Origin of the sequence: Chitinophaga sp. 180180018-3 (genome assembly GCF_037893185.1) — a bacterium.
In the GTDB taxonomy this organism is placed as follows: Bacteria; Bacteroidota; Bacteroidia; order Chitinophagales; family Chitinophagaceae; genus Chitinophaga.
Map to the genome: position 1 here is coordinate 7,557,401 of NZ_CP140772.1, position 115,343 is coordinate 7,672,743.

The window sequence follows — 115,343 nt, forward strand, 5'->3', positions numbered from 1 at the left end:
CGACAACAATTAGTAACTTTAAATACATTAGCAGAAATAGAGGACGTATTAGATGCGGTAGTACTGCAATACAAGGATCATATTTTCGAAAGAGCTGCTCCCCAGTTAGCCGCACAGGATTTTCTGCCGGCAGATAATGAAATGGCCGGCTGTAACGTTTACGGATAAACGGATACACCCCAGGACGTAAAAAAAACAAAAATTACTTTCACATGACCACATTTAAAAATCTGAAAAATGAAGTCTGGAAAGACTTACAGATTAAAAACAAATCTGCCCTGCGTAAAAAATACGCTGTTTCTAACATGGGGAGAGTGATCAGTTATCATGAAAGTACAGAAGACGGCAAGTTACTCACGGGTTCTACCGTAGAAGGGTATACGGTATTGAACGTAAAACCGGCAGATACTTACCAATCACTCTACCTGCACAGGGAAGTGGCTAAACTCTTTAGTAAAAGGTCAGGGCGGTCGCATAAATATGTGATCCACCTCGACTACGATAAAAAGAACAATAAAGCATCCAACCTTCAATGGGCAACGAAGGAGGAAATGGAAGAGCACCAGCAGAAAAGCCCGGCCAAGCTGGCCTATAAAGAAAAGCAGCGCAATCGTTTGAAAGGATTGAAGCTGAACATTACCAAAGTGAAGAGTATCAAACGCCTGTTGAATAAACCAGGCAAGAAAACAATGAAACAAATTGCCGAACAGTTCGATATCAGCGAAATGCAGCTTTACCGCATCAAGAGCGGAGAGAACTGGGGGCATGTAACAGTGGATTAACGCCTGGTTTGCCAGGACTGATCATAAATGATGTTGTCTGAACTATGGCCATGCTATATGTATGGCCATAGTTATTTGTAGCAGTCCTTACAAATCTGCCCTCATCATTTCGCCCAGCATCTTCCGGTAGTGGGCACTGTGCTGTAAAACCGGCTCATGGCCCAGCACGATTACCTGTTTTCGTGCACGCGACAACGTTACCAGCAGCTTTCTGTCGACCTCAATGTTCTTCTCCTCCCAGCTGAACTGCCCCAGGCATTGCAGGGTATTCACCTGTGCAGCATGATAAACCGCCAGTGAAACGATGATAATGTCGTTTTCCGCTCCCTGGAAGCGTTCCACGGTATCAATATTAATGCTGGCAAGGTCGTCGTCTTCCCCGATCAATGTGCGGATCAGGCTGATCTGCGTTCTCCATGGCGTCACCACTCCTACTGTATCTTTCGAAAAACCGGACCCATGGCGGCGTTTGAGGTATTGCAGCAAAGAAGCCACCCATTGGGCCTCCGTTTTGTTCATCTTGGAAGTAGCTTCGTACGGGCTGGGAATAAACACTTTCCTCCCCAGAGAAAGGATACGTTCCCAACCCTGCGTGGTTGGATGGGCTGGCATTTCGAATGCCGCCTGTTGCTCCGGCCTGCCCGAAGAAAGTTGTCCGGCGTAGTAATGATTTACCAGTGCTGCTATATTATCGTGCATCCGGAAATGAGTGTTCAGCATTCCCCAGGCATGGTGCCAGTGATGGTTTTTACAGCAATGCATCAACCGCTCAAAGAGCGCTGTACGCAGGTCGGTGATGCCCAACGATTGAAGGGATGCTGCCTGCACGGCACAAAAATATTCTTCCTGGGCAACAACCGGAGGTAACTGGTTCTGATCTCCTATCAGGATAAATTTACGGAAAGGCATCAGCAGCCCCAGTAGCTGCGGCTCTGTAAGTTGCGAGGCTTCATCCACGATCAGGGTATCGGCCGGTATACCCATCATCAGCAGCTGATCCAGACGCGAGGTCATAGTGGCTACAGTGGCCACAAATACCCGCTGGCCGGTGATGAATTTGCGGGCATCATCCAGTGAACCTTTCAGGCAATATTCCCGCAACAGCTGTGAGGCACCCGAATTACGCCCGCCCAGCCGCAGATGACTGATATCCCTGGCGCTGAGTTTATGGCATATTTCGTCTACCGCTTTGTTGGTGAATGCCACCAACACCACGCTGCGTCCTTGTTTTACCATCTCTCCTACTATGGTAGTGAGTAAGGAAGATGTTTTACCGGTACCGGGTGGCCCTTGTAACAGGAAGTAATCCCGGGCTTCCAATGCTTGCCGTACAATGATTTCCTGGTTGGGGTTGAACATCGCCGGACACGCATACGTCAGTGGTTCCCGGCGGGGAGCAGTTAGCCCCAGCAGCAGGTTCATTCTTTCCCGGTATGGAGGGGAAATGACATGAAAGAGTGCGGCAGCGGCGGTCCAGTAGTTGGATTCATAGATGTCATGTTCTATGATCCATTCATCGAACTGGCGGAAAAAATCCAGAGTCATCTGCCGGTTGTTCAGGGAAAAGCTCAGCTGATCCCGGCCGAGGTCTTCTATTCTGCCTTTCAGCAACTGCTGCTGCATGGGTTGCAGCTCAGTGCTGGTTCGGGGATAGATGATGGCGGTGTCGCCCTGCCGGAAATTGTGGCTAACGGGAACGACTATATCGAATACAACCAGGCTGTTGGTATTGTCGAATTCCCGGAACCTTAGTCCGGGAATGATGTTGAAGTGACGGAGTTTGTCTTTCTCCTGTTGCAGCCATAGTCCTGCGAATCCGTCTGCATCGTCTTCCCTGGCCACGGCAGAGAACATGCCACATTTGGCCTGCAAATACTCTCTCAGTGTGAAGGAGAGAAATTCACGATAGTAGTCTTTTGCCAGAGGTGGCGCTGTTTGCCAGGCTTGCTCATATGTGGCGAAGTGTGCAGCGCTGAAGGAAGGCAGGCCTTGTGCGGCCGCAGCTGTAATGCCGGATAATATGGTTGTTTCGCCGATAGCCAGTCGTAACATCATGGCCACTACTTCGTTGCGTAGCAGTAACAGGTCGTTTTCCGAGTGATGCGTACTGCTGACGTTCCGCAGTGGGTTGGTAGCAGCAGCGGAATACAGGATAGCAGAGCTACCTTTCCGGTGCCTGCCGAAAGCAGAACGAAGCAGGAGGTTATAGCCTACCACCTGCATTTCATGGTTTTTCCAGGTATTGTAATCCGGGCATTTCCCGCTTTTGAGCTCAAAGATTTCCTTGCGGAGTTCATCTGCATCGTCTTCTGCCATCAGATCCAATCGCCCCTGAAGGCCATACAATGCAGAAAAAAATGTGGGCTCAATGCGCACAGGTTTATGCTGCAGTTCTTTCACAGTATTGTGCAGATTGCCCCAGTGCTGCTGCCGGATATCGCGGTACATTTCATTGATGGCCTCCCGGCCGTAGGCGGCTGCCTGCAATACATTTTCGGCTACTGCCTCTACAAAGGAAGTTTTGAAATCGACATTGTTGTTGCGGAGCATCTCATCCAGCAGCGCATTGACGAGGTTGCCCTTGAATGCTGCCGGACCGGATTGCTGAGGCGTGAGCTTTTTCACGAGGTACAGTAGCCGGTTGGGGCCTTTATGCGTAAAACATTCAGCAAGGTCACTGATATCGATCAGCAGGTCCGGTTCCAGCACCACCTGGCTTTCCGCAGTAGCGGCATATTCGCCGGAACTAAGCTGGCGGCAGTTAAGCACATGAATCGTATCGTAAGGGCGTAACAACCGGTGTAGTGATAAAATAGCCACAGGGTCCATATCTTCCAGCAAAAGCAGAAAATCACCCTGTTCGTCGTTCCGGGCGCCCACCTGCATGGAGTAACGGCCATCGGCACTGGTTTGGAGTGTACCAACGGAAGTGACCATACACTTGATCAGGGTAAGAGTGCCGGAATGGTGCTGCCAGGTAACAGATAGTTTGTGCTGGCCGGCCGGCGCATATATTTCCTGCAGATCGTTGGGCGGCGCAACCTGGAAACACCAGGCCACGGCCTCTGAAAGGGCTCTGATACAAAGCTGGTGTTCCGTATCCTGCAAGGAGAACATTCCGCGTGTAGCCTTATTCGTTAGGATGCTTAAGGCTGTCAGTTGCTGACGGATATCGGGAGGAAGTGCGTTCTGATCAAAATAAAACTGCATCCGCGCAAACAGGTTACCGAATGAACGGCTTTCTTTCCGGGTAAGCTCCCTGAAAAGGATTTCAAGTATCTGTCTGTATTGACGGATTTTTTCATCTGTATCCGGGAGATGGTATGCTTCCCTTATCCTGGCGTAAAACGCGGTTGCCGTCTGTGATGCCTCCATCTCCGCAAGTTAATGAATCGTTACCGTTTGCATGGATGCGGCATTTGTTATACCTTCCGGAGGATTTATAATGTAATTATCTTTTTATGTCAACCAGGAAAATAGCCATTATAGGTGGAGGAAATCTGGGAACGGCCATTGCCCAGGGATTGCTGAAGAGCGGTTTTTCAAAGGCCGGTGATATCACTATCACCAAACGCAACACGAGTACCCTGTCAGCGCTGAAAGAAGCCGGGGTGAGGGTTGAAACGGATAATGCAATTGCTATCCGTGAGTCGGAAGTGATCGTGGTAGCCTTAAAGCCGTACAATGTGCGGGAGGTACTGCAGAGTTTTAAGAGCTCCTTTGATCCGGCCAGGCATATACTGATCAGTGTAGTAACAGGGGTGAGTATAGATGATCTCGAGCATATCGTACCCGGTATGCCGGTAGTGCGGGCTATGCCTAATACAGCGATCGCTATCCAGGAATCCATTACCTGTATAGCTCATAAGCATGCCAGTGAAGAGCAGATCCGGTATATAAAGAGCATGTTCGATCAGCTGGGAGCTACGGTGAGTATCGATGAAAAGCTGATGGATGCGGCCACCGTGCTGGGGGCATGCGGTATTGCCTATGCACTTCGTTATATCAGGGCTAATATCCAGGGAGGCATTGAAATTGGGTTCGATGTGCGTACGGCGAGCCTTATTGCGGCTCAAACGGTGAAAGGAGCGGCAGAGTTGCTGATCAGGGAAAACCGTCATCCGGAAGAAGAAATTGATAAGGTCACTACTCCCAAAGGATGTACAATTGCAGGGTTGAATGAGATGGAACACCAGGGATTCAGTTCTTCACTGATAAAGGGAATTATAGCCTCTTACGATAAAATTGTCAAGGACTAAAAGGGGAACTACTCTTTCCGGGGGTACTCGAAGAAAAGGAACTTTTTCTTAGCCAGATCAAAATCTTTCCAGCTATCGGTATCGGCCTGTATGCCAAAGATGCCGGTGGTAGGCACATTGTCTATTCTGATCTCTTCAGTAAGATAATTGGCAAAATCAGTAATTCCCGGATTATGCGCGAAAATGGCAACTGCGCCAAAATCGTCATCTATCTTGGTAATTACTTTCAGGAAGGTGGCAGCATAACAAAGGTAGAGTTCTTCTTCCAACAGGATGGCTTGCTTGGGGTATTTCCACTCACTGGCCATCATTTTGGCAGTTGTTCTTGCCCTTTTTGCCGGACTCGAGATGATCAGTTCCGGAACCATACCGCGTGAAATAAGCCTTTTGGCCATTTCCGGAGCATTTTGCTTACCCCTTTTGTTGAGTGGCCGGTCAAAATCATCCATATCCGGATCCGTCCAGCTGGATTTTGCATGACGTATTAGCAGTAATGTTTTCATGGTCTGAAAACCTATAGTTAACTGAGGCGAAAATACTGATTTTACAGGAAGATAACTTGTTAGACTTATAATGTGTAAGTTATGGGGCTTATTTAAGATAAAATTAACTTAGCAATTGGCCTTTTGCAGCTAATCATAAAAAAAATGCAGCGAGGATTATCTGATAATCCCCGCTGCATTTTTTTTATGGTCAGCCGTTAGTATCCTCTTTCGTTCTTGCCTTCGATATAATTCATGAATGCCTTGTTCACCACTCTGTTACCGCCCGGGGTAGGATAATCACCGGTAAAGTACCAGTCGCCCAGGTTATTCGGACATGCCTGGTGGAGGCTTTCGATGGATTGATAGATGAGTTCTATTTCGGCGCCTATACCCTTAGGAGTGAGTATTTCCGCGATTTTGGCGGAAATCTGCTCAGGGGTGAAAGGCTTGTAGATATTTTTTACGACGTTCTGGGCGTGCAGGGTGTTGGTACGGGCCAGTTCCTTGCATAAACCATATGCTTCCTGGAGGATATATTCCTTGCCATGATCTTTCAGCAGGGCGATAGCGGCTTGGAATGCCACGAAATCTCCCATTTTGCTCATATCGATACCATAGCAGTCCGGGTAGCGGATTTGCGGGGCTGATGATACAATGATGAGCTTTTTAGGGCCAAGGCGATCCAGCATCTTTATGATACTTTCCTTTAGCGTGGTACCACGTACGATAGAGTCGTCGATTACAACAAGGGAGTCGATGCCGGGTCTTACAGTACCGTAGGTGATATCGTACACGTGCTGTACCATCTCGTTACGGCTGGAATCTTCGGTGATGAACGTACGCATTTTTACGTCTTTGATAGCGATTTTATCAATACGAATGCGGCGATTCACCATTTCAGACAGCTTTTCGGCGTCGAAATCATTGCCCCAGGAAAGGATACGCTCCACTTTTATTTTGTTCAGGTAGTCTTCCAGGCCTTTCAATAAGCCATAGAAGGCTATTTCCGCAGTGTTCGGGATAAAGGAGAAGATAGTATTGCGAAGGTCGTTATCGATGGCTTTCAGCACGGTGGCTGAAAGATTGCGGCCCAGGGCAGTACGTTCTTTATAGATCTTTTCGTCGTTACCGCGTGAGAAGTAGATCCTTTCAAAGCTGCATGCTTTGCGTTCTTTGGGTTCGAGGATCTGTTCTATGGCGTATTCGCCGTTATTTTTCACGATGAGGGCATTGCCTGGCATCAGCTCCAGTACTTCATTTTCGCCCACGTTGAAGGTGGTACGGATAGCAGCCCTTTCAGAAGCAGCAACAATGACGTCTTCATTAATATAGTAGTAAGATGGGCGGATGCCGTGAGCATCTCTGATAACAAAAGCATCGCCGGAGCCGATAAGGCCGCAGGCATGATAGCCTCCGTCGAACATGGAAAATGCCTGTTGCAGGATCTTTTTGATGTCCAGTTCGGAAGTGCCGTCGTTATCTTCTTTTACGAGGAAATGGTGTACCACTTCCAGCATAGCAGCGAGGTCGCTGTTTTTGTGTGTTTCGCCTGGTTCAGCTTTGGAGAATTTGAAAAGTTCGTCGGCGTTTACCAGGTTGAAGTTTCCGGCCATTGCAAGATTCCGGGCCGGGATGGTGTTATAGCGGAGGAACGGGTGGCAGAGTTCAACATTGTTTTTACCCTGTGTAGCGTAGCGAAGATGGCCCATCAGAAGCTCGCCCAGGAAACGGACGTGGCCTTTCATGAGGCCCGGGTATTTGGTGATCTCCGGTTGGTATCTTTCTATTTCGTGTATTTCGTCGCGGATTTTTCCGAAGATATCGCCGATGGCCTGAGGGGCGGCACTACGGAAACGATGCATAAAGGGAACCCCCGGTTCGGTATTCAGTTTTACGGTTGCCAGCCCGGCGCCATCCTGGCCCCTGTTGTGCTGTTTTTCCATGAGCAGGTACAATTTGTTCAGCCCATAGAAAACGCTCCCATATTTTTGTTGGTAGTAGGAAAACGGCTTTCTTAATCTTATAAATGCCAGACCGCATTCATGTTTGATCGCATCACTCATGGCAGAAAATTGAAGTCGCAAAGGTACACCAAAAAATGGGTAAAAAGTGAAGTGGAAAACCGGTTTAGCTGCAAGCCCCTGGAGTCAGGCGTTTAGATGGCAGTTGAGAAAGTACCCGCATAAAAAAAGCGGAGACGATTGGTCTCCGCTTTACTATTAAAAGAAGTTCCTTTATTGTTTGGCCAGCGCTCCCATCCACCGGCTGATACGATTACATTGTTTGTATTCGTCGTCCACATGCACATAAAACGTTGGTATCTTTTCCACCAGCCATTTATTGATGGCTTCTGCGCGTTTGATATCCAATGTACGTTGCTGAATGCGGGAGTAGTCGTCGGTCAGGTTTTCCCTGTGTGGTTGGGTGCGTGTTTTCAGGTATACGATACGTACCGCAGCGCGGCCGTTTTCGTCGGTGAACTGAGTCGGAGCAGAGATATGACCTGGTTTCAGGGTATCGAGCATCATTACGATTTCTCTTTCACCCGGATCGTCGAGCTGGTCGATAGTAATGAGGGTACTACCATCACCGGTTTTAGACTGGAGCATACCTCCGTCGAATTTGGCGCTCGGTGCGTCGCTGAACTTGGTAACGGCTTCAGAGAAGGTCATTTTGTTGTTCAGGATCAGATTGCGGATGGAATCCAGTTTAGCGGTATTGGCAGCCAGGTCGGATTTGGTTACTGCGGCCCTGACGAGAATGTGCTGAACAGTGACGTTATCGCCGGAGCGTTTGATCATCTGGATCAGGTGGTAACCAAACTGGGTCTTGATCGGGCTGGAGATCTCACCTTCTTTCAAGCGGAAAGCCGCTGCCAGGAAGTCGGGATCCCAGTTTTTATCGCTACGGTTCATTACATAAATTCCCTTGTTATCCTTTACACCAGGATCTTCAGAGTACAACACTGCCAGGGAACCGAAATCGGATTCCTTGTTCTGGACGCGTTTTTTGAATTCCAGCAGCCTGTCTATAGCGTATTGATCCATTTCGCGGGTAGCTTTGGGCTGCAATACAAGGGTACCTATTTCCAGCTCTGATTCGTAGAATTTGAGACTATCCTTAGGGATGGCGTCGAAGAGGCGTTTCACTTCTGAAGGGGTTACCTTCACAGGTTCGATAATCTTATTGCGCATGGCCGTGGCCTGCAGGTTTTCCTTGATGGGCTGACGGAAGCGTTCGCGCAGTTGATAGATGGTATATCCTGTGACTTCTTTCATTTTTTCCTTTCCGCCATACATCTGTTCGAAATAACGGATACGGTTTTCCATCTGTGCTTCCACATCCCCATCGCTTACAGGTAAGCTATCGCGTTCTGCCTGTAACACCATTACTTTTTGAGAAATCAGCATTTCCAGGGTTTTGCACGCAGCATCGGGAGCCAGGTTGCCGTCGGGAGAATTATGCTGTTGATCAGCGAGGGCACCATCCATATCGGATTTGAGGATGATCTTATCCCCTACTACCCCGATGATCTTATCTGCCACCAATTTTTGCTGGGCCGAAGAAGTCTGCCATAAGAGCAAAGCGCCTGCGGAAAATGCTAAAAGTTTCTTCATACAAAAGCGTAAAGACCAAAAATAATTATTTAAAGCTCACAGACATAGAGAAAGTCGGCGGATTTAACAAAAGTTTAGATGAAACCCCGGCACCTCCGGCAGTAACTGCCAGAGAACGCTCCCGGGGGAAATGCCTGCGAGGAATGTGTCAAAATAAAAACCCGTAAAAAACATCTTTCAAAAACACATAAAAGTTTTCTAAGATATTTTTTACGGGCTATGTGTATTTTATCCTAAATCAGGATACATTAAAGCGTTCTTTTAACTTCTACTTCTTCAAAGCCTTCGATCATATCGTTAGGCCTGAGGTCGCTGAAGTTACGGACACTCAGACCGCACTCCATGTTGGCGGGTACTTCCTTCACATCGTCTTTATAACGTTTCAGGGAAGCGAGCTCTCCTGTGAATACCACGATACCGTCGCGAACCACATTGATGCGGGTGTTCCTTGTCAGCTTGCCATCGACAACGAAGCAACCTGCCACAGTAACTTTTTCGAACTTGTAGGTTTCGCGTACCTGTACGTTGCACACCACTTTCTTCTCGATTTTCGGTTCCAGCATACCTTCCATGGCGCTCTTGATTTCTTCGATGGCGTCGTAGATGATGGAGTAGTTCCGGATTTCGATATTTTCTTTCTCGGCGAGTTTAGCTGCCTGAGAAGAAGGACGCACCTGGAATCCGAGGATGATCGCATCAGAAGCGGTTGCCAGCAGTACATCGGATTCAGTGATCTGACCTACGGCTTTGTGAACGATACTGATAACGATTTCTTCGGTCGACAGTTTCTGGAGGGAGTCGCTCAACGCTTCCACGGATCCGTCAAAGTCGGCTTTGATGATCAGGTTCAGCTGTTTGAAGTTACCCAGCGCCAGACGGCGGCCGATTTCATCCAGTGTGATATGTTTCTTGGTACGGATACCTTGTTCACGAACGATCTGGGCTCTGCGGTTAGCCACTTCCTTGGCTTCAGATTCGTCGAGGTACATTTTGAATTTCTCACCAGCCTGCGGTGCACCATTCAGACCGAGTACCTGTACCGGCATTGACGGTCCGGCTTCATCGAGTCTTTGTCCACGTTCGTTGAACATCGCCTTGATCTTACCGAAGAAGGAGCCTGATACGATGGTATCGCCCTGACGGAGGGTACCATTTTGTACGAGCAGGGAAGCAACGTAACCGCGGCCTTTATCGAGGGTGGCTTCCACGATGCTACCAGCACCTTCGCGGTCCGGGTTGGCTTTCAGTTCCAGCAGTTCAGCTTCCAGCAATATTTTTTCGAGCAGGACATCGATATTCAGTCCACTCTTAGCAGATATTTCCTGGCTTTGATATTTACCGCCCCAGTCTTCCACCAGGAGGTTCATACCAGCGAGTTGTTCTTTGATTTTCTCAGGGTTGGCGCCGTCTTTATCCACCTTGTTGATGGCGAATACCATAGGCAGGCCGGCTGCCTGAGAGTGGGAGATCGCTTCCCTTGTCTGAGGCATAATAGCGTCGTCGGCAGCGATTACGATTACAGCGATATCGGCTGCTTTGGCACCACGGGCACGCATAGCGGTAAACGCTTCGTGACCAGGGGTATCGAGGAAGGTGATTTTTTTACCGTTGGCAGTGGTTACCTGGTAAGCACCGATGTGCTGGGTAATACCGCCGGCTTCACCAGCAACAACGTTTGCGTTGCGGATATAGTCGAGCAGAGAGGTTTTACCGTGGTCTACGTGACCCATGATAGTCACGATCGGAGCGCGGGGCACTAGATCCGCCGGATCATCTGCTTCATCTACCTCATCACTTTCTTCGGCATCTTCGAGACCAATGAATTCCACTTCGTAGCCGAATTCACCGGCAACGAGCTCAATTACTTCTGCATCGAGGCGTTGGTTAATAGACACCATGATACCGAGGCCCATACATTTGGAGATTACTTCAGCGAAGCTTACATCCATCAGGGTAGCCAGTTCGCTTACAGAAACAAATTCTGTAACCTGGAGCTTGTTGTTTTCCTGGCCCTGGTTGGATTTCAGGTTGGCTCTTTCCTCACGTTTTTCTCTGCGGTGTTTAGCTTTCACGTTTTTACCGCGACCGCCACCGGAGAGTTTGGCCATTGTTTCCTTGATCTTATTCTGGATCTCGTTAGTATCGATTTCTTTTTCTTCCGGAGTGCGTTTATCATCGCGGTGTCCATGGCCGGGTCTATTGAATCCGCCGCCCTGGCCTGGCCTGTTGAAATTGCCGCCCTGACCGGGTCTGTTATGGCCACCCTGGCCGCCACCCTGACGGTTGAAGTTGCCGCCCTGGCCGCCTTGTCTGTGACCACCGCCTTGTCCTTGCTGACCTTGTCCGCCCTGGCGATTGAAATTACCGCCCTGGCCTTGTCCACCCTGACGGTTGAAATTGCCACCCTGGCCTTGTCCTTGTCCACCCTGGCGATTGAAATTACCGCCGCCCTGGTTGGAGCCGGTGTTGGAGCCGCCATGCTGGCGGTTTCCGTGACGATTATCCTGGCGGTTATCACCTGGTTTGCCACCCTGGTGTTGTCCGGGGCGGTTTCCATGACGATTTTCGCCTTGATGAGTACCTTCTTTCCGGTCGCCGTCTTTAAAGTCTTTCGGCTGAACGGGTTCTGGTTTTTTCTCCACGATGATGCGTTTACGTTTACGCTTTTCGTCGCGGTTGAAGTTGTTTTTATTATTATCGCGCCTGTCGGATTGAACAGGCAGTTCGATTTTACCGATTACTTTCGGGCCGGTTAATTTTTCGGCCTGGATGTTTTCGATCACAGCCGGACCAGCATCTTCCTGGGGGGGCTGTTGAGCCGCCGGAGGGGCTGGGGGTGTGTTTTCGGCAGTAGCGGGTTTACGGCTGTCGGTTTTTACGACTTGTTTAACAGGAATCTGCGCAGGTTCTTTAACTGCAGCCGGTTTTGCCTCTTGTAATACTTCTTCCACTTTTTTAACTACAGGTTTATCTTCAACCGGTGCGGCTTTTTCCGTGTTATCTGTCGTATCGGTTTTTTCTGTTTTCGCTACTTTTTCGGCCGGAGGGGTGGTTTCAGCTTTAGGGGCTGGTGCCACGGTTTCGGCTTTTTCAGCTGGCTTTTCAGCTGCGGGAGGCGTTACATCCTTTACGGGAGCAGGTTGTTCCGGTTGTTTTTCAGCAGCGGGAGCAGTGGTAACGGCCGGTTTTTCTTCTTTCACCGGAGGTTTGACAGCTTCCGGCTGCGGGGCCGGTGTTTCATCCTGTTCAGGTTTTTTTGCAACATTCTTTTTGCGGTTAAGCGCATCCAGGTCGATGGTGGTGATTACTTTCGGGCCGTTGATTTTAGGCGCTTCAGTTTTCACGACTTCATCGGCAGGTGGAGGCGTAGCCGGTGCTTTAGGAACTTCCGCAACAGGGGGAGCTGTAACAACGGGTGGTTCCGGCTTCGGTTCAGCTTTCTCCATAGCGGGGGGCGGAGTTGCCGGAGCAACAGTCGCCTGAGGTTCCTGTTTGGCAGTTTCTTTAGGAGGAGCCGGTTGAGGCTCAGCTTTAGGTTCCTGCCGGGCTGCTTCTGCAGAGGGGGCAGGAACAGCGTTTTCTTCTTTAGTAGTATTTTTCTTAGCCGCCGCTTCCGCTTCCTCCTTCTCTTTCTTCTTCATCGTTTCTAACACGCTTCCTTTAGGCAGGGCTATCTGGTCGCTTTTGCGCTTGTTAGCCTTGTCCTGCTGGAACTCCGACTGCAGAGCTGTATACATAACAGCCGTAAGGCGGGCATTTGGAGAACCAAAGCCGCCCATATCGAAGCCTTTATTGCTAAGGAAATCGATGAGGGTTTCCTTACCAATATTAAACTCTTTGGCTGCAGCGAGCAATCGTGGTGTGTTGTTTGTTGTTTCAGGCATATCGTATATCGGGCCTCCCCTGTTTCCCGTTTTTTCCAAACGGGACGTTTTTTTACGTTTAAACAATAACTCGAAAAAATCAATTCCCTTTCTAATAAGGCCTTTGCCAGGGAAGGGTTGTGGCTCGGCTTTATTCTTTGTCAAACTCTTCCTGTAATATTCTTCTTACATCCTGCACTGTCTCTTCTTCCAGATCAGAACGGCGTACCAGTTCTTCAGTGGTCAGCTCTAATACGCTGCGGGCAGTGTCACAACCTATTCGCTTAAGTTCATCTATGATCCATTCTTCGATTTCATCTGAGAATTCTTCCAGATCGATGTCAAATTCGGACTGTTCCTGTACTTCATCACGGAAAACATCTATCTCATAACCGGTTAATTCGCAAGCCAGTTTGATATTGACGCCTTTTTTACCGATGGCCAGTGATACCTGGTCAGGGTTAAGGTAAACGGAGGCGTATTTATTTTCGTTATCCACTTCCATGCGGCTGATCCTTGCAGGAGTCAGGGAACGTTGAATTAACAACTGGATATTGGTAGTGAAGTTGATGATATCAATGTTTTCGTTCCTGAGTTCACGCACGATACCGTGGATGCGGCTACCTTTCATACCAACACAAGCGCCCACCGGATCGATACGGTCGTCGTACGATTCAACGGCTACTTTAGCTCTTTCACCAGGTTCGCGAACAATTTTCTTGATGACAATAAGCCCGTCAAAGATCTCAGGCACCTCAATTTCCAGCAATTTAGCAAGGAAGGATGGATGTGTGCGGGAGAGAATGATGAGTGGTGCGTTGTTTTTCAATTCTACCTTTTTTACCACCGCTCTTACATTTTCCCCTTTTTTGAAATAATCTGTAGGGATCTGTTCAGATTTAGGCAAAATTAATTCATTCCCTTCATCATCAAGCAATAAAACTTCTTTTTTCCAAACCTGGTAAACTTCCCCTGTTACAATTTCGCCGGCTTTATCAGCATATTTCTTAACCAGGATATTCTTTTTCAGGTCGCCAATGCGGGCAGACAGCGTTTGTTTGGCAGCCAGGATGGCCCTGCGGCCAAAGTCCATGATTTCTACCTCTTCATATAAATCCTCGCCTACCTGATAATCTGGTTCTACGAGAATAGCTTGGGAGTATGCGATTTGTGCGTTGTCATCTTCTACTTCTCCATCATTAACGATGGTTCGACGGCGTAATATTTCCAAGTCACCTTTTTCGGTATTTACAATCACGTCAAAATTCTCATCTGAGCCATATTTTTTCCTCAGCAGCGTTTTGAACACATCTTCCAGAACCTTCATCAATGTAGGACGGTCAATGTTTTCCGCCTCCTTGAACTCGGTAAATGACTCAATTAAGTTAATACTAGCCATGTTTATTTGTTATATTTTAAAACACGATGCACACTTTTGTGTGCTTTATTTCATTAAGTTTTAAATCAGTTGATTTCTTTTCTTTCTTTTTACCCACCAGCTCCTCGATATTGATAGCGTCGTCGGTTACGGCCAGCAGGGTACCTTCCTTAACGGAACCGTCCAGCAGGGTAACTTCCACTTTACGACCAATATTTTTGAGGTATTGTCTGTGTAGTTTCAGCGGTTCATCCAGGCCCGGAGACGATACCTCGAGGGAGAAATCGTTATCGGGGAACAGTGCAGCCGCTTCCAGCAAAGGATATAACTGACGGTTAAAAGACACCAGTGTGGCAACTGGTACTCCTTTATCCCCATCCAGAAAGAGCTTTATGTTGTTAGTGGGCTTAATTCTGATATCTACCAAAAAATTGTCGGGATGATCAACCAGCAGTCCTTCTGCAATTTCCCGTATCGTTTTTATCACGTGTTCGTTTGCCATACAAAAAGCGCGAAGGGGACAATATCTCGTCCCCTTCGTTTGAATCATTTTTCCTCACACAAAATTATGATTTTATTTTGATTGAAAAACTATTTCTTTACTTTGTAGGTAAATAATCACATGAGACAGGCCTCCACCGTTCATATGTGTTTTTAAAATATCTGATGTGAGCTCCGCTATCTTTCGAAAAATAAATATAGAATTAATTGTGTGGCCCCTGGGATTGACCCTGTTATATATAATGAATCCGGAAGCAAAAGCGGGGAGTTTGTGTATTTTGAAACAGATGGGGATTCCTTTTTGTCCGGGTTGTGGTCTGGGACATGGTATTCATTATTTTTTACATGGCCAATGGTCGGCAGCCATTGAGCATCATTGGTTGTCGCCGGTAGTGGTGGTAGTATTGTTGTACCGGATTTTACAATTGGCAAGACTTCAGTATACAGACTTAAAACAAATATAAACCCAACTCTATGAACGATTTTTCATTTGCGATGCTTCCGGGCATTCAGCCTGAGGAAATGCTGTGGTTACAGGAACTGACTAAAGGTTACTCTGTAGAGAACAAGCAGAAATTCCTGACAATTTACCAGGGCCGGCGCAAAGATCCGCAAACTATTCTTATATGTGCCCTGATTGGTTTTCTGGGACCTGCCGGTGTTCACCGTTTCTTGCTGAATCAGATTGGCATGGGGATTATTTACTTCCTGACCCTTGGTTTTTGTTTCATCGGCACTATTGTAGACGCCGTCAACTACCGGAAGCTTTCGTGGGAATTCAATAAGAAAGAGGCGTTGGCATCGGCGGCACTGCTGGGACTGTAAAAGAGGAAAGTTAAAAAAAACTTAAAAAAACGCCCTTTTATGGCCCCCGGAACCTATATTCAGCTACCTTCGTGCTATTATGTTAAGATTCATCGTTTCCATATTCCTGGCATGGCTGCTGTATAAGCTGGTGTTTGACCTGATCATACCAGGATACCGGGTGGCGAAACAGGTGCGCAGGCAGATGACTGATATGCAGGAACATATGAGACAGCAATATCAGGATCCGCAGTCTGGGCCATACCAGCAGCAAGATCCTCCCCCACCTCCGAAAAAGAATGTGGATAAAGGAGATTATATTGATTTTGAAGAAATAAAATAAAAAAGACCGGGCAACTGCCCGGTTTTTTTATACCGCATTTTTTGGGCGGAAAATATCCAGTATTGTTTTGGGCGTCTGCAGGTGGATGGTTTGCAGTCCCACTGCGTTAGCTCCTTCGATATTCGCCTGGAGGTCATCGACGAAAAGCGTTTCACCAGCTATCAGCCCGTTTTCATTTATTACCATGAGATAAGATTCCTTCTCCGGTTTACGGCAGCCCATCAGATGGGAGTAATAGGCTTTGTCGAAAAAGCTTCCAAGGGATGGTATGCCCCTGCTTTCCTGTAATATTTTATTGAATGCGTTGAGGTGTATGGCGTTGGTATTGCTCAGCAGATAAAGATTATAATGCTGGCGGAGTTGCTGCAGCAGTTGCAGACGTTGCAGCGGGAAATCGAGCAGCATGGCATTCCAGGCATTGATGATTTGTTCGTCGGTTACATTCCCGGGGAGATGCTCGTGCATGGCAGCAACGAATTCCTGTGCAGTTATGTGACCGGTTTCCAGGTTGTTGAACAGGTTAGAGCCATGGAATAGCGAATAGAGCTCATGAAAATTTTTGACGCCGAGATTGGTGAAGGCATCATTGGTGAGCTGGTAGTTGATGTTGAGGATCACGCCACCGAGGTCGAAGATGATATTTTTGATATTTTGCATATAGTCAGAGTTGGGAACAAATTTATTAAGTGTAGGCGTAAGCGTAGCGGGTAAAAATTTTTTTAGGATAATTCAATAAAATAATTAATTTTGCCGTCCCTTGAAAAAGGGAAATTTAGTTCTTCGGAACAGGTCCTATAGCTCAGTTGGTTAGAGCACCTGACTCATAATCAGGGGGTCCCAGGATCATGCCCTGGTGGGACCACACTACACAAAGAGGCTTTCAGCGGATTAACGCGGAAAGCCTTTTTTCATTTGCATACAATAGGCCTCAAAACGGATTGATTAAATTCTATGAGATCTGCTACTAACATTCCCAGATTATTGATCCGCAGTTTGGGAGATATGAGCAAGGAAAAGATTTGAGGTTTAGTAGCCTGGTGAGAGTGGTGACTGCTTTTGGGATGACGATGGAGGAGTTTTTTAGAGATGGTTTTTGAGCACCAAACTCTGATGGCCTGAATTTGCGCCAGTCAGCTTCAGTGTAGCACCGCTTTGCACGAGAATCGTCGTATATGCCTGGCCATATAAGTTGTCACGGGTATTTCAAATATTATCCGAATCTATGCGATCGCGAACTCTCAAAAGCTGATGTGGTTGGACAAACCGCTGGAATTGAGGAAGTGAGCTGCGACAACTAGGCCCGGATTGATGATATTCATAATAAGGTGAATAATTGTTTGTAATTAAAAAAGGGCAAGAGGTATGTAATTACATACTTTGGATAATTACGATTTAATATGACAGCTGTGATAACTTAAAGTGGCGACATTTGAGATTATCCCAGCTGTTATTTTAGGCAGTTGCGTATTTAGTCTGATGGTTATCTATATCTACTTGTACCCGAACGGGTATATTTTTTATTGGAATGTCGAAAAATAAACCCGAACGGGTATAAAATGTTTTCGTTAAATTTAGGAGGTTTATTATAACGATCTAAATTCCATGGGCAATTTTGTAATTACGAAGAGATATAATGGCAGTTATCAATTCATCCTCAAGGCGGGTAACGGAGAGCATTTACTTAGCAGTGAGAGCTTTTCTACAAAGGCAGCTGTATCTAACGGGATAAATTCAGTAATTGCCAATAGTCCTCGTAAGGAACGGTATGAATCTTTAAAGGCATCCAGCGGTCAATATTTTTTCCACCTGAAGGGTACAAACGATCAGGTTATCGGCGTGAGTGAGATGTATGATACTGTGGAAGGCAGAGACAGAGGAATTCAATCTGTAATGAGAAATGCAATTGGTGCGCAGATTACTGATGGTGATACAACTGACGGGCTGCCGGCAACAACATCGCAGTTTGTAAGGGAAAAGCGCAGGCAAATGAGACTGACTCAGGAAGAGTTAGCATTTAAGGCCGGTGTAGGGTTACGATTTATCCGGGAACTTGAGGGTGGCGAGAAGGATACCTTACGTATTGATAAGGTCAATCAGGTACTGAAATTATTTGGTTACTCTTTAGGGCCAGTACAAATAGCCAGATCATGAGAAAAGCGGAAATATATATGCATGACCAATTGGTAGGTTGGTTGTTTGAAACGGAAAGCGGATATGAGTTTGTTTATGATGAGCTTTACCTGTCTGGCCCACAGAGTGAATCTGTTAGTAAGACATTACCGTTGCAGCAGCGCCCATTTTTCAGCACGATAATGTTTCCATTCTTTGATGGATTGATACCGGAAGGATGGCTGTTGAGTATAGCAGAGAAAAATTTCAAACTAAATGCTAGAGATAGGATGGGCTTATTGCTGGCTTGTTGTGAAGACTGCATAGGTGCTGTTAGTGTTAAACCTGTAACAGGAGTACAAGATGAAAACTAATCGTTGTCTTTATTGCTATCAGGAATTATCAGGCTCCGAAGGTGATTTTCATTCGCGTTGCAGCAGACTTATTTTTGGAAGTTCTAAGCCTCCTGAATTGCCATATACGGAAAATCAGCTGAAAGAGCTGGCTCAAAAAGTCATAAATAGTCACATAGGAGTAACAGGAGTACAACCGAAGTTATCTCTGGGTTTGATGGAGGATGATAATTCAGGAAATGAACGTCTCACTATTATAGGCTCGCTTGGTGGTGAATATATCCTCAAGCCGCATATGGAAAGATTCCCAACGCTTCCAATAGTGGAAGATCTGACGATGCATCTGGCAATGCTCTGGGGAATGGCAACCGTTCCGCATAGCCTTATTAGGATGAAGTCGGGAAACCTGGCTTATATTACCAGACGAATTGACAGAAAGAACGGGCAGAAAATCCATATGGAAGATATGTGCCAGTTATCGGAACGTTTAACAGAGGATAAATACAAGGGTTCGTACGAACAGGTTGCGCGCGTAATTTCAAAATTTTCAGAAGCACCTGGATTGGATATAGTAAATTTTTTTGAGCAGGTACTTTTCTGCTTCATTACCGGGAATGCCGATATGCATCTAAAAAATTTCTCCCTAATAAATATAGCTGAGCGGGGGGGCTACGTGCTCTCTCCTACTTATGACATGGTTTCTACGGCATTGGTAATGCCGGAAGATGACGAAGATCTGGCGCTGACATTGAATGCTAAAAAGAAGAAAATTAAAAAGAAAGATTTCGAAATTGCATTTAAAACAGCCCTGCTGAATGATAGTCAGATAGGTAACTTATTTAGAAGAGCAAAGCGATTTATATCTAACGCAAATGATTTAATAGACATTAGCTTTCTAAATAGAGGAGACAAAGCTGAATATAAGAAAATCATTAGAGAGCGGGCAGAGAGGTTGGATCTTAAGTAGATATTTGCTTTGAATAATTATTTCTTCCTATAAATGATTTAAAGCCTCCAATCCATAATCCCCCCTACTCCGCTTTCAAACTCTTCACCGGATTCGCCATTGCAGCCCTGATCGACTGATAACTGACCGTCAGTAATGCAATCATCACAGACAATGCACCTGCTAAAACGAATACCCACCAGGCAATATCTACTCTATACGAATAATTCTGCAGCCATTTATACATGCCCCACCAGGCCAATGGCGCGGCTATAAGGAAAGAGATACCTACCAGTTTCACAAAATCCCCGGAGAGTAAGGTAGTAATGTTCGCCACAGAGGCGCCTAATATTTTACGCAGTCCGATTTCTTTTATCCGGTTCTCGGCCATATAAGTAGCGAGCCCGAATAAGCCGAGGCACGAAATAAATATAGTAAGCCCCGCGAACAGGCCGGCAAGTTTGCCCTGAAGGGTTTCGTCTTCGAACTTCCGGGCATATTCCGCATCTACGAATTTGATATCGAAAGGATAATCAGGGTTGTATTGCTGGAAGATAGCGGCCATTTTTTTAAGATTTGCCGCGGTGCTGTTGCTCCCGTTTAGTTTGACATGTATCACATTAAACTGGAGAAAATTACTCCTGGCACCGCATATCAGCAGCGGCTGCGTGGGTTCATAAGGGCTGGTCAGAATGAAGTCTTTGATCACTCCCACAATATGCCAGTTTATACCCAGGTCGCCTACGGTTTTACCAATTGGATCTTTAAACTGCATGACTTTCAGCGCAGATTCATTAATGATCAGCCCTGTTGAGTCCGTAGGGAATTTTTTCAGATCGAAGTCCCGGCCTTGCACAAATTGTAACCCCGCTGTAGCGCCAAGTCCCTCATCGGCCAGATAGCGGTCGAAGGATGTTTTGTTGTCAGGAGCTTTTCCCTCCCAGTTTTGCCCCCAGCCATTGCTCCACCGCTCGGTGAGTGGCGAGTTTGTTTTGGTGACGGATTTTGCAATGCCGGATGCCAGCAGATCCCTTTTGAGCAGTTCGTAATTTTTCGGCAAGTCGCCCGTCATGAAGTGATAAATGACGTTGTCTTTGTTATACCCGGTTTCCCGGTTGCGGCCGTAGTCTATTTGTTGTTTAACGACGATGGTACAGATGATCAGTGTAATGGCGAACGTGAATTGTAAGACTACCAATATTTTCCTGGGTGTTACCAAGGCATTGACGTTCTTATAGGTTCCTTTCAATACTTTAATAGGCCGGAAGGAAGATAGGAAAAACGCCGGATAGCCACCGGCCAATAAACCAGTGAACAGGATAAAAGCGGCAAATGATGCCCACGTATAGCCGTCACCGAAATTGATTGAAAGTTGTTTGTAGGTAAGTTGATTATAAGCAGGCAGACAGAAATAAACAATAATGATCGCTACAACTGCAGCCAGGAAAACGAGGAAAATGGATTCTCCGATAAACTGGCAGATCAGCGAACCTTTCTGGGCACCCACTACTTTCCGGACCCCGACTTCTTTAGCCCGCTTTTCGCTTCTGGCGGTGCTAAGGTTCATAAAATTGATGCAGGCAATCAGTATGATGAACCCGGCGATGATTCCAAACAGTTTTATGAAAGTGATGCGGCCTCCGTTGTCTTCAACGCCATTGGTGAAGCTGGAATACAGCCGCCACCGGCTGAGAGGATAGATAAATAATTCCCACTTCATGGTTTTAGCTTCATCGCTGTACTGCTGCTTGAGGCTTTTTACTTTAGCGGCTACAACGGCCATGCTGGTATTGGGCTTTAGCATTACGTAAGTAGGCGTGCTATTGTCGCTCCAGCCAAAGTCGGTGCCCTTTTGTTTCAGATGAGACCAGGGTAACAGATAATCGAATTTGAACCTTGTATTACCCGGTGGATCTTTCACCACGCCGGTAACCGTAAAACTGCCATCGTTTTCTATTTTAACGATTTTTCCAAGTGGATCTTCATGGCCGAATAAGATCCTGGCTGTATTTTCTGTCAGTACCACGGAGTGTACGTCATTCAGCGCTGTGGCCGGATTGCCGGCTATCATCGGAAAGCTGAACATCTGCAGGAAACCAGTATCGACGATGTTTCCTTCCCTGATCGTTTTTTTCTCATCAACGGAAAAGAGCGCTTTGTCATTTGTCACCCGTACGGCGCGTTCGATCTCAGGCAGGTCTTTTTCCAGTGCTCGCGCGGTTAAAGCAGATACTGCATTCCAGCATTGCACTTTACCTTCCATCGGCACACGGTTCCAAACCTCATATATCCTGTCTTTGTTCTTATGGAATTCATCAAATTGCAATTCGTCCTGTATCCAAAGTATAATAAGCATTGCGGCAACCATGCCAATAGCTAATCCCATGATATTAATGAAGGAAAAACCCTTGTTCCGCATCAGGTTGCGGTAAGCGACTTTGAAGAAGTTTCTTATCATGGCTGTCGGTATAAAATAAATAACAGGAAATATTGAGGGAAAACCGGGGCCAAAAAGGGTGCCGATGGATAAGAGGTTGATTTACAGCTTTTGATGAATGGGGAATTGTTCATTTTCGGTACACCGGCCGTCCGCTTTTGGGGCAGGTTGTGGCAGTGTACCGAAACTGTTTGATTATGCCAATTCCAGTTAGCGTCTATATTTCCCGACCCTGGCCTGTTTTAAACAAAAACTTACTTATGGAATTGTTCATCTTTTATACTGTTCTTCCAGGCCTTTAGTTCCTCAATTTCTTTCTGTTGTTGAATCAGATGTAATGTGAGTTCTTCTACTTTCTGCAGGAGTTTTTTGTTCATTTCCCCGACATCGAGCCCATCTGCTATCACCTTTTTTGCGGATGGCATATCCGGCAGATGTTTGTGTTCATTAATGTATTTTTCAATTGCCTGTAATGAAGGGAGCTGGTAATTGTCCTGGAAAACATAGTCGGGCCAGTCACTAAGTGTTACCCTCACTTTTTTCGCAAAAAGATCTCCGTTCACTGCCAGTGTTGCCTTGGGGGTTGGAGTGCCGATACCCACATTACCGGAAGCCCGCTGTATATAGATTCCTCTTTCCGTACCATCATCACCAACAACGCCAAAAGTAGCGTACGAGTTAGTAGTGGGTGCTGCATTATAACCCATAAAGACCCTGCGACTACCATTTTCTGAAAGATCAATCGTGCCGTAGCCATAGAGAATGTTACCGGTAAATATCCGGTAGTTAGAGCCGGTAGTTTTGATACCACCATTTACCTGTAATGCGGTGTTGCCATCGTCCTGCGCAAAATTAATCAGGGTTCTCGAAGTGGTATTGATAGCAGCACCGGCAAGATTCAGTATTGTATTTACATTTCCGGTTCTGTTGCGGCTTTGAAGGTAGCCCTGGTTGTTTGAATAGTACAGTTCAAGGCCAGCTCCTGTATTGGGGATGTTATCCGCGCCCTCTACCCGTATCAGCGTATTTGTTGCATTGCCTAACGAGGTTACGTATTTTAAATCCTGCACCTGTGCAGATATTTGCTGTAATAAGGTCATAAAAAGACTAAGCAACGTAATGGATGTTTTTTTCATAGATAAATCCGGGTTTAAAATGAATAAAATATAGGAATTACTCTATTGGGCCTATCACGGGTATTCAAAGTCGTCAGGAGGAAATTAACAGCCTGAATTTAGGGTTATATTGTTTTGAACAACCTGAGTTTTTTAATGATAGAAAATAAATCTACACTAAATTTTTCTTTCCTCCACCTCTTTAGAGAAATAGATTATCTTACATAAAATCTTTGTTTAACCTTTACCTGACAGGTGATCCCTGATTCTGTCTGATAAAAAAATCCTGGACCGTTACCGCACAACAATTAAATTATTTAACAATGAAGCAAAAAACCTTATCCCATCTGTTCCTATGCTGTATATTCTTTACTGGTAAAGCTGTAGCGCAGCAATTCGACAGCCTTTATAGTGCAGGCATTAACAAAAGTATCGTCTGGAATACTTCTCCTTATGGTAGTGGATTCGGGCACAGAATCTATTCTACAGACCCCGGCGGCAGAACTGACCTGCGGATTGCAGCCAGGAGTAACTCCGCAGTCTGGCAAGATGTCATGACCATCACCACCAGTGGAAATGTGGGAGTAGGTACAGAAGATCCGCTTGCCGGATTGCATGTTGCGAAAGTGGTAGTACAAAGTAATGGCGAACGCGCTGCCGCTATTTTAGGAAATGCCTATAACGACTGGACGTATTTCGGAGCGCTTTCCGGTGGCAAAATCAGAGGCAGCAATGAAGGATATCTTGACCTGGAAACTAATACTGCTGGTTCTGACAAAAATCTTTATATGAATTTCGCTTCTTCCGGTAATGTTATCATAGCAAAAGGAGGAGGAAATGTAAGTATCGGAACAGCATTTAACAACGGTTACAAACTGGCGGTAAACGGCACCATCGGAGCCCGGAAAGTAAGAGTGGAACAAAGCACATGGGCTGATTTCGTTTTTCATCCGGAATACAAACTGCCTACCCTGCAATATGTTGCTGATTATATTGCCAGCAATAACCACCTCCCCGATATCCCGTCTGAAAAAGAAGTAAAAGAGGATGGAATTGACCTGGGAGATATGAACAGGAAGTTATTGCAAAAGGTAGAAGAATTAACACTCTATCTTATATCTCAGGAGAAGAAACTGGAAAGCGTTCAACAGCGTGTGCTCCAGCTGGAAAAGGAGAATGCGGCTATGAGAAAAAAGCAGCAATAAACATATTAACAGGGCTTTCTCTAAGAGCACAGAAAGCCCTGTTCCCGTCTGTTGCGTAAATTATCAACTTGATAATTTTTCGCTGTAACCTTTATAAAAGCTCCTCGTTTAACAAGTGTGCAAAGCACAATTTATCCTTTCACGTTAAATATGAAAACATGAAATTATCTAAATCTCTACTTAGCGCTATTCTCATTGGCATTGCAGTACAAACTACTGTTACCTCCTGTAAAAAGGACAACCAGACAGACCCTAAAAAGAAAGAAGCAAAAGGACCTAAGCAACAAATGCCCGATGGATGTCCTGCCTGCGGAATGGGATGATCTGTAAAATTCAACGCCTGGGAGATGCAGAAAATATTATCAACCGTTGCCTGTAATCTCGATAACCACCTGCTTGCTGCCTGCCTTCCTCTGCTGGAAGAATCAAAGATAGATGCGATAGAATGGTCGTTCGACACGCTGTTTAAAGTGAATGAAATGCCGCCCTGGTTCATGGAACTGCTGACTGCTTTCAGCCATGAAGGACGCCTTGTCGGACACGGTGTTTTCTTTTCGCTTTTCTCCGGAAAATGGCTGCCTGAACAGGAGCAGTGGCTGCAACAACTAAAGCAGACCTGTACCCGTTTTCAGTTCGATCACATTACGGAACATTTTGGTTTTATGACGGGGAAAGACTTCCACCAGGGAGCCCCGCTGAGTATCCCTTATACTACCGTTACGCTCTGCATTGGAACAGACAGGTTAAAGCGCATTTATGATGCTTGCCGTTGCCCCGTAGGACTTGAGAACCTCGCTTTTTCCTATTCTCTTGAAGAAGTAAAGCGTCATGGAGAATTCCTGGATAAATTGCTGGAGCCGGTAAATGGTTTTATCATCCTGGATCTTCATAATCTCTATTGTCAGCTGCATAATTTTGAACTGACGTTTGAAGAGATGATGATGCTATACCCGCTTCACCGGGTCAGGGAAATACATATTTCCGGAGGGAGCTGGGATGAGCCGCTTGCAGGATCTGTCAGAAAGGTACGTCGTGATACCCATGATGATGCCGTGCCGGAAGATGTATTCAGATTGCTGGAACAGGCCATCCACCAATGCCCGCATCTGAAGTACGTAGTAATGGAACAGCTGGGGAATGCGCTTTCCACGGAAGAAAGTCGTCACTTGTTCCGTAGCGATTTCCTGCGTATGAAGGATATAGTTAGGGAGATGGGTGAATGCAGAAGTGTCTCTCCGCATCAATTTCTTCCGAAATCATTCTCGCTTGCCGGTAAGGCCATAGAAGATGAAAAGTTATACCAGCAACAACGGGAGCTTGCAACTATACTGGAATCGTCCTCAGATTACGAAGAGGCAATGACTGCATTGGGTAGTTCGTCCCTTGCTGTATCCGAATGGCAAATTGAGAAATGGGCACCGCATATGCTCGAAACAGCGGTGAAAATAGCGCGTAAGTGGCAGAAAGGATGGTGACTTTATTGACGAAGAAAACTAACTGACATTCTTTCTCCCGTAATCAGATAAATGATATCTTCTATCTTACGATCCAGATCGGTTTTGTTTAAAAAGGGATAACGGCTTCTGATAGCGTCAATAAATCCGAATTCCTTCAGCAATAATATCTTCCCCTGAATATCAACGGGTGTTTCATTGGCGTATTGACTGGCATGATGAAATTGCAGCGCATGCATGTATTCACCATAAACAAATCCTAAAGTATAGAGATATAGCTCAATGATCTTCTTCCTCTTAGAAGAAATGGCAGGGACTTTCCAGGCCCTGAAATCCGACAGGCCCTTAAAGAAAACGGTGGCAAACTGTGTGAGGGCATTTCTGCGGGGATCCATCGCCACTCGTCTTTCCAGCAGGTTTACCATTTCTTTGGCAGATGCCAGCATAATTGCCAGCGGAGATCTGCTTTCCTGTATGAGATCCGCTTCCTGCTTGATGGTTGCCTTTATATAAGCGCCTGTTTGCAGGAACCTGTTGATAAGATAATTGTTGAACACGAGGTAGTTCGAGTTTACCGGCCTGACGCTGAAAATATATTGTTCTTTATCAAAGAAAAAGCACCGATGAGTTGCAATGCCACTGTTCCTTTCTTCCCGTAATATAGCCTCAAATCGCCGCAGATTTTCTTCTGAGAAGAAATTGAAAAGGTTTGTTTCGAAAGCGGGTAAAGTGAATGGCAGTATATTGAATTGCTGATCGTAGAATTTGAGTTTGTCTTCATACCTGGTAAACCCATTGAACTTTATAGAAAGCTCCTGTATCTCTGCCTGTGTGTAAGCCATAGTATAGTGTATTTATCAGGGGAAACACCGGAGTAGCAACTACTCCGGTGTTTGGGGGATTAATTTATTTTTCCCACCAGGCTTTGTAAACAGTGTTCTCTTTTCCGCCCATTCTGGTCACTTCTGCTGCATAGTTGCTGCTGTTGATGGTTTGTTCGGAAGTAGGATACAGGAACCGGGTAGGGATAGCGCCATTGTTCATATTTGCAGCACCGCCTGTTTGCAGGTCAGGATAACCGGTACGTCTGAATTCGATCCATCCTTCAAATCCGTTATTGATGTTTATCAGCCATTTCTGGGTAATGATCTGACGCAATGCGGAGTTTTGAGTAGAGCCATCAAATGCAACAGTCGCATGAGTAAGATAGCTGGCTGCATTAGCTGCGCTTAATCCTATTTCGGCAAAGGCGCCGGTTACACCGTTGTTATAGTGTGTGGCAGCAGCAGCGGTGCCTCCGCTGATATAACCTTTCAATGCAGCTTCTGCCAGGATGAATTCCTGTTCTGCATAAGTGATAATCCTTGCTTTGATGAGTGCCGGATTATTTCCTTTGGTAAAGCTGCTGTTAAAGTTAGATGACTGGGCACTTTGCGTTGCCGTGGCATCTATCACCATCGGCATACCACCATAATTGTTGAAGCTGAAAGGTGCGCCGGCAGGGGTATTGGCGTTAACTGTAAAATAAGCAGCAATACGAACGCTGTCGCCGGTGGTTACAAACTGATTGTACAAAGTACTGTTCATGTATTTAACTGCAAAATCACCTGAACGCTCAGTAAGGCTCACAAAATTATATGGCGTAACGGTTGGCAGTGCCAGTGCACCACTTTGTGCTGCATTTTGCATCACTGCCGCACTTCCTGCGATAGATTGCATTTCCGCGCTTACGTCCATTTTTGAAGATACGCGAAGCAGGTAACGTAACCGCAGTGCATTGATGAAGCTTCTCCACAAACCGGTGTTGGAGGAGAATAACATATCCCCTTCCATGAGGCCCGATGGATTTGCCTTCAGCAGACTGTCGGCTCTTCTCAGGCTGGATAATATACCCTGATCCGGATCCATATAAACCGTCTGTTGCGGATCGTATGCTGGCGTATATACGCCGGTGTTACCTTTCAGTGCCTGCAGGAATGGGATGTCGCCCCAAAGTTCAGTCAGCTGTGCAAAAGCATAAGACCGCAATGTGAGCGCGGCAGCCTGCAGTAACGGATTGCCCTTGGCCTGAGCCAGTGAATACAATGTATTGGCATCACGGGCTGCTTCATACATGGGGATCCAGTATGGCTCGTTGGTAACCGGGGAATAACGGGTCGGCTGGTCGTAGTACGACTGGCTGAACGTCATGTATTGATTGTAGCCGTTTCCTAATGTCCATACGTTATTGGCGTTGTTATAAAACTCTGTAACGATCGTATTGGACAGCAATGTTGTTGGATCTGGTTTCTCCAGCGAGTTAGGATTTTTATTCACATTGGTGAGTTCTTTTGAACAGGCACCCAGTGTGATACTGATAACGGTCGTCGCAATGATATATATGTTCTTTTTCATGATTTTCAATTAGGTAATTGCATTAGAAATTAAGACCGAGAGAAAAGCCCATGCTCTTTGTAGACGGAATGCTCAGGAACTCAGTACCAGGAAGGATCTGCTGTCCGCGCAATGCAAGCGTTTCCGGATCCACATCCTTGTTTTTGGTAAATTCCAGGATATTCCTTGCCACCAGCGAGAAATTAAGCTTTGCTCCGGAAGCATTACCGAAGATGTTTTTAAAGGTGTAGCCTATACGAAGTTCCCTGAGTTTGAGGTAGGTAGCGTCATACATGAATGCTTCGTTGTTGGAAGCATTGTAGTAGCCATTGTAATAGGTGGCAGCATCCACCTTAATTGTATTGGGCACATATTTGCCGGATCCATCCAGCATCACACCTTTTCCGACAACACCGGTTTCTCTTCCCGGAAGGGTTTCAACAGACATACCACCTGCAAGTACCCCCAGCTCTGTATAAGAGAAGAATTTACCGCCCTGATGCCAGTCCCAGAGGATGCTCATATTGAAGTTCTTATAGCTCAGCTCATTAGACCAGGCCAGGATGAAGTCGGGGTTATAGTTACCCAGCAGTGAATTTTGTGTGGTAGTGAATTGAGGAATACCATTTTTGTAGACAATATTTCCCTGAGGATCCCTTACAAAGGCATTGCCATACATGTTCCCAAGCCGCTGCCCTACTTTAGCATCGTACTGGATAGCTCTGTAGTAACGATCGTACTGGGTAACCTGTGCATATACATAAGTATTGATGCCATCAGGCAGCGATTCTACTTTACCTACGTTATGATTGAAGTTGAAATTCATATCCCAGTTGAAGCCATCAGGATGCGATGAGCGGAATGGCGTAGCTGTTAACATGATCTCCACCCCTTTGTTGTTGATCTTACCACCGTTAACATAAGCGTTGGTATAGCCTGATGAAACGGCGATCGGAAGCTGTACCACTTCGTCTTTTGTATTAGACTGATAAACAGTTACATCGAGTCCGAGTCTGTTGTGAAGGAACCTGATTTCAACGCCGGCTTCTGTAGTAGTGGTAGATGACGGTTTGAGATGACTGTTGGCTAATATATTATTGCCGGTTGTCAGCGGATAAGTGTTGAATGGTGTGTTGGTGATGTAAGTATTGTTGATGGAATATGGATCGGCATCGCGACCTACCTGAGCGGCGGAAACCCGCACTTTCAGGAAGGAAATAGCAGAAGGCATATGAACCATATCAGAGATGATACCACTCAATGAAGCAGATGGATAGAAGTAGGAATTATTTCCTGAAGGCAGTGTACTGGAGCGGTCGTTACGTCCGGTAACATTCAGGAACACGAGGTTCCGGTAGTCAAAATCGGCAAATGCATATAAGCTGTACACAATCTTTTCGAACTTCTCATACAGTGTCGGCAGCTGGTTTTGTGCATTTGAAAAATTGTAGAGCCCCGGAGTAATCAAAGAGTTGGCGATATCACGTGTATAAGTAATGTTCTGCATAAAGCGGTTACCACCAAGAGATGCACTGGCATTGAAAAGGTGACTTGGCTTTTTGTGATACGATACGAGGAAGTCGGTGTTATTCTCAAAATAGTTCACATTGTCTGTCCTGAAACCTCCGGTAGGGAAACGTACAGAAGTAAATGCACGATGGCCTTCCCTGTTGTCGGCATAGAAATCAGACCCTGTTCTCAGCATTACATCCCACTGTGAATTGATGGCATATTTCAGTGAAGCATTTCCTATTATCCGGTTTTTATTGAAGCTGTTCACGTTGTCATACAGGGTTACGTATGGATTATCGTGGTTATTCCAGTACCGGAACTGGTTTTGCTGATCCCTGCCTGTTTGCCATTGTTTCTTCAGAGAATTGATATCAATATTGATAGGCATGCCATACACGCCGAAGAAAGTATACATCACGCTTTCAGAACCGTAACCGATATTCGGGCGATTGCTGCTGCTGCTATTGATATAATTAATGAAGAAGTCGGAAGTAAGTTTGTCGTTGAAGTGGTGATCAGCGCGTAAAGCCAGTCCATAACGCCTCAGGTCTGTACCTGGAAGTATACCTTTGTTATACAGCTGATCTACAGAGAAGTGATAGCTGCCTTTATCAGTAGTACCACCGAAACCAAGACTGTTCTGCGTGGTTAAACCTGTTTGGAGGAACTTGCGGAAATGGTCTGCGTGACCCACCCAGGGAGTAGGTGTAACTGTTAAACCGGGATTGATGCCGCGGGCAACGAGGTCGCCAGCCTGGTAGCCGTCACCGGCTGGACTGTCGAACTGAATTACCTTCAACGACGGATCAAATTTCAAACCCCAGTTAGGAATGTTGTTCTCACTGGCTCCGCCGCCATTTGCAAATTGATAAGTATTAGGAGTACCGCTTGAAGGATAGCCATTTACACCGGCTCCATATTCATTTTGGAGGCGTGGCAGTTTCAGCGGAGATTCAAAAGTAGTGGTAGTATTGAAGGATACGCCGAGCTTTCCTTTTTCAGAAGTTCCTTTCTGTGTTGTCAGTACCACGGCGCCGTTAGCAGCCCGGGAGCCGTACAGCGCAGCTGCTGTAGAACCTTTCAGTACAGTGATCTTGGAGATGTTGTTAGGATTGATTTCTGCAGCGCCATTACCCCAATCCACTTCGGCCCAGGTACCCTGATTGGAAGAGTTTTCGATAGCATTGTTGAAGAATGTTTCGTTATTGATGGGAACACCATCTACTACAAACAGTGGCTGATTGGTACCATTGAAGGAATTCTCTCCCCTGATCACGATACGGGAAGTGGAACCCACACCAGCACCGCCATTGGTAACGATTACACCGGCAACCTTACCGCCGAGGTTATTGATCAGGTTTGGATCGGGTGCCTGGGTGAGTTGTTTTGAGTTAACGGTTTGCACAGCGTAACCCAGCGCCTTGGCCTGTTTGCTGATACCCAGTGCGGTAACCACTACTTCATTCAACGCTTTATTATCTTTCTGCAGCAGAATGGTCAGGTTGGCCTGGCTACCGATGTTGACAGTAATTTGTTTATACCCTAAGAAGTTGATATTGAGTACTCCATCGCTTCCGGCATTGATGGTGAAGTTACCCTCTGCATCAGTAACTGCACCTTTGCTTGAGTTCTTGAGCGTTACTACAGCGCCTATAATGGGCGAATGGTCTTCGGCATCTTCTACTTTACCGCTAACGGCCCTGGTGCTCTGTGCCAGGATAGTGGAAGAATTTAACAGTATAAGGAATAGCGATGAAATAAATAATAAAGAGGAAAGCTTTCGCATAATGCTGATTTGTTTGAAAGGACAAATACACAAATAGTTATTGCTCATAAACGAACTGTTATGAGGCATGCCAATGGCATGAGTGATGTGTTCAGTAGCATGGAAACTGAACAATCATCGGGTATATGTCGCAAATCAGATTCGCAGGACGCAGTGCCTGAGGAACAGTGGAGAAGTACCAGCGGTAGAATGGAAACAGCTTAGTGTTTCTTCTTTAGTGATGTCGGGAAACAGTAGTCTTTTAATCAGACGAAGTACCTGCCGCAGGAGTTTTTGTTCTTCCTGCTGACTTTCAGCCACCATTGCTTCGGTGACAGAGATATCGTCTGTAAAACCAGAGCGTCTTTTATGAACACGGATATGTTCAAAAGTGCCGGCCGGATTCGTTAAGTGATTAATGTTAAAGCTATACCATACCGGGGTAAAGAATACCCTGAAGAAGAGAAGCGTAATTAGTATGATAAAACGCGAATACATTTAGAACAAAGCTATATCAAGGTGTGAAAGCTTTGTTAATATTGCTGTTAAGTTATGATGAATATAATGTTAAGAATGTGTTACCTGCCGAAAGATTTAACAGCACGCAGATCCAATGCGTACCAGCCATCTAAATTTGATGAGTCAGTTGCTAAACAGGATTATCTGATATAGCAAAGATCCTCCGGAGAATCCGGAGGACCGTTTACCTGATATCAAAAATCCACGTTAAGAAGCTGATTACTATTGGTGAATGTTATTTGCTGTACGGCGCATTGTTCTGCCTGACTAACGAATCCCTGCGGATCGAAACGGGAAATGGCAGAAAGGAAAGCATAATTGCCGGCTTGTACTGATATGCTGTTTCCGTTTACGGATATATTTTTCTGTGTATCAAACCCGTGAAGAACCAGGGAAATATACCGGAACTGAGAAGTATAGTTACCGGTTGGTTTTTCCAATGTGATTTTCTTATTGGCAGGTTGATAGGTAATAGCCCGTTGATAATAGCCACCGTTTTCGTTATCGAAGCTCTCCCCGTCATCTTCATAGTAAACGAAGGTATTAGCGCGACTGCCTTTGTAGATATGAAGGACGAGGGTGTCGGATGGTTTTTCAGCCGTATTTTGTATAAGTGACTGCATGGGAATGATACTGCTTTCTTTCACAAACACCGGCAATGATTTGACACTTAACGGGGAAATAACTGCCTGTCCCCCGGAGGTAATAGTATCATTGTAAAGGTTGTACCATTTCCCTTCGGGGAAATAGATTTGTCCAAATTCTTTGGTGCTTTCGAAAGGAGCTATCATAAACGCATTGCCATACTCGTATTGGTTTTGATAGCGGGTATCATAGATGTTGGGATCGAATGTATGCTCAATAGCCAGGGTACGCATCACGGGCATGCCTGTGCGGGCAGCTTCATTCATGGAACTATACAGATAAGGAAGTAACCTGTAGCGCAGGTTGATATAATTGCGGGCGATTTCCAAAACTTCTTCTCCGTATGCCCATGGTTCGGACGATTTAGTATTTACTCCTGTGTGATTACGGAAATAAGGGATAAATGCACCAATCTGCATCCAGCGGGCATATAAACTGACGGTCGGGTTGCCGGTGAATCCGCCGATGTCCATGCCGGCGAAGGGCATTCCGCTTAGGCCCAGGCTGTTCAGCAGGCGAACACCCAACAGCATGTGATCTTCTTCTGCACGGTTATCGCCTGTCCAGATAGCGCTATAGCGCTGAGAACCGGCATAGGCGGCACGGGTCAGCAGAAAAGGACGTTTTTTCAATTCTTCTCGGGTGCCTTCGTAACTCGCGCGCACCATCTGCAATCCGTAAATATTATGCGCCTGCAGATGAGTAACCGGATGCCCTTCGTAGTCGAACAACACATTGTTAGGCATTTTCTGGCCCCAGGTGGCAATTTCATTCATATCGTTCCAGATACCGCGGATACCGTCATGTACATACGATTTTACCTGGCCTTTCCACCACTCCCGGCCTTTGACGCTGGTGAAGTCCGGGAAATGGCACCAGCCGGGCCACACCTGGCCGGTATAATTCTGACCATCGCTGTATTTGATAAAGATGTTTTCCTTTTTACCACTTTCGTAAGCAGGATAGCCCTCCTCTACCCTGATACCCGGATCTACAATCACCGTCAGTTTAAAGCCCATTTTATCCAATTGCCTGCTTAACTGACCGGGATGTGGAAAACGCTCACGGTTCCAGGTGAAAAGCTTATAAGCATCCATGTAATGAATATCCAGGGTGATACCATCTGCCGGTATCTTTTTCTCCCTTAGTGTTTGTGCAATCCGCAGCACTTCGGTATCAGGGTAATAGCTATACCGGTTCTGCTGGTAGCCCAAACTCCACATTGGCGGCATATGTATACGGCCGGTCAGGAATGTATAAGACGCAATGATATCTGCTACCTGAGGGTGGTAAATGAAGTAATAATTCATTTCACCGCCCCTGGCACCAAAAGATGAAAAACGGTTGTTGCTCGCACCGAAGTTAAAATCACTCTGAAAGGTATTGTCGAAGAATATTCCGTAATTGATATGGTGATGTATGCCGATGTAAAACGGGATGGTCGCATAAATAGGATCCTGGTTGGTGGCATAACCGAATTTATCAGAGTTCCAGTTGGTATACCCCTCCCCTCTGCGATCAAGGTTCCCGGTTTTTTCACCTAACCCGATAAACCGCTCGTTCTCCTGCATTTTCTTGTAGGTGGTGACTTCATTACCTATCCACGAGGTCGTCAGCCCGGTCTCATCTTCGTTAATCACCTCCCCGGAAGGTGTCAGGAATCGCACTGAAAACGGGTCGCGGCCGATATGCAGCTGCAGGGAATCGGTAGTGACAACAATCTCCTGGCTATTCTGAGTGGTCTGTATCCGCGTAGGCTGCGGCTTTGCAGTTACTGCATAGGAAAAGTCGGCGCCCAGCGGATGTTGATCCATGCGCACTCTGATCACAGACGGACTGTATGCGGTAATCTCCACATAGGCGTTTTCTGCATTGATCCTGATCTGTTGTCCGGAAATATTTACGGTGTTTACTTTACCGATCTTTTTTACCTGCTGAGCCCGTGCAGAGGAATAGAACAGCAACAACAGTAAGCCTGTACGAATAACCGCCTTTATCGCATGATAGGTGCAATGCGAATTGATCATAAACATATTTTTAGGAAGATGGATTTCCCGGAGTACAGCATCTGGAATACTGACGCCGAAAGATTGATTGTTTAACACCGGATGGGGAGTTTAATTACTATACATTAACGTGGACCACAGCCCCGGTGTTGAGCCAAAGTAACCTATCAATCATCTTGAGGACAATTTCTACAATGGAAATATCAAAAATATAAACAACTCAGGCGGCTGTTTCTTTAGTAGTGTGTTTAAAATCAATTTGTTATATACGAATATATATAAATCACATATGAATCCCGTCAGAGTGCTTTTATATCCATAATCCGGTTTTCAAACTCTTCAGGTGGTACAATGGAACGTTTTTTTATCCGGGTTTTATAAGTGTAGATGGTATTCACTGAGTATTCAAGTATGCGTGCAATTTTTTCGTTATCGGTAATTCCCAGGCGAATCAACGCAAAAATCCGTATATCCGTATTCAGCAGCTCATTGTCTTTTAACAGGATCTGGTTCTCCTTGTCAAACAAGGCATTGAATTCCGCTACGAAATGAGGAAAGATCTTCAGGAATATCCGGTCGAAGCTGGTAAACAGCTCCTCCCTTTCCTGCCTGATATTGATATTGTTTACAACGAAACGCAGTTCTGATGGTTTGTTATCAGCTATCTTTTGCTCCAGTTGCTGCTTTAGTTTTTCAATCTTGCTGATATAACCGGCATTGATATTAAAGCAGTAGCCAACATATTCTTCTTTGATCTTATTGGCTTCCATTAACTGGTGATTGATCACCTGTTGCTGCTGATGCGCTGCGGTGATGATCTGCTGGGCGGTTTTTAACTGCCTGACCTGCCGGAATACAGTAACTGCCAGTATTATCACTGCAATAAGCAGCAGGGTAACAATGGAAGCATAGATCAGCAGCGACTTGTTCCTGTCTTCAGCTGTATTGATCCTTTCATCTTCAATGATTGGTAAAATACTGCTTACCATCACCTTGCGCTGCCGGGCTCCATAAAAAACAGCCTCCGAGATGGCTTTTTCGACGCAATGCGAAGCATTCCTGATATCTCCTTTTTCAAAAAGCAGGGTAGCAAGCATATAAGAAGCCATCGTTTCTTTAGTGGAGCTCCTGATATCGGCAAGGGCCGATTTTATCAGCAGTTGAATGGCGGTGTCTTTCCTGTGTACTTCGGTGTAAATACCACCCAGGCTGCAGGCCGCCATCGCCAGCTGCCGGTCGTTGATTTCCGGTCGGTCGATGTTGGGATAAACTGCCAACGCACCGGGGATATTACCGGATTTAAACAACTGCAAAGCCCTGTTGCGCTTATACTCAAAAGATGCGGGATCCATTAGCTGTAAAGCAGAATCGGTATAGGCGCCTCCGGTTCTGATATAGCTCGGCGTGTAATAATGGTCCTGGTTATAATCAGCAAGATCGTAATACAATCTGCTTTTCAACAGGTAAAAATCAACTTTTATACTATCCGGTGCCGTATTGATATTGAGGGTATTAATAAACGTCATTGCTTCGGTGAACATACCAGACGACAATAACAGGTAGCCCATCTTGATCCGGGAGAGCAATATTTTGTCAGGATCCTGAAGCTGAAGTGCCCAGTGTTCCATTTGCCGGGCATAAATGAAGGCTGAATCAAAGTTGAAAACGTGATAAGCGTGATAAAGCTGCAGGCAATATTGGAATTGCTTATCCGGCGAATCGCCCGCTGCCGGCCGGTTCCGCTTGATACTATCTATTCCGTGCAGTTTAACGGCGTCGTAAGACGCCGACCTGGCCATAGCCTTGTTCAGCTCCCGGAGTAAACTATCCGTTGGAGTGCTGCCATATATATTGAAAGAGAGCAATAAGCATAAAATCAATTTGCTCAGGAAACGGTTCATAGCACGATTGAATAATGAATAATCACAGGTCACCGCTAAATTTAAGAGACTTTTTTGTAAAAGTGTGTTTTAGCTTTTAGCAAAATGCAGCGAAGATTATCTCCACTGCATTTTACTAAAGATGAATAACTAAAGACTACAAGCGCTCCTAAATCACCCTTTTCAAAGAGTAATTACGATTTCCCTCTATCGTTTTCTGATTGGCGTCCAGCAGTTTTAGTTCCCGGTTATCGATCTGCTGAAAAAAGCGCTGCAGGTTCCTGTCTTTGTCAGGATTCAACTGGATGACCGTGGCGCCTGGATCTGCCGGGCTGCCATGTACAATATTGTAGATGCCCTCACTCGGAAATGTGAGGTTTTTACCGAGATAAGTTTCTTTCAGGTTAAAATGATGGTCTTGCTTCCGCTCAAGCGACAACTCTGTAACAATACCTTCGCAGTCGGCACAGGGTAATGTACCTGAATAAGTTGCCCAGGCGGCGGTATCAACGTTCATATCATTATTGGCGGTGCTATCCGCCATACCGGTCGATTTGCCGGAATGCTGGCAGGCAATGAAGGCAGTTGATAACAATAACAGCGACAGATGTTTCATAAAGCAGGTTTTTGTAATTAACAATCAATGAATAGTGTTGGTTTTCAGGGGATAATCTCAAAAAGAAAAAACTGGGTTTCTTCTTTATCTGAAAAGTTATTATCCGCCACAAATACCAGACTTTTATGCCCATTGGGCAATACCGGGCCGTAGGTCACTCCCTCTATGTTATCAATATACCGGCCCAGGCTGGCGAAATTGAACACCAGGGTTTTAGTAGCAGGTTTAAAGCGGGTATCCTGCTGCAGGGAGTTTACCCGGCTGATATCCGTGGCATTGCCTACGTCTGTCAGGAATACCTTGATAGTGCAATCTTTTACTCCTGTGGAGAAGGATCTTTCCAGTGTAAGCATCTGTTGGTCAGACAGGACCATGATATCAGCAATTCCGTTTACGCTGAAAGCATTGGCCGGACTGGGAGGAAAGGCAACCGGTTCCAGCTTATAGGCGTATTGCGCCACGGGTTGCCGCGACTGATTATCAAATTTAATGAGCCGGGTAAACGCAGTAGTATCCCGAACATCTGCTCTGGGTCCATCTTCATAGCGTGGTTCCTCCAGACTTACGAACATATATTTATAGCCGGGGGTAAAGCCAAGTCCTTCAAAAACGCCGTTTCTGCGGGGGCCATTGTCGGTGGCCTGCATCCTGAATTGGGCCGGAAGGGCAAATGAATCGATGTACTGCCCGTTCATACGGATTTCGTAAACACCCGGATTGGTCAGAACAGTATCCTTCTCGTTCACAATCCGTTCTCCTTCACTACTCCATACCAGGCATTGTTTGGCGGGATTGTAGCGAAGTGCTTCCGGATCGGGCGTGAGCGCTGCATTGGTTTTGCTATCTGGATATGCCTGTCCGTTTGCCTGCAGCAGGGTGGTGACAGCAGTGAACTTTACACTATCGAACGACTTATCCGAGAAATAAAGCCGCGCGGTATAGAACCTGGCAGGGTTGATTGCGGAGCGATCGTCGGAAATAAGATAATACCTGTCCACCGACGGGTCGTAATCTATGCCTGAGAGTCCGCCTACGACGGTGCCATTATATGGCATATTGTACGGCACATTTACCTGGCCAATAAATTTCAGTTGCCCGAAGTTGTTAGGGGTAGAACCGGTTTTGCGGGAAGTGCTGCAGCTGAAAAGGGCCAGCAGCAAAGGGGTAATAACTAAAAGCAGGTTTCTTTTCATGATGCCAAGTTAGGAAATCTGCAGAATACCTGGACGAACAGGTATGATATAACATAGCCGTAACCTGCCAATGCGGAGTGCAGCTAAACCAACAGGTAGCCTGATGTTTTACTTCCTTTGCAGAGGGCATAAAAAATCCCATTCAATATGTTGCGCAGTACATACAAAACGGGAAAAATGGTGAAAACGGCCTGATATTACAGTGCCCGTCCCCTGATTATATTTACTAAAATGGCAATAATGGCCAGTATCAATAAAGCGTGTATCAACGCACCGGCAGAATAAACGAAGAAACCTAATATCCACCCTATGATTAGGATGACGGCAATCAGATAAAGCAGGCTGTTCATGTCGTTAAGGTTTTAGATTCGCGAATAGATTCATTCCTTGAACCAAAAATACCGGAAAATTTATGCCAATCAGAAGACCCGCATCTAACGGCTGTCTCCGCATTAATACCTTCCGCCGGATGTGGAACCTTCTCCACCATACGTGAAAAAAAAGGACGGATACAAATGGACCGTCCGCCCCAAAGCCCTTGTGAGAGGGGGTTTGGAGAGTGGATGGGTTTTTGAATCGTGTACAGGAGGTAACAGACATTTTTTAACCATAAATATTTGATCATGTCCGGGGATGAAAAATTAACCACGGTCCTTAGCGACCTGGTAAAGATCAATAACGACAGGATTGAAGGATACAAACAGGCAAAAATGGCTACCGAAGATGTGGATCTGAAAGCGTTGTTCCAACATATGGTCAACGACAGCCTGAAACATATTGCTGCGCTTAATCAGCAGCTCGAACTACTGGGGATGTCTGCAGCAACTACTATGGGAGGAAGAATTTACGATGCCTGGACGGCGATTAAGACCAGGTTCACGGGAACAGACAGGTATTCCCTTTTTTCCTCCTGCGAATACGGAGATGATGCGGTACAACGCGCCTACGCAGACGCATTAAGTATAGATGTGCCCATGCCGCTTGCTTTGAGAGATCTGATCGCCAAACAACGGGAAAGTGTTAAGGAAGCACATGAAACAATAAAAAGTTACCGGGATGTGGTGGGCCAGTAGCATTTTGTGCATTCTCCTTCAGTCTGTTCTTTTTGTTCAAATCAACCAGTAAAGCGGTTGTTCACTATAGCCATATTATTTTTGGATAAGAGAAATTCCAATCATACTTATATTGATAAGTAATATGGCAACTACGGGATTTTCGGTACAGGGCTGCTTCATATGATTTGGAGCAGCCCATTTTTTATGTTGTAACAGTAGATTTTTAGTCTAACTTCATCTTATGGCAAGGCCCGATCAGGTCTGTGTTGTTCAATGGCTGAGTTGCTGTTCATTTTGTTCAGTTTAGAGATCCGCCTAAAGATTTTGGATCTCATGTGTTAATTTTAATCTGATTGAGAGAAGTTTCTCTTGTATGACTTTTAACCTCCCCATGAAAAACAAACAATAACCGAGTAGGTGGTCTAACCAGCCACCTTTCTTTTTCAGGAAAGGGAGGAATCCCAATCTTTCCATACCGGTTCATATCCCTGTTTTTTCAGCATGGCCGCTATCACCACAGCACTTCGTTCATCCGAAATCTCAAATTGTTCAAGCGATTGAGGGTCCACAGTATACCCTCCAGGGTTGGTCTTCGAAGCCGCGCTCATAGAGGTTATTCCCAGCCGCACAATATTATCCCTGAACTTCTCTTCTTCCCGGGTGGAAATGCTCAGCTCCACTTCCTGATTAAATAGCCGGTAGGCACAGATCAGTTGTACCAGCTCCCGGTCGTCCATGACTACTTTAGGTGTCAGTCCGCCGGAAAAGGGTCGTAGCCGGGGGAACGAAATGCTGTACTTGGTTTGCCAGTAAGTTTTTTCCAGGTAAGAAAGATGTAACGCAGTGAAAAAGCTGTCGGTACGCCAGTCTTCCAATCCGATAAGTACCCCCAGTCCCATCTTATGTATGCCAGCCCTGCCCAGCCGGTCGGGGGTATGCAGCCGGTATTCGAAATTCGACTTGCGCCCCCTGGGATGGTGTTTTTTATAGTCGCTCTGATGGTAGGTCTCCTGATATACCAGTACTGCATGCAGTCCTAACAAGGCTAATTCCCGGTAATCTTCTTCTTCCAGTGGCTGTACTTCCATGGAAATGTTGGCAAAATGTGGCCGGAGTAATTGTATCGTTTTTTTGAAGTAGTCGGTGCCAACTATCTGGCTGGCTTCTCCCGTCACCAGTAACACATGATCGAAGCCCATTTCCCGGATAACGGCAGTTTCCATTAATATTTCTGTCGCAGAAAGCGTTCTGCGGCGGATTTTGTTATCAAGACTGAACCCGCAGTAGGTGCATATGTTCTGGCACTCGTTGGACAGGTACATGGGAATATACATCTGCATGGTATTGCCGAATCGCTGCAGCGTCAGCTCATGGCTGATAGCCGCCATCTGGCTGAGATAAGGAGCTGCGGCGGGAGAAATGAGTGCCGCGAAATCGTTGAGGGAGCGGCGCTGTTTATGCAGGGCCTCTTCCACATCCCGGGATGTTTTAGCATAAATACTTTCCTTAACAGCATCCCATTCATATTGATCAAATATGCTTTTGAACATACGTAAGATTTTAGTGAGAAGATAGACTAACACGGCTATGCCTCATCCAGGAACGATATCAGCGGACTGGAAGCAACCGCATGGCGACTGCTGCCAGGCAATCCTGCTTCAAACGCCATTCTCCCTGCTTCCACCCCGGCTTTGAAGGCCGCGGCCATCTGTACTGGATGAAGGGCCACAGCAATGGCTGTATTCACCAATACGGCGCTGGCACCCATTTCCATCGCCTGCGCGGCATGCGAAGGACTGCCGATACCGGCATCCACGATAACGGGTATGTTACTTTGTGCGATGATAATTTCCAGGAAATCAGCGGTTTTCAGCCCTTTGTTACTCCCGATGGGAGATCCGAGTGGCATTACTGCGGCAGTACCCACTTCTTCCAGTCGTTTGCAAAGCACCGGATCAGCGTGCACATATGGCAACACCACGAAACCCATTTTCACCAGCGCTTCTGCGGCAGCCAGTGTTTCCACGGGATCTGGCATCAGGTAGCGTGGATCCGGATGTATTTCCAGCTTGATCCAGTTCGTTTCCAGAGCTTCCCGCGCCAGCTGCGCCGCAAAAACGGCTTCTTTGGCCGTGCGAACACCAGAGGTATTGGGCAGTAGCTGGATGCGCGGATGCTGAAGATGCCGTAACATGTCATCCGCCTGGTTGTGCGTATCCACCCGCTTTAGTGCCACTGTTACCAGTTCACTGCCTGAGGCCAGCAGCGCCCTTTCCATTATTTCAGTGGAAGAAAATTTTCCTGTACCGGTAAACAAACGGGAAGTAAACTGCCTGTCGGCGATAACTAAAGGTTCCATGAGTATACCTGGTTTAAATGGTGATGAATATCCTGTACTGTCTGTTGTTTGTTGGTCGCCTGAGAGATCAGTCCGCTCACTGCAATACCATGAACACCGGCGGCCATCAGCGGAGGAATATCTGTTGCCAGGATACCGCCGATTGCGATTACGGGAATGCTGATATGCTGGTCCTGCAATTGCTGAAGGATGGCCAGGTAACCGCTAAGCCCGAGGATGGGACTGAGGTTTTCCTTGGTGGTAGTGAACCGGTAGGGCCCTACCCCAACATAGTTCGCTCCATCTTCCACATGGCGGAGAATATCAGCTACCGTATTGGCAGTACCGCCAACAATCATATCCGGACCGGTAATGGCGCGGGCTGCAGCTACACTCATGTCCAGCTTGCCTACGTGTACACCGTCGGCGCCCGCTTTTACGGCGATCTGCGGATGATCATTAATAATGAGTCTGGCCTTATACTGGTCGCAGATCGTTTTGGCTGCTTCCGCCAGGCGTAGTATTTCTTCTTCTGATTGCTGTTTTACCCGCAGTTGTATCCACTGGCAACCGGCATCGCAGGCGGCCCTGATGTTTTCGGTATGTGGCGTTTGCGAGATATAATGAAGTTTGCTGATCATATGTGATGATATCCTGTTAATGATGAATGACTGGCCAGCATTTTTTCCGTATAGGCCTTGGCGTTAGCACAGGCTTTACTCAGTGAAAATCCTTTTGCCAGATTGGCTGTAATGGCGGCAGACAGTACACAACCCGACCCGTGTTTGGGAAATACTTCCTGCGTGTTGGGGTAGAATGTTTGTATGTTGCCGTCTGCGTATAAGGTATCGCATCCTAACTGGCTGGTACGGTGCCCGCCTTTCAGCAGTACGGGGCAATATTCAGATAATTGCTGTGCGGCGGCTTCCCCGTTGCCGAGCCCGGACAGCAGCATGGCCTCGTTGTAATTCGGTGTGAGCAGGTATAGTTCCTGCAGTACTTCTCGCCACGCCTGCAGTTGAAAGTTGTTATGAAAAGTAAATCCGGCAGAAGCTTTCAGAACGGGGTCAAGAATAATCTGTGTTCCGGGTGAGAGTATCCTGATCTGGCGAACCAGCTCCAGTATTGATTGTACATCCGGCATGATTCCTATCTTGCACCAGGCCGGAGGATTTTCCGCCAGCAGTGGTTTGGCCTGTGCCAGTATATGCGTTACCGGTAGCCACTCTGCTGAAATGAACTGATGGGGTGTTTGAGTAGTGATAGCCGTGCAAACCCCCATCCCGTATACCCGGTGCTGTTCAAAGGTTTTAATGTCTGCCAGCAGTCCGGCTCCCCCACTGGGATCCAGCCCGGCGAAGCTCATTACGTATGGTCGTTCCTGTTCCATATTTCCTGGATGCGGCAGTAATTATCCACCGCTTTTGCGGGCACTTTCCAAATGGCTCCCAGCAGGGCTGCGCCATCAAAGTGCCAGTGTTTTAGTAAATGAATATTAGTATGATCTATTCCTCCCAGTCCGAGTATTTTCCTGTTATACTGTTCAGATAACGGCCCTGAATGTTTGCCCTGGTAGCCTGGTTTCGAGATACTGTCAAATACAGGGCTCAGCAGCAATGTACTGTATCGTTGATCCGTTTGCGTTATCTCTTCCATAGAATGGATGCCGGTACTGTTTTCCCGGGCCAGTTCCTCCGGCGACATGCGTTTGAATGCAGGCGTAAATACTTTCCTGCTTTCGGAGGAAGCCACCCGTACCCGTTCAGCCCCACTCCAGTGAACGCCTGCCAGCCGGTAACGGGAAGCCAGTTGCTGCAAATCACCGATAAGTATCCGGTTATAGCAGGCAGGATCAATTTCCCGGATGAGCTGCTCATATTGCGGAATAGTCCATCCGGGTTTTCTCAGCACTATCCGTGAGGCGCCTGCATCCAGCAGGGCTTTGATAGTTTGTGCTTCTTCGCGCAGTGCTTCCGGGAACGTGATAATCCAGATCAAGGTGCCAGTATTTACTTGTGTGCTGCGCCGGAATATTCCGGACGCTACACTGAAAGTATGAATTATTACAGGTAAATCTCTCCACCCTGTGCAGCAAACGCTGCTGCTTTTTCCTTCATACCTTCTTCCACGGCTGCATATGTTTCCATCCCTTTTTCTGCGGCAAAATCCCGGACCTCCTGGGTGATTTTCATCGAGCAGAAATTAGGTCCGCACATCGAGCAGAAATGCGCTACTTTGGCGCCATCTGCGGGCAGCGTTTCATCGTGATAGGAACGGGCCGTTTCCGGATCCAGGGAAAGGTTGAACTGATCTTCCCACCGGAACTCGAAGCGGGCTTTGCTGAGGGCATTGTCTCTGTGCTGTGCTCCCGGATGGCCTTTGGCGAGGTCGGCGGCATGTGCTGCCAGTTTATAAGTGATCACTCCCTGCCTTACATCTTCCTTGTTCGGCAATCCCAGGTGTTCCTTGGGCGTTACATAACAGAGCATGGCCGTGCCAAACCAGCCAATCATCGCAGCACCTATGCCGGAAGTGATATGGTCGTATCCCGGAGCGATATCGGTGGTGAGTGGGCCCAGTGTATAAAACGGCGCTTCATGACAGTGTTGTAACTGCTTGTCCATATTGGCTTTGATCAGATGCATAGGAACATGCCCTGGTCCTTCTATCATTACCTGTACATGATGCTTCCATGCAATTTTGGTTAGTTCTCCTAATGTTTCCAGTTCCGCGAACTGTGCGGCATCGTTGGCATCTGCAATACTACCCGGGCGCAGGCCATCTCCCAGCGAAAAGGATACATCATAGGCTTTCATGATCTCACAGATCTCTTCGAAATGCGTATACAGGAAGTTTTCCTGGTGATGCGCCAGGCACCACTTGGCCATAATAGAGCCACCGCGTGATACGATTCCTGTAACCCTGCGTGCAGTGAGCGGAATATATCTCAGCAGTACTCCTGCGTGAATGGTGAAGTAATCAACACCCTGTTCCGCCTGTTCTATCAGTGTATCCCGGAAGATTTCCCAGGTTAGGGCTTCTGCTTTGCCGTTTACTTTTTCCAGTGCCTGATAAATAGGAACGGTACCAATGGGAACCGGAGCATTGCGGATGATCCATTCCCTGGTTTCGTGAATATTTTTTCCGGTACTCAGATCCATAATAGTATCGGCTCCCCAGCGACAGGCCCACACTGCTTTGTCTACTTCTTCCTCAATGCTGGAAGTTACAGCGGAGTTGCCGATGTTGGCGTTTACCTTTACAAGGAAATTACGGCCTATGATCATGGGCTCACTTTCCGGGTGATTGATATTGGACGGAATAATGGCTCTGCCGGCGGCTATTTCATCGCGCACAAATTCCGGCGTAATGAACCTGGCAGGGGTATTGGCGCCAAAGCTGTTGCCCGGATGTTGTTGCCACAAGGCATTGTGCTGTTCGTGAAGTTTATCGGCATACTGGTTTTCCCGTATGGCAACATACTCCATCTCCGGTGTGATAATTCCCTGTTGAGCATAGTAAAGCTGAGTGATGTTGGCGCCGGCGCTGGCACGGAGTGGTTTATGGGTGAGGCTCATCCGGGGCATTTTATCTCCCTGGGTCATCAGCTGCCTGACGTAAGGGCTGAAGTATTCCGGTAGTTCTTCCACATTATTCCTGCTGCGGATCCATTCTTCCCGGATCCTCGGAATGCCGGTGGTGACGTCGATATGTACAGCCGGATCGGTGAAAGCTCCGCTGGTATCGTATACTATTACCGGAGGGTTAGGGGTGGCTGCGCCGTTCTTTCCATGTAGGCGTGTATCCGTTAACGTTATCTTCCTCATGCCTACTCTGATAGGATGAATATTACCTGGTACATAAAATTTTTCCGACGCAGGGAAAGGTGAGCAGTTGAGTGCTGCGGATTGTTGATGCATAGTTTAGCGTTTTTTTGAGATGAGATGGCCCGTTCCGTAGTTATACTACGGGGATGGGTATACGAACAAATACCAAAACGGGAAATTAACCTCCCTGTGTAGCGCGGATAATGGTAATATTATCAGCTGCGGATAGTGACTGTTGTTCCCATAGCGCTCTGGGAACCACCTGATTGTTGATGGCTACTGCGATGCCTTTTTGAGCGGAGAGCTGAATAAACTGTAAGAGTGCAGCGATAGTTGTTCCCGGCTGCACCGCATAAAGTTTATTGTTTACATGAATTTCCATGTAGTTTGGAATTTAAGGTGAAACAATAAACTTTAAGGATGTGGAAGATGAGAAAGGTTCAGTTACTTTTCCCTACGGCAGTATGAGCTGCTTCAGGTACTGAGGGTATCATCTCAGTTTATCCATATAGTTGCCTATTGAATAAACACCCCTAAAGTGTTGGTGTAAAAGTAATGGAAAAATTTAAAAATTGTATTACAAAAGATGAATTACGTATTTTTAGTTCATGGTAAGAATCAGTTTAGTGGGTTTATTGATACTGGCCGTTGCCTGCCGGAATACGGGGAAGAAGGCAGAGAAGGAAGAGTTACAGCAGGATAGCAGTCTGGTAAGTATCGCAGACAGCAGTAATGCCCGCATTACCGACAGCACCACTGCTGTTGCAGATACGCTGCATATTGATGCAGCCAGACTCATAGGTAAATGGATACAGCCGGTAGCCGGCCTGGACAAGGAAATGCAGGGTTTTCAACTGAGGAAAAACGGAACTGCCAAATCAATTAACATGTATACGCTGGTATACGAAAAATGGCAACTAACTCACGATACCCTGCTGTTATGGAATCATTCAGAAGGAGTGAAAGATACTTCCACTATTATAGATACCACCATTATCAGGGAACTGTCGGATACATCGCTGGTACTGTTTCCTGTTAAAGCTGCAGAGGGCTATATGGAGAGATACCGCCGACAGAACTGATCAGTTATACATCTGCCATAATCCTACCAGGCAGGCTACCACCGACATGAAAATACCGGCAGCCGCCATTTGCATATCGTCTATATTTTTTCTTCCGATGAACAGGGATACAAGACCTATGATGATAGATACCGCCCCGGCTGTTACTGCGTAGGCGGGCGTATGTGTAGCGAATGCGAAAGCCGCTGACAACACGCCGATAACAAGCGCTGATATACAGGCTGTTTTTGTTAATGTTGTTGAATGTTGCATATCTGTTCGGAGTTTTAATACAGGAACGGAATAATTTTTTTATCGTTGGTCTTCTACGTCTGCACTAAGCCGATTGCTGCGTTTCTTTCACGGGATGTGGTTCCCAGGGAACCCTGAGGAGGGGACCGATTTCCTGGTATCTGGGATCCCGGTATTCATCCAATCCATACTGAATAGCTAAGGTATCAGGCACTTTTATAAAAGTGCCGAATACGCGGTCCCATATAGAAAATATATTGGCATAATTGGCGTCAGTTTCCGGCTGGTAACGGCTATGATGAACCTTATGCATATCCGGAGATACGATAACCCAGCTCATGGCATTATCCAGCCATTTAGGAAGATGGATATTGGCATGATTGAACTGCGACATGAAAGCGGACAGGCTCTGATAGAACATCACCATCCAGAAAGGAACTCCCATGGTAAGAATAGCAACGAATAATGCCACTATCCTGAACAGGCTTTCTACCGGATGATGCCGCAACGCGGTGGTAGCATCAATCTGCGTATCGATATGATGTATCTTATGGAACTGCCACATCCAGGCTGTTTTATGCTGCACCCAATGTATCAGCCAGGAGCCGATAAAATCGAGCATCAGCAACGCGAGAATAGTATGTAGCCATAACGGCAGCGGAGCCAGATAAAGCGCCCCGAAACGGTGTTCACTGGTCCACAGGGAAGCTTTTACAATGAGGAAAGCCAGCCCGGTATTTACAACCACAGTGGTGAGTGTAAAGAAGAGGTTAGTGCCCGCATGTTTATACTTGTTGCTGCGGAAGTGAAAACGAGGTGCCATTCCTTCAATGATCCAGAGAAGGAGTAGGCCGCTGATCAATATAGCGGTACGATATACCGACGGGATATGTTCAAAAAAGCTGACCATACACAGGTAAAAACTTTCAGATACAGTATATTATATTCAAGTAAAGTTGTGATACGCTATGCTATAGTTTGGTTCTCCGGATCAGGCCAACATTTCTCTGCAAACAAGATATAGGGTTAAAAGTTCCACTCAAAAATTACGACTATTTGGGGAATAAATAAAGGTTCTCAGGCGCTGTCTGTAAAGAAAAAAGCAACCTCTTTGCAGAGATTGCTTTATATATTAAATAGTCTTTTGCTATCAGCAATTAATTGTTCAACATGAGCGGCATTACCAGCATCAGCAGGTCTTCGTTTTCTTCTTTTTCGGAAGGTCTGAGGATACCTGCTTTGGTGGCGGTGGCCAGGTCAACAGCGATTTCATCTCCTTCTGCTGCGTTCAGCATCTCGATAAGAAATTTCGCGTTGAAAGCAATCTGCATGTCATCGCCGGTGTACTGGCAGTTCATGCGTTCATTACCCTCGAAAGAGAAATCCACATCCTGAGCAGACAACTGCAGTTCACTGCCGGTAATGTTCAGTGCTACCTGATTGGTGCTCTTGTTGGCAAAAACACCTACGCGTTTGAGGGCGTTCTGGAAGTCGCTTTTCACTACTGTCAGCCGGTAAGGATTATCTTTCGGGATCACTACCTTGTAATCCGGGAACCGGGCATCGATCAGGCGGCAGATCATTTGTGCGCCATCATGCTGTACAAAGAAGTGATTTTGGCTATAAGAGATCTTTATTTCAGAATCGTTGTCGGGCAACGCTGATTTCAGCAGGTTCAGCGGCTTTTTAGGCACGATGAAGCTGTCGGATTTAGGGCATTTTACATCTGTTCTTACGTATTTAACGAGGCGGTGAGCGTCGGTAGCTACGAAAGTCAGGCTTTCGGGCGACAGTTCAAAGAATACGCCTGTCATTGCCGGGCGCAGATCGTCGTTACTTACCGCGAACAATGTTTTATTGATAGCGGTTACCAGGCCGGTGGAGGTCATGGTAAAGGAAGTTGTGTCGTCGGCCGCCGGTTCTTTCGGGAAGTTTTCCGGGTTTTCACCCATCACCTTATACTTACCATTGTCTGAAGTGATTTCTACTGCATAGGAATTCACATCAATGTGGAAAGTCAGCGGCTGGTCCGGCAGGTTTTTGAGAGAATCCATCAGAATCTTCGCCGGAATACAGATCCTTCCGCTTTCCTTGGCTTCCACCTCCAGCTTCACCCGCATAACAGTTTCCAGATCGGTCGCAACTACGGTCAGCTCGTTTTTGTCAATCAGGAACAGAAAATCCTCCAGTATAGGCAATACTGTATTCGAATTGATAACCCCGCTGATCTGTTGTAATTGTTTTAATAAAGTAGAGGAAGAAACAATAAATTTCATGGTCTATATAAGTTTGCTTATCATTTTTTAGTGTAGGGTAACTATCTGAGGGCCCGCCCCAATCCACCTGTTACCTCCCATAAAAGGTCAAATGTACTGTAAACAAAGATAGAAAGTTTTGTCATTCTCCCTAATTTCATCACATCTTATACACGTAAGATAACATGGTTTTACACAGTAATCGGGAGTCCTTCATATATTTATTTTTAATATAAAGGAAGGGAGATGTATTAAAAAAGAGCCGTTTTATTAGATGTGATTTGACAAAAGCTGCCAATTATTGAAGATTATGAAAAGAATAAGCCAGATCTTTTAAATTATCTACAAATCGGTTACTTTTGCCGCGCTGAAAAAATTATTTCAAACAACAAAAAAAGCAGGTTATGAAACTGTCTCATTTAGCCGAAACACTGATTGGATCCGAAATCATTAAGTTAGCAGCTGAAATAAAGGAGAAGCAGGCCAAGGGTGAGAAGATATACAATTTCACCATCGGCGATTTTGACCCTAAGGTATTTCCTATCCCGGTTGAATTTGAACAGGAGATCATAACAGCCTATAAGGAGCACCTGACCAATTACCCGCCAGCAGATGGTATTGCAGAGTTAAGACAGGCGGTGAGCGGCTTTATTGCTGAACGGGAAGGCCTTACTTATGATCCTGCCAAAGAAATCGTGATTTCCTGCGGCGGCCGTCCTATTATCTACGCTACTTTCCGGACCATTGTAGACCGTGGTGAGAAGATCGTTTACGCTACTCCTTCCTGGAACAATAACCACTATACTCACTTCCTCGAAGCAGAGCACGTGGTACTGGAAACCACACCGGAAAACTTTTTCATGCCTACGGCGGCTGAACTGAAACCTTTGCTGAAGGGTGCTACCCTGCTGGCGATCTGCTCTCCGCAGAACCCAACCGGTACTACATTTGGCAAGCAGCAGCTGGAAGAAATATGCGACCTGGTACTCGCTGAAAACAAATCCCGTGGCGCTGGTGAAAAACCGCTCTACGTACTGTTCGACCAGATGTACTGGGTGCTGACCTTTGGTGAAACCCACCACTACAACCCGGTTAGCCTCCGTCCTGAAATGAAGGACTATACCGTTTTCATCGATGGTATGAGTAAAGCATTTGCTGCTACCGGTGTGAGAGTAGGCTGGGCCCTCGGTCCTGCTCATGTGATTGGCAAAATGAAATCCATCCTCTCCCATGTGGGCGCCTGGAGCCCAATGGCCGAGCAGAAGGCTGCTGCACGCTACCTCGTTCAGAAAGAGCAGGTAGATGCTTATCTGAAACACTTCAAAGGAGAAATCGAAGAGCGACTGGTAAAGATCTATCAGGGCTTCGATCGGCTGAAGAAAGCCGGACATCGTGTGGAAGCTATTGCTCCGCAGGCTGCTATCTATCTCACTATAAAATTCGACCTGGTAGGTAAGAAAACAGCAGATGGTACTGTACTGGCCGATCAGGCAGCAGTTACTTCTTATATTCTCAACGAAGCCAAACTGGCACTGGTGCCATTCTACGCTTTCGGTTCTGCGAAAACCTCTCCCTGGTACCGCCTTAGCGTAGGTACCTGCGTGAAAGAAGAGATCCCCGCTATGTTTGAGAAACTGCAGGCCGCTCTGGAAAAATTGAGCTAATAAAGAATAAAGCATAAAAGGCGAGGGCCTGAGTGGATGACAATATCCGCTCAGGCCCTCGCCTTTTATGCCTTACCGATTGATTTTCAATTTCTTAATTTTATTTCTTGACTTTTTGACTTTTGTAATCAAAAAGTTAAATAACCGTTAAAAGGACAACTTTTACGACGATTTCGAAAAAAGTGTCTAATTTTGACCTTGTAACTAAAAAAGTCAAAAAGTTAATGCATACAGAGGCAAAAGATGAGATGAGGGATAAGATCCTGGAGGCGGCTCTGAAGCGTTTTACTCATTATGGCGCTTCAAAAACAACGATGAACGAGATTGCGGACGATCTGCATTGCTCGAAAGCATCGCTGTATTATTACTTTCCTGACAAGAGAGCAATGCACATCGCAGTACTGACGAAGATAGCAGAAACTTACTTCCAGGAAATGGAGCGTGTTGCCGACGAGGTTAAACCAGCCAGCAAGGCTTTATATACATTGATAGATGTCAGGCAGACATTCATAGCAAAATTTTGCCGCCTGGAGCTTTTTAAGATCATACAGGATCATTCAACGCTTTTCCTGGAAGAAAAACGGAACGCCAAGCGGCGGGAAATAGAAATGCATACCCGGATTTTTGAATCGGGCATCGCAGAGGGTGAGTTTGAAATGGATGATCCGGCTGAAAAAGCTGAACTGTTTGTATATGCCCTGATGGGGTTACGGTTTTCCATACCGGATCAGATCCGGGAGGATATGGAGGTAGATGAGGAAACATTCGAACGGATAGTAAAGAAACAAAAGCAACTGCTGAAGATCTTCATTAAAGGAATTAAGGCTTCTTAAACTGGAATTATGGTCGCGAAAGAACGTATACTGGAAACAGCACTGAAAATGTTCAGAACCTACGGGGTGAAAGGTGTGACGATGTTTGATATTGCACGTGATTGCGGAGTATCCAAGAAAACGGTGTATGAACATTTTGTAGATAAACAGGCGTTGATAGACGAAGGGATGCAGCAGTTGCTTAATAGTCATATTGCGTACTTCAATGAAAGTCTGCAGAACACAGACAATGCTATTGAAGAAATGATCCGCAATATGAAGTATGTGGTTAACATCGCCAAAACCCTTAACCCGGTGATGTTACACGAGATTCAAAAGTATCATCCGGATACCTGGCGTAGCATCGAAAGTTTTAAATCAGATGGTATTCTCGGCAACATCAAAGAAAATTTAAAGAGAGGCATGGCGGAAGGCCTATACCGTCAGAACCTCCACATCGATATTGTGGCTCGTATGCGCCAGCTGCAGCTGGAGGCAGCATTCGACCCGATACAATACCCGGCAGATCTGTTTGAAATGCCACTGGTAATGGAACAGGTAACAGCCCATTTTATACTGGGAATTGCTACCATCAAAGGACATAAGCTGGTTAACCAGTACCTGCAAATTAAAGAAGAAGAATAAAACTACTTCGTTAACAGATTAATTTATGAAGCGATTAAAGTTAACGCTTGTCCTCCTCATGGGGATAGGGGTCTACCATGGCTATGCCCAGGCGCAACTGAGTTTACAGGAAGCGCTGAAGTTTGCACTGAACAACAACAAGCAGCTGGCGAAAACCCGGCTCGATGAAGAAATGGGGAAATTCAAAACCCAGGAAGCCCGCTCCCAGGCTTTGCCTCAGCTCGATGGTAGTGCCTCGTATACAGATAACCTGCAGCTACAGAAATCATTGATTCCCGGCGCGGTTTTCGGCAAACCGGATAGTTCCATCCTCGTTGCTTTTGGTGTGAAATACAACGCCAGCGTTGGGGCTGAGCTGAGCCAGCAGATCTTCAACCAGGCAGTGTTCACCGGCCTGAAAGCTACGAAATCAGGAGAGCAGTATTACAAACTGCAAACCCAACAGTCTGAGGAAACCGTGATCTATAACGTATCTCAGCTATATTACCAGTTGCAGGTGATACAGGAAAAAATCACTACTATCAACAGCAATATCGAAAAGCTTTCTCAGCTGGTAGGTGCTACCAAATCGCAATTCGATAACGGGCTTGCCAAGAAGATCGATCTGGATCGCATCAAGGTAACGCTTACAAATTCCCTCACCCAGCGCAGCCAGTTATTGAACCAGTATGCCATGCAAACCAACAACCTGAAAAGGACAATGGGAATGCCGTTGCAGTCGATGTTCCTGCTGCCGGCTGCTTCGCTGAAGGAAATCGAAAATAAAGCTGCCGGCGTACTGCAGTACGACGATATGAACCTCAGCAACAGAACTGAATATAAAATGCTCAAAAAGCAGGAAGAGCTGCAAACATTACAGAAGAAAGCATACCAGGCGCAATACTATCCGTCTTTATCTCTCTTCGGCCGCTATTCATACAATGGAATGAGCCAGAACTGGTTGTTTAATAAAAATAATCCCGATAACGCTACCAACTGGTTTAGCGCTTCTTCAATAGGCCTGTCGCTGAAGATCCCCATTTTCGACGGTTTCGGCCGCCGCTCCAGGGTAAGCCAGGCAAACGTAACACTGCGTCAGCTGAGCAAACAGATTGAAGACACAGAACTGTCGCTCAATACCGAATACGAAAATGCCAAGCTGAATGTACGTAACAACCTGTCTACCATCGGCACCCAGAAGGAGAATGTTGACCTGGCCAACGAAGTGTATTATTCAACAGAAAATAATTACAAACTCGGACTGGCAGGGCTGACAGACCTGCTCAATGCTGAAACTTCTCTTACGGATGCACAGAACAGCTATAATGAAGCACTGCTTCAATACAAACTTGCTGAACTGGATATCATCAGGAGCAAAGGTTCGCTGAGAGATCTTCTTAACTAATCGTATAAATAAAGCTTACAACATACAAACTTATTTTACAGATGAAAAAGTTCATAATCTGGGGCGTGGTAACAATTGGAGCTGTGGTGCTGATCATGTGGAAACTCAACGCTAATAAAAAAGCCAATGAGGCCAAAACCGAATTCGTAAAGCAGAGTAATATCGGGGATATACCGGTGCTGGTACAGAAAGTATCGCGCACAGATTTCTCCCAGGGGTTTCTGGCCAACGGTAACTTCGCGCCTATCCGGGAATTATCTTACCTCGCGGAAACTGCCGGCCGTATCACCAAACTGCTGGTAGATGAAGGCAGTGTAGTGAAACAAGGACAGGCGATCGCCTATATCGATGGAGAAATTATAAGTACAGACCTGGTATCTGCAAAAGCAAACCTCAACCAGCTGAAAATAGATAAGGAAAGATACGAAAGTGCTTTCCAGACAGGCGGTGTTACCCGGCAACAAATGGAAGATGCCAAACTGCAGTACGACCTGGCGAAATCCAAGTTCGAAGCAGCCAGCCGCCGTGTAAGCGATACTTATGTGAAAGCGCCTATCTCCGGTATCATTAATAAAAAATACATAGAACAGGGCGCCTATCTTTCTGTAGGAAATAAAATGTTCGATATCGTGGATGTGTCCCGCCTGAAACTGGCGGTATCTGTTCCGGAAGGTCAGGTAGTATCGCTGAAGAAAGGTCAGAAAGTATCCGTTACGTCTAACGTTTTCCCTGAAACTCAATACGAAGGCACCATTACTTTCATTGCTCCCAAAGGTGATAATTCCCTGAATTACCCGGTGGAAATGGAAGTAAGCAATATCGCCGGTAAAGATCTGAAAGCCGGTATGTATGGTACTGCCCACTTCGTAGATCCGCAGGCGGCACAAACCATCTTCATTGCCCGCACTGCATTTGTTGGCGGCGTGAACAGCAACGAGATCTATGTGCTGGAAGGTAACAAAGCAAAGAAACGTAAAGTAGTAGCCGGTCGTATTGTAGGCGACCAGGTAGAAATACGGGAAGGGCTGAACGAAGGTGAAACGGTGATCACCAGCGGCCAGATCAACCTGACAGATGGCGCTGCTGTTGCCATCCAGGCTGGTAACAAGTAAGCGAAGAAATGTATCTGGTGTCTGACCAAATTTTTGAATCATGAAGATCACAGAAGTATCAATTAAACGTCCGACTATAGTGGTGGTGGTATTTACCATCCTCACCCTGCTGGGCGTGATGAGCTATAAAACGCTGAATTATGAGCTGTTGCCGAAGTTCAGCTCCCCTATCGTAACTATCTCCACTGTATATCCGGGTGCATCGCCTAACGAGGTGGAGAGTACGATTACAAAGAAGATAGAGGATGCGATTGCATCTATGGAAAAGATCAAGAAGATCACTTCTAAATCTTCTGAAAGCCTTTCCGTTATTACCGTTGAGCTGAATAACGACGCGAACGTGGATATCGCATTGCAGGATGCGCAACGTAAGGTGAACGCCATCCTGGCCGATCTGCCGGGAGACGCCAAGCCACCTTCTCTCAATAAGTTTTCGCTGGACGACCTGCCGATCATGACCTTGTCTGCCACTGCAAATATGGACGACAAAAAGTTTTATGATCTGGTAGATAAGAAACTGCAGCCAACCCTTTCCCGTTTGCCGGGCGTTGCCCAGGTATCCCTGATTGGGGGCCAGGAGCGCGAAATCCAGGTGAACGTGGATCCGAAGAAACTGCAGGCATTTAATTTGTCCATTATGCAGGTGCGTCAGCTGATCACCAATGCGAACCTCGACTTCCCCACCGGTAAAGTGAAAACTGCAAATGAGCAGATCCTGATCCGCCTGGCTGGTAAGTACAAGAACGTAGATCAACTGCGTAACCTGGTGCTGAAAACAACAGCAGATGGTACACAGGTGCGTTTGAGTGATGTAGCGGATGTGCAGGATGCCCAGAAAGATGCAGAGCGTATTGCCCGCGTAGATGGTGTGAATGCGATTGCCCTGCAGGTGCAGAAACAAACAGATGCCAACGCCGTTACGGTGAGTGAAGAAATGAAAAAAGCGATTCAGCGTATTGAAACAGATTATGCGGCGGATAAGCTGAAGCTACTGGTGGCGAACGACTCATCCGACTTTACCCTGGAATCTGCAGATTCTGTAATACATGACCTGATACTGGCCGTGGCGCTGGTGGCGGTAGTGATGCTGTTGTTCCTGCATAGTATCCGTAGTGCCATATTCGTAATGATCTCCATTCCGGCTTCTCTGATCGCTACTTTCATTGGTATGAAGGTAATGGGCTTCTCCCTCAACCTGATGTCGTTGCTGGGCTTATCGCTGGTGGTAGGTATCCTCGTGGATGATGCTATTGTGGTGCTGGAAAATATTTACCGTCATATGGAGATGGGAAAGAACAGGGTGCGTGCTGCGTTCGATGGGGTGAAAGAGATCGGGTTTACCGTAACGTCTATCACACTGGTAATTGTAGTGGTGTTCCTGCCTATCTCTTTGACAAATGAACTGGTGTCAAAGATCCTCAGGGAATTCTGTGTGGTGGTAATGATCTCTACGATGCTGAGTTTGTTGTCGTCGTTCATGATTGTACCGTTGTTGTCATCCCGCTTCGGTAAGCTGGAACATATTACCGGTAAGAACCTGTTTGAGAAATTCATCCTCTGGTTCGAAGGGCAGCTGTCTAAATTCACCCGCTGGATGACAGATATCCTGAAATGGGCGTTAGGGCATAAAGCCATTACCCTCGTTGTAGCGATTGGATTACTGTTTGCCTCTTTCATGCTGATTGGTAAAGGTTATATCGGTGGTGAATTTATCCCGAAAGGTGACCGCGGACAGTTCATTGTGATGCTGGAAATGCCAAAGGATGCGTCGGTTGCACAGAGTAACCTTGCTACCCGCACAGCAGAACAATACCTCAACAAGAAACCGGAAATCACGCGTCTGATTACTACGGTAGGACAAACGAGTGAAGATGGTTTTGGTACATCTCAATCAACTGCGTATAAATCAGAGATCACCGTGATGCTGGTAGATCCGGAGAAACGTAAAGACGCATCAGATATATATGCTGCAAAGATTAAGAAAGAGCTGAGAGGAATTTTACCAGGTGTTAAAGTGAAGACAACTGATGTGAGCATACTTGGTACCGCGGAAAGAGCGCCAATTGAGCTGATAGTAATGGGTTCTGAAATGGACAGTGTGATGCGCTTTGCCAAAGTAGCAATGGATACACTGAAAACCATCAGCGGCGCTACAGAAATAAAGCTTTCCGTAGAAGATGGTAACCCCGAGATCAATGTGCAGGTAGATCGTGATAAGATGGCCGCGCTGGGACTTACCCTCGATGCGGTGGGTGGAACTATGCAAACTGCCTTCAGTGGTACTGCTGATGACTCGAAAGTAAAATTCCGTCAGGGGGATTATGAGTACGATATCAACATTCGTTTTGATGATTTCAATCGTAAGAACCTGCAGGATGTTTCCAATATCCAGTTCATCAACGACAAAGGCCAGCTGATCAAATTATCGCAGTTTGCGACGATTACAGAAGGTTCCGGCCCCAGCCATCTCGAAAGAAGGGATAAGAATACTTCGGTATCTGTACAGGCCCAGGTAATGGGTCGCCCATCGGGTACGGTAACGCAGGAGTTTGCAGATAAGCTGACAAAAATGAGCAAACCAACAGGTATCAGCTATGTATTTGGCGGAGATGCCGAAAATCAGGGCGATTCCTTTGGCACGCTGGGTGCGGCATTACTGATCTCTATTGTAATGGTGTACCTGATCATGGTGGCGTTGTACGATAACTACATCTATCCGTTTGTGGTATTGTTCTCTATTCCGCTGGCGATCATTGGAGCATTGCTGGCACTGGCGCTGACAAATAACACGCTGAACATCTTTACCATATTGGGTATCATCATGCTGATTGGCCTGGTGGCAAAGAATGCGATCATCCTGGTCGACTTTACCAACCAGATGAAAGAACAGGGGCAAAGTACTTACATGGCATTGATACACGCTAACAATGCACGTTTGCGTCCCATCCTGATGACAACCATTGCGATGGTGATTGGTATGTTGCCGATTGCATTGGCAACCGGTGGTGTAGGCTCCATTAAGAATGGTATGGCCTGGGTGATCATCGGAGGACTGATCAGCTCCATGTTCCTGACGCTGATTGTAGTACCGGTGGTATATATGATTGTGGATAAGATCATGGCGAAATTTGGTATTGGTAAGCTGTCTGCCAAACGCTACATCAGACAGCGTATGGTGGCTTCTTACGAAGAGATCCCACTCAATGAAGTTCATGTAAATTAAAATACGTTACTAACAGTGTAACAGTTGTAGGTTTAGGTAATAGCCGGAGTATTCTTACTCCGGTTTTTTTGTACCCGAACTTTGATATTAACAAGTCATTCTTTCGTTTTCACATTTTCTGATCGCCGGCGGCGAATTATTTTTGTTCTCAAATTCATCTTATGAGAAATTACTTCCCCATTTTAACCTTCTTATTTGCTCCCGTTCTTCTTCATGCCCAGCAGGTAACAGGAGGCCTTGCCAACCCGGAGAGTGTGGTAGCGTACAGGAATGGTTATTTTGTATCTAACATTGGTCCGAAGCTGGATCCGATGGCGAAGGACGGGGATGGTTCCATTGCCTGGATCACTGATAAAGGCAAGCTGGAAACAACCCATTATTTTGAAGACGTACTCAATGCCCCCAAGGGCCTGGAAGTTATCGGTAATACATTGTATGTAGCAGATATAGATCATCTTAAAGGCTACGACATTGCTACAAAGAAAAAAGTATTTGACCTGAACCTGGAGGGGAAAGCTGGTCTGTTGAATGATCTGACGAAAGTGAGCGACAGCGCGCTGGTAGTATCAGATTCCTTTAAAGGAGATGTATTGCTGGTTAATACCCGTACTGCAGCATATACTTCACTGAAAGGTAATGTGGATGCGGCTAATGGCATTGCCTATGATGCCACTACCGATATGGTATACCTGTGTTCTATGGGTGCGGGGATGGATGGATCCGGCAAATTATTCGGAAAGAAGCTGCATGATGCAGACGCTGCATTCGCTCAGCTGGAGAACTCTCCCACCGGTCTTTTTGACGGGCTCGTGTTACTCGACGGGCACCGCCTGCTGGCATCTGACTGGATTACCGTGAAAGAACCAACAGCAGGCAGGCTGTGGGTATATGATCTCAATAGTCATCAAAGCACCAGTGTGGCCACCGAACGTTCGCCGGCCGATATTGCACTCGGAGCCAACAAGCGCACACTGCTGATCCCGCAGATGCTGGATAACCAGCTGAAGGTACAGCCGTTGAAAACACTGAAGCTATAACCGTTTTATTTACGGGCTAAAAATAACATATGTGACACGGGAAATGGAATTGGTAAAGGTGCTTCATTTTTGCACGGGCGCATCAGTTGCACCTTTCCTTCCAACCTGTTTTTCACGATCCACTCATTTCTCCAGGTGGTGGAAAGATTATCGAGCCTGAATCCGGCCTCTTCCAGCGCCTGTTTCCAGTCGTTATAATTCCAGAAACAAAATGTTTCATGCATTTCACTGAGCCAGTTATCGTGGTAGTCTTTTTTAAATAAAAACTCACAGGCATGTTGCATGCTGAGTTGCGCATAGGTTTTTCCGTTCATATTCACCCATTCATGAGGTAATCTGAATCCTTCCTCATGGCGGAAATCGTGAGCAAATTGTTTGAACAGGGCTTTGGTAGAGAGTTTACCCAGCCAGGTGGCCAGCTCGTGTGTGCCGGCGTTTTCCGGCACAGGCAAATCATTTTCCCCATCTTCTTCGTTGAGCCATAACAGTATGATTTCGTCTTTGTTTTCCGGGCCAACCACATCGCGGTTAATCCACACGCCACCAGGAACGAGTTCCTGATAACGGTTACGGATAAACTTAAACAGATCGTCTCTGTTGCCGTACGATTCTATTTCGTGTGTCAGGGAGGAAGTATGTATTGTATTCATACTGCCGGCTTCAAAAACCAGGCTGGTAACGGCATTTTTTTGAGAAAAGAATACCGAAGGATTGGCAAACTCACCATTGTGTTTACGTTGCAGGCAGATGTCGTACAGGTGCCTGGATACTTCAATGCCATAAAAATCACATTCATGGAGGCGTTCGTCTTCGCTGGCTATTTTAATCCAGGAACCAACAGCACAACCAATATCACCTATGTTGCCAGGTTGTATATAAGGGGCGGTTTCGCGGTATTTATCTACCGCAATATCATCCATCTGTTTCACATATACATTATAATCGCGGGTAGCAGTAAGGTCACCGTCGGCTCCGATGATAGGATCTTTCAGGATATGCTGCACTTTTTCCCCGATGCGGTAAAGCGACCATATCTTGAATGAGGCCGGATGCATCTGATCAAGTATCGTGCGGTTCCGCCGCCAGTCGGGCGTTTGGGCGATCAGTTTTACAACATCCCAGGGCATTGGCTGCGTGAATTGCCGGCTCACATGGTCCCATTCAGCCGGCAGTACCCGGAACTGCCGCGCGAGGTACATGTCTTTCACTGCGGTAGAGCAGATGACCACGGTGTTTTCCGGGGTCAGATGGTGGAGCCCTTCGCTGGAATGCTTAATGGTTTTCAGCGTGTATTCCGAGAAATCGTTGATCACCCCCACATCGTCGATACCATATACGAAAACGGGAACATCCAGGGAGTTAGAGAATTCCTGGATGATCATAGCGCGCAGGTAAAACGGCACCGGGTTGCGTTTGGTGCCCAGGTGGTTGGCCGAAGTAACGGCGAATATCACGCCTTCTATCGAAGCCTCTGCCATGGGGGCGCCGTATACATCTTTTTCGCCTTCCAGCTTGCATTTGATCAGGCGATTCAGGTATTTGAACTGGAAATCTGTCAGCAGGTGATGCCGTCCGGGTATGAGTAAAAACATATGGTGAAGTTAGTAAAAAGAAAATGAGGGTGCATTATGGATACACCCTGGGGGAACATTTTATGGAAGAAATAATCCGTTTATATAGCGGCAGTTTTTCTGACTTCTTCGAAATGATAGCTGTGCACTACTTCTCCGTTTTCAAATACGGTACGAAGCAGATCGTCTGCATCCGTAGCTTCGCTTTCTGCAACGGTGGCAAAGCCGTTGTCTTTCCTGATCAGCCGGAGTTTACCAGCTTTGGATTTTTTGAAAGATGTCCGGAGCTGGCCATTGGCGTCCATTTCCACGGGCATTTTCTGTACGTTGATCTTAGCGCCGTTTACCTCGGCATAAGCACATTTCAGTGCAAATTCCTGCGTATCGCGGTTCACGCGCTGGAGGAGGGCGCCGCCCATACCCAGCACCAGGTTTTCGGCACTGATACCGGCTTGTTTCAGGGCTTCGAAGATACCGGGAATAGAAGAATAGCTGATGCCATCGCCCTGGATAACACGCACCTGGGGAGGTAATACTTTATAGCCTTTTTCGTTGACGGTGTATCCGAATTTATCCATGAGGATACCAAATATCTTCAGCAGTGTTTGCACCGGATCGCCACTGTCGGGGCGGATTACCAGGGTGCCATCTCTCTTTAATATCTGTTCTCTCAATTCACCACCCCAGTATTCTTCACAGGCGCGGAAGATGTTGTAAGAATCAGATACACAGGCGATGGTACCGGTAGGATAAGTATTGAGGATGTGTTTGAAAATTTCCAGCTCTCCTTCTTCTCCCAGCAGTGTACATACGGAGTGCTCAGTAGCGGGAATAGACAGGCCGGGAGCGGTAGCAGCGTGGTAATATTTTTTTGCAAAGATGGAACCCGGGATGGTGTCACTGCCTGCAAAGCTCACCAAATGGGCACTTCCGCCTATACCGGCACTTTCCACAGAGCTGGCGCCGCGGAACCCGAAGTCGTTCAGCACAAAATCGATTCCTGCAAAAGCGGCGGCACTGGCGGTATCTTCATAATATTTCTTTACTACTTTCTTAATCTCCCTCGACACAGATGCTACGGTACAGGGGTACCATACCTGCATCAGCAGGGTTTCCAGGAAGTTGGTCAGCCAGAAGCATTCAGGATCTGTATTCTCAATAGTCATCAGCACATTTCGTACAGGCACTACCGTGCCTTCTGCTACCGCTTTGATACGTACGGGTAACCTGCCTCCATGTTTCCGGATAATATATTCGAAACGGCTGCGGTCGAAAACATCTTTGCGGCCAAAGACTTCCGCCAGTAAGCTTTCCGCTTCATCCAGCTTTTCTTTGGTGAACACCTCTCCTGCCAGGTATTCTTTCAGGAAATATTGTAATCCATAGAAAACAGTTTCATCGAATTTGCCGCCCCGGCTTTCGAGGTAGGAGTAAATGAATTGGGTGCCGGGAACATACAGTTTATGGTGGGAATATTTATAAGCATCGGCCAGGAGGATGAGATTTTCCTTTGTCATATCTCGAAGTTTTAGTCTTAGTTAGAATATTTTTCAGTCAGTTTCGCCAGTAGCGGAATATGTGTATCGTTGATTTCTCCTTTGGCGGTGAGTGCAGGAATATCAGCCAGCAATACCCAGCGGACTTCAGCCAGGTCGTCGCCTGCGCTGGGTTCTCCATACACCAGGTCGGTACAGAACAGCGTTGTGATGATTTTGTTTACTTCATCGCGATACCGCCAGTCGTTTACCCGGAGAGAAGCCACGTATTCCATATGACTTGTTTCCACATCGCCACATTCTTCTTTTAACTCCCTGGCCGCGGCCATTTCGAAATTGTCATCGGTTGGGTCGGAAAATCCGCCAGGCAACCGCCAGGTAGTTTCGGCTGGCTTACGACCGAGGAGTATTTCTTTCCTGTTGTTACGGAACAATGCAATGTCTACTGTAGCGTATACAGATGGAAAGAGATTATAAGTATTGTAGATAATACCAGCCCTGAATTCTTCTGTATCAAATACTTTATCGGATACTGCTTCCCGCAGTGCGGTGGCATTATAGTCTTTCACGGGAGGCAATGCTTCGGTGGTATATTTTCCGGAATAAGTATCCATGAAGCTGTTGCGGCTGCCGTAAAGCAGGAACGTTTCATGAGGGAAATTTGTATGCAGGAGCTCATCCAGTTTCTGAGACCATACCCGGTCGCTTTTCTGATCGCTCAGTGGCAGTACTACTATTTCCGGGAACTGTTGCTTGATCATCCTTTCCCGGGTATAATAATCCAGCGGATTCTTTCTGCTGCCTCTTACAGGGCTCACTCCGAGAATGATGAGCACACGGTTGTGTTTCTGTTTCACCTGCCTGATCAGTTCCAGATGCCCTTCGTGAAGGGAAGGTGTCTGAAAGCGGGCTATAATTACGCCTGTGGGCTTTGTGTTTTGCATGTCCGTGCTGTTTTGTGTATTTATGACACAAATATAGAGCGGGATTTCGAAACTGCAAAATATTTTATGTAAAAAATACACAAAATAATTCCGGCAGACAGGTAGATTGTGGGAAGATTGGCTACGGTATTGATTGGGGCTCGGATTTACGGCTATATTTCGAATACCATTCCTTCTTTTTTCAGTTTGAAGTAGCGTTCTTCATCGAAGCTGAAGAGTTTGGCGGGCCGTCCTTGCGACACCTGTTTTTGTTTTTCGTTATGCGCCACGAGTATGCCGAGGTGATTGATTTTTTTCTGGAAGTTGCGGCGGTCGATCGGCCGGTCGAGCAGGGTTTCATACAGTTTTTCCAGATCGGCAATCGGGAATTTTTTATCCAGCAGTTCGAAGCCGATAGGTTCGTAGCGGATTTTGTTACGCAGGCGTTGCACGGCGATATCGATGATATCGGCATGGTCAAAGGCCAGGGAAGGGAGTTCCTTGATGTTGAACCATTTGGCATCTTCTGCGTCGGAGCTGGCGGCCAGTTTGAAGTTAGTTGGATTTACAAGACCGAAATAGGCTACAGATACTACCCTGCCGCGTGGATCGCGGGGAGGCTGACCGAAAGTGTATAATTGTTCGAGATAATTGATATTAACGCCTGCTTCGGTAAGCAGTTCCCGGGTAACAGCTGATTCCAGGTCTTCATCATCGAGCACAAATCCTCCGGGCAGCGCCCAGCTGTGCAGGTAAGGTTCTATGGTACGTTTGATGAGCAGTACCACTATACCCTCTTTAGGAATATATCCAAAAACCACCGCATCTACGGTAAGTCTGATGTGTTGTACGATTGGCAATGCTTATCTGATTATTTAGCTTGAATGTACTGTTCCAACTGGGCAGTGTCTTTGTGTAAATTTACGAACAAAGGATTTTTCAGCGGATCAAAAACAATAACGGTGCTTTGTTCCCAGATATCCTGCGGAGTAGGCAGTTCTATGAGTACTTCCAGTCCGTTGGTACGCCGGAAAAGCAGGCTGTCTTTCCCGGCGATGTGTCCTTTGTACTGGTGCCGGTCGAGGAAGTCGGTCAGTTCCCTGCGACGCTGTAATACTGTGTCGGTCAATGCGCCGGGAGCGGGTTTGAATTCCCGGTAAACATAACATTTTTCGCTGATCACTTCGTAGGCCGATTTGTCGGTATTCCGCTCATCGTTACGGGAATGGTTACACGCAAAGAGGAGTACAGGAATGCTAAGGAGCAAAAGTATTTTTTTCATGAGCATATTGCTTTAATGTTCATAGCAATCATAATTGCGTTGGCGGTAGATCTTTCCGTCACGGAACTCGATAATGGTGCAGATGAAGGCTTTCATGATTTGCCCGCGGCGGAACTGGCCTGCATCTACGCCTATTTCCCCGGTCCATTTGGCTTCCACTACCAGGGTATTACCTGATTCTACCACCTTCAGCACACTGAAGTGCTGGGATTTCAAAATTATCCTATTGGTAGTCATGCTTTCCAGCATCACTTCAAAGTTCCTTTGTTTAATATCATTCGAGAGTTGATTTGGATATTCCGTCTGAATAATATTAGGATGGAAGATGCTGGCAAATTCTTCACGATCTGCCGAAAATCTCTCCAGCAACTGAAAATACCGGTATATGAGGGCCAGTTTCTCTTCCATTAAAAGGGATAAAATTGAATAACGTATTATGCGAAAGTATACATTTCGCATTTATATGTAATCTTCAAATTTTGAATTTCCTCTTTACTGGATGCTGGTAAAGGCGAGTTTATCCTTGTTATTGGTTTTATCGATGATGTTGTAAACCAGTTTGAGTACGCCGAGGGTTCCTTCATTGTTGACACTGTTATCGGTGATGTTGGTGTCGCTGCAGAAGTAGAGCACCGGAATATTTTTTTGGTAGAAAGACACATGATCGGCGGTATTGATGCCGCTGGAGTCGTATACCACGGGCAGGTCTTTAACGGAGGCTTGCTGGAGAACGGTGGCCCATCCGGGGGAAGTGCCGGTGCCACCCACCTGGAGGGCTTTGCCCGGACTGAGGTGACCGATGCCATCCATATTGATCATATAGTTTACCTCGGAAAGATCTACGGGGCTGTGGGAAGCGAAATATTTAGAACCATACAGGCCCTGTTCCTTACCGGAGAAGGCGATAATGATGTAGTTGTTGTTGTGAAACCGGGAACCGGAGAGCATTCTGGCCAGTTCCAGTAGTGCGGCGGCAGCGCTGGCGTTATCATCGCCGGAGTTTTTATTGCCCCAGCCCGGATGGTCGTAATGAGCGCCGATAATGATTGTTCTGTGAGCCTTGTTATTAATAAGACCTACTACATTGGTGCCATTACGTTTAACGGCGTTAAAGGCAACCTGCAGATGGAATTTAAATTGACTGGCATCGTCTGCTGCCAGCTTTTTGCTGATATCCTGACTGACCCAAACGGCTGGTATCCCCGTGGTTTTCGGGCGTTGATCGAGCCATTGGGAAACGGTGGCGATGGATTCTTTTCCGTTATAAAACACGACGCCTGTGGCACCGGATTTTTCGGCTACCTGTGCCTGGTGCAGGTACTGCTCTACGGGGCTTTTATGGCCATCAGGTTCCATTTCCGCCACATTGATCAGCCAGATGTTATCCGGTTCCGTGACACCAGCCATGGCTTCACCGCTGGCGGTTTTTTCGGCACTGAATGGAAGTGGAATGAACTGTTTACCAGGGGTGAGCCCGGTATCGTCGATTGTCATCTGACAGTTGGAAGAGGGTTCCCGGGTTTCCTTAATGGTAAAAGTTTGCAGAAAACCGTCATCGCCTCCTGGCGTTAAGCCGGATTGTTTCAACTGGGAAGAAATATAGGCAGCAGCCAGTTGTTCGCCGGGAGCTCCCGTGCTGCGGCCGGCCACTTTATCGCTGCTCAGGTAGTTGATGTGCGATTGCAGGTTGTTTAAGGTTCTTCGATCTTCCTTTTTCTGCGCATAAGCATGCATGGTAACAATTACCAATGGTAACAGCCAGGTTGTCTTTTTCACAGCAATCATTTTTGGGTGTTGCTGCAAAATTACGAATTACCCCCGGCGAATGGTTCAATGTGGGAAAAGATCTTTTTTGACTATATTGTTGTATTTTAAGTATTTATAATGTAATGCTTTCGTCTGAAAATAGTCATTCGCCCGAAGGTGCTTGCCGTTGGTAATTCTCAATTTGCTATTTTTGCCCCGTTTTAAAAAGAAAGTATGAAAAACACGCCTTTTACTGAGAAACACATTGCGCTGGGTGCCAAGATGGCTCCTTTTGCGGGTTACAACATGCCTATTTCCTACACAGGTATCAACGATGAGCACCAGGCGGTGCGTACAAATGCCGGTGTGTTTGATGTAAGCCACATGGGTGAATTTATGCTAAAAGGCGAAAACGCCCTGGACCTGATTCAGCGTGTTACCAGCAACGATGCCTCCAAACTTACTGCCGGTAAAGCCCAGTACAGCTGCCTCCCTAATAACGAAGGCGGTATTGTAGACGACCTCCTGGTATACTGCATTGAAGAAAACAAGGTATACATGCTGGTGGTAAATGCCAGCAATATTGAAAAAGACTGGAACTGGATCAGCGCACACAACACCCAGGGAGTGGAAATGCACAATATTTCCGACAAAACCTGTTTGCTGGCTATCCAGGGACCCAATGCCACCAGTATGCTGCAGCCGCTCACGGAGGTAGATCTGGTGAATATGAAATACTACACTTTCGCCAAAGGCACCTTTGCAGGTGTACCTAATGTACTGATCAGTGCAACTGGTTATACCGGTGCCGGTGGCATAGAAATATATTTTGAAGATAAAGATGGTGCAGCGGATAAGATCTGGGATGCGCTCTTCGCGACAGGTGGTCCTAAAGGCCTGAAGCCGATCGGTTTAGGCGCAAGAGACACGCTTCGCCTGGAAATGGGCTTCTGTTTGTACGGGAATGATATCGATGATACTACTTCCCCGATGGAAGCTGGTTTGGGCTGGATCACCAAATTCACCAAGCCATTTACTTCCAGCGAAATATTTGCAAAACAGAAAGCAGAAGGGGTGACAAAGAAACTGGTTGGTTTTGAGATGGTGGACAAGGGTATTCCGCGCCACGATTACGAAATCAAAGATGCAGCCGGTAATGTGATCGGCAAGGTAACCTCCGGTACACAGTCGCCTTCCCTCCAGAAAGCGGTGGGCCTGGGCTATGTACAAACAGCTTTTGCTGCACAGGATACCGAAATCTTTATTGTGGTAAGGGATAAGTCGTTAAAAGCAAAAGTGGTAAAAGTACCTTTCCTGGGCTAGGAATAGCCGGGTAAAGTTGTTAATTTCGTTGATAGTGCCGGCTGGGAAGCATCCCGGGGGATCCCTGGAAAGCTTTGCGGCAGGCACTTTTCCGTGATTTTAATATTTATTGCCATATCTATGCCTACTATCCACTTAACTACCGTTATCTATGCCCCTCTGGAGCGGGTCTTTGACCTGAGCAGGAGCATTACACTGCACAAAAAAAGCATGCATCGCCGGCAGGAAGAAGCGATAAAAGGCCGTACCAACGGCCTGATATCATACAATGAAACTGTCACCTGGCGGGCAAAGCACCTGGGAAAAGTCAGGGAGCTGACATCAAAAATCACCGCTATGCAGCGACCGGAATCCTTTACGGATGAGATGATACAGGGCGATTTTACCCACCTGCATCATCAGCATTTTTTCAAATCCATAGATAACGGAACGGTGATGATAGACATGATGGATTTTGGTACGCCTTATGGCTGGTTCGGAAAGGTATTCGAGCGCTTCTATCTCCGAAAATATATGATCCGGCTCCTGCAGGAAAGGAACGATATCATTAAGGATTATGCAGAGAGTGAGAAATGGAGGGTGATCCTTGATTAAAGAAAAAGTAATGGCATGACAGACAACAACAAACCCAGCCTGGAAGTATGTTTATCTCCGGCGTTGTTACATTTATTTGATGTAAAAAGCAGTATTGTAGTTATCATCGACGTACTCCGTGCTACGTCTACAATTTGCACCGCCTTGTACAACGGTGCTTCCCGGGTGATACCGGTTGCCAGTGTGGAAGAATGTGTGAACATCGGCAAAGCTGTAGGCGGGATCACTGCCGGAGAAAGGGATGGCAAAATAGCGGATGGACTGGTACATGGCAACTCCCCTTTTGAATATCCCAGGGAGTTTATCGAAAACAAGACACTGGTGCTGACTACGACCAACGGCACCAAACTATTGCACATGGCAAAGGATGCCATACAAATCGTTACGGGTTCTTTTCCCAATATCAGTGCTGTTTGCGATTACCTGATTGCACAGCAGCAGCCCGTGATTCTGGGCTGTGCTGCCTGGAAAGACCGCACAAATATGGAAGATACATTGTTTGCCGGTGCTGTGGTAAGCCGTATCAAGGAGCATTTCAACGTGAACTGCGACTCGGCGATAGCTGCGGCAACATTATATGATGCGGCTAAACACGATATTTATACATTCATGAAACAGGCCTCTCACTACCAGCGTTTATCGAAGTATGGCCTTGAGAAAGATATCCATTATTGCCTGACACCGGATGGCGCTAACGTGCTGCCCATATTCAGGAATGGAGAACTGGTAGCCGAAGGCGTATAAAGCTGTTATTATGACGCACTTCCTCTGCACTACCTGCGGGGTGCAATATGATGCCACCACTGAGGTGCCGGCAGGTTGTCCGATTTGTGAAGACGACCGCCAGTACGTAAACCCTAATGGACAAAGCTGGACAACCCTGGAACAGCTGAAAAAAACGCACCGGAATATCATAGAACTGGTGGCACCAGGGCTTTACGCCATTTACACCACACCGGAATTTGCAATCGGGCAGCGGGCTCATTTACTGGTTACCCCATCGGGGAATATCCTCTGGGATTGTGTGGCTAACCTCGACGCCTCTACGATAAACCTGATCAACCATCTCGGCGGAATAAAGGCTATCGCTATTTCGCATCCACATTATTTTTCCACCATCGTAGCATGGAGCCACGCTTTCGGCAAGGTGCCGGTGTATGTACACCAGCTGGACGCATCGTGGCTGCAACACCATGATGAAGTGATTCATTTGTGGAATGGCCAGGAGTTGCCTCTTTGGGATAGCATAAAACTCGTACTCTGTGGCGGGCATTTCCCTGGTGGAAATGTGCTGTATACCCCGGAAGGTAAAGGGATGCTGCTGGTGGGAGATGTGATCCAGGTATCATCCGACCGGAAAACAGTATCGATCATGTACAGTTATCCAAACAACATCCCATTGCCGGCCAGCGAGATTGACCAGGTACACGCTGCATTAAAACCATTGCAGTATGATGCGATGTATGGCGCTTTTGGAAAATATATCCGCACCGGTGCGCGTGAGGCGGTAGATTTTTCTCTGGAAAGATATAAAGCGCACATTCGGTAAATGATTGATAAACAATCGTCTATGGGTGGTGGAAAATAAGTTGAAGCATCACCGCAGTTGGCCTGGCTGCAGGAACCGCGGTTAATGACTTGTTAACCGGTTTGCCGCGGGTTATTAGAAATTTTCTGCTTACTTTTGTGGATTGCCTTTTTATCAGCTTGATGTTTTTTTAACCCTTTTTTGCTGATAAGGAAAAGCAGGCAATAACGTTTAGTATGTCGCTGCCCCATTTGCTAAAATATGTTTACAACAACGGCACTGATGAAGTGATCCGCAGGGGGAAGCGTATATTTTCCACCGGGGGTGTTGAACTGATTGAGGCAGACCCGGTATTGAAAACAGCGACCTTCCGCGTAAAGAGCGACACACATGCCAATTATTACCGTGTTTCCATCAATAAGTATGGAGAAACCAGCGGTATGTCGATCCGCTGCCAGTGCCCATATAACCTCGGGGATATATGCCGGCACGAAGCTGCTGCCTTGTTCCAGCTCCAGGAAATGCTGGATAAAAACCAGTTTGAAAGTTTCGACTCTCAGTTCGACCAGCAGCATACGCTGGTGAAAATGAAGTCTATCGATATTAAAACCATCAAGCTGCTCACCTCCGCTTCTATCCTGGCCCAGGCTGAGGAAATAGCTAAAAAGTCGCCGGCAAAAATCAACGCTGCCAAAGATGAAAAAGTGGAAGCAGTGCTTACGTTGGATGGTAAAGAGTTTCCGCTGATCATACAACGGAATGAGGAACGTTTTTTTGATACACATTGCACCTGCGATGAAACGGAGCATGCCCTTTGTGTGCATAAAGCCGCGTTGTTCCTGCAGCTGCTGCAAAAGAACGGACCATTTTATTTCGATACCCTTCGCAACTGGGACAAGGAAAAAAATAAGTTGTTATCGTTATATGGTTATTCCCTGACGGACGACCTCGATGGAAAGTTTGCCTTTTCCTATATGGATGGCAAGCCATTCCTGCGGGTGCTGGACCCCTCCATCAAAAGAGTGGATGGTGCTGCTTCCAGCCGTCAGCAGGTAACCGCTACTCCTCCGCCGGAGGAAACCCTTACCATCAGCCAGCGGCTGGCAGCGGTGTTCAATGCCAACGAAACCCTTTATCCTTATTTTAAAATAGACCTGGTAAGCGGCGAAGTGAATGAGGAGCAAACCGCTTTTGTATCACTGGCCAGCAAACTGGATCTTTCTAAATACATCGACTTTTACCAGTACAAAGAGAAAGACCGGGAACTGATTGCACCTGTACGCAAACTGCAGGGGAATGAAGTGAGCAAGTTCCTGAGTAAGAACTCGCCTTTTGCCGGTATCTGGGAGAATATTACGCATGAAAATGCGGAAGAACTGCCTACCGAAACGAAAGAGCTGATGCTGGAATACCTGCATCCAAAGCTGGCAAAACTATTCCCGCAACTGGCCGAACACGGGCTGGTATTTGAACTGCCCGACCGGCAGGCCTTCAAGACTAAGAACTTACAGCTGCTGCGGATTGGTGCAGAACGACTGAAACTGATCATCAAAACACATACTGGTGATACACATGTGGAGATCAGCTGTTTTGTTTCCATCGAAGGAGAGGAAGTGAATGTAGCGAACAACCAGTGGGGCAGCCCCCTGCTGTTCCTTTACAAACAGGTGATCTATCTGTTTGAAAGTCCGCAGGATGCCCTGCATGTGGAGCTCTTCCGGCAAAATGGTCAACTCCGCATTCCAAATAACGAATGGCCGGTATACCTGAAAGATTACCTGCTGCCGCTAAGCCGTCAGTATGATATTCAGTTCGATAAAGGCCTGCTTGCAGAAGTAAAGGATACGTTACCCGAGCCGAGGGTGTTCCTCAAAGAGCTGGGCGAAACATTTATCATTCAGCCGGGATTTGCCTACAGAGGCCAGGAAGTGGAATGGAACGATGAGAGCAGGATTACGGTGCAGGAAGGCAACAAGGTAATGATCATCCATCGGAACAAAGAGGAAGAAGAGGCGTTTGTAAATAAGTTACGTACCCTGCATACGAATTTCGCGCAGCATGATAACCACAACTATTTTTATCTGCGTGCGAAGGATGCACTGAAGAATAACTGGTTTTTCCTGTTCTTTGATGCCCTGAAGGAAATGAATGTGAGGGTATTCGGTTTCGATTCCCTGCGGAATTTCAAATTCAGTTCGCATAAACCAGTCACTAATCTGCAAATCAGTTCCGGCATCGACTGGTTTGATGCGCAGATTGAAGTATTGTACGGCGATCAGAAAGTAAGTATCAAGGATATCAAGAGTGCGCTGGCCAACAAGCAAAACTACGTACAGCTGGCCGATGGCTCGCTGGGCCTGTTGCCGGAAGAATGGCTGCGCAAGTATTCGCTCCTGTTCAAGGTAGGAGAAGAAAAAGACAAAGGGCTGAAGCTCAGCAAATACAACTTCAGCGTTATCGATGAATTATATGAGTTCATTGACGACGAAGCCGTTGTGCTGGAGCTGGAGCAAAAACGCCGCAAGTTGCTGCAGTTCGATGAAATCCGCAATATTGCCCTCCCGAATAACCTGCAAGCCACTCTGCGCCCTTACCAGGAAAGCGGTTTCCAGTGGCTCAACTACCTCGATGATATTAAGTGGGGCGGTATCCTGGCAGATGATATGGGTTTGGGTAAAACCATTCAGGCCCTGACCTTCCTGCAGTATTATAAAAATAAAAATGCAGATAGGACCCTGGCATTGATCGTTTGTCCGACTACACTGATCTATAACTGGGAGAACGAAATAAAGAAATTCACACCCGATATCCGGCATCATATCCATCATGGCCCTGCCAGGCTCAAGGCCTCAGAAGAGCTGATGAAATACGATGCTATTATCACTACGTATGGTACCCTGCGCAGCGATATACAGCTGTTGATGAAACTGGATTTCGACTACGTGATCCTGGATGAATCCCAGGCGATCAAGAATCCGCAGTCGAAGGTGACCAAGGCTGCGCAGCTGCTGCAAACAAAGAACAGGCTGGCGCTGAGTGGTACGCCGATGCAGAATAACACGTTCGACATCTACGCACAGATGAACTTCCTGAACCCGGGAATGCTGGGCAGTGTCGACTTTTTCCGCAACGAGTTTGCCACGCCTATCGATAAATTCCAGGACGAGGAAAGGAAGGAGCATTTACGTAAGCTGATCTATCCGTTTATCCTGCGCCGTACCAAGGAACAGGTGGCGAAAGATCTGCCGGAAAAAATAGAAACCGTCATTTTCTGTGAAATGGATGCAGAGCAGCGGCATATCTATGATGCTTACCGTAATACCTATCGTTCAAAAATATTGGGCGTGATCGAAGATCAGGGTATGGAACGGTCGCAGCTAACCATCCTGCAGGGATTGATGAAACTCCGCCAGATCTGCGACTCCCCTGCTATCCTGAATGATACGGAGCAGTACCCGAACCACTCCGTGAAACTGCATGAGCTGACCCGTGAGATCACTGAGAATATCGGCAACCACAAGGTGCTGATTTTCTCTCAGTTCCTGGGTATGCTGGGCCTTATCCGCGACCGGATGCAGCATCTGAAGATTCCTTACGAATACTTCGATGGAAGCACTTCTACCGTTGAGCGTGAGAAGGCGATACAGAACTTCCAGAATAATGATGAATGCCGCGTATTCCTTATCTCCCTGAAAGCGGGCGGTGTGGGTCTGAACCTGACGGCGGCCGATTATGTATATATCGTTGATCCCTGGTGGAACCCGGCGGTAGAACAACAGGCCATCGACCGGACCCATCGTATTGGTCAGACGAAGAATATTTTCGCCTACCGGATGATTTGTAAGGATACGGTGGAGGAGAAAATATTGCAATTACAGGAAAGGAAGAAATCGCTCGTGAAGGAGATTATTTCCGACGATAGCGGATTTGTGAAGAAGCTGACGAAAGAAGATGTGTTGTATTTGTTTAGTTAGCCTTTAGCTTTTATTGAGCGAAGCCCTGCCGGAGTTTATCGAATAAATTCAGGCAGGGTTTCTTGTTTTTAGACATCGCCTTAATCCGGATGCTTTTCACCTTTTGAAACCACCCTACCATTTTTGCATGGTCAGAGCAGACTGTCCCGTTTTAACATCTCCCGAAAAAATAATTTAAGTTATTTATTTACAATTGGTTATGTGTTGTTTTCCCCTGGATCTCTTATACTGGCACTCCGCTGGCTCTGCTGTCTTTGTATCAAACAACAAATCCGTATGTTACCAGACTCGAAAATCTCCCAGTTAATCAGTTTGCAGATTCCGGGATTCACATTTACCGGAGAACAGCTTCCTAAAAATCCGATCAGTAAAGTGATACACACTTTTGCGGATTATACCGGCCGGATGATCCGGAACGAACAATTACAGGAAGTGAAACGTTGTTTTACTGTGGCCGGAGTACTGTATCATAATGGAAGCAGTGTATTGCGTAATGCCATTGAAAGTGCTTTCCTGTATACGTTGTCTCCCCTGCTTTGTGGCAAGCATAAGGAATTACTACCGTTATCCCTGAGAAATATCAGAATACAACATTTACAAACTATAGCGCTTTAAATTTTCTTTTATGATGACAATTTTGATGGTACTTGCCGGCCTTGCCTGCTTTGCTTTATTCTTCAAATCCGTAGACTATTTCGAAAAGATCTGACACTAAATTTAACTCATATGATGAACGCATTATTTATTCTATCTCTTTTCGTTTTCGGCTACATGATATATGTACTGTTAAAACCTGAGAAGTTCTGAACAGGCCTATACGCTAAGCTTATTTAACTGACTATAAAAATGACAACAGAAATTCTCGGCGTCATTGCCACCTACGGTATCACGCTGTTACTTGCCTGGCCCCTTGCGAGGTACATTGTAAAAGTATTCAGGGGCGACCGGACCTGGTCCGATTTTATGTCGCCCGTAGAGCGTCTCTTCTTTAAAATTTCAGGCATTGATCCTAAAGAGGAAATGGACTGGAAACAGCACATGAAAGCGCTGCTCACTATTAACCTGGTTTGGTTCGTTTATGCATTCTTTGTCCTGATGTTCCAGGATAAGTTGCCATTGAACCCTGATGGAAATCCAGGGCAATCAGCAGATCTGGCGTTTAACACCGCCATCAGTTTCGTTGTAAACTGTAACCTGCAGCATTATGCCGGAGAAACAGGCGTAACGTATTTTACACAGTTATTTGTACTGGCTTTCCTGCAATTTGTAAGCGCTGCCACAGGTATTGCCGCGTTGATCGTTGTGTTCAAAGCGATGAAGGAAAAAACCACTACGAAGCTGGGTAACTTCTGGGATATTTTCCTGAAAACCATTACCCGTATTTTATTACCACTGAGCGTGGTGATAGGGTTGATTTTTATATTCAATGGTATGCCCGCCAGCTACGCCGGTAAGGATACTGTTATTACCATGCAGGGTGATACCGTGAATGTTTCCCGTGGCCCTGCAGCCGGCTTTGTGGCTATCAAGCACCTGGGAACCAATGGAGGAGGCTTCTTTGGGGCCAACTCTGCACATCCGTTGGAAAACCCCAACTATGTTACCTGGATGACAGAAATGGTAGCACAGGTAGTTATTCCGATTGCGATGGTATTTGCGCTGGGTATGTTTATACAGAAGCGGAAATTTGCCAACGTCATATTCGGGATCATGACCATAGGTATGTTATGTTTATTGATCCCTTCTATACAACAGGAAGTAGCGGGGAACCCGCGCATTGCCCAAATGGGTATACAACAGGCTACCGGGGCCATGGAAGGTAAGGAAGTGCGTTTCGGCGCAGCCGCTACAGGTTACTGGAGTACAGTGACTACTATTATATCCACCGGGTCGATATGTGGCTGGCACGATAGTACCATGCCGCTCACCGGTATGATGCAGCTACTGGGTATGATGCTGAACTGCTTCTACGGTGGTTGCGGGGTAGGTATCCTTAACTATTACATCTTCATTATCATCGCTGTATTTATATCGGGGCTCATGGTCGGCCGCACGCCTGAATTCATGGGGCATAAGCTGGAAGCCCGGGAAGTGAAGATAGCGGCGCTGATTACGCTGTTGTCGCCTTTCCTGATCCTGGCCGGTACAGCCTTGTCGTCCTGGGTAGTGGCCCATCACCCGGATATGGACTGGGCTATGAAGCCTTCTGCATGGCTGAACAACCCGAGTTATCATGGGTTCTCTGAGATGCTGTATGAGTATACCTCTTCCAATGCGAACAACGGATCTGGTTTCGAAGGACTGGGAGATGGTAATATTTTCTGGAATGTGACCACCGGTTTCGTACTGATACTGGGCAGGTTCCTGCCGATCATCGGGTCAGTGGCTATTGCCGGACTGATGGCATCCAAGAAATATATACCTGAATCTGCCGGTACGCTGAGAACAGATTCACTGACATTCGGTGCTATGACCTTTGCAGTGATCATTATACTTACTGCGTTGTCTTATTTCCCTGCATTGGCGCTGGGCCCCATCGCAGAGTATTTTTCCCTGTAAATTTTTAATGACTGACTACCATGAAGCATGATAATAAATTGTTTCCGAGAGACCTGGTGATGGAAAGCCTGAAACAGTCGTTCGTGAAACTGAATCCGAAACTGATGATCAAAAACCCGGTGATGTTCACCGTGGAAATAGGCACCGCCGTAATGTTGCTGGTAGCGTTATATGCGCTGTTCACCGGCAACAGGGATCAGGGCAGTGCAACATATAATATAGCCGTATTCGTTATACTTTTCCTCACTGTGCTGTTTGCCAACTTCGCAGAAGCGATCGCGGAGGCACGTGGTAAAGCGCAGGCGGAGAGTCTTCGTAAAACGAGAGAAGAAACTCCTGCCAAGAAAATAGAACTGATCGGAGAGATCTTCACCAACGAAATCAAGATCGTATCCTCTTCTTCCCTTCGTAAGGGCGATATCTTCGTCTGCGACCCGGGCGATATTATCCCGGCCGATGGAGAAATTGTAGAAGGCCTGGCGAGCATCGACGAATCAGCCATCACCGGTGAAAGTGCGCCGGTAATCAGAGAGGCTGGCGGCGATAAATCCAGCGTGGTGGGCGGAACCAAGGTTTTATCCGATCATATCAAAGTAAAAGTGACCACTGAACCGGGAGAATCTTTCCTGGATAAAATGATCGCCCTCGTAGAAGGCGCCAGCCGGCAGAAAACACCGAATGAAATTGCGCTGACGATCCTGTTAGCCAGCTTTACGATCGTGTTCATTATTGTGTGTGTGACGCTGAAACCTTTTGCGGACTATGCACAGACACCAATTACGATTGCGGCCTTCATTTCCCTGTTTGTATGCCTCATCCCTACTACCATTGGCGGGCTGTTATCAGCCATCGGGATCGCGGGTATGGACCGTGCACTGCGTGCCAACGTGATCACCAAATCAGGTAAGGCCGTGGAAACAGCAGGCGACATCGACGTACTGTTACTGGATAAAACCGGTACCATTACCATCGGTAACCGTAAGGCCACTAACTTTTATGCCACCAACGGCATTTCCCAGGAAGAGTTCATCCGCCTTTGCGCACTCAGCTCTTTATCCGACGAAACACCGGAAGGTAAATCCATTGTGGAGCTGGCCGGAAAAGAGGTGGTGAACAAACTGTCTGTAAGTGGTGCGAGCCTGGTGAAATTTACCGCCGAAACACGCAGCAGTGGAATCGACCTGCCGGATGGTAACCGCATTCGCAAAGGGGCTTATGATGCCATCAGAAGACTGACAGAGAAAGAAGGATTCAACTTCCCGGATGAAACAAAAGCCAGAGTAGAATCTATTTCCAAAGATGGTGGAACTCCCCTTGTAGTGGCGCTTAACAGTAAAGTACAGGGCGTAATAGAATTACAGGATATCATCAAACCCGGTATCAGCGAGCGTTTCGACCGTCTGCGCAGAATGGGAGTTAAAACAGTGATGGTAACAGGTGATAACCCGCTTACTGCCAAATACATTGCCACCAAAGCAGGTGTGGATGATTTTATCGCCGAAGCAAAACCGGAAGATAAAATGAGCTATATCCGTAAAGAGCAGAACGAGGGCCGCCTTGTAGCGATGATGGGCGATGGTACCAACGATGCACCGGCGCTGGCACAGGCCGATGTTGGAGTAGCGATGAACAGTGGTACCCAGGCTGCAAAAGAAGCCGGTAACATGGTGGACCTGGATAACGATCCTACTAAGCTGATTGAAATCGTGGAAATCGGAAAACAATTGCTGATGACCCGTGGTACCCTCACTACGTTTTCCATTGCCAACGACGTAGCCAAATACTTTGCTATCGTACCTGCCTTGTTCGTGGCCTCTATCCCGGCGTTGCAGGGAATCAATATCATGAAACTGCATAGCCCGGAATCGGCTATCCTGAGCGCGGTGATCTTCAACGCCATCATCATTCCGATGTTGATACCGCTGGCATTGCGCGGGGTGGCTTACAAACCGATCGGCGCCAGCGCACTGCTTCGCCGGAACCTGCTGATATATGGCGTAGGTGGTATTATAGCGCCTTTCATCGGTATCAAGATCATTGATATGCTGATAGCATTGTTCATGTAATTCTTCTAAACAGATTTTTAAAATTATAGAGAGATGAAAAAATATCTTTGGCCTTCCGTAAAACTCACCCTGCTGCTGATTGTACTGCTGGGCGGTTTATATCCCCTGTTCCTGGCGGGTATCGCCAAAATGGCTCCGGGTAAGGGCGACGGCATCAAAGTGATGCATAACGGAAGAGTAGTAGGATATGAAAATATTGCCCAGAAATTTACTGACGATAAATACTTCCAGCCCCGCCCTTCCACTGTAGATTATAATGCAGCCGGTTCCGGCGGATCCAACAAATCGGCCGGTAACCCCGAGTACCTGAAATCTGTGGAACAGCGCATCGATACCTTCCTCGTGCATAACCCGGATGTAAAAAAAGCCGATATACCAGCGGAGCTGGTTACGGCTTCCGCCAGCGGTCTTGACCCGGATCTGACCCCTGCTGCAGCATATGTGCAGGTGCCAAGAGTGGCCAAAGCCAGAGGAATAGCTGCTGATAAACTGAAACAGCTGATTGATGCCAATACCCAAAAACCAGTGCTCGGTATTTTGGGCGTAGCAAAGGTTAATGTGTTAAAATTGAACATAGCGCTGGACGATCAGAAGTAAGAAGGCGCTGTCCGTTTATTCCTTTAACCTGTGAACATCCTATGAGAACGCTCTCCACTGGTGGTCTGTACACCGGATCACCAGTGATTATCACATTGAGCCTATATTAAAGTCAACTTAACATGAAGAAAATTTTATTACTGGCAGGAGCCCTGGCAGCTGCTATTACCATGTTTGCCCAGGAAGCTCCTCAACAGGACAAAGACAAAGAGAAAGGAAAGATCACTTTTTCAGGTTATGCGGAAGCTTATTACAGCTATGATTTCAACAATCCCGCAAATCACACCAAACCGGGGTTCCTGTACAATTTCAACAGGCACAACGAATTAAACCTGAACCTGGGAATGGTGAAGGCCAATTACACATCGGACCGGGTTAGAGCCAATGTTGGCCTGATGACCGGTACCTACGCCCAGTATAACCTGGCGGCAGAACCGGGGATCTTTCAGTATGTATACGAAGCCAACGTTGGCATACGGGTTGGAAAGAACGTTTGGATAGATGCAGGTGTCATGCCTTCCCACATCGGTTTTGAGAGCGCTATCGGGAAGGATTGCTATACCCTGACCCGCAGCATACTGGGAGAAAATTCGCCTTACTATGAAACCGGCGCCAAAGTAACGTGGACGCCTAACGACAAATGGTCGTTTGCCATTATGTACCTCAACGGATGGCAGCGGATCAAAAAAGTGGATGGTAACCAGACACCTTCCTTCGGCAGTCAGATCACCTTTAAGCCGTCTGATAAAATACTGCTGAACTGGAGCACCTATGTCGGAAATGACCTGCCGGATAGTGTGCGTGAGATGCGCTACTTTAACAATGTTTATGGTACCTTTAACATAACAGATAAATTCAGTTTAATAGCAGGATTTGACTATGGGCTGCAACAGAAAGCAAAAGGTTCTTCTGATTTGAACAGCTGGTATAGCCCGGTTGTTATAGCGAGATATGCCTTTACCGGCAAATTCGCGATGGCGGGCCGTGTGGAGCACTACAACGACCGGCATGGTGTAGTCATCAGCACGGGTACACCGGATGGATTCCAGACAACAGGATATTCCCTGAACCTTGATTTTACACCCGTAGATCATGTTATGTTCAGGCTGGAAGGCAGAACATTCAGCGGAAAGGATAAAACATTTATGAAGGGTACAGAAATGAAAAATACCAATACAGCTATTACTGCGTCACTGGCAGTATGGTTCTAAGTTTAGTCTGATGACAGATAAAGAACAATCCGTACAGCATTTCCTTAACCTGGCCAACCGCGCCGGCAGGGGTAAATTCAAGATATACATCGGCATGAGTGCCGGTGTGGGTAAAACCTACAGGATGCTCCAGGAGGCGCATGCCATGTTAAGGAATGGAGTCAATATTCAGATAGGATATATTGAAACACATGGGCGTGCCGAAACGCACGCCCTGCTGGAAGGACTGCCGCAGATCCCACGGCGGCAGGTATTCTACAAGGGTAAGATGCTGGAGGAAATGGATCTTTCCACTATCCTGCTACTGTCGCCGGAATGGGTGGTAGTAGATGAGCTGGCGCACAGCAATATCCCCGGATCTAAGAATGAAAAACGCTGGCAGGATGTAGTAGACATACTGAATGCCGGCATCAATGTGTTGTCGGCCGTAAATATTCAGCACATTGAAAGTATCAACCAGGAGGTGAAATCCATTACTGGTGTGGAAGTGCAGGAACGTATCCCCGACCTGGTATTGCAGATGGCGGATGAAGTAGTGAACATCGACCTTACGGCCGACGAGTTGATCACAAGGTTGAAAGAAGGGAAAATCTATGACCGTTCCAAAGTGGAGAGTGCGCTGAACAATTTTTTCCAGGCCGAAAAGATTCTGCAGCTGAGAGAGCTGGCGTTGAAAGAAGTAACTACGCAGGTAGAAAGAAAGGTGGAAACCGAGATACCGCGTAACCTGCAAATGAGGCATGAGAGTTTTCTTGCCTGCATATCATCGAACGATGAAGTGGCGCGGAAGGTGATCCGAAAAACAGCCAGGCTGGCGGCTTATTATCATGCGGAATGGTATGTGCTATACGTACAAACCCCCAGGGAAAGCGCAGATAAGATACAGCTGGCTTCCCAGCGTCATCTGATCAACAACCTGAAACTTGCAACAGAACTGGGAGCGGAAGTGGTGCAGGAACATAGTGCGAAAGTATCGGAAACGATCATCCGGGTGGCACTCGATAAAAGGGTAACCACTATATGCATGGGCAAACCACATATCAATCTTTTCCGCATCATTCTGCGAACGAACCTGTTTAATCAGCTGCTGAAAACGCTTTCTACCAACGACATTGACATTATCATATTATCATGAGCAAATTCAGACTGAAAACGAAAATTACGCTGGGCGTGTTGTTTCTCTACATCATGCTATTGGTGGTAAGTATACTGGGATATTATTACCTGAACCGTCTGAATGAGAAAGCCAAGTTTATATTAAAAGACAACTACGAATCGCTCGAGTATTCGAAAAACATGCTGGTAGCCCTGGAAGATCTGCCGCAGCATCGTGCCCAGGCCATGCAGTTGTTTTCTACTAATCTGAAGAAACAAGAGGCGAATGTAACAGAGCGTGGAGAGAAAAGGGCAACGGAAGAAGTAGCCCGCATTTTTGAATTGATGCGAAAGGATTCCACAGCCGATATCAGCGCTATTAAGAAGAGCATTTATACTATCATGGACCTCAATATGGCGGCCATTGTAGGGAAGAATGAAAAGGTAAAGAAGACAGCCGATAATGCACTGCTCTATATCGCGATCATCAGCGGGGTTTGTTTCCTGTTGGGATTTACATTCGTTTATAATTTCCCCGGATATATTGCGAGCCCCATTGATGCGCTCACTGAAGCCATAAAAGACATTGCCAACAAGCAATACAGTAAACGGTTGTTTTTTAAGTCGGGCGACGAGTTCGGAGATCTGGCCACTGCCTTTAATACGATGGCCCAGCGCCTCGATGAATACGAGCATAGTAACCTGGCCAGAATTGTATTTGAGAAGCAGCGTGCAGAAGCGGTGATCAGCAGTCTGAAAGATGCTACCATCGGTTTCGATACCAACAACGTCATTCTGTTTGTTAACCAGCCTGCGCTGCAGTTACTCAGTATGCAGGAAAAAGATCTGATAGGCCAGCCTGCTGCAGAAATAGCCAAGCGGAATGATCTGTTACGTTACCTGGTGAGCAATCAGGAGAATGCGCCGCTGAAGATAGTGGTGGACGGGAAAGAGTGTTTTTTTACAAGGGAAACAACAGATATCCAGTACGAACATAAGCGTATAGGCTATGTCGTTATTCTCCGGAATATCACTTCATTTAAAGAGCAGGATATCGCCAAGACACATTTTATCGCCACTATTTCGCACGAGTTGAAGACTCCCCTGGCGGCATCTGATTTCAGCATCAAGTTGTTGGAAGATGATAGAACCGGTACGCTGAATAAGGAGCAAACGGAGCTGGTAGATAGTCTGAAGCAGGATAACCGGCGAATGATAAAGATCGTAAGTGAACTGCTGGACCTGTCGCAGGTAGAAAGCGGCAATATACAGCTGCAGCCGCAGCCTGTAACACCGCTGAATATCATTCAGTATGCGATGGATACGGTGCAAAAACAGGCTGCACAGAAAGAAATCACTATCCGCACTAATGTGCCCGACACGCTTCCCCGGGTGCTGGCTGATGTGGAGAAAACAGCCTGGGTACTTGTAAACCTGCTGACCAATGCGATCCGGTATTCAGGTAAGGGCGCGGTGATAGATCTGAGTGTTTCAGATATGGGTACAGAAATGATGTCTTTTGTGGTACAGGATTATGGCAAAGGGGTACCAGAGGCTTTCCGTAATAAAATCTTTGAACGATTTTTCCAGGTGCCGGGGGCAAAGGGTAATCAGGGCAGCGGGCTTGGGCTGGCCATTTCCAAGGAATTTATTGAAGCGCAGGGAGGTATCATTGGCGTAGAAAGTGAAGAAGGTAAAGGCAGTCGTTTCTTCTTCACCCTGCCGGAGGCGTAACACCATTATCGGCAATATGTTCCCGGATCAGATGTACATGCCGGTAGTAAATGCCGGATATTTCCTGTAGTCTCGATGGAATACTGCCGAGGTTTTCTTCCAGTCTTGCGTCCCGCTCTACAGTATAAGCAATTTCAGATGCCTGGGGCATACCGGCAATGTTCAGGTTGAATTTCATCTGGTGGGCCAGCATATAAAGCGGCTGCCATTTTTGTTCCGTTACCAGCTGGTTCATTTCAGCAAATTTCAGCGGAATACTTTCCATCAGCTCTTCGAGCAGGATTTTTACATGTTCCCGATCGCCCGACATCATTTTATATACAGTGGCGAAATTGAGGGCCGTTGCAGGTATTGCGGCTGGTTCTTTCTCTGTAGCATCAGGGATTTGTTCTCCCATCTCCTTCAGTATTTTATAAAAAAGATCACCGCGTTCGAAAGGTTTGGAGATATAGTTATTCATGCCGGCTTCCAGGCAGCGTTCTTTTTCGCCCTTGAGGGCAGAAGCGGTCATAGCGATGATGGGGGTACGGATACCTTTTTCGCGAATAGCCCGGGTGGTTTGGTAGCCATCCATTCCGGGCATTTGTATATCCATGATGATACAATCGTAAAATTTGTAGTCGACCATTTCCAGCGCTGACTTACCGCTGTTTACCACGTCGGTTCTTGCGCCGGCGTTGCGGAGGGTGTGGAATACCACCTGCTGGTTAATATCGTTGTCTTCCACTACCAGTATTGTTTTCCCTGTCAGAGGGGTATTGGCATACAGCAGATGATCTTTATCTTCTTTCTCGTTCATTATATCGGTATTAAGGGCAAACGGCAACTCAAAATAGAAAGTAGCACCTTCTCCAAGATTGCTCCTGACGGTTATAAAGCCCTTTTGCAATTGAATCAGTTCTCTGGCAATCGCCAGCCCAAGGCCGGTTCCGCCGAATTTCCGGGTATTGTCGGCATGTGTCTGGGAGAAGCTCTTGAAAATATGCTCATGTTGTTCAGGAGCAATACCGATGCCAGTATCTTTTATTTCGAAACCAATTCTCAGGGGAGCGCCGTTATGGGTTTCTTTTGCCAGGAATACTTTTACAGTAATAGCTCCTTCCGTAGTGAATTTGATGGCATTTTCGACGAGATTGGTAATGATCTGATTCAGGCGAACTTCGTCGCCGGAAAGCCAGGCTGGTATGGCCGGATCAGCAAGATCGATAAAAGCCAGTCCCTTTTGCTGCGCCTGTATACGGAGGGGAAACAGTGCGTTGTCGATGACTCCGAAGAGATTGAATGGTTCATGGAGCAGCTGCAGTTTGCCGGCTTTTATCTTGGAGAAATCCAATATTTCATTGATGATGACCAGCAGCCGGTTGGCGGAAGTTTTAATAGCGGTCGTATATTCCAGCTGGATGGGCGTAAGCTGGCTTTGCTGGGTTAGCAGGTTAGTCATGCCAATGATACCATTCATGGGCGTACGGATTTCGTGACTCATATTGGCCAGGAACATTTCCTGGGCGTTTACGGCTTCCTGCGCCATATCGTTGGCCTTTTCCATGGCGGTGATATAATCGGCTTTTTCTGTGAAGTCCTGCCCGATGCTGCAAATGCCGATCATATCTCCATAAGGATTGCGCAGCGGGAATTTGGTGATCAGGAAATGATATCGCTTGTTGTTGACGGTGAAGTTTTCTTCCCACTTAATCCGGTTTCCGTTGGTCATTATTTCCGCATCGTAGCTGCCGTACCGGCTTACCCAGTCGTAGGACAATTCTGCATCCGTTCTGCCGATGATATCTTTTTTAGCCACCTGATGCATCTCCACGAAGCGATTGTTGACCAGCAGATACTTACCGGTCATATCTTTTATGAACATCATGGATGGCATGTTTTCGAGGATAGCGTCGAGGCGTTTTTGGAGGTAGGCGCTCTGGTCTTCACTTCTCTTTTCCTTATCGATATCCCTTACCACGCATTGGAATTCCTTTACTCTCCCATCCTCGCCGTAAACGAGGGATGCCAGCTGTTCCACCCATTTCCTGGTGCCGGATTTGGTGATGATCTCAAATTCCTGGAAGGTATAGTCGTCGCCCGTCTTTACCTGGTCCATATAAAAAATGGCGAGCCGTTTCCAGGTTTCGTGGTCGAGGAAAATGGAATAGTGTTTACCTACCAGTTCGGTATGTGTATAGCCGGTCATATCGGCGGCCCGTTTGCTCATGTAGGTAAAGGTGCCATCAACACTGGATTTATAGCGAATCAGCTCTGTTTCCTCGGCGAGGCGCATAAAGGATTGTTCGCGCTGGCTCAGCTGATTGGTCCGTTTTTTTAATTTTTTAAAGAGACGGTAAATGTAGCGGGATTCTCCCAACAGCAACACCAGGGTGAATAAGCTTATAACGATAGTAGTCCAGAAGGAATAGAAAGTGTATTGGGTATCATTTTCCACTCTCCTGACCATGTTGTTGCGTTTTAGAGTCAGGAAGGTACTAACGAGTTCCAGTTGCCGTAATCTCATGTTGTTATTTTCCGGGGCTGAAGCGAGCAGGCGCGCCGCGGGGGCGTCGGTAGCGGCTTTATCCAGTATTAGCTGGTTATAGGCCATCTTCCGGTGAAGCAGGGCTTCGATGGAGCTCATGATGCGGATAGCAGCCGTGTCGCCGGCAATATTCCGGTGTACGAAAGTCAGCACCCGGGCGATGCTATCGGGATACATATGGTCGGCAGCCGGCAGCTCCGAATGTCCCTGTAGCAGCATATTGCGGATGATGTTGGAATAACTGTTCTCAAGTATGGCAACATTCCTGACCTGATCTATGAGGAGGGTGGTTTGTATAATTTGATCTGCAGCACTCCGGCTTCTTTTCTGTACCATCCACGCATAGTAAACAAACCCGATCAGCGCCATCAATACAACTAACACCAGTACCAGCACCGTATTTGTAATTTTCTTCATGGGTAGATTTTCAAGGGCTATTTAAAAGCTTTGGCAGGGGTTATAGCCTCATTAAAGGATTCTTTTATTTAATTTAGGATATTTTGCGATATTGCCGCCTTGTCTTTTTTAAATAAAGGTAGAACTGGAAAAGAATATGGGCATATATGATTTTTTCTGCTACTTTCGGCATGCGAATGTGTAATGGAGCCATGTTTTTGCAATATTTTAACCAATTGTGTTACAATCAATCCATTATATTTGCCTAATATTCTTTTTCCCAAGCATGTATAATTTATGAAGAAAATACTCTTTACCCTGGGTCTGATAGCTGTATCTATAGGGGTTTTTGCGCAGGATGGCGGTTCGCCGATGAACAAAGCGGTGAATAAACTTACCCATTCGAACGACTTTTTAATGATACAGTTGTCTTACGATGGCTGGTCAGGAACACCGGATAGTGTTAAGACCGGCTTGAACAGGGGGTTTAACATAGCCCTGATGTATGATTTCCCGTTCAAGAAGTCTAAAATGAGCCTGGCAGCAGGTTTAGGAGTAAGTACCAGCGGCGTTTACCTGAAAGGACATACGATGGACATACAGGGAAAACAGAATGCGAGCCAGGTTTCCTTCCCTGCTACGAATACCAGCAAAAATAAGGTGGCTACTACTTACCTGGAGATTCCGATCGAGTTGCGTTACCGTAGTGTGGCTGATAATGCCAATAAAGGCTTCAAGGCTGCAATTGGCGTGAAAGTAGGTGCTTTGGTGGATGCACATACGAAAGTGAAGTATACTGGTGCCAACGGCAGCAAGAATATCGATAAGGACAATAACAAGGGCTTCTTTAATCCATGGCGTTTTGCCGCCACAGCCCGTGTAGGTTATGGTAACTTCGCACTTTTTGGTGCGTATTCCCTGAATCCGTTACTGAAGGATAACAGTGCGAATAACCTGGATATCAGGCCTTATTCCATTGGTATCTGTGTAAGCGGGTTATAGTCGCAATCATCTGTTAAATAATAATAAAAACGGCCGTGGTATCAACACCACGGCCGTTTTTTATTTTCAGGAGGTTTTACATTCCTTTAAATGCCGGCTTTCTTTTTTCGAGGAAGGCCTGCATACCCTCTGTGTTATCTGCTGAATTACCGGCTATTTCCTGGCACCAGGCTTCATAATCGAGCGTGGTATCGAGGTCGCTGGTCATGCCTTTGGTGAGCATTTTTTTCATCAGGGCAATCGCTTTGGTGGGGGCCGCAGCGTAGTAGGCAGCTTCTGCCTGAACGGCTGTGTCGAGTTCAGCTGCGGGCACCACTTTGTTTACCAGGCCCATTTGCAGCGCTTCGGCAGCGGTTACTTTCGCCGCTTTGGTAGCCAGTTCAAAGGCCCGGTGGTAGCCTACAGTGCGGGGCAGGAAATAGGAAGAGCCGGAGTCCAGTACCAGTGCGATATTCACAAAGATCTCGATCAGGGAGGCTTCTTCGCTGGCGATGATCAGGTCGCAGGCGAGTGCGAGGGAGCAGCCGGCGCCGGCTGCCACGCCATTAAGCCGGCAGATCACCGGTTTGGGCATATTACGGATAGCCCGGATGATCGGGTTATAACGTTTACGGAGCGAGTCGCCCAGGTTACGGTTACCCGTTGCCGTGGCTGCTTTCAGGTCTTGTCCGCTGCTGAAGGCTTTGCCGGCGCCGGTGAGTACTACTACTCTGACCGAGGTATCTTTTTCGGCCTGCTTCAGGGCGTCCTGCAGCTCATAGCTGAGCGGATCATTAAAAGCGTTATATACTTCGGGTCTGTTTAAAGTGATGGTAGCAATACCATCCTGAATCTCCATCAGTAAATCGGCCATAATATCCGTTTATAGGGTGATTACAAGGTTTCTTTCAGCCAGTTAAAGAATTCGCGTTGCCAAACGATGGCATTTTGTGGTTTGAGCACCCAGTGATTTTCTTCCGGGAAATAGAGCAGTTTACTTTTGATGCCTTTCAGCTGTGCCAGCTGGAAAGCCTGGAGTCCCTGCTCGATAGGAACGCGGAAGTCGATGCCACCCTGGATAATGAGGATGGGGGTATTCCATTTATTGGCGTATTCGCTGGGATTAAAGTTTTTGTATCCTTTTGCGTTGGCCGGATCCCAGTAAGCGCCTATATCCCAGTTAGCGAACCATAATTCTTCGGTAGTGCCGTACCAGCTTTTCAGGTCGAAGAGGCCATCGTGGGCGATGAAGCTCTTGAAGCGGTTTTCATGTACACCTGCCAGCATGTAAACGGAATAACCGCCGTAGCTGGCGCCTACAGCGCCGAGGCGGGATTTATCCACATAGCTTTCCCTGCTTACATCGTCGATGGCGGAAAGGTAATCTTTGATCGGTTGTCCGCCCCAGTCTTTACTGATAGCGGCATTCCATTCCACACCATGGCCGGGCATCCCTCTTCTGTTGGGAGCCACTACTATATATCCCTGGGAGGCCATGAGCTGGAAGTTCCAGCGGAAGGAGTAAAACTGAGAAACAGCAGATTGAGGCCCGCCCTGGCAGTACAGCAGGGTGGGATATTTTTTAGCAGGATCGAAATCAGGTGGGAAGATGACCCAGGTAAGCATATCCTTGCCATCCGTAGTCTTCACCCAGCGTTTTTCGATTTTGCACATCCCGATTTTGTCGTAGATGTCTTTGTTTTCGTGTGTAATAGTCGTGAGACTGCCTTTTTGCAGGTCTACGGAGTACAGTTCAGCAGCGTGGTTCATATCGGCACGGGCCACCACCATAGTGTTGCCGCTCTGGCCGAGGATGTCATTGATATCGAAATCGCCCGTAGTTACCTGGCGTATATGCTTCTCCGTTGTCTGCGCCGGATTTTTCTGAAGGGCGATTTCCAGCAATTGTTCCGTGCCTTTTATAACAGCGAGGAAATAGATCTTTTTACCATCGTTGCTAAACCGGCAGGAAGAGGCCGTGCCATCCCAGTTTTTAGTGAGGTTGGTGATGGTGCCGGTAGCGCGATTCAGGATGATGACATCATTTTTATCGGATTCATAGCCATCATGCGCCATGCTCAGCCAGGTAAGGAATTTGCCATCGGCGCTGAACGAAGGGGCAACATCGTAGCCCATCATGCCTTCGGAGAGGTTGCGGGTAGCTTTGGTTTCGAGGTTGTATTCGTAAAGGTCGGTATTGGTGCTGACAGCATAATCTTTCCCGTATTTCTTTTTGCATACATAGATGATGCTTTTCCCATCGGGCGCCCAGATCATGTCTTCCGGGCCACCGGAAGGCATCTGCGGGCAGTCGTGGGGCTCTCCTTCCATGATATCTACCGGCGTACCTACTTCGCCATCGTTATAGGTAGCGTAGAAGACATGAGAAAAGTTGCCGTCTTCCCAAGCGTCCCAGTGACGGTAATTCAGGTTATCATAGATCTGAACGTTCGATTTGGCGAGGTCGGGGTAATGATCCACTCCGGAGATCTTTTTGATTTTTACTTCTTTCGAAAATAAAATATGCTTCCCGTCGGGAGCAATGCGAATATTCTGCATGCCGCCTTCCACGTGGGTTTTCTGTACAGGATCAACGCCATCGGCATTCATTTCGTACCATTGTCCTTTCAGGGAAAACCCAACCTTGTTGCCGGGCAGAACAGCCACATCGCCTTCTGCGCCCGGGGTTTGGGTCAGCTGTTTGGGTTGCCCGCCGGCCAGGGGAACGGCGTAGAGGTTTTTCTCGCCTTTATTTTCGGCCATATTAATCCTGGAAACGCCGTAAATAACGGTTTTACCATCGGCGCTCAACGCCTCTCCGCTTACCCTTCCGAGCTGCCATAACAGTTCGGGGGTCATCTTGTCCTGGGCTATAGCCATAGTAGAAAAGAATAGTCCTGTCAGTAAAAATGGTTTAAACATGATAACGAAAGGTTGTTTTGGATCGGGTAAATGTAGGAAGAAATGTGTTTAAGCCCGTTCAGTGCGTCAAAAATTCCTGTGGCGGCCGGATAAATTTGCAGCCCGTAAATTCTGTGTAAATTTGCCCCAAATTCAGAAATAACTTGATTGAGAAAAAACAAGTAGTACAAACAGAAGAAAGAGCCGTTATCGTGGGGGTTATCACAAAAGACCAGACCGAGCGGCAGGTCAATGAATTTCTCGACGAACTGGTGTTCCTGGCTGAAACCGCCGGCGCCAGGGCCGTTAAACGTTTCACCCAGCGGTTGGCGCACCCCGACAGGGCCACTTTCGTCGGAAAGGGAAAGCTGGAGGAAATATTCCAGTTCATTACCGGCAGAGATATTTCGCTGGTGATATTCGATGATGAGCTGACAGGTTCCCAGATCGCCAACATAGAAAAGGTGCTGAAGGTAAAGGTGATCGATCGCAGCGACCTTATCCTGGACATCTTTGCCCGCCGTGCCCGCACTGCGCAGGCAAAAGTACAGGTAGAGCTGGCACAGTACCAGTATATCCTGCCCCGTTTGCGTGGTATGTGGAGCCACCTGGAACGCCAGGGAGGCGGTATCGGAAGCAGGGGCCCGGGGGAAACGGAAATTGAAACGGACCGTCGTATTGTGAAAGATAAGATTGCGCTTTTGCGTAAGCGGCTCACGGAGATCGATAAGCAATCCCTGACCCAGCGTAAAGAGCGAGGCGAATTCATCCGGGTAGCCCTGGTTGGTTATACCAACGTAGGCAAGAGCACCATCATGAACCTGCTCAGCAAAAGTGAGGTATTTGCGGAAAACAAATTGTTTGCGACCCTGGACACCACTACCCGGAAGGTAGTGTTTGAACAGACGCCTTTCCTGCTTAGTGATACCGTAGGATTTATCCGGAAACTCCCCCATCACCTTGTGGAGAGCTTCAAATCTACGCTGGATGAAGTAAGGGAAAGTGATATCCTGATTCATGTAGTGGATACCTCCCACCCGCAGTATGAAGAGCAGATAGAAGTGGTGAACCGTACGCTGCAGGAGCTGAAGGCCTTTGAAAAGCCCACTATCATGATCTTCAACAAGATGGACCTTTACGAAGCGAATACCTTCGATCAATGGCTGGAGCCGGAAGTAAAGCAGGACATCCTGAATGACCTGAAACAGAACTGGGAAACGAAGACCCAGGGCAATTGTGTCTTCATATCAGCAACAGAAAAAAGAAACATTGAGGAACTGCGAAAAACCATTCTGGAAAAGGTTACGCAGTTGTACCGGGAGCGTTATCCCTATAAAACGGAATATTTCTACTAATGGCGAAAAAATACTCCTGGTATAAACTGGATGAAGGCAGTTTACCGCTGGCAGAGAAAGAGATCAGCGTATTGGAGGTAAATGGAAAGAAAGTGTGTTGTACCCTTTACGAAGGGCAGCTGTACGGATTTGCGTTTAAATGTCCGCATGCCAGCGGCATTATGGCCGAAGGGTTTATTGATGACGGCGGCAATGCGGTATGTCCGATACACCGTTACAAATTCAGTTTACGGAATGGCTACAACAGCAGCGGCGAAGGCTATTACCTGAAAACCTATCCGATAGAGCAGCGGGAAGATGGCCACTGGATGGGCATGGAGAAGACCGGATGGCTCTGGTAGCGGCTGACGGGGAATTATCTTTCTGTTAAAAGTGGCGTATGTATTTGAAGTAACCGGTATATGCCTGTAACTTTTCATTATGCTGACTTTACCTACAACGCGTACATTTGTTCTGACTGAAAAGCAGGTCTGGCTGTTGATTACAGCCATGGTAGTATTGTTGCAATTCAGCGCATTATTTGTGCCCATCCTTGAACCGGATGGCGCGCTATATGCCGGCATTGCCAAAACGATGGTCCAGAAACACGATTACTGGAACTTATATGCAGATGGCCACGACTGGCTCGACAAGCCTCACTTCCCCTTTTGGATAACCGCCATCAGTTTTCAGATTTTCGGGATCCATACCTGGTCGTATAAGCTGCCGGCCATCCTGTTTCTGCTGATGGGGGCCTGGTATACCTATCGGTTTGCCCTGTACCTTTACGGAGAGAAAGTAGCCCGTTGGGCGGTTTGCATCCTGCTTACGGCGGAACACCTGGTGATTTCCAACAACGACGTAAGAGCTGAGCCTTATCTGACAGGGCTGATCATAGCGGCAGTATTTTACTTTTACCGGCGAAAAATCGTATTAGGAGCCGTTTTTATGGCCTGTGCGATCATGACAAAGGGGTTGTTTGCCCTGGTGCCCGTAGGGGCCGCCATTGGCGGACAATTGCTGTTTACCCGTCAATGGAAGGAGTTGTTGCATCTTCGCTGGTTGCTGGCATTTTTCCTGACAGCATTATTCATTACACCGGAGCTGTATGCCCTGTACCAGCAGTTCGACCTGCACCCGGAGAAGACGGTTTTCGGTACCACGCATGTATCGGGGCTGCGGTTTTTCTTCTGGGATAGCCAGTTTGGCCGTTTTATGAATACCGGGCCTATCAAGGGAGCCGGGGATCCGTTCTTCTTTTTTCATACGGTATTATGGGCTTTTTTGCCGTGGTCGGTGATGTTATATGCAGCCCTCATTATTTTCATCAGGAGATGGAAGCAGCAGCGGGAATATTATTGCATCAGTGCCGCGCTGGCAACATTTATTTTGTTTTCCTTGTCGCGGTTCCAGTTGCCACATTACCTGAATATCATCTTTCCTTTCTTTGCCATACTCACGGCAGCATATATTCTTTCATTGCAAACAGAAAAAGGGCTGAAGTTTTTCCGGGTTACACAATACAGCATTATCATACTGATAGCCGTTGTAACGGTGGTTATAGACCTGCTGTATAAGCCTGCGATGGAGCATGCCTGGATGTTACTGGCGGGAGTATTGTTGATAATATATCTGCTGTTGCATTACTGGTTGGATAAAAACACACGGGAGGCGGTTTTTTACCGGACGATAGCGATCAGTATTTTATTGAACCTTTATCTGAACACTATTCTTTACCCCGATATGATGCAGTACCAGAGCGGCAGTGTGGCGGCGAAGTATGCAAACGAGCATTTACCGGGGCAGGCGGTGGAGCTGTATCAGGTTAATTCTTATTCATTTGATTTTTATCTGAAGGCGGCAGTATTAAGGGGAGACACAGCAGCACCGGTTGTTTTTACGAGCCGGGAGGGGCTGGTATCTTTGGAACAGCAGGGGTATATATGTGAAGTGTTGCGGATATTTCCACATTTTTATGTGAGTAAGCTGGATATGCCGTTTGTGCGGAAAGCTACGAGGGACGGGGCATTGGGAGAGCGAATGTTAGTAGCGGTGAAGGGAGCCGGAAAAAAAATCTAAAAAAAGTGGAAGAAGATTTTGCAGAAATGAAAATTTGCCTATTTTTGCAATCCCAAATCGCACAGACGGTGAGGGAAATACTCCTCCTTAGCTCAGTTGGTTAGAGCATCTGACTGTTAATCAGAGGGTCGCTGGTTCAAGTCCAGCAGGGGGAGCGAAGGAAAAGGTTCACAGAAATGTGGACCTTTTTTTATGTATAGACTATTTGTATAGTACCCATAGATATCCCCCTACTCCCAACAATAACGAACTTTAGCTATCTTCAGCATTAAGTGTTTAACCAATGACTAACATGTTGAAATTTGACTTAGAAATAGATATTCCTGCATCTCTTGAAATTGTTCATATGGAAGATAGAGTTAGGTTTCGTGGAAAGAAAGAAGACATCAGACTATTCGCAAGGGAATTTTATAAGCTCCGGGACCTCACAGACGGACAAGTTTGCAAACTGGGAAATTATTCTCTGAAGGTGTCGGATTGGGTTACAGCAGACAGGGAAAGAGAAAATTGGATAGAGCTGCCTGCACATGCCTGGGTAGTTATGGGAAGTAAATTCACGGAAGTAGCATATGAAGATGAGGAGAATCCATTTGACTTTAATGATTGCGGTTATACAGACAAAAATCCATTTGATATTGGTGTAGAAGTAGTGGATTTGCCTATTCGGTATATGGAATTTCATGAAGATGGGACGTATAAGGAGAAGATTATCAGAAGATAACGTTGGTGTTGTTAACCTGGTTCAAATTGCCCATAAAAGGCTGTTCGCCTTTATTTTTTGTTGTTCCCGTTGGTTGTTATAAACTCCATCGCTTCGGAAAAAGTAGTCACCCAATAATCGCTTTGATGCGTTCTAAAATACTCCAAAAATGCTTTGTGTGTTTCAGCTGAAATTTGAAATAGTTGTCCACCAACACCATGAAACTGATAAACTCCCATCCCTCCTGCTTTCTTCACCTTTTCTGCAAATGAAATCAGTTCATTTAACGTTGTGCCCGTCCATACATGCCAGGATGGGACTTGCATTGAATTCAGGTGTCTAAAATCAGTAATGATACTATTGCTGTCTCCACCGGTTCGGCCAAACTTTACTAAACCTTTGTCTTGAATGATTTTTGAATAATCTGTGTCCCCAATAAATACGTTGTTGCATGGAAAGGCAAATGCCCGAATTTTTCTTTCGGGGTCCAACAAAGAAAGAATAGCGTTTTGAGTGGTGATTTCAGTTATAATTCTGTCAATAGTGTAATGGTCTATTGCAACAGCTTTGTTCCAGCCAAGTTTTTCAGGACAAGGATGAAATAAGGTGTGATTTGCAAGTTCATGTCTGTTTCTGGCGGCTAGGGTCCAGCCAAGAACCGCTTCAGGGGTTTGCCCGATGATGTCAGATTTGGCGGAGCCTTGAATTGAATTTATGAAAAAAGTAGCTTTTAAACCAACGGCATCCAATTGAGGGATGACAGTTGAAAGTTGCGTTTCCAAACCGTCGTCATAAGTCAGACAGATAATAGCTCTTTTTGAATTGTCAGTCTTTTTTGTCTGGGCAACAGAAGATGCGAAATAAAGAGTAGCTGCAAGGACGAATATCAAACATATTTTTGAATTCATGTTCGAGGTTTTAAACTGTTGATAGGGGTACGCCCAACTTATTTAATTACTTTTACCGAAAGTATAAACTTTCGCAAAAACAAGCATACTCAATTTACGAAACAAAAAATTTTATAAGAACACTTAAACTGAAGGCTAAGTAATTTTTCCTCAGATCAATATACCCCGTATATTTACACCGGACACACGACACATCAGCACAAACCAACACGCTATCGACTCAAACGTCCCGCAATTACTACCAACATCCTTATCCCGCTAAACATGCATCACCTGAACATCATTACCCACATCGTCTCCGGCACCATAGCCCTGCTCCTCGGCCTCGCCGCTATCCTGACAACAAAAGGCAGTAAATGGCATATCCTCGCGGGGCGCTGGTTTCTCGTATTTCTTGCCATGGTGATCATTACCGGCCTGATAGGCGTATTGGTATTTGGCAGAAATACCTTCCTGCTGGTTATTACTATGCTAAGCGCCTACGTAGCCTTTTCCGGATATCGTGCAATGAAATTAAAATCCAACCGGTTCCGTATATTGGATGCTACTATTGCTATCATTACACTGGCAACCGTGTTTTATTTCATTTATTATTTCAGATCTATTGGAATGATCTGGTCGCCGGTAATCATTTACAGTACTGTTGGATACTTATTATTTATTATATCCTATGATTTTTTTCGGTATCTGATTCCGCAGAATAGATATGGTAATCTTTGGTTGTATGAACACATTCTCAAAATGATGAGTGCATTCAGCGGAATACTGTCGGCTTTTACAGGCACTGTTTTCCCGCAGTATCATCCTTACAGCCAGTTCCTGCCTTCTACAGCCGGAACCATTGTAGCCATTGGATTTATGATATATTGTTTTAGGAAGAAGATGGCAACTACGGTGGCGTAAAGGATAGGAACAGGATAAGGTGACGAAAAACTTTGCCAGGACAGGCGGCCGATAAGTAATTTTTTCTATCTTTAAAGCAAATGCGGAAATAGCTCATCTGGTAGAGCGACAGCTTCCCAAGCTGTAGGTGGCGGGTTCGAGTCCCGTTTTCCGCTCACCCGAAGAAGCGCTGGCTCAACCCGGCGCTTCTTTTTTGCATATATGAAATCAGGAGAAAATAGACCGGTAGTCGGTTACAAACCGGGCGAAGCTAATGGGAGCGGTGTTTGTTACATCGTCTACTGTTGTATGAACAGCTGACGCCTCTCCTCTTGCATAATGGGCGTAATCCTCAATTAACCCACCGATCTGCCATTCAGGAAAGCCGGCTGCCTGCAGGGCGCCTTTCATTTGATCAGGGGAAACATCTACAAACGAAACTGGTTTGCCCAGTACTGCTGAAAGTGTATCTGCTATTTCATAGTGCGTTAACGTGGCTGGCCCCGTAATGTTATAGACTTTATTTTCATGGCCTGTTGCTGTAAGGGCGCTTGCCGCAACAGCCGCTATATCCCGGATGTCTACCAGGCTGATACCTGCATTCCCCACAGAAGCATAAAATCGTCCGTCGTTTTTAATATAGTCGCTGAAAGCGATCAGGCCCTGCATGTATAAATTGGGGCGAAGAAAAGTGTAAGTCATGTCAAGTTCCCGGATACGCTGCTCTACCCTGGCATGATACCTTAAAAAACGTACCGGTGAATGAATGTCGGCTGCAAACTGAGAAAGTTTCACGATATGTGCTGCACCTGCCTGCTGCGCCGCGTTTACAAGATTTAACTGCAGCTCTTCTGCCTGTTCAGATGAATTAGTAAGAAGGAATACTTTCCGGATACCCTGTAATGCGGTCTTCAGGCTGTTCCTGTCTGCCAGATCACCAACTACTATTTCTGCCTGCGGGATATTCCTGAGCGTGCCGGCATTGTCACCGGAACGAACCAACGCCCTGAAGGGGATATTTAATGCTGTGAGTTGTTTTACCAATTGTGTGCCCACATTTCCGGTGGCGCCTGTGATAAGGATGGTAGCTTGTGCCATAAGATGAATTTTTTTGTGTGAATAAGATGACACAAAATTCAGCTCCTTCAGGCACGGAAAATTGTAAGAAAACGAAACTCACGGTAAAGGGTTACAGATATCCTGCTGGAATTGCAGGTATTTCGAAGGGCTCAGGTTGAGGTAATGTTTGAAGTCGTGAATAAGCTGACTCTGGTCGTAGTAGCCACATGCCACCACGATCTCAAACCAATCCATCCCTGATCCTGCCACAGCGGATGTTTGTATCAACTGAACTGCCTTCATAAAGCGCTGATAGCGGCTGAGCTCTTTGGCGGAATATCCAAGCAATTTTTTATGATTGATTTGTATGGCCCTTTCGCTCAGGTTATTTTTTTGCGCAGTTTCTTTGATAACACTGATATTGCTTTCAGTGAAGCCGGATAACTGCTGTGCGATATGGCTGCGGTTACGCAAATAGGGCCGGCAGAATTCCAGTATGTGATCAACCTGGTGCTGTACATTATCCATTTCGTTCAACTCCGTCCACAGCGCAGTAAAGCAGTTTTCGTTAAACAGGCTATCCGGGTGAACGGGTTGCTGTGCCGCTATTGAAGCATCACCAAAGAAACGGTAAAAGGCATCATCCTTAAAATTTGCCACCAGTATAGCAGCGTTGGGCGCCAGGGAATATTCAAGCGATTGCCTGATAGGGCCGGCAACAAGACATTTGTCCATCGTCACCTGCGTATGCTGTTTGCTGATAAAAGAAGCAGGAGCACCAAAACTGAATACCATGATGGTCTGATACGAAGGCAACAGTGTTTGGGTGATAGTTTCGCCAGACTTGTTTTCTGCAAAATAGAAATGAACGAACACTTCCTCAAACGCAGCAGGTACGGGTATTCTGAATTGATGGTATGCCTGGCGCCCGCTCATGGAATTTAGTTTTGTTCAAAGATATGTATTAAATACGGAAGGCCATTTTCTGAGTGGAGCTTCTCCATTTGATCCAGCGTCATGGCTGTTATTGCAGAGGCCCGGAGGCACATCGCTTTTTCAAAACTGGCAATGGCAGCCTGCAGATCCGGGAACTGGTCAGAAGTAAGGCAGATGCTTAATTCCAACGCATCCAGCATGGCCATATTTACGCCCTCTCCGGCATAGGGAGGCATACGATGGGCGGCATCTCCCAGCATCGTTAAATTACTCAGCGTGTTCCAATGCTGATCCAGTGGGTAATGATACATAGGGCGGGGAATGAAATATACTTCATCGGTTGAAAATAATTCATGCCATAACGGATCCCAATCAACGAAACATTCTTTAAACCAGTCAAATACCTGGTGCCTGTCATTGAAGTCTATTCCGCACTGTTGTACCCAGTTCTCATCTTCCCAACAGCCGGTATAGAACGATAAACTGCCATTTCCTTTACTACTAAGTATCAGTGATTTCTCTTTTCCGATGGCGAAAACTTTTCCGCCTTTTAACAGTGAATAAAGTGCTGGCGCATTCTTCGCGGCGTTATAGATATTGGCCTCCACAACAGTAAGGCCGGAATAAACAGGAGGGATATCACTGATCAGCGGGCGGATCTTTGAATGAGCGCCATCCGCAGCTATTACCAGGTCAGCATATGCTTTTGTTCCATTGTTGAAACGGAGCAACCACCCATTACCTTCTTTCTCCATAGCAATAAAGTGGCTGTCCCATACGATGGTGCCGGGTTGCAGGGAGGTAATTAGAATATCCCGCAAGGGGCCTCTATCTATTTCAGGCCGGAAGTAGCTGTTACCAAAATGCTCTTCTTTGCCACGTGTATGATCATCCCGGTAAAGTACGGCATTCTCATCCACCACACGTACTTTGTCGGCGCCAGGGCGGTAATGCTGCCTGAATTGTTCCATCAGGCCGGCGGCCTGCAATGCTTTCAGGCCTGAATCGTCATGAAGATCGAGCGTTGCGCCTTGTTGCCTGACGTCGGCATTCAGGTCGCGTTCATATACTTTTACGCTGGCTCCTTTCTGCTGTAGTAGTTTGGCCAGTGTGAGCCCTCCCGGCCCGCCACCAACGATAGCTATACTTTTTTCTTTTATCAATATCATCGGTAAATCAATTTTGTAATGCAAAATTATTTCCCGGGTAATAATGAAAATTGTATAAATCGGTCGTTTTGGTTACGATTAAGCTCTTTGGGTGAAACTCCAGCCAGTTTTTTGACGGCTTTGATGAAATGCGACTGATCGGTGAAGTCTTGTTCCGGAAATAGTTTGCCGGCTTTAATGTGCTGAAAAGAAGCCCGGAACAAGAGGATCATGCAATATGATTTCAGCGAAAGACCGTACTGCCGGCTGAAATAGCGATTGATCTGGCGGCTGCTCCAAAATACTTTTTCAGAAAGCGCTTTCACGGTCATCGCCCCGTTGGTGGAGTAGATCAGCTGAAAGAGCGTGCGCTTGCGCTCGTCCATTGAAGCAGGTAATAGTGTTGTTATTTTCTGAGACGCCTTCCGGCAAAAAAGATCAAAATCATGGAGGTCTGTTGCTGTAAATCCCCAGAAGTCCGCAGGCAGATCCAGCGCACTGTCTACTATACCGGCAACACTTTGATGAAGTATATACTCAGTTGCCAGCAGGTTGAAGCTGATAGCAAATGTGAGTGTTTGTGGCGCTATAGTTGCGCGTGTTGGTAGGGTTCCTAACCCAATTATGGTTACATGAAAAGACTCGGTTCCTGAGCTGGAAAAGAACAGATCGATTCTGCCATCCGGCAGCAGGATCACTTCCTTTTCTTCATCGGAAGCATTATGCAGCATCCAGTAACTTTCAACAAAGTCGGATAAGGCCGCAGTTGGTTTTATATTTTTTGTGATCAAAGCCATGACCTTGTTTTCAAAGATAGTAAAATAACTCCCTACCTCTACTACCCTGTCTGCTGTTGGTTTTAACAGGGGTTTAACAGAGGAGGATCAGGGGGATGGCCAATGAGACACGTTTTATCTAAAAAGTAGAATTAATGGGAAACCATTGTTCACCTGTATTCATCATCGATAAAAATTTAAACCATGAGACACTTAAAATGGATGGCGCCAATCGTTGTGGCTGCAATGATTATCAGCACCAGTGCAATTGCCCAGCAACCGAAGCAGCAACAGCCTACTAAGAAAGAGCAGAAAGAACAGAAAAAAGCTGCTGCGGACTCCGGCAAACAAAAAGCTAAGGCAGAAAAAAAAGCGCAGCAAAAAGGTGCGCCCACCAAAAAACAATAGTTTATTGTCTGTACTGTTGTTTTATGTATCCGTTTCGCATGATGCCGGAACGGATACTTTTCTTGTTTGTTGACTTAAGATCCTGTGTTACCGGAGATCAATAACTTTTGCCAGACTCACTCATTCAGCGCATTTTTCTGATGCAACCGCTTACCCGTTTCTGAACTTTTCCTGCCACTTCCCTGTTATCCAAAACCAGAGGCCGGTTTACAATCAGGCCAGCCACTAAAACACCATTTCAAAAAGAACGCTATGAAACACACGCCCCTACTGCTCTTTCTGGCACTTTTTCTGGGTGCCTGCTCATCTACCAGTCTCATTTCCAGTTGGAAAGAACCCGGGCTTTCACCGCAGAAGTTCAGCAAAATACTTGTGGTAGGCATGGCCGGATCCAGGGACAGGGAAATAAAGGAGAGCCTGGAAAATGCCATGTCTCAGCAACTGATTGCCCACGGCATGCAGGCGGCTACCGCCAGCAGTATACTGGGGCCAAAAGCATTTGAGAACATGTCTGAAACTGAAGCCGTAAATCAGGTAAGCGATAAAGGATTCGACGGAGTGCTGATCCTCTCGATGCTGAATAAGAACAAGGAAAAATATTATACTCCGGGCCGTATGTCCTACACGCCGTTTGCTGTTGTTCGCAGTCACTGGTACCCCTACTACCGGGTAATCTACGACAGGGCCTATACGCCCGGGTATTACAGCAGCTCTGTAGATTATACACTGGAAGCCAACCTGTATTCCACAAAAGGCCAAACACTCGATTATTCAGCCCAGGCAAAAACATTTGATCCGTCAAATGCCATGTCGCTGGCAACGAGCTTCAGTAAAACGGTGATTGAGAATATGCTAAAAGAAGGAGTAATAGCGAAGTAAGAATTACGAATTAAAAATTACGAATTACGAAATAGCGGGGAGATTTTAGCGGATAATAAATAGTATTATCAATCGCCAAGATCTCCCCGCTATTTCGTAATTCGTAATTTTTAATTCGTAATTCTTTACTTCTTCAGCCAGCCCTTATCCTTCATCCAGTACAGGCAACGGCCAAACCATTCATCGAATGGCGGGTTACCTAAAAAACCATGCTCCCCTCTTTCGTAAATGTGTATAGCGGCGGGTATTTTATTGCGGTGCAATGCTCCGTAAAACTGCAGGCTGTTTTCTACCGGCACAACCGTATCATCAGTTGCATGAACCAGGAACGTAGTAGGCGTTGCAGCTGTTACCTGCAGCTCATTGGAAAACAACCTGACCTGATCAGGAGAAGGCGTTGCGCCAAGCAGATTGTTCCGCGATCCGATGTGCCCGATGCTATCTGAAAAGCTGACAACAGGATATACCAACACCATGAAATCCGGACGTAGACTGATGCCTGCAGGATTATTGATGTAAGCATGTGAGAAATGTGTTCCTGCTGTAGATGCCAGATGGCCTCCGGCGGAGAAGCCCATGATACCAATCCGCGCGGGGTTAACATGCCAGCGGGCAGCCTGACTGCGTACGGTAAGAATTGCCTGTTGCGCATCCTGCAGCGGCCCTATGGAAGGATCCCGCATGGTGTGCGGATCCGGCATCCGGTATTTGAGCACAAATGCGGTTACTCCCATTTTGTTGAATGCCTTTGCTATTTTTTCACCTTCCATTTTGATGCAGAGAACATGGTAACCGCCACCCGGACAAATGATCACAGCGGTACCATTGGCCTTGCCTGCCGGTGGCTGATAAACGGTAAGTGTGGGCCGGGATACTTTCGATACTACGGTATCCACTACTTTATCGGGCCGGCGCTGTTCCTCGTCCGGCGCACCTGTGGCATTGGGAATGCTATCAGGGTAAAGCGGGAACTGCTGTTGTGCATAGCTGGCCATTGCTGTTAAGCAGATGAGCAGTGTCAGGCATTTTTTCTTCATATCCTTTATTTAGAAATTGATCTGTTGACTTCCCTCATGCAACGCTACTTCTCTGCCACGCCAGCTGAACCTGCCGGTGAGGCCCGGTGGGAGCGTTACCACCCCACTGATCCCCCGTTCATTTTTTCGTTTAAGCGATACCGTTATACTGCCTGCGGGATGTGGCAGGCTGCCGTTGATCGTGGTAAGCGCTCCTGGTGCAGGTGCTATCAACACCCGCCGGAACCCCGGCGCATCGGGCATGATGCCGCAGATGGTTGCAAGAAAATCGTAGTTCGGACTGGATGCCCAGGCATGGCAATCTGAACGGGTCGGCTCCGGCTTTTCTGCAAAAGTGGTAAGACCCAATGCGAGCATGTCGCGCCACGGCCCCAGCTGACTGTAATATACATCGGCCATACCTGCCTGCTTCAGTGCCTGCGTCAGGTAGAAACGATAGTAGAAAGTAGCCTGGCTCAGACTTTTATCTGTCAACACTTTGTCGAGCACGCTGTGTATCTGGCTGCCGGATATTGCCCCGCTGAGCACGCCCATGATGTTGGCATGCTGACTATAACTCTTCTTCGACGGCGCATCTGCGAAAATGCCTTTGCCCTGATCAAAGCAAAGCTGATAGGTATGCTGGTTGAGCGATGCCGCCAGCTGGCGCCAGTGAGCGGCGTTTTCTTTTTGTCCGAAATAGTCTGCCAACTGTGCTGCCTGCGCTAACGTAAACGCATAATGGAGCGTACGGATAGCGCTGTTGTTTTCCTGACCATTACTGAAGTTGTCGAGGCCGGGCAGCCAATCTATAAAGCTCCACCAGCTCAACGGTCCCAGCATACCGGTGGCAGAATCTATGCCTCGCTCGTGCCAGTCCAGCACGTCTTTTACGGCCGACATGAACTGTCGCAGAAAAGCGTCGTCCTGGCGTTGCATCCAGTAGTCATGTATCATCGTGACCCAGAACAGCGAGAAGGTAGGAATTACCTGCAGCCTGTTGCTCGGGTATCTGCCCTGTGGCTGGCCATCTGGTGTACGGGAATGGTAGAAGTCGAGCAACGCCTTGCGCATCAACCGGTCGTCGCCACTGGTATAAAGTGAAATGAGCGATTGTATGCGGGTATCTCCTTCGTATTGCAGCTGCTCGTAATAGGGGCAGTCGAAATAAGTTTCTCCTGCGCATAGCTGTGCGGTGCGCCAGCCAGTTTCCCATATCTGCCGCAGACTGCTGTCGTTGCAACTGAACGATGCTTTCAGCTGCAGCGGATATCCGGTGCGCATACCATAGAGGTCTGTAATTTCCAGCGGTTCGGTGCCAGTACTGATCTCCAGCTCCAGGTACCGGTAAGTCCGGAACCACAGCGGGCGGAATGTCCGGTTGCTCCCGCCATCGGGTTGAAAAATATCGTAGTTGCCGAGTATCTCCTTGCCTTCAATGCTGCTGCGGTTACCTTTCTGTCCGTCTTTATCAAACAGCGCTTCTGCATAAGTGAGTTTTATAACTGCATCTTTGCCCCGGCTGGTATGCAATTCCGGATAGGCTACGGTATTGAAGGTCTGATCCAGGAGGATGCGCAGGTGGCTGTTGGCAGGGATGCTCAGTGGTGCTGCGCCGGTCAGGAATGCGGGGCTAACCGGTTGGCTCGAACGCCTGATCACCTGTATACGCTGCTGTGTTTCTTCAAAAAGCGGAATGTTGCGGGGAGCGAGCGTCCAGTAGTTGTCGGTGCCATAGCCCACGGGTGTGGTACCGGTACCAACCGGAACGGCTGCCGCCCAGGCATCGTCTTTATATTCCGGCTGTTCCCAGCCCCAGGGATAGCTGTTGCCCTGCACGGCATCTCCCGGGCCTGTTACAATGTAGGCATGCAACCGGGCGCCGTTATCGGTAGAGCAGGGCGTGTAGGCGCTGTCGTGCAGCACCTTCCAGCCGTTGCCGGTATTCACAGCATATTCTTTTTCGGTATCTCCCTGTAGCAGGAAACCGGTACTGTTGGAGACCTGCGCTACAGGGGCCAGTGTACCCATATTCCAGACGAGGGCGGCAATGGTATTGTTGCCCTGTTTGAGATAAGGGGCAATATCGATGCTTTCGAAATACCAGTTGTAGAGGTCGCCCCGGGCAGGGCCGCTGCACACCGGCTTACCATTTACGAACAAACGGTAACGGTTATCCGCAGTGACGTGTACAATGAAATGTGCCGGTTTAGCTTCCAGCGAAAACGCCTTCCTGAAGTGGTATACGCCATAATCCCGGGCGGGTGCGCCAGGACAGGTGATCCAGGTTGCCGGCCACATGCCATGCAGCAGCCGTGTATTTACAGGAACCGACTGGGCTGCAAGCTGTAATATAGCCAGCAGCCCTGCCATGAATAGAATGAAAGTTTTTTTCATGATTACCATCCGGGATTCTGTTCAAGTTTTTTATTCTTGCTGATCTCATCAAACGGGATCGGCATAAAATACATTTTTTCTGAGAATACCGCATCCTGTGGGTCTACAGGATGGACAGCATAAGTAAAGCCTCCACCTGCCTGTTTGGTGATCACCATGCCATTGCCCCGCTTGCCACTAAGCGTGCCCACGGCCGTTTTCCAGCGGCGAAGATCCCAATAACGCTGATTTTCAAAACAAAACTCCACATACCGTTCGTTCCTGATAAGATCCCGCATGCTGCTTTTATCAAGGCTGCCTGCCGGGATATCGTTCTGGATACCAGCCCGCCGTCTGACTGCATTCACGGCAGCGTATACACTAACATCGGGGGCAGTCTGGGATTCGTTTTGCGCTTCGGCGTAATTCAGCAGCACTTCTGCATAACGTATTTCCAGCCAGGGCTGCACACTGCCATAGCCCCAGGTATAGATGGTGTTGGATTGATCTACCATCTTCAGTGTATAATAACCGGTAATGGTATTGTATACCTGTCCGGATGCAACGGAATCATAATCGCGTCCTCCTTTGTAAATCAGCAGGGTGATTTCTGTCAGCGCGCCGTTCAGCATTCCTCTGCGTTTGGCGCCGTTATAACCTATATCCGCGTAGAAACGGTCGTCTCTGCCAACATAAGGATCAGCCGCATTATAACCACTCCCCTGCTCCATGATGCGTTTGCCGTTTTTCATCGGAAAGGCATTGATTAACTCCTGCAGAGGGGCAACATGGCCCGCATCTCCATTGGCAATTACCAGCGGCGTTACCATAGCGTCCCAGCCATGGTATTTTTCGGGCATTTTATATTGTACTTCAAATATGGGTTCTTTGTTACCGGAAGACATGTCCTGCCACAGCTGTTTCAAATCCGGATACAGGGCGTACATATTCATGTCCATCACAGCTTTTCCTGCATCAGCAGCCTGTTTCCAGAGGGTAGCATCATTTTTCTCGTTGTAAAGCGGACTGGCCTGATATAGCAGCGCCCTTGATTTCAACGCCAATGCGGCACCTTTCCCAGCTTTTCCCCTGATAACATTGGCCGGCAGGTCGGCTGCGGCTGCATCCAGCTCAGATGAGATAAATGCAAAACATTCGGTAAGGCTGTTACGGCCTACCTGCAAATCTTCGTTCAGCGACTGTGGTTTGGTAATCAGCGGTACGGCGCCATATCTCTTTACTAAATTAAAATACTGGAAAGCCCTCAGGAAGCGGACTTCCGCCTTCAGTCGTTTGCGGGTGCCATCGTCGATAGTAGCCGCATCTATCTTTGAAAGGAATTCATTAGCCTTCCGGATGCTGGCGTAAAGATTGCCCCACACGTCCATCGGATTGTTGGTGGCGTCCCAGTCGCCCCGTAATATCTGCCACGCAACTTCGCTCGGATAGTCGGTTCTGGCTTCATCTGTGGCGTCTGTTGTAGCAATGTACAGGTTGCGGCTCCATCCCAGCAGGTCGTTGTAGATGCCGTTTACGATCAGCTCTGTCAGCCCGGCATCATGCAGGGCTTCATCAGGTGCGATGGAGTCCGGATTGCGCGGGTCGAGGAAATCCTTGTTACAGGCTGCCCCGGCCAGTAACACTAACAGGTATATATAAATGAAATGATAACGTTTCATGTGTAACTGATTTAGAAAGTAAGATCAATGCCTGCATTAAAGTTTTTCTGTTGCGGATAATAGCCGCCTGCACCTCTTGTCACTGCTTCAGGATCAAACTCTTTCAGCTGGCTCCAGGTAAAAAGATTAAATGCAGATACGTATAGCCTTAACCGTTGTATACCGCTTCCTTTGAGCAGGGTGTTGGCGAAATTGTATCCCAGGTCTATCGATTTAAGACGGGCATAGCCGGCTTTGCGCAGCCAGAGGTCTGAATCGCGGTTATTCATAGAACGGCCGCCTATCCATGCCAGCGGAAATCTGGCGTTGGGATTTTGTGATGTCCAGCTGTCAGTGAAATAGGCGAAGCTGTTACCCTCGCTGTTTGTGAACATGGTCCGGGCATCTCCCTGCAACATGAAAGTGCGCAGTGCGGCGCCCTGTATCAGGAAGTGCAGATCGAAACCTTTGTAACTGCAGCCTGCGGCCAGGCCGTACATAATGCGTGGGGTATTGCCATAGTTGGAAAGTACTTCCTGATCCTGCGCATCTATTTTCCCGTCATGATTAACATCGGCATATTTGATATCACCAGCCAGTGAATGTTGTCCGAACTGGGATCCACCGAACCAATCCTCTGCTTCTTTCTGGCTTTTAAAAATGCCCAATGCATGATAACCTGCTACAAACCCGAGCGGCCTGCCCAATTGTTTCTGGAAATCAAGGGCATTGGCAGGATCATCTATCTGTGTCACTTTATTAGTGGCAAAACTACCAGAGAGGCGTATGTCGTAAGTGACTGCACCGATGTTGTTGCGATGGTAAAGACTTAACTCCATACCGTGGCTTTTCATCTGGGCATAATTTTCTGCAGGAAGACTGCGGCCAAATGTAGCGGGTACTGACCTTACCCGGCTCCAGAGGATATCTTTGGTAGACCGGGAGAAGTAATCGAATTCAATGCCCAGCAGGCCTTTCCAGAGTTCTGCGTCGAGCCCGATGTTATTGTTGTCCTGTTTTTCCCAGGTAATACCGGTATTCGGATATACGCCGTAATTCAGGGCTGATGCGGCTTTGCCGTCCATGATGGGACCACTGCTGGTATTGATGTTGTAAATGTCCTGGAACTGGAAAGCATCTACCCGGTCGTTACCTATAACGCCTTTGGATACACGTAGTTTCAGGCTATTCACAAATTGTAATGCTGCGGCATTTTTAAAGAAGGATTCTTCTGATATGCGCCATCCGGCTGATACTGCCGGGAAGAAGCCGAAGCGATGATTACGCGGGAAGCGGTACGATCCGTCGTAGCGGAAAGAACCTTCCAGCAGGTATTTGTCGTGATAGGCGTAATTCACACGTCCCACAAGGCTGCGGCGGGCATCTTTCAGCAGGCTGGTACCGGTCACACTCTGGTTAGCCGGACCGCTGTAGTACAGTTCATCCCTCAGTGTATTCGGAAAGTCGGCTTTGGTGGCCTGCAGGTTATCGCCCTGGATACCATATTGTTCATATAACAGTAACGCCCCTACGGAATGTTTGTTGAAGGCACCTGCATAATTGAGAGAAATGTTATAGGTGGTAGTAGTCAGCGGAGTATAGGTTTCGGTAAGAGATGCCGGAGAACCAACTGCTTTTACGCCGGTAACATTGCCCTGGTTGTCTTCATTGTACAACAGGTAAGGGGTGGCAAAATACTTATCGAAAAGATGATCCTTTATCACGGCAGCAGTACCTTTCAGCGAGAGTCCTTTGGTGATGAAGGGAAGCTGCTGATCGAAGAAGATGGTACCGGCATATTGGTTGTCGGTGGTGTGGCGGTAGCCGGAACCGTTTACAATCTGTACCGGATGCGGGCCGTTGGCATTGTACGGATGGCCACTGGGCGTATAGGCCGGCACATCGGGCCTTGTACGCAGCGCTTCCGCGAAGATGAAGAATTCATCGAAACCAGGTGTGGAGGTCAGTCCCTGTTCGCCCGACAGGTTAAGGCCTATTGTGAGTGTTTTCGTAATATCCGCATCCATATTGGCGCGCAGGTTATAGCGCTGATAGCTGATATGGTTGTACATACCTTCCTGATCGGTATAGCCCAATGAAGCATAGTAACGAATGGCCCCGTTGCCGCCGTTAACAGAGAGGTTATGTTTGGTTTGCGGGCTGTTCTGCCGGAACGTTTCCTTATACCAGTTGGTGCCGGTTTTACCGGATTTAAAATCTGCCAGTTCTGCATCGGTGAAAACCGGAGAGCTGCCCTGGTTCTGAAGGGCCTGGTTACGGTATACCGCATATTCGTACGGACTCATGATCCGCGGATAACCGGTAGGACGCTGTATACCGGCCATACCGGAATAATTGATCACGGGCTTGCCTTTATGACCGCGTTTGGTAGTAATAAGAAAGACGCCATTAGCAGCGCGTGCGCCATATACAGCCGCTGCGGAGGCATCTTTCAATACGGAGAAACTTTCCACATCAGCAGGATCGATGTCGTCCATGGTATTACGAACGATGCCATCTACCACGATGAGCGGGGAGTTATCGTTCAGCGTGCTGACGCCCCTGATCTGCAGTATGGAGCCGCTACCGGGCTTTCCGCTGGGGTTGGTGGCAATCACACCCGGAAGGCGGCCGGCGATACTGTTGGTGATATTGGCTACCGGCTGTTTTTCCAGCTCTTTGCCATTAATAGTGGCAACAGAACCGGTCAGGTTTACTCTTTTCTGCGTGCCGTACCCAACTACCACTACTTCACCGAGTGCAGTGGATGCTTCTTCCAGTGAAACATCGATCACGGTTCTGCCATCGCAGCGGATTTCACGCGGCGCATAACCGATGGCACTAAAGGTGAGCAGACTTTCCTTTCCGGGAACGGACAATGTGTAACGTCCGTCGGTGCCGGTATTCATACCGGTTTGAGAACCTTTTACCATTACGGTAACTCCCGGGATGGGATTGTTTTTGTCGTCTTTCACAACACCTGAAACGGTCAGTGATTGTGCGTGAGTGGTTGGTGCATACAGCTGCAACAGACAGGTTAGTAGCAGCGAAAGGAGCAATTGGAGTGCGTGCGGGCATGATGCCCGACTGGAGATTCTGGTCATGACTGAATAATTGATTCTGGTGGTGGATAAATGATTCTGGTGGTGGTGGCGAAGTGTGAACATTCATCGTTTGCCGGCGCTGTTGATCAGAGCCGGTAAATTCTTACAGCATTCTCATGGAATAAGCCTGTCAGTTCTTTTGGTGTACATGTTGAGAGTGCCTGTAGTAAAGCTTCGAGCCATTGACGGTAAGTGCCGGCCAGCAACAGCACGGGCCAGTCGCTGCCGAACAGCAAACGTTCAGGGCCGAAGCAACTAAAGGCGTGGTGGATATATGGCGCCAGTATCTCCGGTGTCCAGCCTGTATGTGCGGCTTCTGTGATCAGCCCGGATAATTTGGCGCAAAGATTCGGGAATGCAGCCAGTTTGTCTGCGTTTCTTTTGAAGTCGTCCAGTCTGTTGTTCCTGATATCCGGTTTGCCAAGGTGGTCCAGTATAAACGGCGTATCCGGGCAGGCGGCTATCATGTTGATGGTATGTGGTATGGCATGCGGCTTTACACTGATATCGAGAGAAAGATGATATTCCGGCAGCAGTTGCAACGCATCGAGGTAACCGGTGCTGCAACATAGCCGGGGATCATCGTCATACATTCTCCTGATGCCTTTTACCAGCGGGTTGCCGGTGAGTTCGTGCAGCATCGTAGCTACTGCCCTGCCCTGTTCCAGTGGTGCATAGGCAACGATGCCACGGATACGATCGTCGGCCTGCGCCTGTTGCATTACCAGTTCAATTTCCTGTAAGCATTGATCAGGGCGGCATTCGGCCTGCACGAATACCATACCGCTGATGGGAACGCCGGCGGTTGCCTGTTGATAATCTGTTATGAGATATGGCCGGTGTATCCCGGGAAACTCCTCCAGCCATGGATATTCCAGCCGGAGGGGATCCCAGAGATGTAGATGTGTATCAATAACGGGAATGGCGGTCAGGAGATGGTTCATGTCTTGGCTGTTTTGTATTGTGATGCCAGCTTGCGCAACCAGGATAGTTCGTCTGTTACACAGCCCTCGGTAGCAGATGAAACCGTGAGGCTGTATTTATACAATACCCCCTTTTGATATTTGAGCGCAGGTGGCTGCCAGGCCGATCTGCGGCGGGCAATTTCCTCGTCTGTTAAACTAACTTCAATACTGTTGTTCACGGTGTTGATGGTGATCTTGTCGCCGTTTTGCAACAGGGCAATCAGTCCGCCATCGTATGCTTCCGGTGTAATATGGCCAATTACAAAACCATGCGTGCCACCGGAGAAACGGCCATCGGTAACCACTGCTACATCTTTGCCCAGGCCTGCTCCCATGAGGGTGGCCGTGGCTTTCAGCATTTCGGGCATACCAGGGCCGCCGCGTGGGCCTTCGTAACGGATCACCACTACATCGCCCGGAACTACCTGTTGTTGTTCTATGGCTGCGATGGCGGCAAACTCTCCGTCGAATACCTTGGCCGGGCCCTCAAAAAATTCTCCTTCTTTTCCTGTGATCTTCGCTACGGCTCCTTCCGGGGCGAGGTTCCCATACAGGATCTGCAGGTGCCCATTGGGCTTCAGTGGCTGGGAAATCGGGTGTAATATGCCCCTGGCAGGATCTGCGGGAGGAACCTCCTGCAGGTTTTCAACGAGTGTTTTACCGGTCACCGTCAGGCAGTTGCCGTCCAGGAAACCTGCTTCCAGCAACGTTTTCATGATGGCTGGTATACCTCCTGCCTGGTGTACATCTTCCATGAGATATTTTCCGCTGGGTTTCAGATCGGCCAACAGCGGGGTGCTGTTACTGATTCGCTGAAAATCGTCGAGTCCCAGTGCTATGTCTGCCGCCCTTGCGATGGCGATAAGATGAAGCACCGCATTGGTAGAGCCTCCCAGCGCCATTGTTAGCGTGATGGCGTTTTCGAAGGAGGCTTTTGTGAGAATATCTTTTGGCTTAATATCCTTCTCCAGCAAGCGATATAATGCCTGTCCAACCTCCAGGCATTCTTTTTCTTTTTCCTTGCTCAGTGCCGGATTGGAAGAGCTGTATGGCAAGCAAAGTCCCAACGCCTCTATGGCGGCCGACATGGTATTGGCGGTATACATGCCGCCACAAGCGCCGGCGCCGGGGCAGGCATTGCGGATGATGCCCTCAAAATCGGCAGATGATAATTTACCGGCCAGCTTCTCCCCATAGGCCTCCAGCGTTGAAAGCACGTTGATTTTTTTGTCTTTGTAAATACCAGACCCGATGGTGCCTCCGTATACCATGATGGCAGGGCGGTTCAGCCGGCACATGGCCATAACGGCGCCGGGCATATTTTTATCACAGCCCATAATGGTGATCAGTCCATCATACCACTGAGCATTGACGATGGTTTCAATTGAATCTGCGATGATGTCGCGTGAGGGCAGCGAGAAACGCATGCCTGCCGTGCCCATGGTGAGTGCGTCGCTTACTCCGATGGTGTTAAAGATCAGTCCTACCATACCCGCATCGGTAACGCCCTGCTTTACTATCGCGGCAAGCGCATTGAGATGAAGATTACAAGGGTTTCCTTCAAAACCCGCGCTGGCAATGCCTGTCTGGGGTTTGTTAAGATCTTCCGGTGTGAGGCCAGCCCCATGAAGCATGGCCCTGGAAGAAGGTTGACTGATGTTCTGCGTAAGCACACTGCTATACCTGTTTAACCGATTATCCATACATTGTTGCATTTGAAAAATTAGAGCAAAGAAATCCCAGGCACCTGCGGGTGCAGTTGCTTACCTGTTGTTCTCCGTAAAAATTATATCTGATGTTGAATCGTCGTACCGCCTGCATCGCTGGAAGCATAGGCCGCTTCCACCAGCTGCATGGTCTTGTATGCGCTGTCTATATGGTTGACCAATATTGATGACGTTCCTTCTGCGTAGCACATGAGATTGGCCATGGATGCAAGAAACGCATCCGGCATCCAGGTGCCGTTTAACTGCACCGGCTTCCACTCCGGTGGCTTGCCGTTTTCCAGCAGCACGTATTCAAAAGTATCCGGCACACCGTGAGGATAATCGATGTTCAGGCCCAGCGTGGTGATGATGGCGCCTTTGGTGCCTTCCCATTTAATGAACGAATCCTGGTGCTTCAGGCCAAATTCATGACCGTGGTTGGTATTGATGAAAGCCCTTACCGCATCATTGTAATCCAGTATGATCACTGAGCGGGTAGATGCAAGCTGCATCATTTTGGGGTGTTGCACCGTTTTAGCATAGATGCTGTCCGGCTCTCCCAGGAAATAGCGCAGCAGATCCATGTAGTGGATGCTGTGATACAGCATTTCCATGCGCGGGATACCAAAGAGGAATTCCCACAGATGCCACGGGTGATAGATGTTCATGCGGATCTCCATATCGTGGAGGGTACCTATCAGGCCCTGGCTGATGATATCTTTGGCGGCGGCAACAGCAGGGATGAAACGCATCTGGAAATTTACGGCAGCAATAAACTGTTTTTGACGGCAAAGCTGCATGATGTTGTCGGCCGCCGGCAGGGTTTCTCCCATTGGCTTCTGCATCAATACTACCGCTTTCTGCGGCAGTTGTTCCAGTATGGAGGGCAGTACCGAAGCTGGTACGGCAATATCGAAAATAACGTCCGTGGGTACGTTTGCTATCAGTTCGGCAGTATTGTTATATACACGTGGAATATTGAATTGCGTAGCCAGCTGCTGCGCTTTTTCCAGGGCAGGATCGCAGATGGCTACTATCTCCCAGCCGGCTTTGCGGTAGGCCGGCAGATGTGCCCCTTCTACAATGCCGCCTGCACCGATAATGGCGATAGGTCGTGGATGCACAGGAAGCTGAGGTTGATAGTTGATCGTGATATCTGCTTGCATGAATCAAATTTCTTCCAAAATAACTGATCAAACCAACACTTTAAGAGACATTACCTGCACTATTTTGACCATTTTTGGGAATTAGCAGGCCAAATAGATTATATTAGTGCTATAGCCCGACCAAAAACGGTCATATGAAAGCGATTTTACAAAAGGTACCGGTTTCAACAGATGCGTCGTTCGCCGTTCAGGTGTTCTGTTCTCCTTATTTCGATACGCCCTGGCATTTTCATCCGGAGTGTGAGCTGGTGTTGGTGCTGAAGGGAGATGGGAAACGCTTTGTGGGCGACAGTATTACGGATTTTGTTCCGGGAGATTTGGTATTGCTGGGTTCCAACCTGCCGCATTGGTACAGGAACGGTGCTGCTTATTACGCCAATGATCCTTCGCTGGAAGCGAAATCGCTCGTGATCCAGTTCAACAGGGAGTTCCTGGGCAGCAGCTTTTTCGGATTGCCTGAAACAGCAGGGATTAAAAAACTACTCGACAGATCCAGGCAGGGCATCTGTATCACCGGCCGTACCCGTGAAGTAGTAGCAGGGAAAATGCATCAGATTGTAGACAGCGACGGAATGGACCGCCTGCTGCAGTTATTGTCGATATTGCATGTGGTGGCCGGCTCGGCCGACTGCCGCCTGCTTTCCAGTCAGGGTGCCACGGGGATTAACGTAAAGGATTCCGAGCGCGTCAACCGGATTTATGAATTTGTAATGCGGCATTTCACAGATCCGATTTCCACCAATGAAGTGTCGAATGCCATTAATATGAGCCCTTCTGCATTCTGCCGTTATTTTAAAAAACGTACGCGCAAGAATTTTACACATTTTCTGAATGAGTTACGAATAGGACATGCCTGTAAGCTATTGCAGGAAGAAGATCTCAGCGTAACGGAAATCTGTTTTATGAGTGGTTATAACAGCATTTCTTATTTCAACCGTCAGTTCAAGAATTTTAAAAAGAAAACTCCACAGGCGTTCAAGCAGGAGTATATGCAACGAAAGAGTTTTGTGTAAACGCTGGTGGAAAATTGTTCCCGGAAATTAAGATGATCATTATGAAAAACATTTTCCTATTTACCTTCCTCGTTATGCACATGGCATTTACACAAGCCCAACATCAGGTTAACCAGAGAAAAACTGCAAATGGTATTGTTGAAGGCACGGTAGAAAAAAGTGGTATCCTTTCTTTCAAAGGTATTCCTTACGCGGCGCCGCCCGTGGGCGATCTGCGATGGAAAGCGCCACAGCCGGCAAGCAACTGGGATGGCGTTCGAAAGGCTGCCAGCTTCGGACCCCGTGCCATGCAGCCACCTATTTTCGGGGATATGGTGTTTCGCTCAGATGGGATGAGCGAGGATTGTCTTTACCTCAACGTATGGACCCCTGCAAAGAAAGCGGCGGAGCGCCTTCCGGTGCTGGTGTATTTTTATGGCGGCGGCCTTGTTGCCGGCGATGGTTCTGAACCGCGCTACGATGGAGAAAATATGGCGAGGAAAGGAATTGTTACACTGACGGTGAATTACCGGCTCGGCGTTTTCGGCTTTCTCTCGCATCCCGGGCTGACTGCTGAATCTCCGGTGCATGCCTCCGGGAATTACGGTTTCCTGGATCAGGCAGCGGCCTTGAAATGGGTGTGGGAAAACATCGCTGCGTTTGGCGGTGATCCGGAGCGCGTCACCATTGCAGGAGAATCGGCGGGTTCGATATCCGTTAGTGCATTGATGGCATCTCCCCTTTCCCGGACGCTGATAGCCGGTGCGATCGGAGAAAGTGGTTCTTTGCTTGGCACGCTGCCGGCAGTGCCGCTGAGCAATGGCGAAAGCACTGGTAAACAGTTTGCAGAAAGTGTGAACGCCTCATCCCTTACCGATTTACGGGCGCTTCCGGCAGAGAAGATATTGGAAGCTGCCACTAAGTTCGGGCCGTTCCGCATTTCCCCGGTGATAGATGGATACTTCCTGCCTGAAAGCGTGTATAACATCTACGCTGCGGGAAAACAATCGCATGTTCCCCTGCTTGCAGGCTGGAATTCGGAAGAGTCGAACTATCGCGGCATACTGGAAAATCAGCCGCCCACGAAAGAGAATTTTGCGAAGGCAGTGCAACGCCTGTACGGAGAAAAAGCAGCACAGGTGCTGGAAACCTATCAGGCAGCCACAGATGCCGCAGTAGAGAAGGTGGCCGGCGACCTGGCCAGCGATCGCTTTATCGGTTTCAGTACCTGGAAGTGGATAGATCAACAGGCAAAGACCAATACCAAACCGGTGTATCGCTACCTTTATTCCCGTCCCCGCCCCGGAGCAAAAGGTGCGGTGCATTCAGCAGAAATAGAATATGCTTTGGGTAATCTTGCCACCAACAAAGTATTTGCCTGGACACCTGACGACTATAAAGTGTCGGCCATCTTACAGGATTATTTCGCCAATTTCATCAAAAAAGGAAATCCAAATGGAAAGGGATTGCCGGAGTGGCCTGCTATTCAAGGGGAAGATGTACCCGTGATGAATATTGATGTGAAGACGCAAATGCAGAAAGAGCTGTTTCGGAAAAGATATGTATTACTGGATGGTTTTTAGCCTTTGCCTGCCCCGCCGGAGATAGCTGCTGCACTACCTCCGGTCCGGTAACAGGCTGCATCAACATTCCACACCGAGCCTATCCGCACTTTTTTGAGTTGACTATACGTTAGAATCGCCGGAGCGGTCAGCCGCTCATTGGAAAACAAAGCGAGAAGGTGAGTGGAAGGATGCGGTTTTGTTGTAACGCTTAATCAAAAAAACTTATAGTGTAAAGAGCCATTGCCATTTTGGCAATGGCTCTTTACGGATTATTAGTATCCTGGGTTTTTCTTCAGGTTCGGATTAACGGCCAGCTGTTGGCTGGGTATGGCAAACAGCAGATATTTAGGATCGTCT

The 115,343-nt window shown here is 47.2% G+C and carries 94 protein-coding genes, 3 tRNA genes and 1 riboswitch (2 of these 98 running past the window's edge); of the genes, 45 read left to right on the forward strand and 52 right to left on the reverse strand.

Annotated features, from left to right (window positions below; translation table 11 throughout):
- Both dusB and UNH61_RS29920 read left to right on the forward strand, forming a co-directional pair.
- Positions 1–168 carry the end of a tRNA dihydrouridine synthase DusB gene (gene dusB / locus UNH61_RS29915; RefSeq protein ID WP_326995692.1) on the forward strand. Its footprint begins 900 nt before the window's first position, so the window shows 168 of its 1,068 coding nt (coding positions 901–1,068); its start codon lies beyond the left edge, outside the window; its stop codon occupies positions 166–168.
- 44 nt (positions 169–212) lie between these two features.
- Complete coding sequence (locus tag UNH61_RS29920) at positions 213–782, forward strand: NUMOD4 domain-containing protein (RefSeq protein WP_326995693.1); 570 nt, start codon at positions 213–215, stop codon at positions 780–782.
- An 87-nt stretch (positions 783–869) separates the two neighbouring features.
- On the opposite strand, the gene UNH61_RS29925 is transcribed toward UNH61_RS29920, so the two are convergent.
- Positions 870–4,157, reverse strand: coding sequence for an AAA domain-containing protein (locus tag UNH61_RS29925; RefSeq protein ID WP_326995694.1), 3,288 nt, complete (start codon positions 4,155–4,157; stop codon positions 870–872).
- 86 nt (positions 4,158–4,243) lie between these two features.
- On the opposite strand from UNH61_RS29925, the gene proC reads away from it, so the two are divergent.
- Positions 4,244–5,041, forward strand: coding sequence for a pyrroline-5-carboxylate reductase (gene proC, locus UNH61_RS29930; protein ID WP_326995695.1), 798 nt, complete (start codon positions 4,244–4,246; stop codon positions 5,039–5,041).
- A gap of 8 nt (positions 5,042–5,049) precedes the next feature.
- Here proC and UNH61_RS29935 read toward each other — a convergent pair whose 3' ends face one another.
- The 6 genes from UNH61_RS29935 to UNH61_RS29960 all read right to left on the reverse strand — a co-directional run bounded on the left by UNH61_RS29935 (position 5,050) and on the right by UNH61_RS29960 (position 14,886).
- Positions 5,050–5,544, reverse strand: coding sequence for a histidine phosphatase family protein (locus UNH61_RS29935; protein ID WP_326995697.1), 495 nt, complete (start codon positions 5,542–5,544; stop codon positions 5,050–5,052).
- A gap of 197 nt (positions 5,545–5,741) precedes the next feature.
- On the reverse strand, positions 5,742–7,469 hold the full coding sequence (locus tag UNH61_RS29940) for an amidophosphoribosyltransferase (protein WP_339070511.1): 1,728 nt from the start codon (positions 7,467–7,469) through the stop codon (positions 5,742–5,744).
- Between the two features lie 291 nt (positions 7,470–7,760).
- Complete coding sequence (locus UNH61_RS29945; protein WP_326995699.1) at positions 7,761–9,143, reverse strand: peptidylprolyl isomerase; 1,383 nt, start codon at positions 9,141–9,143, stop codon at positions 7,761–7,763.
- 248 nt (positions 9,144–9,391) lie between these two features.
- Positions 9,392–13,066: a translation initiation factor IF-2 gene (gene infB / locus UNH61_RS29950; protein WP_326995700.1), complete on the reverse strand. Its 3,675-nt coding sequence runs from the start codon at positions 13,064–13,066 to the stop codon at positions 9,392–9,394.
- A gap of 91 nt (positions 13,067–13,157) precedes the next feature.
- Positions 13,158–14,405, reverse strand: coding sequence for a transcription termination factor NusA (nusA, locus tag UNH61_RS29955; protein WP_326995702.1), 1,248 nt, complete (start codon positions 14,403–14,405; stop codon positions 13,158–13,160).
- Positions 14,406–14,421: 16 nt separating this feature from the next.
- A complete protein-coding gene (locus tag UNH61_RS29960) occupies positions 14,422–14,886 on the reverse strand; it encodes a ribosome maturation factor (protein ID WP_326995703.1) in 465 nt (154 codons plus the stop codon).
- Between the two features lie 473 nt (positions 14,887–15,359).
- On the opposite strand from UNH61_RS29960, the gene UNH61_RS29965 reads away from it, so the two are divergent.
- Both UNH61_RS29965 and UNH61_RS29970 read left to right on the forward strand, forming a co-directional pair.
- Positions 15,360–15,710 carry a TM2 domain-containing protein gene (locus tag UNH61_RS29965; protein WP_326995704.1) on the forward strand — a complete coding sequence of 117 codons (351 nt, stop codon included), beginning with the start codon at positions 15,360–15,362 and terminating at the stop codon, positions 15,708–15,710.
- 76 nt (positions 15,711–15,786) lie between these two features.
- Entirely contained in the window at positions 15,787–16,032 is a 246-nt protein-coding gene (locus UNH61_RS29970; protein ID WP_326996177.1) for a hypothetical protein, read from the forward strand.
- A 27-nt stretch (positions 16,033–16,059) separates the two neighbouring features.
- Here UNH61_RS29970 and UNH61_RS29975 read toward each other — a convergent pair whose 3' ends face one another.
- Positions 16,060–16,689 carry an HAD family phosphatase gene (locus UNH61_RS29975; RefSeq protein WP_326995705.1) on the reverse strand — a complete coding sequence of 210 codons (630 nt, stop codon included), beginning with the start codon at positions 16,687–16,689 and terminating at the stop codon, positions 16,060–16,062.
- Between the two features lie 131 nt (positions 16,690–16,820).
- On the opposite strand from UNH61_RS29975, the gene UNH61_RS29980 reads away from it, so the two are divergent.
- The 4 genes from UNH61_RS29980 (at position 16,821) to UNH61_RS29995 (ending at position 19,461) form a co-directional block, all read left to right on the forward strand.
- Positions 16,821–16,894, forward strand: a tRNA-Ile gene (locus UNH61_RS29980).
- A 740-nt stretch (positions 16,895–17,634) separates the two neighbouring features.
- Positions 17,635–18,183: a DUF1508 domain-containing protein gene (locus UNH61_RS29985; protein WP_326995706.1), complete on the forward strand. Its 549-nt coding sequence runs from the start codon at positions 17,635–17,637 to the stop codon at positions 18,181–18,183.
- Complete coding sequence (locus UNH61_RS29990) at positions 18,180–18,515, forward strand: HipA N-terminal domain-containing protein (RefSeq protein ID WP_326995707.1); 336 nt, start codon at positions 18,180–18,182, stop codon at positions 18,513–18,515. The genes UNH61_RS29985 and UNH61_RS29990 overlap by 4 nt, the downstream gene beginning before the upstream one ends.
- The gene (locus UNH61_RS29995; RefSeq protein WP_326995708.1) at positions 18,505–19,461 is read left to right on the forward strand and encodes a HipA domain-containing protein; all 957 of its coding nucleotides are present in this window, start codon (positions 18,505–18,507) and stop codon (positions 19,459–19,461) included. The genes UNH61_RS29990 and UNH61_RS29995 overlap by 11 nt, the downstream gene beginning before the upstream one ends.
- 64 nt (positions 19,462–19,525) lie before the next feature.
- Here the strand turns inward: UNH61_RS29995 and UNH61_RS30000 are convergent, their stop codons facing one another.
- Both UNH61_RS30000 and UNH61_RS30005 read right to left on the reverse strand, forming a co-directional pair.
- Positions 19,526–21,898 carry an ABC transporter permease gene (locus tag UNH61_RS30000; protein ID WP_326995709.1) on the reverse strand — a complete coding sequence of 791 codons (2,373 nt, stop codon included), beginning with the start codon at positions 21,896–21,898 and terminating at the stop codon, positions 19,526–19,528.
- A gap of 233 nt (positions 21,899–22,131) precedes the next feature.
- Positions 22,132–23,013, reverse strand: coding sequence for a hypothetical protein (locus tag UNH61_RS30005; RefSeq protein WP_326995710.1), 882 nt, complete (start codon positions 23,011–23,013; stop codon positions 22,132–22,134).
- Between the two features lie 302 nt (positions 23,014–23,315).
- Between UNH61_RS30005 and UNH61_RS30010 the strand changes: the two genes are divergently transcribed.
- The 3 genes from UNH61_RS30010 (at position 23,316) to UNH61_RS30020 (ending at position 25,672) form a co-directional block, all read left to right on the forward strand.
- Positions 23,316–24,197, forward strand: coding sequence for a hypothetical protein (locus UNH61_RS30010; protein ID WP_326995711.1), 882 nt, complete (start codon positions 23,316–23,318; stop codon positions 24,195–24,197).
- Between the two features lie 158 nt (positions 24,198–24,355).
- Positions 24,356–24,520: a hypothetical protein gene (locus tag UNH61_RS30015; protein ID WP_326995712.1), complete on the forward strand. Its 165-nt coding sequence runs from the start codon at positions 24,356–24,358 to the stop codon at positions 24,518–24,520.
- A gap of 24 nt (positions 24,521–24,544) precedes the next feature.
- Positions 24,545–25,672 carry a DUF692 family multinuclear iron-containing protein gene (locus UNH61_RS30020; protein WP_326995713.1) on the forward strand — a complete coding sequence of 376 codons (1,128 nt, stop codon included), beginning with the start codon at positions 24,545–24,547 and terminating at the stop codon, positions 25,670–25,672.
- Positions 25,673–25,674: 2 nt separating this feature from the next.
- Here the strand turns inward: UNH61_RS30020 and UNH61_RS30025 are convergent, their stop codons facing one another.
- The 9 genes from UNH61_RS30025 to UNH61_RS30065 all read right to left on the reverse strand — a co-directional run bounded on the left by UNH61_RS30025 (position 25,675) and on the right by UNH61_RS30065 (position 38,510).
- Positions 25,675–26,493 carry a hypothetical protein gene (locus UNH61_RS30025; protein WP_326995714.1) on the reverse strand — a complete coding sequence of 273 codons (819 nt, stop codon included), beginning with the start codon at positions 26,491–26,493 and terminating at the stop codon, positions 25,675–25,677.
- A 64-nt stretch (positions 26,494–26,557) separates the two neighbouring features.
- Positions 26,558–28,045 (reverse strand): SusD/RagB family nutrient-binding outer membrane lipoprotein, encoded by a 1,488-nt coding sequence (locus tag UNH61_RS30030; RefSeq protein ID WP_326995716.1) that lies wholly within the window; start codon positions 28,043–28,045, stop codon positions 26,558–26,560.
- A gap of 22 nt (positions 28,046–28,067) precedes the next feature.
- The gene (locus tag UNH61_RS30035) at positions 28,068–31,322 is read right to left on the reverse strand and encodes a SusC/RagA family TonB-linked outer membrane protein (RefSeq protein ID WP_326995717.1); all 3,255 of its coding nucleotides are present in this window, start codon (positions 31,320–31,322) and stop codon (positions 28,068–28,070) included.
- Positions 31,323–31,457: 135 nt separating this feature from the next.
- Positions 31,458–31,799 carry a hypothetical protein gene (locus UNH61_RS30040; protein WP_326995718.1) on the reverse strand — a complete coding sequence of 114 codons (342 nt, stop codon included), beginning with the start codon at positions 31,797–31,799 and terminating at the stop codon, positions 31,458–31,460.
- Between the two features lie 215 nt (positions 31,800–32,014).
- A complete protein-coding gene (locus UNH61_RS30045; RefSeq protein ID WP_326995719.1) occupies positions 32,015–34,492 on the reverse strand; it encodes a TIM-barrel domain-containing protein in 2,478 nt (825 codons plus the stop codon).
- A 278-nt stretch (positions 34,493–34,770) separates the two neighbouring features.
- Entirely contained in the window at positions 34,771–36,372 is a 1,602-nt protein-coding gene (locus tag UNH61_RS30050; protein WP_326995721.1) for a DUF6377 domain-containing protein, read from the reverse strand.
- Between the two features lie 148 nt (positions 36,373–36,520).
- A complete protein-coding gene (locus tag UNH61_RS30055) occupies positions 36,521–36,967 on the reverse strand; it encodes a copper resistance protein NlpE (protein ID WP_326995722.1) in 447 nt (148 codons plus the stop codon).
- 44 nt (positions 36,968–37,011) lie between these two features.
- Entirely contained in the window at positions 37,012–38,160 is a 1,149-nt protein-coding gene (locus UNH61_RS30060; RefSeq protein WP_326995723.1) for an esterase-like activity of phytase family protein, read from the reverse strand.
- 197 nt (positions 38,161–38,357) lie between these two features.
- Positions 38,358–38,510 (reverse strand): lmo0937 family membrane protein, encoded by a 153-nt coding sequence (locus UNH61_RS30065; RefSeq protein ID WP_326995724.1) that lies wholly within the window; start codon positions 38,508–38,510, stop codon positions 38,358–38,360.
- 273 nt (positions 38,511–38,783) lie between these two features.
- On the opposite strand from UNH61_RS30065, the gene UNH61_RS30070 reads away from it, so the two are divergent.
- Positions 38,784–39,233, forward strand: a complete 450-nt coding sequence (locus UNH61_RS30070) for a PA2169 family four-helix-bundle protein (protein WP_326995726.1) — start codon at positions 38,784–38,786, stop codon at positions 39,231–39,233.
- A gap of 425 nt (positions 39,234–39,658) precedes the next feature.
- Here UNH61_RS30070 and thiH read toward each other — a convergent pair whose 3' ends face one another.
- From thiH to thiS, 7 genes are all read right to left on the reverse strand, one after another.
- Positions 39,659–40,765 carry a 2-iminoacetate synthase ThiH gene (thiH, locus tag UNH61_RS30075; protein ID WP_326995727.1) on the reverse strand — a complete coding sequence of 369 codons (1,107 nt, stop codon included), beginning with the start codon at positions 40,763–40,765 and terminating at the stop codon, positions 39,659–39,661.
- A 35-nt stretch (positions 40,766–40,800) separates the two neighbouring features.
- Complete coding sequence (locus UNH61_RS30080; protein WP_326995728.1) at positions 40,801–41,574, reverse strand: thiazole synthase; 774 nt, start codon at positions 41,572–41,574, stop codon at positions 40,801–40,803.
- Positions 41,562–42,194: a thiamine phosphate synthase gene (locus tag UNH61_RS30085; RefSeq protein ID WP_326995729.1), complete on the reverse strand. Its 633-nt coding sequence runs from the start codon at positions 42,192–42,194 to the stop codon at positions 41,562–41,564. The genes UNH61_RS30080 and UNH61_RS30085 overlap by 13 nt, the downstream gene beginning before the upstream one ends.
- Positions 42,191–42,943, reverse strand: a complete 753-nt coding sequence (locus tag UNH61_RS30090) for a hydroxymethylpyrimidine/phosphomethylpyrimidine kinase (protein WP_326995730.1) — start codon at positions 42,941–42,943, stop codon at positions 42,191–42,193. The genes UNH61_RS30085 and UNH61_RS30090 overlap by 4 nt, the downstream gene beginning before the upstream one ends.
- A complete protein-coding gene (locus UNH61_RS30095) occupies positions 42,919–43,551 on the reverse strand; it encodes a thiamine phosphate synthase (RefSeq protein ID WP_326995731.1) in 633 nt (210 codons plus the stop codon). Before UNH61_RS30095 ends, UNH61_RS30090 begins: the two co-directional genes overlap by 25 nt.
- Before the next feature lie 65 nt (positions 43,552–43,616).
- Entirely contained in the window at positions 43,617–45,473 is a 1,857-nt protein-coding gene (gene thiC / locus UNH61_RS30100) for a phosphomethylpyrimidine synthase ThiC (RefSeq protein WP_326995732.1), read from the reverse strand.
- A gap of 85 nt (positions 45,474–45,558) precedes the next feature.
- Positions 45,559–45,762 (reverse strand): sulfur carrier protein ThiS, encoded by a 204-nt coding sequence (gene thiS / locus UNH61_RS30105; protein WP_326995733.1) that lies wholly within the window; start codon positions 45,760–45,762, stop codon positions 45,559–45,561.
- Between the two features lie 52 nt (positions 45,763–45,814).
- Positions 45,815–45,925, reverse strand: a riboswitch (TPP riboswitch).
- Between the two features lie 63 nt (positions 45,926–45,988).
- Between thiS and UNH61_RS30110 the strand changes: the two genes are divergently transcribed.
- The gene (locus tag UNH61_RS30110) at positions 45,989–46,462 is read left to right on the forward strand and encodes a lipocalin family protein (protein ID WP_326995734.1); all 474 of its coding nucleotides are present in this window, start codon (positions 45,989–45,991) and stop codon (positions 46,460–46,462) included.
- Here UNH61_RS30110 and UNH61_RS30115 read toward each other — a convergent pair whose 3' ends face one another.
- From UNH61_RS30115 to dnaN, 3 genes are all read right to left on the reverse strand, one after another.
- Positions 46,463–46,714 (reverse strand): hypothetical protein, encoded by a 252-nt coding sequence (locus UNH61_RS30115; RefSeq protein WP_326995735.1) that lies wholly within the window; start codon positions 46,712–46,714, stop codon positions 46,463–46,465.
- Positions 46,715–46,778: 64 nt separating this feature from the next.
- On the reverse strand, positions 46,779–47,603 hold the full coding sequence (locus tag UNH61_RS30120; RefSeq protein WP_326995736.1) for a sterol desaturase family protein: 825 nt from the start codon (positions 47,601–47,603) through the stop codon (positions 46,779–46,781).
- Between the two features lie 247 nt (positions 47,604–47,850).
- Positions 47,851–48,969, reverse strand: coding sequence for a DNA polymerase III subunit beta (dnaN, locus tag UNH61_RS30125; protein ID WP_326995737.1), 1,119 nt, complete (start codon positions 48,967–48,969; stop codon positions 47,851–47,853).
- Positions 48,970–49,352: 383 nt separating this feature from the next.
- Between dnaN and UNH61_RS30130 the strand changes: the two genes are divergently transcribed.
- From UNH61_RS30130 to UNH61_RS30160, 7 genes are all read left to right on the forward strand, one after another.
- Positions 49,353–50,612 (forward strand): pyridoxal phosphate-dependent aminotransferase, encoded by a 1,260-nt coding sequence (locus tag UNH61_RS30130; RefSeq protein ID WP_326995739.1) that lies wholly within the window; start codon positions 49,353–49,355, stop codon positions 50,610–50,612.
- A gap of 224 nt (positions 50,613–50,836) precedes the next feature.
- A complete protein-coding gene (locus tag UNH61_RS30135) occupies positions 50,837–51,445 on the forward strand; it encodes a TetR/AcrR family transcriptional regulator (protein ID WP_326995740.1) in 609 nt (202 codons plus the stop codon).
- Positions 51,446–51,454: 9 nt separating this feature from the next.
- Positions 51,455–52,069, forward strand: a complete 615-nt coding sequence (locus UNH61_RS30140; protein ID WP_326995741.1) for a TetR/AcrR family transcriptional regulator — start codon at positions 51,455–51,457, stop codon at positions 52,067–52,069.
- Positions 52,070–52,094: 25 nt separating this feature from the next.
- A complete protein-coding gene (locus UNH61_RS30145) occupies positions 52,095–53,453 on the forward strand; it encodes a TolC family protein (protein ID WP_326995742.1) in 1,359 nt (452 codons plus the stop codon).
- A gap of 41 nt (positions 53,454–53,494) precedes the next feature.
- On the forward strand, positions 53,495–54,565 hold the full coding sequence (locus UNH61_RS30150) for an efflux RND transporter periplasmic adaptor subunit (RefSeq protein WP_326995743.1): 1,071 nt from the start codon (positions 53,495–53,497) through the stop codon (positions 54,563–54,565).
- Between the two features lie 40 nt (positions 54,566–54,605).
- The gene (locus tag UNH61_RS30155; protein ID WP_326995744.1) at positions 54,606–57,788 is read left to right on the forward strand and encodes an efflux RND transporter permease subunit; all 3,183 of its coding nucleotides are present in this window, start codon (positions 54,606–54,608) and stop codon (positions 57,786–57,788) included.
- A gap of 161 nt (positions 57,789–57,949) precedes the next feature.
- A complete protein-coding gene (locus tag UNH61_RS30160) occupies positions 57,950–58,825 on the forward strand; it encodes a hypothetical protein (RefSeq protein WP_326995745.1) in 876 nt (291 codons plus the stop codon).
- 5 nt (positions 58,826–58,830) lie between these two features.
- Here the strand turns inward: UNH61_RS30160 and UNH61_RS30165 are convergent, their stop codons facing one another.
- The 7 genes from UNH61_RS30165 to UNH61_RS30195 form a co-directional block, all read right to left on the reverse strand.
- Positions 58,831–60,417: a transferase gene (locus UNH61_RS30165; RefSeq protein WP_326995746.1), complete on the reverse strand. Its 1,587-nt coding sequence runs from the start codon at positions 60,415–60,417 to the stop codon at positions 58,831–58,833.
- 80 nt (positions 60,418–60,497) lie between these two features.
- Positions 60,498–61,913: a nicotinate phosphoribosyltransferase gene (locus UNH61_RS30170; protein WP_326995747.1), complete on the reverse strand. Its 1,416-nt coding sequence runs from the start codon at positions 61,911–61,913 to the stop codon at positions 60,498–60,500.
- Positions 61,914–61,930: 17 nt separating this feature from the next.
- Entirely contained in the window at positions 61,931–62,836 is a 906-nt protein-coding gene (locus tag UNH61_RS30175; protein WP_326995748.1) for an NUDIX domain-containing protein, read from the reverse strand.
- Positions 62,837–62,988: 152 nt separating this feature from the next.
- Positions 62,989–63,675, reverse strand: coding sequence for an NUDIX domain-containing protein (locus tag UNH61_RS30180; RefSeq protein WP_326995749.1), 687 nt, complete (start codon positions 63,673–63,675; stop codon positions 62,989–62,991).
- Between the two features lie 11 nt (positions 63,676–63,686).
- Positions 63,687–64,097 (reverse strand): hypothetical protein, encoded by a 411-nt coding sequence (locus tag UNH61_RS30185; protein WP_326995750.1) that lies wholly within the window; start codon positions 64,095–64,097, stop codon positions 63,687–63,689.
- 12 nt (positions 64,098–64,109) lie between these two features.
- The gene (locus UNH61_RS30190; RefSeq protein WP_326995751.1) at positions 64,110–64,505 is read right to left on the reverse strand and encodes a nuclear transport factor 2 family protein; all 396 of its coding nucleotides are present in this window, start codon (positions 64,503–64,505) and stop codon (positions 64,110–64,112) included.
- An 84-nt stretch (positions 64,506–64,589) separates the two neighbouring features.
- Positions 64,590–65,873 (reverse strand): M28 family peptidase, encoded by a 1,284-nt coding sequence (locus UNH61_RS30195; protein ID WP_326995752.1) that lies wholly within the window; start codon positions 65,871–65,873, stop codon positions 64,590–64,592.
- Between the two features lie 204 nt (positions 65,874–66,077).
- Here UNH61_RS30195 and gcvT point away from each other — a divergent pair, with 204 nt between their 5' ends.
- The 12 genes from gcvT to UNH61_RS30255 all read left to right on the forward strand — a co-directional run bounded on the left by gcvT (position 66,078) and on the right by UNH61_RS30255 (position 82,524).
- A complete protein-coding gene (gene gcvT, locus UNH61_RS30200; protein ID WP_326995753.1) occupies positions 66,078–67,166 on the forward strand; it encodes a glycine cleavage system aminomethyltransferase GcvT in 1,089 nt (362 codons plus the stop codon).
- A 120-nt stretch (positions 67,167–67,286) separates the two neighbouring features.
- Positions 67,287–67,760 (forward strand): SRPBCC family protein, encoded by a 474-nt coding sequence (locus tag UNH61_RS30205; protein ID WP_326995754.1) that lies wholly within the window; start codon positions 67,287–67,289, stop codon positions 67,758–67,760.
- A gap of 15 nt (positions 67,761–67,775) precedes the next feature.
- A complete protein-coding gene (locus tag UNH61_RS30210) occupies positions 67,776–68,504 on the forward strand; it encodes a 2-phosphosulfolactate phosphatase (RefSeq protein ID WP_326995755.1) in 729 nt (242 codons plus the stop codon).
- 10 nt (positions 68,505–68,514) lie between these two features.
- Positions 68,515–69,309, forward strand: coding sequence for an MBL fold metallo-hydrolase (locus UNH61_RS30215; RefSeq protein ID WP_326995756.1), 795 nt, complete (start codon positions 68,515–68,517; stop codon positions 69,307–69,309).
- 215 nt (positions 69,310–69,524) lie between these two features.
- Positions 69,525–73,262 (forward strand): SNF2-related protein, encoded by a 3,738-nt coding sequence (locus tag UNH61_RS30220; protein ID WP_326995757.1) that lies wholly within the window; start codon positions 69,525–69,527, stop codon positions 73,260–73,262.
- A 276-nt stretch (positions 73,263–73,538) separates the two neighbouring features.
- The gene (locus tag UNH61_RS30225; RefSeq protein ID WP_326995758.1) at positions 73,539–73,877 is read left to right on the forward strand and encodes a hypothetical protein; all 339 of its coding nucleotides are present in this window, start codon (positions 73,539–73,541) and stop codon (positions 73,875–73,877) included.
- Positions 73,878–74,108: 231 nt separating this feature from the next.
- On the forward strand, positions 74,109–75,821 hold the full coding sequence (gene kdpA, locus UNH61_RS30230; RefSeq protein WP_339071595.1) for a potassium-transporting ATPase subunit KdpA: 1,713 nt from the start codon (positions 74,109–74,111) through the stop codon (positions 75,819–75,821).
- Between the two features lie 20 nt (positions 75,822–75,841).
- The gene (gene kdpB, locus UNH61_RS30235; protein ID WP_326995760.1) at positions 75,842–77,887 is read left to right on the forward strand and encodes a potassium-transporting ATPase subunit KdpB; all 2,046 of its coding nucleotides are present in this window, start codon (positions 75,842–75,844) and stop codon (positions 77,885–77,887) included.
- 33 nt (positions 77,888–77,920) lie between these two features.
- Positions 77,921–78,484, forward strand: coding sequence for a K(+)-transporting ATPase subunit C (locus UNH61_RS30240; RefSeq protein ID WP_326995761.1), 564 nt, complete (start codon positions 77,921–77,923; stop codon positions 78,482–78,484).
- A gap of 122 nt (positions 78,485–78,606) precedes the next feature.
- Complete coding sequence (locus tag UNH61_RS30245) at positions 78,607–79,695, forward strand: porin (RefSeq protein WP_326995762.1); 1,089 nt, start codon at positions 78,607–78,609, stop codon at positions 79,693–79,695.
- Between the two features lie 10 nt (positions 79,696–79,705).
- Positions 79,706–80,830, forward strand: a complete 1,125-nt coding sequence (locus tag UNH61_RS30250; RefSeq protein ID WP_326995763.1) for a sensor protein KdpD — start codon at positions 79,706–79,708, stop codon at positions 80,828–80,830.
- The gene (locus UNH61_RS30255) at positions 80,827–82,524 is read left to right on the forward strand and encodes an ATP-binding protein (RefSeq protein ID WP_326995764.1); all 1,698 of its coding nucleotides are present in this window, start codon (positions 80,827–80,829) and stop codon (positions 82,522–82,524) included. The genes UNH61_RS30250 and UNH61_RS30255 overlap by 4 nt, the downstream gene beginning before the upstream one ends.
- Here UNH61_RS30255 and UNH61_RS30260 read toward each other — a convergent pair.
- On the reverse strand, positions 82,505–85,468 hold the full coding sequence (locus tag UNH61_RS30260; RefSeq protein ID WP_326995765.1) for a response regulator: 2,964 nt from the start codon (positions 85,466–85,468) through the stop codon (positions 82,505–82,507). The two genes, UNH61_RS30255 and UNH61_RS30260, sit on opposite strands and share 20 nt — an antisense overlap.
- 276 nt (positions 85,469–85,744) lie before the next feature.
- Between UNH61_RS30260 and UNH61_RS30265 the strand changes: the two genes are divergently transcribed.
- Positions 85,745–86,449 carry a porin family protein gene (locus tag UNH61_RS30265; RefSeq protein WP_326995766.1) on the forward strand — a complete coding sequence of 235 codons (705 nt, stop codon included), beginning with the start codon at positions 85,745–85,747 and terminating at the stop codon, positions 86,447–86,449.
- Positions 86,450–86,525: 76 nt separating this feature from the next.
- On the opposite strand, the gene UNH61_RS30270 is transcribed toward UNH61_RS30265, so the two are convergent.
- A complete protein-coding gene (locus UNH61_RS30270; RefSeq protein WP_326995767.1) occupies positions 86,526–87,302 on the reverse strand; it encodes an enoyl-CoA hydratase-related protein in 777 nt (258 codons plus the stop codon).
- A 20-nt stretch (positions 87,303–87,322) separates the two neighbouring features.
- Positions 87,323–89,350, reverse strand: coding sequence for a S9 family peptidase (locus tag UNH61_RS30275; RefSeq protein WP_326995768.1), 2,028 nt, complete (start codon positions 89,348–89,350; stop codon positions 87,323–87,325).
- Between the two features lie 143 nt (positions 89,351–89,493).
- Here UNH61_RS30275 and hflX point away from each other — a divergent pair, with 143 nt between their 5' ends.
- From hflX to UNH61_RS30300, 5 genes are all read left to right on the forward strand, one after another.
- The gene (gene hflX / locus UNH61_RS30280) at positions 89,494–90,684 is read left to right on the forward strand and encodes a GTPase HflX (protein WP_326995769.1); all 1,191 of its coding nucleotides are present in this window, start codon (positions 89,494–89,496) and stop codon (positions 90,682–90,684) included.
- Entirely contained in the window at positions 90,684–91,025 is a 342-nt protein-coding gene (locus UNH61_RS30285) for a Rieske 2Fe-2S domain-containing protein (RefSeq protein ID WP_326995770.1), read from the forward strand. The genes hflX and UNH61_RS30285 overlap by 1 nt, the downstream gene beginning before the upstream one ends.
- A gap of 79 nt (positions 91,026–91,104) precedes the next feature.
- The gene (locus tag UNH61_RS30290) at positions 91,105–92,742 is read left to right on the forward strand and encodes a glycosyltransferase family 39 protein (protein ID WP_326995771.1); all 1,638 of its coding nucleotides are present in this window, start codon (positions 91,105–91,107) and stop codon (positions 92,740–92,742) included.
- Positions 92,743–92,823: 81 nt separating this feature from the next.
- Positions 92,824–92,897 (forward strand) — tRNA-Asn (locus UNH61_RS30295).
- A gap of 137 nt (positions 92,898–93,034) precedes the next feature.
- Positions 93,035–93,463, forward strand: coding sequence for a hypothetical protein (locus UNH61_RS30300; protein WP_326995772.1), 429 nt, complete (start codon positions 93,035–93,037; stop codon positions 93,461–93,463).
- A 50-nt stretch (positions 93,464–93,513) separates the two neighbouring features.
- On the opposite strand, the gene UNH61_RS30305 is transcribed toward UNH61_RS30300, so the two are convergent.
- The gene (locus UNH61_RS30305; protein ID WP_326995773.1) at positions 93,514–94,350 is read right to left on the reverse strand and encodes a polysaccharide deacetylase family protein; all 837 of its coding nucleotides are present in this window, start codon (positions 94,348–94,350) and stop codon (positions 93,514–93,516) included.
- A gap of 264 nt (positions 94,351–94,614) precedes the next feature.
- Here UNH61_RS30305 and UNH61_RS30310 point away from each other — a divergent pair, with 264 nt between their 5' ends.
- Entirely contained in the window at positions 94,615–95,253 is a 639-nt protein-coding gene (locus UNH61_RS30310) for a hypothetical protein (RefSeq protein WP_326995774.1), read from the forward strand.
- Positions 95,254–95,335: 82 nt separating this feature from the next.
- Positions 95,336–95,408: transfer RNA gene (locus UNH61_RS30315), tRNA-Gly, on the forward strand.
- Positions 95,409–95,460: 52 nt separating this feature from the next.
- On the opposite strand, the gene UNH61_RS30320 is transcribed toward UNH61_RS30315, so the two are convergent.
- From UNH61_RS30320 to UNH61_RS30335, 4 genes are all read right to left on the reverse strand, one after another.
- On the reverse strand, positions 95,461–96,330 hold the full coding sequence (locus tag UNH61_RS30320) for an SDR family oxidoreductase (RefSeq protein WP_326995775.1): 870 nt from the start codon (positions 96,328–96,330) through the stop codon (positions 95,461–95,463).
- Between the two features lie 78 nt (positions 96,331–96,408).
- Positions 96,409–97,227, reverse strand: a complete 819-nt coding sequence (locus tag UNH61_RS30325) for a helix-turn-helix domain-containing protein (protein ID WP_326995776.1) — start codon at positions 97,225–97,227, stop codon at positions 96,409–96,411.
- A 5-nt stretch (positions 97,228–97,232) separates the two neighbouring features.
- Entirely contained in the window at positions 97,233–98,396 is a 1,164-nt protein-coding gene (locus tag UNH61_RS30330; protein WP_326995777.1) for an NAD(P)/FAD-dependent oxidoreductase, read from the reverse strand.
- A gap of 26 nt (positions 98,397–98,422) precedes the next feature.
- Positions 98,423–99,172: an AraC family transcriptional regulator gene (locus UNH61_RS30335; RefSeq protein WP_326995778.1), complete on the reverse strand. Its 750-nt coding sequence runs from the start codon at positions 99,170–99,172 to the stop codon at positions 98,423–98,425.
- A gap of 183 nt (positions 99,173–99,355) precedes the next feature.
- On the opposite strand from UNH61_RS30335, the gene UNH61_RS30340 reads away from it, so the two are divergent.
- Both UNH61_RS30340 and UNH61_RS30345 read left to right on the forward strand, forming a co-directional pair.
- On the forward strand, positions 99,356–99,559 hold the full coding sequence (locus tag UNH61_RS30340) for a hypothetical protein (RefSeq protein ID WP_326995779.1): 204 nt from the start codon (positions 99,356–99,358) through the stop codon (positions 99,557–99,559).
- A gap of 252 nt (positions 99,560–99,811) precedes the next feature.
- Entirely contained in the window at positions 99,812–100,438 is a 627-nt protein-coding gene (locus UNH61_RS30345; protein WP_326995780.1) for a hypothetical protein, read from the forward strand.
- 125 nt (positions 100,439–100,563) lie between these two features.
- On the opposite strand, the gene UNH61_RS30350 is transcribed toward UNH61_RS30345, so the two are convergent.
- The 7 genes from UNH61_RS30350 to UNH61_RS30380 all read right to left on the reverse strand — a co-directional run bounded on the left by UNH61_RS30350 (position 100,564) and on the right by UNH61_RS30380 (position 112,429).
- Positions 100,564–101,475: an alpha/beta hydrolase gene (locus tag UNH61_RS30350; protein ID WP_326995781.1), complete on the reverse strand. Its 912-nt coding sequence runs from the start codon at positions 101,473–101,475 to the stop codon at positions 100,564–100,566.
- A gap of 9 nt (positions 101,476–101,484) precedes the next feature.
- Positions 101,485–103,851, reverse strand: a complete 2,367-nt coding sequence (locus tag UNH61_RS30355) for an alpha-L-rhamnosidase C-terminal domain-containing protein (protein WP_326995782.1) — start codon at positions 103,849–103,851, stop codon at positions 101,485–101,487.
- A 2-nt stretch (positions 103,852–103,853) separates the two neighbouring features.
- Positions 103,854–105,509, reverse strand: coding sequence for a RagB/SusD family nutrient uptake outer membrane protein (locus UNH61_RS30360; protein WP_326995783.1), 1,656 nt, complete (start codon positions 105,507–105,509; stop codon positions 103,854–103,856).
- An 11-nt stretch (positions 105,510–105,520) separates the two neighbouring features.
- Positions 105,521–108,592, reverse strand: coding sequence for a TonB-dependent receptor (locus UNH61_RS30365; RefSeq protein ID WP_326995784.1), 3,072 nt, complete (start codon positions 108,590–108,592; stop codon positions 105,521–105,523).
- A gap of 86 nt (positions 108,593–108,678) precedes the next feature.
- Positions 108,679–109,536 carry an amidohydrolase family protein gene (locus tag UNH61_RS30370; protein ID WP_326995785.1) on the reverse strand — a complete coding sequence of 286 codons (858 nt, stop codon included), beginning with the start codon at positions 109,534–109,536 and terminating at the stop codon, positions 108,679–108,681.
- Positions 109,533–111,260 (reverse strand): dihydroxy-acid dehydratase, encoded by a 1,728-nt coding sequence (ilvD, locus tag UNH61_RS30375; protein ID WP_326995786.1) that lies wholly within the window; start codon positions 111,258–111,260, stop codon positions 109,533–109,535. The genes UNH61_RS30370 and ilvD overlap by 4 nt, the downstream gene beginning before the upstream one ends.
- 83 nt (positions 111,261–111,343) lie before the next feature.
- Positions 111,344–112,429 carry a Gfo/Idh/MocA family oxidoreductase gene (locus tag UNH61_RS30380; RefSeq protein ID WP_326995787.1) on the reverse strand — a complete coding sequence of 362 codons (1,086 nt, stop codon included), beginning with the start codon at positions 112,427–112,429 and terminating at the stop codon, positions 111,344–111,346.
- A 134-nt stretch (positions 112,430–112,563) separates the two neighbouring features.
- On the opposite strand from UNH61_RS30380, the gene UNH61_RS30385 reads away from it, so the two are divergent.
- A complete protein-coding gene (locus UNH61_RS30385; RefSeq protein WP_326995788.1) occupies positions 112,564–113,442 on the forward strand; it encodes an AraC family transcriptional regulator in 879 nt (292 codons plus the stop codon).
- A gap of 41 nt (positions 113,443–113,483) precedes the next feature.
- Complete coding sequence (locus UNH61_RS30390) at positions 113,484–115,004, forward strand: carboxylesterase/lipase family protein (RefSeq protein WP_326995789.1); 1,521 nt, start codon at positions 113,484–113,486, stop codon at positions 115,002–115,004.
- 254 nt (positions 115,005–115,258) lie between these two features.
- Here the strand turns inward: UNH61_RS30390 and UNH61_RS30395 are convergent, their stop codons facing one another.
- Positions 115,259–115,343 carry the 3' portion of a RagB/SusD family nutrient uptake outer membrane protein gene (locus UNH61_RS30395; RefSeq protein WP_326995790.1) on the reverse strand. 1,460 nt of this gene lie beyond the right edge of the window, so 85 of the gene's 1,545 nt are visible here — the last part of the coding sequence; its start codon lies beyond the right edge, outside the window; its stop codon occupies positions 115,259–115,261.

Excerpts from the sequence above, each read along its gene's own strand:
- UNH61_RS29920 (WP_326995693.1), top strand. The coding sequence starts at position 213 with ATGACCACATTTAAAAATCTGAAAAATGAAGTCTGGAAAGACTTACAG.
- UNH61_RS29925 (WP_326995694.1), bottom strand. The coding sequence starts at position 4,157 with ATGGAGGCATCACAGACGGCAACCGCGTTTTACGCCAGGATAAGGGAA.
- proC (WP_326995695.1), top strand. The coding sequence starts at position 4,244 with ATGTCAACCAGGAAAATAGCCATTATAGGTGGAGGAAATCTGGGAACG.
- UNH61_RS29935 (WP_326995697.1), bottom strand. The coding sequence starts at position 5,544 with ATGAAAACATTACTGCTAATACGTCATGCAAAATCCAGCTGGACGGAT.
- UNH61_RS29940 (WP_339070511.1), bottom strand. The coding sequence starts at position 7,469 with ATGGAAAAACAGCACAACAGGGGCCAGGATGGCGCCGGGCTGGCAACC.
- UNH61_RS29945 (WP_326995699.1), bottom strand. The coding sequence starts at position 9,143 with ATGAAGAAACTTTTAGCATTTTCCGCAGGCGCTTTGCTCTTATGGCAG.
- nusA (WP_326995702.1), bottom strand. The coding sequence starts at position 14,405 with ATGGCTAGTATTAACTTAATTGAGTCATTTACCGAGTTCAAGGAGGCG.
- UNH61_RS29960 (WP_326995703.1), bottom strand. The coding sequence starts at position 14,886 with ATGGCAAACGAACACGTGATAAAAACGATACGGGAAATTGCAGAAGGA.
- UNH61_RS29965 (WP_326995704.1), top strand. The coding sequence starts at position 15,360 with ATGAACGATTTTTCATTTGCGATGCTTCCGGGCATTCAGCCTGAGGAA.
- UNH61_RS29975 (WP_326995705.1), bottom strand. The coding sequence starts at position 16,689 with ATGCAAAATATCAAAAATATCATCTTCGACCTCGGTGGCGTGATCCTC.
- UNH61_RS29985 (WP_326995706.1), top strand. The coding sequence starts at position 17,635 with ATGGGCAATTTTGTAATTACGAAGAGATATAATGGCAGTTATCAATTC.
- UNH61_RS29990 (WP_326995707.1), top strand. The coding sequence starts at position 18,180 with ATGAGAAAAGCGGAAATATATATGCATGACCAATTGGTAGGTTGGTTG.
- UNH61_RS29995 (WP_326995708.1), top strand. The coding sequence starts at position 18,505 with ATGAAAACTAATCGTTGTCTTTATTGCTATCAGGAATTATCAGGCTCC.
- UNH61_RS30000 (WP_326995709.1), bottom strand. The coding sequence starts at position 21,898 with ATGATAAGAAACTTCTTCAAAGTCGCTTACCGCAACCTGATGCGGAAC.
- UNH61_RS30005 (WP_326995710.1), bottom strand. The coding sequence starts at position 23,013 with ATGAAAAAAACATCCATTACGTTGCTTAGTCTTTTTATGACCTTATTA.
- UNH61_RS30010 (WP_326995711.1), top strand. The coding sequence starts at position 23,316 with ATGAAGCAAAAAACCTTATCCCATCTGTTCCTATGCTGTATATTCTTT.
- UNH61_RS30015 (WP_326995712.1), top strand. The coding sequence starts at position 24,356 with ATGAAATTATCTAAATCTCTACTTAGCGCTATTCTCATTGGCATTGCA.
- UNH61_RS30020 (WP_326995713.1), top strand. The coding sequence starts at position 24,545 with ATGCAGAAAATATTATCAACCGTTGCCTGTAATCTCGATAACCACCTG.
- UNH61_RS30025 (WP_326995714.1), bottom strand. The coding sequence starts at position 26,493 with ATGGCTTACACACAGGCAGAGATACAGGAGCTTTCTATAAAGTTCAAT.
- UNH61_RS30030 (WP_326995716.1), bottom strand. The coding sequence starts at position 28,045 with ATGAAAAAGAACATATATATCATTGCGACGACCGTTATCAGTATCACA.
- UNH61_RS30035 (WP_326995717.1), bottom strand. The coding sequence starts at position 31,322 with ATGCGAAAGCTTTCCTCTTTATTATTTATTTCATCGCTATTCCTTATA.
- UNH61_RS30040 (WP_326995718.1), bottom strand. The coding sequence starts at position 31,799 with ATGTATTCGCGTTTTATCATACTAATTACGCTTCTCTTCTTCAGGGTA.
- UNH61_RS30045 (WP_326995719.1), bottom strand. The coding sequence starts at position 34,492 with ATGATCAATTCGCATTGCACCTATCATGCGATAAAGGCGGTTATTCGT.
- UNH61_RS30050 (WP_326995721.1), bottom strand. The coding sequence starts at position 36,372 with ATGAACCGTTTCCTGAGCAAATTGATTTTATGCTTATTGCTCTCTTTC.
- UNH61_RS30055 (WP_326995722.1), bottom strand. The coding sequence starts at position 36,967 with ATGAAACATCTGTCGCTGTTATTGTTATCAACTGCCTTCATTGCCTGC.
- UNH61_RS30060 (WP_326995723.1), bottom strand. The coding sequence starts at position 38,160 with ATGAAAAGAAACCTGCTTTTAGTTATTACCCCTTTGCTGCTGGCCCTT.
- UNH61_RS30065 (WP_326995724.1), bottom strand. The coding sequence starts at position 38,510 with ATGAACAGCCTGCTTTATCTGATTGCCGTCATCCTAATCATAGGGTGG.
- UNH61_RS30070 (WP_326995726.1), top strand. The coding sequence starts at position 38,784 with ATGTCCGGGGATGAAAAATTAACCACGGTCCTTAGCGACCTGGTAAAG.
- thiH (WP_326995727.1), bottom strand. The coding sequence starts at position 40,765 with ATGTTCAAAAGCATATTTGATCAATATGAATGGGATGCTGTTAAGGAA.
- UNH61_RS30080 (WP_326995728.1), bottom strand. The coding sequence starts at position 41,574 with ATGGAACCTTTAGTTATCGCCGACAGGCAGTTTACTTCCCGTTTGTTT.
- UNH61_RS30085 (WP_326995729.1), bottom strand. The coding sequence starts at position 42,194 with ATGATCAGCAAACTTCATTATATCTCGCAAACGCCACATACCGAAAAC.
- UNH61_RS30090 (WP_326995730.1), bottom strand. The coding sequence starts at position 42,943 with ATGGAACAGGAACGACCATACGTAATGAGCTTCGCCGGGCTGGATCCC.
- thiC (WP_326995732.1), bottom strand. The coding sequence starts at position 45,473 with ATGCATCAACAATCCGCAGCACTCAACTGCTCACCTTTCCCTGCGTCG.
- thiS (WP_326995733.1), bottom strand. The coding sequence starts at position 45,762 with ATGGAAATTCATGTAAACAATAAACTTTATGCGGTGCAGCCGGGAACA.
- UNH61_RS30110 (WP_326995734.1), top strand. The coding sequence starts at position 45,989 with ATGGTAAGAATCAGTTTAGTGGGTTTATTGATACTGGCCGTTGCCTGC.
- UNH61_RS30115 (WP_326995735.1), bottom strand. The coding sequence starts at position 46,714 with ATGCAACATTCAACAACATTAACAAAAACAGCCTGTATATCAGCGCTT.
- UNH61_RS30120 (WP_326995736.1), bottom strand. The coding sequence starts at position 47,603 with ATGGTCAGCTTTTTTGAACATATCCCGTCGGTATATCGTACCGCTATA.
- dnaN (WP_326995737.1), bottom strand. The coding sequence starts at position 48,969 with ATGAAATTTATTGTTTCTTCCTCTACTTTATTAAAACAATTACAACAG.
- UNH61_RS30130 (WP_326995739.1), top strand. The coding sequence starts at position 49,353 with ATGAAACTGTCTCATTTAGCCGAAACACTGATTGGATCCGAAATCATT.
- UNH61_RS30135 (WP_326995740.1), top strand. The coding sequence starts at position 50,837 with ATGCATACAGAGGCAAAAGATGAGATGAGGGATAAGATCCTGGAGGCG.
- UNH61_RS30140 (WP_326995741.1), top strand. The coding sequence starts at position 51,455 with ATGGTCGCGAAAGAACGTATACTGGAAACAGCACTGAAAATGTTCAGA.
- UNH61_RS30145 (WP_326995742.1), top strand. The coding sequence starts at position 52,095 with ATGAAGCGATTAAAGTTAACGCTTGTCCTCCTCATGGGGATAGGGGTC.
- UNH61_RS30150 (WP_326995743.1), top strand. The coding sequence starts at position 53,495 with ATGAAAAAGTTCATAATCTGGGGCGTGGTAACAATTGGAGCTGTGGTG.
- UNH61_RS30155 (WP_326995744.1), top strand. The coding sequence starts at position 54,606 with ATGAAGATCACAGAAGTATCAATTAAACGTCCGACTATAGTGGTGGTG.
- UNH61_RS30160 (WP_326995745.1), top strand. The coding sequence starts at position 57,950 with ATGAGAAATTACTTCCCCATTTTAACCTTCTTATTTGCTCCCGTTCTT.
- UNH61_RS30165 (WP_326995746.1), bottom strand. The coding sequence starts at position 60,417 with ATGTTTTTACTCATACCCGGACGGCATCACCTGCTGACAGATTTCCAG.
- UNH61_RS30170 (WP_326995747.1), bottom strand. The coding sequence starts at position 61,913 with ATGACAAAGGAAAATCTCATCCTCCTGGCCGATGCTTATAAATATTCC.
- UNH61_RS30175 (WP_326995748.1), bottom strand. The coding sequence starts at position 62,836 with ATGCAAAACACAAAGCCCACAGGCGTAATTATAGCCCGCTTTCAGACA.
- UNH61_RS30185 (WP_326995750.1), bottom strand. The coding sequence starts at position 64,097 with ATGAAAAAAATACTTTTGCTCCTTAGCATTCCTGTACTCCTCTTTGCG.
- UNH61_RS30190 (WP_326995751.1), bottom strand. The coding sequence starts at position 64,505 with ATGGAAGAGAAACTGGCCCTCATATACCGGTATTTTCAGTTGCTGGAG.
- gcvT (WP_326995753.1), top strand. The coding sequence starts at position 66,078 with ATGAAAAACACGCCTTTTACTGAGAAACACATTGCGCTGGGTGCCAAG.
- UNH61_RS30205 (WP_326995754.1), top strand. The coding sequence starts at position 67,287 with ATGCCTACTATCCACTTAACTACCGTTATCTATGCCCCTCTGGAGCGG.
- UNH61_RS30210 (WP_326995755.1), top strand. The coding sequence starts at position 67,776 with ATGACAGACAACAACAAACCCAGCCTGGAAGTATGTTTATCTCCGGCG.
- UNH61_RS30215 (WP_326995756.1), top strand. The coding sequence starts at position 68,515 with ATGACGCACTTCCTCTGCACTACCTGCGGGGTGCAATATGATGCCACC.
- UNH61_RS30220 (WP_326995757.1), top strand. The coding sequence starts at position 69,525 with ATGTCGCTGCCCCATTTGCTAAAATATGTTTACAACAACGGCACTGAT.
- UNH61_RS30225 (WP_326995758.1), top strand. The coding sequence starts at position 73,539 with ATGTTACCAGACTCGAAAATCTCCCAGTTAATCAGTTTGCAGATTCCG.
- kdpA (WP_339071595.1), top strand. The coding sequence starts at position 74,109 with ATGACAACAGAAATTCTCGGCGTCATTGCCACCTACGGTATCACGCTG.
- kdpB (WP_326995760.1), top strand. The coding sequence starts at position 75,842 with ATGAAGCATGATAATAAATTGTTTCCGAGAGACCTGGTGATGGAAAGC.
- UNH61_RS30240 (WP_326995761.1), top strand. The coding sequence starts at position 77,921 with ATGAAAAAATATCTTTGGCCTTCCGTAAAACTCACCCTGCTGCTGATT.
- UNH61_RS30245 (WP_326995762.1), top strand. The coding sequence starts at position 78,607 with ATGAAGAAAATTTTATTACTGGCAGGAGCCCTGGCAGCTGCTATTACC.
- UNH61_RS30250 (WP_326995763.1), top strand. The coding sequence starts at position 79,706 with ATGACAGATAAAGAACAATCCGTACAGCATTTCCTTAACCTGGCCAAC.
- UNH61_RS30255 (WP_326995764.1), top strand. The coding sequence starts at position 80,827 with ATGAGCAAATTCAGACTGAAAACGAAAATTACGCTGGGCGTGTTGTTT.
- UNH61_RS30260 (WP_326995765.1), bottom strand. The coding sequence starts at position 85,468 with ATGAAGAAAATTACAAATACGGTGCTGGTACTGGTGTTAGTTGTATTG.
- UNH61_RS30265 (WP_326995766.1), top strand. The coding sequence starts at position 85,745 with ATGAAGAAAATACTCTTTACCCTGGGTCTGATAGCTGTATCTATAGGG.
- UNH61_RS30270 (WP_326995767.1), bottom strand. The coding sequence starts at position 87,302 with ATGGCCGATTTACTGATGGAGATTCAGGATGGTATTGCTACCATCACT.
- UNH61_RS30275 (WP_326995768.1), bottom strand. The coding sequence starts at position 89,350 with ATGTTTAAACCATTTTTACTGACAGGACTATTCTTTTCTACTATGGCT.
- UNH61_RS30285 (WP_326995770.1), top strand. The coding sequence starts at position 90,684 with ATGGCGAAAAAATACTCCTGGTATAAACTGGATGAAGGCAGTTTACCG.
- UNH61_RS30290 (WP_326995771.1), top strand. The coding sequence starts at position 91,105 with ATGCTGACTTTACCTACAACGCGTACATTTGTTCTGACTGAAAAGCAG.
- UNH61_RS30300 (WP_326995772.1), top strand. The coding sequence starts at position 93,035 with ATGTTGAAATTTGACTTAGAAATAGATATTCCTGCATCTCTTGAAATT.
- UNH61_RS30305 (WP_326995773.1), bottom strand. The coding sequence starts at position 94,350 with ATGAATTCAAAAATATGTTTGATATTCGTCCTTGCAGCTACTCTTTAT.
- UNH61_RS30310 (WP_326995774.1), top strand. The coding sequence starts at position 94,615 with ATGCATCACCTGAACATCATTACCCACATCGTCTCCGGCACCATAGCC.
- UNH61_RS30320 (WP_326995775.1), bottom strand. The coding sequence starts at position 96,330 with ATGGCACAAGCTACCATCCTTATCACAGGCGCCACCGGAAATGTGGGC.
- UNH61_RS30325 (WP_326995776.1), bottom strand. The coding sequence starts at position 97,227 with ATGAGCGGGCGCCAGGCATACCATCAATTCAGAATACCCGTACCTGCT.
- UNH61_RS30330 (WP_326995777.1), bottom strand. The coding sequence starts at position 98,396 with ATGATATTGATAAAAGAAAAAAGTATAGCTATCGTTGGTGGCGGGCCG.
- UNH61_RS30335 (WP_326995778.1), bottom strand. The coding sequence starts at position 99,172 with ATGGCTTTGATCACAAAAAATATAAAACCAACTGCGGCCTTATCCGAC.
- UNH61_RS30340 (WP_326995779.1), top strand. The coding sequence starts at position 99,356 with ATGAGACACTTAAAATGGATGGCGCCAATCGTTGTGGCTGCAATGATT.
- UNH61_RS30345 (WP_326995780.1), top strand. The coding sequence starts at position 99,812 with ATGAAACACACGCCCCTACTGCTCTTTCTGGCACTTTTTCTGGGTGCC.
- UNH61_RS30350 (WP_326995781.1), bottom strand. The coding sequence starts at position 101,475 with ATGAAGAAAAAATGCCTGACACTGCTCATCTGCTTAACAGCAATGGCC.
- UNH61_RS30355 (WP_326995782.1), bottom strand. The coding sequence starts at position 103,851 with ATGAAAAAAACTTTCATTCTATTCATGGCAGGGCTGCTGGCTATATTA.
- UNH61_RS30360 (WP_326995783.1), bottom strand. The coding sequence starts at position 105,509 with ATGAAACGTTATCATTTCATTTATATATACCTGTTAGTGTTACTGGCC.
- UNH61_RS30365 (WP_326995784.1), bottom strand. The coding sequence starts at position 108,592 with ATGACCAGAATCTCCAGTCGGGCATCATGCCCGCACGCACTCCAATTG.
- UNH61_RS30370 (WP_326995785.1), bottom strand. The coding sequence starts at position 109,536 with ATGAACCATCTCCTGACCGCCATTCCCGTTATTGATACACATCTACAT.
- ilvD (WP_326995786.1), bottom strand. The coding sequence starts at position 111,260 with ATGGATAATCGGTTAAACAGGTATAGCAGTGTGCTTACGCAGAACATC.
- UNH61_RS30380 (WP_326995787.1), bottom strand. The coding sequence starts at position 112,429 with ATGCAAGCAGATATCACGATCAACTATCAACCTCAGCTTCCTGTGCAT.
- UNH61_RS30385 (WP_326995788.1), top strand. The coding sequence starts at position 112,564 with ATGAAAGCGATTTTACAAAAGGTACCGGTTTCAACAGATGCGTCGTTC.
- UNH61_RS30390 (WP_326995789.1), top strand. The coding sequence starts at position 113,484 with ATGAAAAACATTTTCCTATTTACCTTCCTCGTTATGCACATGGCATTT.